This window comes from Streptomyces sp. S.PB5 (assembly GCF_030403745.1).
GTDB lineage: Bacteria > Actinomycetota > Actinomycetes > Streptomycetales > Streptomycetaceae > Streptomyces.
In genome coordinates, this window is the sequence record NZ_JAQMWP010000025.1 from 1 (window position 1) to 115,343 (window position 115,343).

Annotated in this window: 62 protein-coding genes and 2 pseudogenes (1 of these 64 running past the window's edge); 17 read left to right on the forward strand and 47 right to left on the reverse strand. The window is 72.1% G+C overall.

The features are described 5' to 3' along the window. Together PH203_RS42625 and PH203_RS42630 are read right to left on the reverse strand one after the other, a co-directional pair. Positions 1 to 120: pseudogene (locus tag PH203_RS42625) on the reverse strand (2-oxoacid:ferredoxin oxidoreductase subunit beta); the annotation flags it as partial. Next, a pseudogene (locus tag PH203_RS42630) lies at positions 110 to 1,975 on the reverse strand (2-oxoacid:acceptor oxidoreductase subunit alpha); the annotation flags it as partial. The pseudogenes PH203_RS42630 and PH203_RS42625, both read right to left, overlap by 11 nt. A 402-nt stretch (positions 1,976 to 2,377) precedes the next feature. Between PH203_RS42630 and PH203_RS42635 the strand changes: the two are divergent. The 3 genes from PH203_RS42635 to PH203_RS42645 all read left to right on the forward strand — a co-directional run bounded on the left by PH203_RS42635 (position 2,378) and on the right by PH203_RS42645 (position 4,794). Continuing rightward, positions 2,378 to 3,139 (forward strand): alpha/beta fold hydrolase, encoded by a 762-nt coding sequence (locus PH203_RS42635; protein ID WP_289927508.1) that lies wholly within the window; start codon positions 2,378 to 2,380, stop codon positions 3,137 to 3,139. 73 nt (positions 3,140 to 3,212) lie between these two features. Next, complete coding sequence (locus tag PH203_RS42640; protein ID WP_289927510.1) at positions 3,213 to 4,013, forward strand: alpha/beta fold hydrolase; 801 nt, start codon at positions 3,213 to 3,215, stop codon at positions 4,011 to 4,013. A 4-nt stretch (positions 4,014 to 4,017) separates the two neighbouring features. Next, a complete protein-coding gene (locus PH203_RS42645) occupies positions 4,018 to 4,794 on the forward strand; it encodes a MerR family transcriptional regulator (RefSeq protein ID WP_289927511.1) in 777 nt (258 codons plus the stop codon). 23 nt (positions 4,795 to 4,817) lie between these two features. Here the strand turns inward: PH203_RS42645 and PH203_RS42650 are convergent, their stop codons facing one another. The 8 genes from PH203_RS42650 to PH203_RS42685 form a co-directional block, all read right to left on the reverse strand. Next, complete coding sequence (locus PH203_RS42650) at positions 4,818 to 8,030, reverse strand: amino acid adenylation domain-containing protein (RefSeq protein ID WP_289927512.1); 3,213 nt, start codon at positions 8,028 to 8,030, stop codon at positions 4,818 to 4,820. A 150-nt stretch (positions 8,031 to 8,180) separates the two neighbouring features. Continuing rightward, positions 8,181 to 11,285, reverse strand: a complete 3,105-nt coding sequence (locus PH203_RS42655; protein ID WP_289927513.1) for an acyltransferase domain-containing protein — start codon at positions 11,283 to 11,285, stop codon at positions 8,181 to 8,183. A gap of 5 nt (positions 11,286 to 11,290) precedes the next feature. After that, positions 11,291 to 17,884, reverse strand: a complete 6,594-nt coding sequence (locus tag PH203_RS42660; RefSeq protein WP_289927514.1) for a type I polyketide synthase — start codon at positions 17,882 to 17,884, stop codon at positions 11,291 to 11,293. 9 nt (positions 17,885 to 17,893) lie between these two features. Further along, entirely contained in the window at positions 17,894 to 23,392 is a 5,499-nt protein-coding gene (locus PH203_RS42665; protein WP_289927516.1) for a type I polyketide synthase, read from the reverse strand. A gap of 63 nt (positions 23,393 to 23,455) precedes the next feature. Next, a complete protein-coding gene (locus PH203_RS42670; protein ID WP_289927518.1) occupies positions 23,456 to 26,524 on the reverse strand; it encodes a type I polyketide synthase in 3,069 nt (1,022 codons plus the stop codon). A gap of 53 nt (positions 26,525 to 26,577) precedes the next feature. Further along, positions 26,578 to 27,306: an alpha/beta fold hydrolase gene (locus PH203_RS42675; RefSeq protein ID WP_289927519.1), complete on the reverse strand. Its 729-nt coding sequence runs from the start codon at positions 27,304 to 27,306 to the stop codon at positions 26,578 to 26,580. Beyond that, positions 27,303 to 28,553: a cytochrome P450 gene (locus tag PH203_RS42680; RefSeq protein WP_289927520.1), complete on the reverse strand. Its 1,251-nt coding sequence runs from the start codon at positions 28,551 to 28,553 to the stop codon at positions 27,303 to 27,305. The genes PH203_RS42675 and PH203_RS42680 overlap by 4 nt, the downstream gene beginning before the upstream one ends. Next, positions 28,550 to 28,813 carry a phosphopantetheine-binding protein gene (locus PH203_RS42685; RefSeq protein ID WP_289927521.1) on the reverse strand — a complete coding sequence of 88 codons (264 nt, stop codon included), beginning with the start codon at positions 28,811 to 28,813 and terminating at the stop codon, positions 28,550 to 28,552. Before PH203_RS42685 ends, PH203_RS42680 begins: the two co-directional genes overlap by 4 nt. Before the next feature lie 258 nt (positions 28,814 to 29,071). Here PH203_RS42685 and PH203_RS42690 point away from each other — a divergent pair, with 258 nt between their 5' ends. Then, on the forward strand, positions 29,072 to 30,586 hold the full coding sequence (locus PH203_RS42690) for an FAD-dependent monooxygenase (RefSeq protein WP_289927522.1): 1,515 nt from the start codon (positions 29,072 to 29,074) through the stop codon (positions 30,584 to 30,586). A gap of 156 nt (positions 30,587 to 30,742) precedes the next feature. Here the strand turns inward: PH203_RS42690 and PH203_RS42695 are convergent, their stop codons facing one another. From PH203_RS42695 to PH203_RS42750, 12 genes are all read right to left on the reverse strand, one after another. Continuing rightward, on the reverse strand, positions 30,743 to 31,504 hold the full coding sequence (locus tag PH203_RS42695; RefSeq protein WP_289927523.1) for an ABC transporter permease: 762 nt from the start codon (positions 31,502 to 31,504) through the stop codon (positions 30,743 to 30,745). Next, positions 31,501 to 32,460 (reverse strand): ATP-binding cassette domain-containing protein, encoded by a 960-nt coding sequence (locus tag PH203_RS42700; RefSeq protein ID WP_289927525.1) that lies wholly within the window; start codon positions 32,458 to 32,460, stop codon positions 31,501 to 31,503. Before PH203_RS42700 ends, PH203_RS42695 begins: the two co-directional genes overlap by 4 nt. Before the next feature lie 113 nt (positions 32,461 to 32,573). After that, positions 32,574 to 33,263 carry an alpha/beta fold hydrolase gene (locus PH203_RS42705; RefSeq protein WP_289927587.1) on the reverse strand — a complete coding sequence of 230 codons (690 nt, stop codon included), beginning with the start codon at positions 33,261 to 33,263 and terminating at the stop codon, positions 32,574 to 32,576. Between the two features lie 84 nt (positions 33,264 to 33,347). Beyond that, complete coding sequence (locus tag PH203_RS42710) at positions 33,348 to 37,238, reverse strand: amino acid adenylation domain-containing protein (RefSeq protein WP_289927526.1); 3,891 nt, start codon at positions 37,236 to 37,238, stop codon at positions 33,348 to 33,350. A 20-nt stretch (positions 37,239 to 37,258) separates the two neighbouring features. Then, on the reverse strand, positions 37,259 to 41,062 hold the full coding sequence (locus tag PH203_RS42715; RefSeq protein WP_289927527.1) for an amino acid adenylation domain-containing protein: 3,804 nt from the start codon (positions 41,060 to 41,062) through the stop codon (positions 37,259 to 37,261). 3 nt (positions 41,063 to 41,065) lie between these two features. After that, entirely contained in the window at positions 41,066 to 48,835 is a 7,770-nt protein-coding gene (locus tag PH203_RS42720; RefSeq protein ID WP_289927528.1) for a non-ribosomal peptide synthetase, read from the reverse strand. Positions 48,836 to 48,849: 14 nt separating this feature from the next. Beyond that, positions 48,850 to 56,631 (reverse strand): non-ribosomal peptide synthetase, encoded by a 7,782-nt coding sequence (locus tag PH203_RS42725; protein ID WP_289927530.1) that lies wholly within the window; start codon positions 56,629 to 56,631, stop codon positions 48,850 to 48,852. 40 nt (positions 56,632 to 56,671) lie between these two features. Further along, on the reverse strand, positions 56,672 to 57,859 hold the full coding sequence (locus PH203_RS42730; protein WP_289927531.1) for an NAD(P)/FAD-dependent oxidoreductase: 1,188 nt from the start codon (positions 57,857 to 57,859) through the stop codon (positions 56,672 to 56,674). 39 nt (positions 57,860 to 57,898) lie between these two features. Beyond that, positions 57,899 to 58,138 (reverse strand): phosphopantetheine-binding protein, encoded by a 240-nt coding sequence (locus PH203_RS42735; RefSeq protein ID WP_289927532.1) that lies wholly within the window; start codon positions 58,136 to 58,138, stop codon positions 57,899 to 57,901. A gap of 13 nt (positions 58,139 to 58,151) precedes the next feature. Next, a complete protein-coding gene (locus PH203_RS42740; RefSeq protein WP_289927533.1) occupies positions 58,152 to 59,732 on the reverse strand; it encodes an amino acid adenylation domain-containing protein in 1,581 nt (526 codons plus the stop codon). A gap of 178 nt (positions 59,733 to 59,910) precedes the next feature. Further along, positions 59,911 to 60,654, reverse strand: a complete 744-nt coding sequence (locus tag PH203_RS42745) for an LmbU family transcriptional regulator (protein ID WP_289927534.1) — start codon at positions 60,652 to 60,654, stop codon at positions 59,911 to 59,913. A gap of 37 nt (positions 60,655 to 60,691) precedes the next feature. After that, positions 60,692 to 60,907, reverse strand: a complete 216-nt coding sequence (locus tag PH203_RS42750) for an MbtH family protein (RefSeq protein WP_289927535.1) — start codon at positions 60,905 to 60,907, stop codon at positions 60,692 to 60,694. 869 nt (positions 60,908 to 61,776) lie between these two features. On the opposite strand from PH203_RS42750, the gene PH203_RS42755 reads away from it, so the two are divergent. The 7 genes from PH203_RS42755 (at position 61,777) to PH203_RS42785 (ending at position 69,423) form a co-directional block, all read left to right on the forward strand. Then, positions 61,777 to 62,523: an alpha/beta fold hydrolase gene (locus PH203_RS42755; RefSeq protein WP_289927536.1), complete on the forward strand. Its 747-nt coding sequence runs from the start codon at positions 61,777 to 61,779 to the stop codon at positions 62,521 to 62,523. Between the two features lie 20 nt (positions 62,524 to 62,543). Continuing rightward, positions 62,544 to 63,533: an AfsR/SARP family transcriptional regulator gene (locus PH203_RS42760; RefSeq protein ID WP_289927537.1), complete on the forward strand. Its 990-nt coding sequence runs from the start codon at positions 62,544 to 62,546 to the stop codon at positions 63,531 to 63,533. A 127-nt stretch (positions 63,534 to 63,660) separates the two neighbouring features. Then, a complete protein-coding gene (locus PH203_RS42765; protein ID WP_289927538.1) occupies positions 63,661 to 64,839 on the forward strand; it encodes a serine hydrolase domain-containing protein in 1,179 nt (392 codons plus the stop codon). A gap of 142 nt (positions 64,840 to 64,981) precedes the next feature. Further along, the gene (gene argC / locus PH203_RS42770; protein ID WP_289927539.1) at positions 64,982 to 66,010 is read left to right on the forward strand and encodes an N-acetyl-gamma-glutamyl-phosphate reductase; all 1,029 of its coding nucleotides are present in this window, start codon (positions 64,982 to 64,984) and stop codon (positions 66,008 to 66,010) included. 145 nt (positions 66,011 to 66,155) lie between these two features. Continuing rightward, a complete protein-coding gene (argJ, locus tag PH203_RS42775; RefSeq protein ID WP_289927540.1) occupies positions 66,156 to 67,307 on the forward strand; it encodes a bifunctional glutamate N-acetyltransferase/amino-acid acetyltransferase ArgJ in 1,152 nt (383 codons plus the stop codon). Continuing rightward, the gene (gene argB / locus PH203_RS42780) at positions 67,304 to 68,230 is read left to right on the forward strand and encodes an acetylglutamate kinase (protein WP_289927542.1); all 927 of its coding nucleotides are present in this window, start codon (positions 67,304 to 67,306) and stop codon (positions 68,228 to 68,230) included. Before argJ ends, argB begins: the two co-directional genes overlap by 4 nt. Further along, complete coding sequence (locus PH203_RS42785; protein WP_289927544.1) at positions 68,227 to 69,423, forward strand: acetylornithine transaminase; 1,197 nt, start codon at positions 68,227 to 68,229, stop codon at positions 69,421 to 69,423. The genes argB and PH203_RS42785 overlap by 4 nt, the downstream gene beginning before the upstream one ends. A gap of 128 nt (positions 69,424 to 69,551) precedes the next feature. Here the strand turns inward: PH203_RS42785 and PH203_RS42790 are convergent, their stop codons facing one another. Beyond that, entirely contained in the window at positions 69,552 to 70,529 is a 978-nt protein-coding gene (locus PH203_RS42790) for a ParB/RepB/Spo0J family partition protein (RefSeq protein WP_289927545.1), read from the reverse strand. Positions 70,530 to 70,950: 421 nt separating this feature from the next. Here PH203_RS42790 and PH203_RS42795 point away from each other — a divergent pair, with 421 nt between their 5' ends. Beyond that, entirely contained in the window at positions 70,951 to 71,637 is a 687-nt protein-coding gene (locus tag PH203_RS42795) for an LmbU family transcriptional regulator (RefSeq protein WP_289927547.1), read from the forward strand. A gap of 27 nt (positions 71,638 to 71,664) precedes the next feature. Here the strand turns inward: PH203_RS42795 and PH203_RS42800 are convergent, their stop codons facing one another. Continuing rightward, complete coding sequence (locus PH203_RS42800; protein WP_289927548.1) at positions 71,665 to 72,309, reverse strand: FMN-binding negative transcriptional regulator; 645 nt, start codon at positions 72,307 to 72,309, stop codon at positions 71,665 to 71,667. A gap of 224 nt (positions 72,310 to 72,533) precedes the next feature. On the opposite strand from PH203_RS42800, the gene PH203_RS42805 reads away from it, so the two are divergent. Next, positions 72,534 to 73,886, forward strand: a complete 1,353-nt coding sequence (locus PH203_RS42805; RefSeq protein ID WP_289927549.1) for a lysine N(6)-hydroxylase/L-ornithine N(5)-oxygenase family protein — start codon at positions 72,534 to 72,536, stop codon at positions 73,884 to 73,886. Between the two features lie 75 nt (positions 73,887 to 73,961). On the opposite strand, the gene PH203_RS42810 is transcribed toward PH203_RS42805, so the two are convergent. Together PH203_RS42810 and PH203_RS42815 are read right to left on the reverse strand one after the other, a co-directional pair. Further along, positions 73,962 to 74,159 (reverse strand): MbtH family protein, encoded by a 198-nt coding sequence (locus PH203_RS42810; RefSeq protein ID WP_289927588.1) that lies wholly within the window; start codon positions 74,157 to 74,159, stop codon positions 73,962 to 73,964. Between the two features lie 189 nt (positions 74,160 to 74,348). After that, the gene (locus PH203_RS42815; protein ID WP_289927550.1) at positions 74,349 to 74,813 is read right to left on the reverse strand and encodes a nuclear transport factor 2 family protein; all 465 of its coding nucleotides are present in this window, start codon (positions 74,811 to 74,813) and stop codon (positions 74,349 to 74,351) included. Between the two features lie 139 nt (positions 74,814 to 74,952). On the opposite strand from PH203_RS42815, the gene PH203_RS42820 reads away from it, so the two are divergent. After that, entirely contained in the window at positions 74,953 to 75,714 is a 762-nt protein-coding gene (locus PH203_RS42820; protein WP_289927555.1) for an alpha/beta fold hydrolase, read from the forward strand. A 75-nt stretch (positions 75,715 to 75,789) separates the two neighbouring features. Here the strand turns inward: PH203_RS42820 and PH203_RS42825 are convergent, their stop codons facing one another. The 4 genes from PH203_RS42825 to PH203_RS42840 all read right to left on the reverse strand — a co-directional run bounded on the left by PH203_RS42825 (position 75,790) and on the right by PH203_RS42840 (position 78,905). Beyond that, a complete protein-coding gene (locus PH203_RS42825) occupies positions 75,790 to 76,566 on the reverse strand; it encodes an ABC transporter permease (protein WP_289927557.1) in 777 nt (258 codons plus the stop codon). Continuing rightward, positions 76,563 to 77,525: an ATP-binding cassette domain-containing protein gene (locus PH203_RS42830; protein WP_289927559.1), complete on the reverse strand. Its 963-nt coding sequence runs from the start codon at positions 77,523 to 77,525 to the stop codon at positions 76,563 to 76,565. Before PH203_RS42830 ends, PH203_RS42825 begins: the two co-directional genes overlap by 4 nt. A gap of 27 nt (positions 77,526 to 77,552) precedes the next feature. Then, the gene (locus PH203_RS42835) at positions 77,553 to 78,224 is read right to left on the reverse strand and encodes a DUF4097 family beta strand repeat-containing protein (protein ID WP_289927589.1); all 672 of its coding nucleotides are present in this window, start codon (positions 78,222 to 78,224) and stop codon (positions 77,553 to 77,555) included. A 225-nt stretch (positions 78,225 to 78,449) separates the two neighbouring features. Further along, positions 78,450 to 78,905, reverse strand: a complete 456-nt coding sequence (locus PH203_RS42840; protein WP_289927561.1) for a type II 3-dehydroquinate dehydratase — start codon at positions 78,903 to 78,905, stop codon at positions 78,450 to 78,452. Between the two features lie 505 nt (positions 78,906 to 79,410). On the opposite strand from PH203_RS42840, the gene PH203_RS42845 reads away from it, so the two are divergent. After that, a complete protein-coding gene (locus PH203_RS42845) occupies positions 79,411 to 80,457 on the forward strand; it encodes a LuxR family transcriptional regulator (RefSeq protein ID WP_289927562.1) in 1,047 nt (348 codons plus the stop codon). A gap of 9 nt (positions 80,458 to 80,466) precedes the next feature. On the opposite strand, the gene PH203_RS42850 is transcribed toward PH203_RS42845, so the two are convergent. From PH203_RS42850 to PH203_RS42865, 4 genes are read right to left on the reverse strand one after another with little or no spacing between them, the layout of a single operon-like run. Next, on the reverse strand, positions 80,467 to 81,138 hold the full coding sequence (locus PH203_RS42850; RefSeq protein WP_289927563.1) for a 4'-phosphopantetheinyl transferase superfamily protein: 672 nt from the start codon (positions 81,136 to 81,138) through the stop codon (positions 80,467 to 80,469). Further along, on the reverse strand, positions 81,135 to 81,974 hold the full coding sequence (locus PH203_RS42855) for a metallophosphoesterase (protein WP_289927564.1): 840 nt from the start codon (positions 81,972 to 81,974) through the stop codon (positions 81,135 to 81,137). The genes PH203_RS42850 and PH203_RS42855 overlap by 4 nt, the downstream gene beginning before the upstream one ends. Before the next feature lie 27 nt (positions 81,975 to 82,001). Continuing rightward, entirely contained in the window at positions 82,002 to 83,342 is a 1,341-nt protein-coding gene (locus PH203_RS42860; RefSeq protein ID WP_289927565.1) for a cation:proton antiporter, read from the reverse strand. Between the two features lie 10 nt (positions 83,343 to 83,352). Further along, positions 83,353 to 84,138 (reverse strand): alpha/beta fold hydrolase, encoded by a 786-nt coding sequence (locus tag PH203_RS42865; protein WP_289927567.1) that lies wholly within the window; start codon positions 84,136 to 84,138, stop codon positions 83,353 to 83,355. 189 nt (positions 84,139 to 84,327) lie between these two features. Here PH203_RS42865 and PH203_RS42870 point away from each other — a divergent pair, with 189 nt between their 5' ends. Then, the gene (locus PH203_RS42870) at positions 84,328 to 84,522 is read left to right on the forward strand and encodes a ferredoxin (protein ID WP_289927568.1); all 195 of its coding nucleotides are present in this window, start codon (positions 84,328 to 84,330) and stop codon (positions 84,520 to 84,522) included. Between the two features lie 4 nt (positions 84,523 to 84,526). Here the strand turns inward: PH203_RS42870 and PH203_RS42875 are convergent, their stop codons facing one another. Continuing rightward, positions 84,527 to 85,081, reverse strand: a complete 555-nt coding sequence (locus tag PH203_RS42875; RefSeq protein WP_289927569.1) for a methyltransferase domain-containing protein — start codon at positions 85,079 to 85,081, stop codon at positions 84,527 to 84,529. 214 nt (positions 85,082 to 85,295) lie between these two features. On the opposite strand from PH203_RS42875, the gene PH203_RS42880 reads away from it, so the two are divergent. Further along, positions 85,296 to 86,906, forward strand: a complete 1,611-nt coding sequence (locus PH203_RS42880) for a bifunctional 3-(3-hydroxy-phenyl)propionate/3-hydroxycinnamic acid hydroxylase (protein ID WP_289927570.1) — start codon at positions 85,296 to 85,298, stop codon at positions 86,904 to 86,906. 4 nt (positions 86,907 to 86,910) lie between these two features. On the opposite strand, the gene PH203_RS42885 is transcribed toward PH203_RS42880, so the two are convergent. The 12 genes from PH203_RS42885 to PH203_RS42940 all read right to left on the reverse strand — a co-directional run. Beyond that, positions 86,911 to 87,882, reverse strand: coding sequence for an ROK family protein (locus PH203_RS42885; RefSeq protein ID WP_289927571.1), 972 nt, complete (start codon positions 87,880 to 87,882; stop codon positions 86,911 to 86,913). A gap of 357 nt (positions 87,883 to 88,239) precedes the next feature. Beyond that, on the reverse strand, positions 88,240 to 88,956 hold the full coding sequence (locus tag PH203_RS42890) for an HAD-IA family hydrolase (protein ID WP_289927572.1): 717 nt from the start codon (positions 88,954 to 88,956) through the stop codon (positions 88,240 to 88,242). A 15-nt stretch (positions 88,957 to 88,971) separates the two neighbouring features. After that, a complete protein-coding gene (locus PH203_RS42895) occupies positions 88,972 to 90,048 on the reverse strand; it encodes a Gfo/Idh/MocA family oxidoreductase (RefSeq protein ID WP_289927573.1) in 1,077 nt (358 codons plus the stop codon). Then, the gene (locus PH203_RS42900) at positions 90,045 to 91,205 is read right to left on the reverse strand and encodes a DegT/DnrJ/EryC1/StrS family aminotransferase (RefSeq protein WP_289927575.1); all 1,161 of its coding nucleotides are present in this window, start codon (positions 91,203 to 91,205) and stop codon (positions 90,045 to 90,047) included. The genes PH203_RS42895 and PH203_RS42900 overlap by 4 nt, the downstream gene beginning before the upstream one ends. A gap of 130 nt (positions 91,206 to 91,335) precedes the next feature. After that, a complete protein-coding gene (locus PH203_RS42905) occupies positions 91,336 to 92,148 on the reverse strand; it encodes a shikimate dehydrogenase (RefSeq protein WP_289927576.1) in 813 nt (270 codons plus the stop codon). Then, positions 92,148 to 93,431 (reverse strand): 3-deoxy-7-phosphoheptulonate synthase, encoded by a 1,284-nt coding sequence (locus tag PH203_RS42910; RefSeq protein ID WP_289927577.1) that lies wholly within the window; start codon positions 93,429 to 93,431, stop codon positions 92,148 to 92,150. The genes PH203_RS42905 and PH203_RS42910 overlap by 1 nt, the downstream gene beginning before the upstream one ends. Next, on the reverse strand, positions 93,428 to 94,534 hold the full coding sequence (locus PH203_RS42915) for a 3-dehydroquinate synthase family protein (protein ID WP_289927578.1): 1,107 nt from the start codon (positions 94,532 to 94,534) through the stop codon (positions 93,428 to 93,430). Before PH203_RS42915 ends, PH203_RS42910 begins: the two co-directional genes overlap by 4 nt. A gap of 7 nt (positions 94,535 to 94,541) precedes the next feature. Then, positions 94,542 to 95,885 carry an FAD-dependent oxidoreductase gene (locus tag PH203_RS42920; RefSeq protein ID WP_289927580.1) on the reverse strand — a complete coding sequence of 448 codons (1,344 nt, stop codon included), beginning with the start codon at positions 95,883 to 95,885 and terminating at the stop codon, positions 94,542 to 94,544. Positions 95,886 to 95,902: 17 nt separating this feature from the next. Then, positions 95,903 to 96,682 (reverse strand): arylamine N-acetyltransferase, encoded by a 780-nt coding sequence (locus PH203_RS42925; protein ID WP_289927582.1) that lies wholly within the window; start codon positions 96,680 to 96,682, stop codon positions 95,903 to 95,905. Positions 96,683 to 96,697: 15 nt separating this feature from the next. Further along, on the reverse strand, positions 96,698 to 107,281 hold the full coding sequence (locus tag PH203_RS42930) for a type I polyketide synthase (protein ID WP_289927583.1): 10,584 nt from the start codon (positions 107,279 to 107,281) through the stop codon (positions 96,698 to 96,700). Positions 107,282 to 107,331: 50 nt separating this feature from the next. Next, positions 107,332 to 112,830 carry a type I polyketide synthase gene (locus tag PH203_RS42935; protein ID WP_289927584.1) on the reverse strand — a complete coding sequence of 1,833 codons (5,499 nt, stop codon included), beginning with the start codon at positions 112,828 to 112,830 and terminating at the stop codon, positions 107,332 to 107,334. 55 nt (positions 112,831 to 112,885) lie between these two features. Next, positions 112,886 to 115,343, reverse strand: partial view of a type I polyketide synthase gene (locus PH203_RS42940; protein ID WP_289927585.1) — the end only. It continues 8,297 nt past the right edge of the window; only the last 2,458 of its 10,755 coding nucleotides appear in the window; its start codon lies off the right edge, out of view — the gene reads right to left on this strand; the stop codon is at positions 112,886 to 112,888.

Here is a 115,343-nt window from a genome sequence, read left to right on the forward strand (position 1 = left end):
CGCCAGGATCGCGTAGTCACCGCACCCCGGGCACCAGCGCACCTCCTGATCCGACTTGAAGTCCTTCATGGACTGTCGGCCCTCGGCCTTGGGGACGAGAGTCAGGGCCTCAGCGGGCATCGACGGCCTCCTTGAGAGCGGTGGCGAGCTGCTCCGCCTTGAACGGCATACCGTTGACCTGGTTGTAGGAGTGCACGTCCACCAGGTACTTGGCCCGGATGAGGGTGGCCAGCTGGCCCAGGTTCATCTCGGGGATCACGACCTTGTCGTAACGCTGCAGAACCGCGCCGAGGTTGGCGGGGAACGGGTTGAGGTGGCGCAGATGGGCCTGCGCGATCGCCTTGTCCGCGCGCCTGAGGCGGCGTACCGCGGCCGTGATCGGGCCGTAGGTCGAACCCCAGCCCAGTACCAGGGTGTCGGCCGTCCCGGTGGGGTCGTCGACCTCCAGGTCGGGTACGTCGATGCCGTCGATCTTGGCCTGGCGGGTGCGGACCATGAAGTCGTGGTTGGCGGGGTCGTAGGAGATGTTGCCCGTGCCGTCCTGCTTCTCGATGCCGCCGATGCGGTGCTCCAGACCCGGTGTGCCCGGGACCGCCCACGGACGGGCAAGAGTCTGCGGATCCCGCTTGTACGGCCAGAAGACCTCGGAGCCGTCCTCCAGGGTGTGGTTCGGGCCGTCGGCGAACTCGGTGCGCAGGTCCGGGAGTTCGTCCGTCTCGGGGATGCGCCACGGCTCGCTGCCGTTGGCCAGATAGCCGTCCGAGAGCAGCATCACCGGGGTGCGGTAGGCGACGGCGATCCGAGCCGCCTCCAGAGCCGCGTCGAAGCAGTCCGCCGGTGTGCACGGGGCGACGACCGGCAAGGGCGCCTCGCCGTTGCGGCCGAACATGGCCTGCAGCAGGTCCGCCTGCTCGGTCTTGGTCGGCAGACCCGTCGACGGGCCACCGCGCTGGATGTCCACCACCAGCAGCGGCAGTTCGAGCGACACCGCGAGGCCGATGGTCTCCGACTTCAGCGCCACACCCGGCCCGGACGTCGTCGTCACGGCCAGGCTGCCACCGAACGCCGCGCCCAGCGCCGCCCCGATCCCGGCGATCTCGTCCTCCGCCTGGAAGGTCCGCACACCGAAGTTCTTGTGCCGGCTCAGCTCGTGCAGGATGTCCGAGGCCGGCGTGATCGGGTACGAGCCCAGGTACAGGGGAAGTTCCGCCTGTTTCGCCGCCGCGATCAGTCCGTAGGACAGAGCGAGGTTCCCGGAGATGTTGCGGTAGGTACCGGTCGGGAACGCGGTGGCGGCCGGCGCGACCTCGTAGGAGACCGCGAAGTCCTCCGTCGTCTCACCGAAGTTCCAGCCCGCGTGGAACGCCGCCAGGTTCGCCTTCATGATCTCGGGCTTCTTGGCGAACTTGGCCTTCAGGAACCGCTCGGTGCCCTCCGTCGGCCGGTGGTACATCCACGACAAGAGGCCGAGCGCGAACATGTTCTTGCTGCGCTCCGCCTCTTTGCGACTGAGGTCGAACCCCTTGAGGGCCTCCACTGTCAGCGTGGTCAGCGGCACCGGATGCACGTGATAGGCATCCAGGGAGCCGTCCTCCAGCGGGGAGGCGTCGTACCCGACCTTCTGCAGCGCCCGCTTGGTGAACTCGTCCGTGTTGACGATCACTTCGCAGCCGCGCGGCACATCGGCGATGTTCGCCTTCAGGGCCGCCGGGTTCATCGCCACCAGGACGTTCGGGGCGTCGCCGGGGGTGAGGATGTCGTGGTCGGCGAAGTGCAGCTGGAAGGACGACACCCCGAGCAGGGTGCCTGCGGGGGCGCGGATCTCGGCGGGGAAGTTCGGCAGGGTGGACAGGTCGTTGCCGAACGACGCCGTGTCCGAGGTGAAGCGGTCGCCCGTGAGCTGCATACCGTCACCGGAGTCGCCCGCGAACCGGATGATCACCCGGTCCAGGCGCCGTACTTCTTTGTCGCCCGCCGCTGTCGAGGGAGGCGCAATGGTTTCCACGGACATACGTGTGTCGGCTCCTGTCGGTGCTGGTCCGCGAGCGCAGACGGACACGTCGGCGGACACGCGTGGCGGTGCAGGGTCGTATATCTGCGAGGAGGTTATGCACCGTGAATAGAGGGGCGCTTGTGCGGTTGCCCAGCGGGTCTTGAGCAGCCGGCGCTCCCCCGCGCCGAGCCGCACGGGCTCTCCAGCGTTTTGCGAGCAGGCGTCGAGCGCGGGGCGGCAGTCTCAGGTCGTGAGCTCCGATGCGGACGGGCGGCACGAGCCCGCGCGGGGCAGCGAACCGCCCGCCGGCGCCCGCATCCCCCGAGGGCACCGGCGGGCCTTCGTGCTGCCCGCTCATGGACGAGACGAAGGGACACATCCACGGTGAACAGCACTTGGTTGCGACGCTTCACGACGGCCGCGGGGAACGGGCCGCGGCTGGTGTGCTTCCCGCATGCGGGGGGCTCGGCGACGGCCTACGTCCAGCTGGCGCGTACGCTGCCCGCGGACTTCGACGTGGTGGCCGTGCAGTATCCGGGGCGTCAGGACCGGTTCTACGAGGAGCCGTTCACGACCCTTGGCCCGCTCGTGGAGGCGGTGGCCGGGGAACTGGCCGAGGAACTCCTCGCGGACCCCGGGCGGCCCTACGCCCTGTTCGGCCACAGCATGGGCGCGCTGATCGCGTTCGAGACGGCGCGGCTGCTCGCCCGGCGCAGTGAACTGCCCGAGCCGCAGCGGCTGTTCCTCTCCGGCCGGGGTGCCCCGGACGTCGGTCCCAGTGCCTACGCGCTGCCCGACGACGATGCCGGTGTGCTGGCCGAGGTGCGGAAACTGGGCGGCACCGACCAGGAGATGCTGGAGAACCCCGAGGTGCTGGAGATGGTGCTGCCGGCGCTGCGGGCCGACTACCGGCTCCTGAGCACGTACCGCTGGGGCGGCGGTGCGCCGCTGGCCACGCCGATCACGGCGCTGGTCGGGGACAGCGACCCGATGGTGACGGTCCCGGAGGCCGGGACCTGGCAGGAGCAGACGACCGGCGAGTTCGAGCTGAAGGTCTTCTCCGGCGGCCACTTCTATCTTGCCGACCAGGTCGGTAAAGTCGCCGCCGCCGTCACCGCGGGGATGCTCGCCACCACCGCCGTGTGAGGAACCGGTGGTTCCGGCCGCGGCTCAATGTCGCCGTTGACCCTGCCCCAGGGTCAGGGTGGACGCTGAACGCATGACCTCTTCTGCGACCACGACCTGGACCGGCATGGTCCCCGTCGACGACACGGCCCTGTACGTCACCGACACCCGGGGCCCCGGCCGTCCCATCGTCTACCTCAACGGCTCCTACGCCGACCACAAGCCCTGGCGGCCCACGATCGCCGCGCTCGGCTCCGACTGGCGGCACATCACCTACGACGAGCGGGCCCGGGGCCGGTCCAAGCTGTCGTCCGACTACTCCTTCGAGGCGTGTCTGCGCGACCTCGACGCCGTCCTCGAGGCGACCGGTGTGGAACGCCCGTTGCTCGTGGGCTGGTCCTACGGTGCGGCGCTCGCGGTGCACTGGGCCGACCGGCACCCGGACCGCGTCCTGGGCGTGGTCTCCGCGGACGGCGCCATGCCGTACGGGCTCACCGGCAAGGAGGGCGAGGAGCGGATCCGCAAGCTGTTCCACCGGATGCGGTTCCTGCTGCCCGTGGTGCGGCCGCTGGGCATGGCGGCGCGGATGTCCGCCGAACAGCACGCCGAGATCAACATCGAGATCAACGGGCTGTGCGCCTCGATGGCGCCGGTCCTGGAGCGCCTGACCTGCCCGGTGCGGTACGTCCTGGCCACCGGCTCCAACCTGGGCGGCGGCGAGGAGGAGATGGAGGCGGTACGGGCCTCGCTGGACCCGGTGCTCGCCCGCAACCCGAACCTCCGGGTGAGCTCGAAGGTGTCCAGCAACCACTCCCACATCCTGCGCAAGGACTTCCGGGCCATCGCCCTGGCCGTGCGCGAGACGGCGGCCGCCCACGATCAGAGGACGCACTGAACCGATGGTGTACGGGCTCACGATCGGGCAGGCGGCGGCGTTCGCCGGCGTCACGGTGAAGACGGTGCGCCACTATCACCGGCTCGGCCTGGTCGACGAACCGGAGCGGGACGGCTCCGGTTATCGGCGGTACGGATCCCCCGACATGCTGCGGCTGGTGCAGGTCCGCACGCTTGCCGGAGCGGGGGTGCCGCTGGCCGAGATCGGGGCGCTGCTCGACGCCGATCCCGAGCGGTTCGCCGCCGCCCTGGACGATGTCGAGCGGCGGCTGACCGACCGGATCGAGGAGCTGATCGCGCGGCGCGCGGTGCTGCACCGGCTCGCCTCCGGCGACCGGCTGCTGCTGCCCGAGCGGGCCTGTGTGGCTTTGGACCGGTTCACCGAGCTCGGCTTCGACACCGAGTACGTGGCCATCCAGCAGGAAGCCCTGATCCTGGCCCGCGCGCTGGTGCCGGAGGTCTTCGACAACCTTCTGGACCAGCTGGAGCACCAGCTCGGCGACCCGGAGTACGTCGGACTGCTCAAACTCAGCCTGGAGGCGGAGTCCTGGGACCCGGACGATCCACGGCTCGGCGAGCTCGCCGCCGCCCTGTCGGCCAAGCTGCTGGCCAACCGTGAACTGCTGGCGATGCCGGCCGAGTTCCGGTCCAGACCCGACGCCGCCACCCGCTACGGGCTGGTCAACCATCACCGGGAGGACCAGGCGCCCGCGGGGGCCCGGCTGAACGAGCTGCTGGAGGAGCATCTGCGCTCAGCCGGGGTCGACGTCCCGCACCAGTGACGGCCACCGGGCGGGCACGGGACTCAGAGGACCGCGCCGGCCTTCGTCCTCCTGCGCAGGGTCGGCCTGCTGGACTGGGCGAGGTCCTTCCACATGTCGGAGAGCCCGACGACGGAGCGGGCCGCGAACAGCCGGCGGATGGACACCTCCTGCTTCAGCTCCGCCCGGATCAGGCCGACGAGCCTGATCGCCCTCAGCGAGTTCCCGCCGAGGTCGAAGAAGTCGTCGTCGATGCTCACCCGGTCCAGTTCGAGCACATCGGCGAAGGCCGCGGCCAGGATCCGCTCCGTCTCGTTGCGGGGGGCCCGGTACTTGCCGTCGTCGAAGGCGGGCTCGGGCAGCGCCGCCCGGTCGACCCGGCCGGCCGCCGTCACCGGGAGGCGCTCCAGCAGGGTGAAGACCGACGGGACCATGGACTCCGGCAGCCATCCCGCGGCGAACCGGCGCAGCTCCTCGCCCGTGACGGACTTGCCGGCCGCCGGGACGACGTAGGCCACCAGCCGCGGCTGGCCCGAGCCGTCCGCCCGGACGACCACGACGGCCTGGGCGAGCCCGGTGTGCTCGGCGAGGACCTCCTCGACCTCGGCCAGTTCGACCCGGACCCCGCGTACGTCGACCTGGGCGTCGGCCCGGGCCACGTACTCAAGGCGGCCGTCGGTGCCCCAGCGCACCCGGTCCCCGGTGCGGTACATCAGCCCGCCGTCCGGGCCGAACGGGCAGGGCACGAAGCGCTCGGCGGTCGGTCCGGGGCGCCCGGCGTAGCCGCGGGCCACGCCGGTGCCGGCCACGTACAGCTCGCCGACGACGCCGACGGGGACCGGTGCCAGGCCCGGGCCCAGGACGTAGAGGGCGGTGTTGTCCAGCGGGCGGCCGAGGGTGCCGGCGTGGCGCACCGGTTCGTCGGCGGCCAGGCGGTGGCCGGCGGCGAACACGGTGGTCTCCGTCGGGCCGTGGCCGTTGACGATGGTCAGCTCGGGGCAGGCCTCCCGGACGCGGCGCAGCGCGGCCGCGGAGACGCGGTCGCCGCCGGTCCACACCTCGCGCAGTCCGGCGAGGCGCTCGGGGTGCGCGGCCGCGATCGCCGAGAACAGGCCGGCGGGCAGCCACACCGTGGTGATCCCGTGCGCCTCCCGTGCCGCGGTCAGCGTGTCGATGTCGAGGTCGCCCTCGGGCGCCACGACGACGCGGCCGCCGTTCAGCAGCGGCACCCACACGTCGAGGGTGAGCGCGTCGGAGGTGTGCGGCGCGTGCCACAGCACGGTGCTGTGGCCGGCGTCCTTGAAGTTCCGGTCCAGGACGAACCGTTCGATGTTGCGGTGCGTCAGGGCGACGGGCGCGGTCTCGCCGGCCGGTGCGGAGCCGTACAGCACGGCCAGCAGGCTGTCCTGGCGGGACACGGCCTTCGGCGCGGCAGCGGCGGTGGCGGTCTCCGCCGCGATGTCGTCGAGGACGAGCGCGGGGACGGACAGACCGGCGGCGAGCGCCGCGGCCGTCGCCGTGTCGGTGAGCAGGGCGGCGGCCGCGGAGGCGTCGATCCGTGAACCGATCTGCTCCGCCGGGGACTTGGGGTCGATCGGCAGATAGGCGCCGCCGGCCTTCACCACCGCCAGCAGGGCGACGGCGAGCTCCGTCGAGCGGGGCAGGGCCACCGCGACGACCGTCTCGGGTCCGATGTTCCGCTGCCGCAGGGCCTCGGCCAGCTGAGCCGACTGCTCGTCCAGCTCCCGGTAGGTGAGGTCCGAGTCGGCGGACACGAGGGCGACGGCGTCGGGGTTCCGCTCGACCTGGCGGGCGAACAGCTCGGGAACCGTCAGCCCGGGCACCGCCGCGTCCGTGTCGTTCGGGGCGGTCAGCACACCGTCGCGCTCGGCGCCGCTCACCACGTCCAGGGCGCCGACCGGCCGGTTGCCGGTGGCCACGGCGGCGCGGATGTACGCGATCAACTCCTCGCCGATGAACCGCAGTTCCGCACGGTGGTACAGGCTGGAGGGGGCGTCGAGGCGGATGTAGAGGTCGCTCTCGGCGCTGCCGTCGGTGTAGACGCCGATGGACAGTTCCTCGAAGGTGCCGGTGGTCGCGCCGAAGTAGCGGGCCGGGCTGTCGGCGAAGTGGAGCTGCTCCACGAACTCGACGACGTTCATGACGGCGCCGAAGCTGCCGCGGCCGCTGAGGACGGTGCCGCTCGCGCGCTGGATGTCGGAGTAGTGGCAGGCGGTGTGGCCGAAGAGTTCGAAGGTCTCGTCGACGAGCGCGTCGGCGATCTCGGTGAAGGTCGCGCCGAGCGGGACCCCCACCTTCACCGGCACGACGTTCACCGCGAGGCCGGGGGTCCGGCTGGCGACGCCGACACGGTTGCTGACGGCCAGCGACAGGAGGAACTCGGGGCGGTCGCAGCGGTGCCGGAAGTACACGGAGGCGGCCGCGGTCAGCAGCTGCGAGGTCCACACGCCCATGGAGCGCGCGGTCTCCGTCCATGCGTCGGCCTCGGCGCGCGGGACGGTCAGGGTGCGGCTCACCATGCCGATGGTGTCGGCGACCTCCGACCAGCGGTCGGACTCGCTCATCGGCTCGGAGAGCGCGGTGCGCTGGGCGTCGGAGAGGGCGACGCGCGGGACCTGTGCGGGCGCGGGGGCGTCGGTGAGGTAGTCGCGCCAGAACTCGGTGTCCTCGGTGAACTTCGGCGAGGCGAGGTACTCGGTGGCCTCGGCGGCGAACGACTCGGCGTCCCAGGGGTGGGCCAGCTCGGGTATCCGCTCGCCGCGCAGCAGCGCCGTGTACACCTCGGCGAGACGGCGGGACAGCAGGCCGCCGGCGCCGAAGCCGTCGGAGATGAGGTGGTGGTAGGCGATCACGAGGAGCGAGCGGGTCGCGGCGAGCCTGACGACTCCCAGCCGGAACAGCAGGTCCCGCTCCAGGTCGAACGGTTCGCGCACCATGTCCGCCAGCGCCTCGCGCGCCGCCTGCTCCGGGGCGGCCTCGGCACTGAGGTCCAGGAAGAACGGCCGCCAGTCCCCCAGTTCCCGGGGGGCGAGGCGCAGTCCGCTGCCGTCGTCGGAGAAATTGACGCGCAGCACCTCCGCTTCTCCCATGACGTGCAGGAACGCGGATTCCATGACCGCAGCGTCCAGCTCACCGTCCACGTCCCACATGGTCAGCGCGTGGTTCGGCGTGTCGGGAGCCATTTGCTGCGCCCGCCACATGCCTTTATGCGCAGACGACGCACCGAACGAAGGCACAAAGATCAACCCCTCAGCAAACAGGCCCGGAATTCGGGAATTCGCAGATCACCCCCACCTTGAGGGAAGTGAATCAGCCGTTCAATACAACTTGGAGTCCGGCGGGACGGGCCGCTGTCGTGGTTGCGGTGTCCCGCCGGCGGGACGGTGCTACGGCATCGAGGCGAGGACGTGCTCGGCGATCCGTCGCGGTGACGGATAGCGCAGCACCGCGTTCGCCCTGAGTTTGATGCCGGTCGACGCGGTCAGCCGCTTGCTCAGCTCCACCGAGAGCAGCGAGTCGAATCCGAGCTCCTTGAACTCCTGGTCGGGGCTGATGGATTCGGTGGTGGGGTGGCCGAGGACGACGGCGACCTTCTCGACGACGTGCTCGACCAGGAGGGCGGCCTTCGCCTCCTCGTCGGTCAGGGCCGAGACCCGCTCCGACAGCGGAACCTGCTGCTCCGCGGCCGCGGCCGATTCCGCCGAGGGCAGCTCGGCGGCGGCCGTGGTGTGCGAGGAGCTCAGCCAGTAACGCTGCCGCTGGAAGGCGTACGTGGGAAGGTCCACGCGTCGGCGGGTGCCGAACAGGGCGTCCCAGTCGACCGGGCCGCCGCGGACGTGGAGTGCGGCGAGCGAGCCGAGCAGGGTCTCGACCTCGTCCCGGTCCCGCCGTGTGGACGACAGGACGAGCGCGTCGTCCACGTCCTCGACGATCTCCTGCACGGGGACGGTCAGTACGGGGTGCGGGCTCATCTCGACGAAGACCCGGAACCCGTCCTCGGACAGCCGGCGCACCGCGGTCTCGAACAGGACCTTCTCGCGCAGGTTGTCGTACCAGTAGTCGGCGTTCAGCCGCGCGGTGTCGATGACTTCACCGTAGAGGGTCGAGTAGAAGGGCAGCTTCGACGACTTCGGGCTCACGTCGGACAGCGCGGCGAGCACCTTCTCGCGGACGCGGGTCACCTGGTGGGAGTGGGAGGCGTAGTCGACGGAGATCCGTCGGGCCTGGGCGCCCTCGGCCTTCATCTTCTCGACGAACTCGTCGAGGGCGTCGGGCTCGCCGGACACCACCACCGAGCGGGGGCCGTTGACCACGGCGATGCTCACCCGGTCGCTCCACGGAGCCATGAGTTCCGCCACGACGTCGGCGGACTCGGCGACCGAGGCCATCCCACCGAGGCCCTTGAGGTCGACCAGGGCCTGGCTGCGCAGTGCCACGACCTTGGCGGCGTCCCGCAGGGACAGCGCGCCGCAGACGTGGGCGGCGGCTATCTCGCCCTGGCTGTGGCCCACCACCGCGGCCGGTTCCACACCCCAGGAGCGCCACAGGGCGGCCATGGACACCATCACCGAGAACAGCGCCGGCTGGACGACGTCCACGCGCTCCAGGGTGGGTGCGCCCTCGGCGCCGCGCAGGACGTCCAGGAGCGACCAGTCGACCCATTCGGCCAGGGCGGCCGCGCACGCGTCGAGGCTCTCGGCGAAGACGGGGAAGGTGTCGTAGAGCTGCCGGCCCATGCCGGCCCACTGGGAGCCCTGGCCGGGGAACATGAAGGCGACTCCGCCGAGTTTCCCGGCGACGGCACGCACCACCGCGGGGGACTCGGTGCCCTCGCTCAGCGAGGTCAGAGCGGTCAGCAGTTCGTCGCGGTCCTGGCCCAGGACCACCGCGCGGTGCGCGAAGGCGGAGCGGCCCGACACCAGCGACCAGCCGGCGTCGGCCACATCCAGGTCGGGGTCGGCGGCGACGAAGTCGCGGAGCTTGGCGGCCTGGCGTTCCAGGGCCTTCGCGCTCTTGCCGGACAGGACCCACGGCACCCGGCCGGGGACGGCTCCGGTGTCCGCGGCGGGCTCGTCCCGCTGGTCATCGGCCGGTTCCTCCAGGATGACGTGGGCGTTGGTGCCGCTGACGCCGAACGAGGACACGCCGGCCCGTCGCGGTCCGCTCTCGCGGGTCCACTCGCGGCCCTCCACCAGCAGTTCGACACCGCCGGCGGCCCAGTCGACGTGGCTGGAGGGCGCCTGCACGTGCAGGGTCTTCGGCAGGTACTTGTGGCGCAGGGCGAGGACGGCCTTGATGACTCCGCCGACTCCGGCGGCGGCCATGGCGTGGCCCATGTTCGACTTCAACGAGCCCAGCCACAGCGGCTGTCGGGGGTCGCGGCCCTGTCCGTAGGTGGCGAGCAACGCACCCGCCTCGATGGGGTCGCCGAGCTTGGTGCCGGTGCCGTGGGCCTCGACCAGGTCGACCTCGGAGGGCGCGACGCCCGCGTTGGCCAGGGCCTTGCGGATCACCTTCTCCTGGGCGCGGCCGTTGGGGGCGGTCAGTCCGTTGCTGGCGCCGTCCTGGTTCACCGCGCTGCCGCGCAGGACGGCGAGAACCGGGTGGCCGTTGCGGCGGGCGTCGGACAGCTTCTCCAGCAGCAGGACGCCCACGCCCTCGGCCCAGCCGGTGCCGTCGGCGCCGTCCGAGAAGGCCTTGCAGCGGGCGTCGGCGGACAGCGCGCCGAGCCGCGAGAACTCCACGAACATGGCGGGTGTCGAGATCACCGACGCGCCGCCCGCGAGGGCCAGCGAGCACTCCCCCGAGCGCAGGGACTGCACCGCCATGTGCAGGGCGACCAGCGACGACGAGCACGCCGTGTCCACCGACACCGCGGGCCCGGTCAGGCCCAGTTCGTACGCCACCCGGCCGGAGGCGACGCTCAGCGCGCTGCCGTACAGCAGATGGCCCTCCAGCTCCTGCTGGCCCGCCTCCAAAAAACGCCAGCCGTACTCGGAGGAGCTCACCCCGGAGAACACGCCGATGTCGGAGCCGCGCACGTCGGCGGGGACGATGCCCGCGCGTTCGAAGACCTCCCAGGAGGTCTCCAGGAGCAGCCGGTGGTGGGGGTCGACCGCCAGGGCCTCGCGCGGGCTGATGTTGAAGAAGTCCGCGTCGAAACCGGCTGGATCGGCCAGGAAGCCGCCCTGGCGGGTGTAGGCGCGGCCGGCGGTGTCGGGGTCGGGGTCGTAGACGTCCCGCCACCCGCGGTCCTGCGGGAACCCGGCCACGACGTCACGGCCTTCGCGCAGGACCTCCCACAGGTCCTCGGGGGTGGAGACGTCTCCCGGGAAGCGGCACGCCATGGCGACCACGGCGATCGGCTCGCCACGGCCCGCCTTGAGGGCGTCGTTCTCCTGCCGGAGGCGGTCGCGCTCCTCCAGCAGTGTGCGAAGCGCCCGCTGGACCCGGTCCGCGCCGTCCGCTGTGCGATCCGCGGAGTCGGTCATGTCACTTACCTCTTCTCATCCAGAGCCAGGTCGACCAGGGCATCCAGGTCCAGGTCCGAGAACTCGTCCACGGCGGTGTCCGCGTCCGCCGCCGGTACGCCGGGGTCCGTGCCCGCGGGGGCGGCGCAGGCCAGGACCAGCTCCAGCAGGCCCGCGCTGCGCAGGCTGTCGATGGAGATGGTCCGCAGCACCTCGCGGATCTCGGCGTCCTCCCCCGAAGCCGCGGCCGAGGCCGGGCCGGGTTCCGGGCGCAGCAGGCCGAAGAGGTGCTCGCTCATCTCGCGCGGTGTCGGGTAGCTGAAGACCAGGGTGGTCGGCAGACGCAGTCCGGTGGCGGCCGCGAGGCGGTTGCAGAGTTCGACCGAGGTCAGCGAGTCGAAGCCCAGCTGGGTGAACTGCTGGTCGGCGTCGACGACCGTGCCGGAGGGGTGTCCGAGCACGACGGCGACCTGGTCGCGCAGCCAGTCCAGTACGGCCGTCTGCGCCTCGTCCGCCGGCAGGCCGGCCAGCTTGGCGGTCAGGTCGAGGGCGCCGCTCTCCTTGCCCGTGCCCGCCCTGCCCCGGCGCGGGCGGCCGGTGCCGGCGAGGTCGCGCAGGAGCAGCGGCAGTTCGTCACCGCTCTTGTTGCGCAGGGCGGCGACGTCGACGCGGGCCGGGACGAGGACCGGCTTGTCGAGCGCGCACGCGGCGTCGAACAGGTCCAGTGCCTCGGCCGTCGGCATCGCGGCGATGCCCATCCGCCGCAGCCGGGAGAAGTCGGCCTGGTCCAGTTCCCCGGTCATGCCGCTGCTCTGCTCCCACCAGCCCCAGCACAGCGAGGTGCCGGGCAGCCCGGACGCCCTTCGGTGGGCGGCGAGACCGTCCAGGAAGGCGTTGGCGGCGGCGTAGTTGGCCTGGCCGCCGTTGCCGAGGGTGCCGGCGAGGGCGGAGAACTGGACGAACGCCGACAGGGGGCGGTCCTTGGTCAGTTCGTGCAGGGTGAGCGCGCCGCCGACCTTGGCGCGCAGCACGTGGTCGACGCTCTCGGCGGTCAGCGACTCGACGGTGCCGTCCGCGAGCACGCCCGCCGCGTGCACGACCGCCGTCAGCGGATGGCGCGGGGGCATGTCGGCGAGCAGCTCCGCCACGGCGTCCCGGTCCGCGATGTCGCAGGCCACGACGCGTACCGTCGCGCCCGCGTCCTCGAGGTCCGCGACCAGTTGGGGCACCCCCTCGGCGGCGGGTCCCCGACGGCTCGCCAGCAGCAGGCTCCGCACGCCGTGCTCGGCGACGAGGTGCCGTGCCACGAGCGAGCCCACTCCCCCGGTGCCGCCGGTGACCAGGACGGTGCCACCGCCGAAGCCGTCACCGACGTCGAGGACGAGCTTGCCGATGTGGCGGCCCTGGCTCATCTCGCGGAACGTCCTGCGGGCGTCGCGGATGTCGCGTACGGAGACCGGGGTCAGCCGCACATGGCCGGCGGCGAACAGCTCCATGACGTCCCGGAACATGGCGTGGATGGCGTCCGGGCCCGCCGCGTAGAGGTCGAAGGCCTCGTAGTCGACTCCGGGGTGGTCGGCGGCGACCCGGCGGGGGTCGCGGATGTCCGTCTTGCCCATCTCGACGAAGTTGCCGCCCTCGGGGAGCAGCGTGAGCGAGGCGTCGACGAACTGGTGGGCGAGGGAGTTGAGTACGACGTCGACGCCGCGGCCGCCGGTGGCGTCGAGGAACTTCTGCGCGAACTCCAGGTCGCGCGAGGACGCCAGGTGCTCGTCGTCGAGGCCGAGGGCGCGCAGGGTGGGCCACTTGGCCGGGCTCGCGGTCGCGTAGATCTCGGCGCCGACGTGCTTGGCCAGCTGGACGGCGGCCATGCCGACGCCGCCGGCCGCGGCGTGGATGAGGATCCGCTGGCCCTTCTTCAGCTGCATGACGCAAAAGAGGGCGTAGTAGGCGGTGAGGAAGGTGCTCGGCATGGACGCCGCCTCGGCGTGGCTCCAGCCGTCGGGGACGGTCGTGAGCATGCGCTGGTCGGCGACGGCCACGCGGCCGAACGCGCCGGGGAAGATGCCGGTGACGCGGTCGCCGGGCGCGAGGCCCGTGACGTCGTCCGCGACCTCCAGCACGACACCGGAGCCCTCGCTGCCGAGCCCGGCGTCGATGGCCGTGCGGTCGATCAGTCCCAGGGCGATGGTGACGTCCCGGAAGTTGAGCCCCGCGGCCTGGACGGCGATCCGGACCTGGCCGCTCGTCAGGGGCTCCGCCACCTCGGGGCACGGGATCCAGGTCAGGTTCTCCAGCGTGCCCTTGCTCGGGATGCCGAGTCGGTGCGGGCCGGGTGCCGGGGGGTCGAGGCGGTGCTCCGCGGGCGCGGCCGAAGCCAGGCGTGGGACGAGGAACGTGCCGTCGCGCAGCGCCAGTTGGGCCTCGTCGAGGGCGAGGGCGTCCGGGAGGGCCGCCCAGGAGGTCTGCTCGTCGTCGATGTCGACGAGCCGGAACCTGCCGGGGTGCTCGGTCTGGGCGGAGCGGATCAGGCCCCATACGGAGGCGCCGGGGAGACTCTCCACGGTCTCCCCCGCGCCGGAGTCGAGGGCGAGGCGGGTGAGGACGACCAGGGTGGATCCGGCGAAGGTCTCCTCGGCGAGGAACCGCTGGACGCGGGCCAGCACGTGCTTGTCCGTGTCGCCGACCGTGGTGAGCGGATCGGGGCCGGGGGTGACGAAGTCGTCCAGGCACAGGACGAGATGGGCGGGTGCCTCTGCGGCGAGGACCTCGTCCAGGGAATCGTGGACGGCGACGCTGTCGTCCTGCGCCCCGGCGAGCCGGGAGGCCAGGCCGTCGCTCGTGCCGAGGACGGCCCACCGCCCCCGGTAGGTCTCCGGCTTGCCCTGCTGGACGGGACGCCAGCCGAGTTCGTACAGCTGCCGGTCCTGGCCGCCGCGGGCCGCGCGTACCTGTTCGGCACTCGCGGGCCGGAAGGTGAGGGCCTCGACGGAGGCGATGCCGCGGCCGTGCTCGTCGGCGATCGCCAGGGAGACGACGCCTTCGCCGGCCGGGGTGAGGCGGACCCGTACGGTCGGGCCGCAGGAGCCGAACCGGTGCACACCGGACCAGGCGAAGGGCATCCAGCCCTGCTCGCCGGTCACCTGGATGACGCCGCCGGCCACGACGGCGTGCAGCACGGTGTCGAGGAGCGCCGGGTGCAGGCCGAAGCCGTCGGCGGACTCGGCGGTCTCCGGCAGGGTGGCGAGGGCGAAGAGGTCGTCGCCGTGCTGCCACACCTCGCGCAGGCCGCGGAAGGCCGGGCCGTAGTCGAAGCCGCCGTCCGCGAGGGAGTCGTAGAGGCCGTCGAAGGCGATCCGGCGCGCCCCGGCCGGCGGCCACGCGGCGAGGGTGCGGGTGCTCTCGGACCACTCGGGCGTCGGCGGCACGGTCGGGGTGAGGCCGCCCATGGCGTGGCGGGTCCAGCCGCCGGGCTGGTCGCCGTCCTCGGCGGGGCGCGAGTACACGTCCAGGGAGCGGCGTCCCGTCTCGTCCGCCGCGCCGACGACGACGCGCACCTGCAGGTCGCCCGAGTCGGGAAGGATCAGCGGGACTTCCAGGGAGAGTTCCTCGACCGCGCCGCATCCGACGTGGTCGCCCACGGACAGGGCCAGGTCCAGGTAGGCGGTCGCCGGTACGACGACGGCGCCGAAGACGGCGTGGTCGGCGAGCCAGTCGTGGGTGCGCAGGGACCACAGGTCGGTGAAGACGACCTCGCCGGTGCCGGGGTGGTCCACGACGGCGCCGAGGAGGGGGTGGGCCGGGGTGGACAGACCGGCGGAGCTGACGTCGGCCGACTCCAGCCCGGCCAGGAAGTCCATCCAGTACCGCTGCCGCTGGAAGGCGTAGGTCGGCAGGTCCACCCGGCGGCGGGGGCCGAACAGGGCGTCCCAGTCCACGGATCCGCCTTCGACGTGCAGCCCGGCGAGCGCGCCGATCAGCGCCTGGGCCGGCCCGCGGTCCCGGCGCGAGGTCGACAGGACCACCGCGTCGGTCACGCCCTCACCGGAGAAGGCGTCCTTGGTGAGGCCCGCGAGCGTGGCGCCCGGGCCGACCTCCAGGAAGACGCTCGCCCCGGCCGTACGGGCGGACTCCACGGCGTCGTAGAAGCGCACCGGCTCGCGGACGTGCCGTACCCAGTACTCGGCGGACGTCAGCTCCTGGAGCGTGACCTCGCGGCCGAGCCGGGTGGAGACGATCGGGATCGTCAGCTCGCCGTCCGTGGGGAGGGTGCCGAGCGCCTCGGCGAACTCGTCGAGGACCGGGTCCATGAGCGGGGAGTGGAAGGCGTGGTCGACCGGGAGCAGCTTGGCCGACCTGCCGTCGGCGACCAGTCGGTCGCGGAGGGCATGGACCTGGTCGCGCAGGCCCGAGACGACCACGGACTCCGGGCCGTTGACGGCGGCGATGCCGACCCGCTCGTACTCGCCGAGCAGGGTGGTGACGTCGGCTTCCGAGGCGCGGACGGCCAGCATGGCGCCCGGTTCGGTGACGGTCTGCATGATGCGGCCGCGGGCGGCGACCAGACGGGTCGCGGTGTCCAGGTCGAGGACGCCGGAGACATGGGCGGCGGCGATCTCGCCGACGGAGTGGCCGATCAGGTGGTCCGGCCGCGGGCAGTACCGCGTGAGGAGCCGGTAGAGGCCGACCTGGAGGGCGAAGAGGGCCGCCTGCATGACGTCCGTGCGCTCGCGGCCCTCGGGCTCGTCGGCGAGGAGCAGGGGCTTCAGGGCGAAGGGGAGGTGGGTGTCGAAGCGGGCGCAGACCTCGTCGATGCTCTCCGCGAAGGCCGGGAAGGCGTCGTACAACTGCCGGGCCACACCCGTCCATTGGGCGCCCTGGCCCGGGAACATGAAGACGGAGGTGCCGAGTTCACCGGCGACGCCGCGCACCACGGCGGCGGTTTCCGTGCCGTCGCTCAACGACGCCAGGCCGCTGAGGAGTTCGTCCCGGTCGTGGCCCAGGACCACGGCACGGTGCTCGAACCGTGCGCGGGTGGACACCAGCGACCAGCCGGCGTCGGCGAGGTCCAGGTCAGCGTCGTCGTCGGCGGCGGCGACGATGAAGTCGCGCAGTTTCCCGGCCTGTTCGCGCAGGGCCTGCTCCGAGCGGGCCGACACGACCCAGGGGAGCAGCGCGTCGCCGCCGGCCGTGTCGGGTGCCGTCGGCTCGTCGGCCGCCGGCTCCTCCTCGGGGGCCTGCTCCAGGATCAGGTGCGCGTTGGTGCCGCTGGCGCCGAAGCTGGAGATGCCGGCCCGGCGGGGGCGTCCCGACGCGGTGGTCCACTGCCTGGACTCGGTCAGCAGCTCCACCGCCCCGGCGGACCAGTCCACGTGGGTCGACGGCTGGTCGACGTGCAGGGTCCGGGGCAGGACGCCGTGCCGCATCGCCATGATCATCTTGATGATGCCGCCGACGCCCGCGGCCGCCTGGGTGTGGCCGATGTTCGACTTCAGGGAGCCCAGCCACAGCGGGCTCGCCGGGTCGCGCTCCTGGCCGTAGGTGGCCAGCAGCGCCTGGGCCTCGATGGGGTCGCCGAGCGTGGTGCCGGTGCCGTGGGCCTCCACCGCGTCGACGTCGCTCGCCTGTACCCGGGCGTTCGCGAGCGCGGCCCGGATGACGCGCTGCTGGGCCGGTCCGTTCGGAGCGGTCAGACCGTTGGACGCGCCGTCCTGGTTGATGGCCGAGCCGCGGATCACGGCCCAGATGCGGCGCCCGTTGCGGCGGGCGTCGGAGAGCCGTTCGAGGACGAGCATGCCGACGCCCTCGGCGAAGCCGGTGCCGTCCGCGGCGTCGGCGAACGCCTTGCAGCGGCCGTCCGCCGCCAGGCCCCGCTGCCGTGAGAACTCCCGGAACACCTGCGGCATCGCCATGACGGTGACCCCGCCGGCCAGCGCCAGACCGCACTCGCCCTGCCGCAGCGACTGCACCGCCTGGTGCACGGTCACCAGCGACGAGGAGCACGCGGTGTCGGTCGACACCGCCGGGCCCTCAAGGCCCAGCGTGTAGGACACCCGGCCGGACGCCACGCTCAGCAGCGAACCGGTCTGCGCGTAGCCGGAGATGTTCTCCGGGGTGAAGAAGTGGTTGCCGTATCCGAAGTAGGCGATCCCGGCGAACACACCGGTGTCGCTGCCGCGCAGCGTCTCCGGGTCGATGCCGGCGCGTTCCAGGGACTCCCAGGAGGTCTCCAGGAGCAGCCGCTGCTGCGGGTCGGCGGCGAGCGCCTCGCGCGGGTTGATGCCGAAGAAGTCGGCGTCGAAGTCGGCCGCGTCGTACAGGAAGCCGCCCGAGCGGGTGTAGCAGGTGCCCGCGTGGTCCGGGTCCGGGTCGTAGAGGCCCTCCAGGTCCCAGCCGCGGTCGTCGGGGAAGTCCGACACGGCGTCCGTGCCGGATTCCACCAGCTCCCACAGCGCCTCCGGGGAGGTCGCCCCGCCCGGGAAGCGGCAGGCGGCGCCCACCACGGCGATGGGCTCGCCGGCGGCGTCGGTCAGCTCCTGCAGACGTTTGCGCGTCTCGATCAGCTCGATCGATGTCCGCTTGAGGTAGTCGAGGACATCGGCGTTGTTGTCGTTCGTCATCCCAATCCCCTAGCCGAGCTCTTTGTCGAGAAGCGCGAGAAGCTCTCCCGCGGAGGCCGAACTGATCTGGTCGGTGAGCCCGGCCGGTGCCCCGGCGCCCGCCATGGAACGGACCCGGCCCTGCAGTTCGCCGAGCAGTGTGGAGAGGGTGGCCTTGTCGTCGTCCGCGAGCTCGCGGAAGGCCTCCTCCAGGCGGGCGCCCAGGCCCTCGATCTCCTTGGCCAGGTGATCGACCGGGGATTCCGGTCCGGCGGCCGAGCCGGGGTTGACGCGCGTGTTCAGGAACTGCGCGAGGGCGCCCGGGTTCGGGTGGTCGAAGGCGAGCGTGGCGGGCAGCTTCAGACCGGTCGCCGCGGACAGCTTGTTCCGCAGCTCCAGGGCGGTGAGCGAGTCGATCCCGAGCTTCTTGAACGTCGCGGCCGGAGTGATCCTGCGGGTGTCGGGGTGGCCCAGCACCAGCGCGGTCTGGGTCCGTACCGCGTCGAGCAGCGCCGCCTCCGCCTCGGTCGGCGACAGCGACTTCAGCCGCCGTGCGAGCCCGTCGTCGGTGGCCTCTGCGCCGCCCGCCGCGCCGGACGCGCCGGTCAGCGCGCGCAGCAGCGGCGAGCCCTGGCGGCCGCCCAGCGCCGGGAGGTTGAGGCGCGCGGGCACCAGGACCGGATCGTCCTGCGCGAGCGCCGCGTCGAAGAGCGCGAGGCCCTCCGGCGTCGACATCGGCTGCACGCCCTGGCGTTGCAGTCGTACGACGTCCGTGTCGCCGAGGTCGGCGACCATCTCGCTGCGCTCGGCCCAGAAGCCCCAGCACAGTGCGGTGGCCGGCAGTCCGGCGGCGCGGCGGGTCTCCGCGAGACCGTTGAGGAAGGCGTTGGCGGCCGCGTAGTTGGCCTGTCCCGCGGTGCCGAGCACGCTCGCGACCGAGGAGAACAGCACGAACGCGGACAGCTCCAGATCCCGCGTCAGCTCGTGCAGATACCAGGCGCCGCGTGCCTTCGCCGCGAGGACGGCGTCCACCCGGTCCTCGGTCAGCGCCTCGACGACCCCGTCGTCGAGGATGCCCGCGCAGTGGATCACCGCCGAGAGCGGGTGCTCGGCCGGGACCGTGGCGATCAGTTCGGCGACGGCGGCACGGCTGGCGACGTCGCAGGCCACGATGTCGACGTGGGCCCCCGCCTCGGCCAGCTCCTGCTGGAGTCCGGCCGCCTCCGGGGCCGCCTGCCCACGCCTGCTGGTCAGCACCAGCCGGCGCACGCCGTGCCGGTCCACGAGGTGGCGGGCGAGTTTCGCGCCCAGGCCGCTGGTGCCACCGGTGATCAGTACCGTTCCGGCGCCGAGGACGGGGACGTCCTGTGCCGCGTCGGGGGCACGGACCAGTTGCGGGGTGGTCACCTCCCCGGCGCGGATCCTGAGCTGGGCCTCGCCGGTCTCGGCGGCGGCCGGGACGAGGGCCCAGGAGGCGGGCGTGCCGTCGGTGTCGACGAGCGCGAAGCGGCCCGGGTTCTCGGTCTGTGCGGTGCGTACGAATCCCCAGACCGCGGTCGCGGCCGGGTCGGGGCGGGAGACCTGCTCGTCGCGGAAGGCGTCCCGCGTGACGAGGACCAGGCGTGAGTCGGCGAACCGGTCGTCGGTGAGCCAGGCTCGCGTCCAGCGCAGCACACGGTGGAGGTTCTGCTCGGCGGCGGCCGGGGTGTCGGCGGCGCTCCCGTCGGGGGCTCCCCCGTCGGTGGCGCCGCTGTCGATGGCGCCTGCGTCGACGGCGGCGATGACGACCGGGGGTATCTCCCCGCCGGAAGCGGTGAGTTCGTCGAGGTCGGCGAAGACGGCTCCGCCCTGTCCCGGGTCGGGTGCGCCCACCACCGCGTAGGCGGCGGGGGTCCGGCCGGCGGCGACCGCGACGGGCGCCCACTCCGCCCGGAACAGCGAGTCCTGGTGGTCGAAGCCCAGTGCGGTCAGCTTGTCGACGTCCGCGGGCCGCAGGCTCAGGGTGTCGATGCCGCCGACCGGTGTGCCGGTGTCGTCGGCGAGGGTCACGGACAGCGCGTTCTCGCCCGCGGGCGCGAGACGGACGCGCAGGGCGGCGGTGGGCCGGTCGGTGGCGATCCGCAGGCCCGCGCAGTGGAACGGCAGCCAGCCCTCGGGCCGGGAGGCGTCCACGAACCGGCCCAGGCCGATCGGGAGCAGCGCGGCCTGGAGCAGCGCCGGGTGGATCCCGAACCCGCTGCGGTCGGTGCCGTCGGACGCGGGCAGCTCCGCCTCGGCGTACAGGGTGTCGCCGTCGCGCCACACCTCTGTCAGACCGCGGAACAGGGGGCCGTAGCCGAAACCGAGGGCGGAGAGCCTGGCGTACTCGTCCTCGAAGGGCACGCCGACCGCGCCCGCGGGCGGCCAGGAGGCGAGGCCCGCGTCCGCCGGGGCGCCCGCGGTGCCGAGGACACCGGAGGCGTTCCGCGTCCACTCGGTCTCGCCCTCGCCCCGCGAGTGCACGCTGACGGCGCGCTTGCCGTCGACGACGACGCGGATCTCGCGCTCGGCCGTCCGGGAGAGCACCAGCGGTGTCTCCAGGGTGAGTTCCTCGACGACGTCGCAGCCCGTCCTGCGTGCCGCCCACACGGCGAGCTCCGCCAGCGCGGTGGCCGGCACCAGGGCGGCGCCGTGGACCACATGGTCGGCGAGCCAGGGGTTGCGTTCCAGCGACAGCCGTCCGCCGCCCACGACTCCGCCGCGGTCCTCGCCGTCGGGCAGGTCGATCACGGCGTCGAGCAGCGGGTGGTCCGAGGTGCTTCGGTCGGTGGTCTCGTCGGGGGTGTCCAGCCAGTAGCGCTGGCGCTGGAAGGCGTACGTGGGCAGTTCGACCCAGCGGCCCTCCCAGCCGGGGAACGCCTTCTCCCACGACACGTCGACGCCCGCGACGAAGGCCTCGGCCAGCGACCGGTAGCAGCGCGCGAGGCCGCCCTCGCCGCGGCGCAGGGTGCCGACCACGGCGCCCTCGACGCCCGCGCTGTCCAGGGTCTGCTCCACCCCGATCGTCAGGACCGGGTGGGGCGAGGCCTCCACGAAGAAGCGGAAGCCCTGTTCGGAAAGGGCCCTGGTGGCCTCCTCGAAGCGGACCGTCTGGCGCAGGTTGGTGTACCAGTACTCGGCGTCGAGGCCGGTGGTGTCCAGCCAGTCGGCGGTCACCGTGGAGAAGAAGGGGACTTCGGCCGTGCGGGGCTCAAGTCCCGTGAGGACCTTGCTCAGTTCGTCGTGGACGGCCTCCACGTGGGCGCAGTGGGAGGCGTAGTCCACCGGGATGCGGCGGGCCCGGACCTCGTCCGCCTCGCAGGCGGCCAGCAGCGCCTCCAGCTCGCCGACGTCGCCGGAGACGACCACGGACGTGGGCCCGTTGACGGTGGCGATCGACAGCCCGTCGGTCAGGAGTGCCCGTACGTCGTCCACCGGGAGCGCGACGGACACCATGCCGCCGCGTCCGGAGAGGGCCAGGATCACCTTCGACCGGAGGGCGACCACCTTGGCGGCGTCCTCGATGGACAGGGCGCCCGCGACACAGGCGGCGGCGATCTCGCCCTGCGAGTGGCCCACGACGGCCGCGGGCCGGACGCCGTACGAGCGCCAGACCTCGGCCAGGGACACCATCACGGCCCACAGCACGGGCTGGACGACATCGACGCGTTCGAGGGCGTCGGCGTCGCCGAGCACGTCGAACAGGGACCAGTCGACGTGCGGCGCGAGCGCGTCGGCGCACTCCCCCATGCGCTTCGCGAACACCGGGGAGGAGTCGAGGAGTTCGGTGGCCATGCCGACCCACTGCGAGCCCTGGCCGGGGAAGACGAAGACCGTCTTGCCGACCGGCCCCGCGATGCCGGACACCACGTCGTCGTGGCCGTCGCCTGCGGTGAGGGCGGTGAGGAGTGCGTCGCGTCCGGCGCCGATGACCACCTGGCGGTGCTCGAACAGGGAGCGGGTCGTCACCAGGGAGTGCCCGACGCCCGCGAGCGGCAGGTCGGCGGCGGCCAGGCCGTCCCTGAGGCGCAGAGCCTGGTCGCGCAGCGCTTCCGCCGAGCGCGCCGACAGCACCCACGGCACCAACTCGTCGGTGGGGTCCGGTACTTGCACGGTGGCGTCGGGTGCCTGTTCGAGGATCAGGTGCGCGTTGGTGCCGCTGATGCCGAAGGCGGAGATCCCGGCCCGGCGGGGGCGTGCCGAGGGTGTGGTCCACTCCCTGGCCTCGGTGAGCAGTTCGACCGTTCCCGCAGACCAGTCCACATGTGACGACGGGCGGTCCACGTGCAGGGTCTGGGGCAGGGTGCCGTGGCGCATCGCCATCAGCATCTTGATCATGCCGCCGACGCCCGCGGCGGCCTGGGTGTGGCCGATGTTGGACTTCAGCGAGCCCAGCCACAGCGGGCTCGCCGGGTCCCGGTCCTGGCCGTAGGTGGCCAGGAGGGCCTCCGCCTCCATGGGATCGCCGAGGGTGGTGCCGGTGCCGTGGGCCTCGACGGCGTCCACGTCGGTGGTCGACAGGCCGGCGTCGGCCAGGGCGGCGCGGATGACGCGCCGCTGGGCGAGTTCGTTCGGTGCGGTCAGTCCGTTGGAGGCGCCGTCCTGGTTGATCGCGGAGCCGCGGATGACGCCCCAGATGCGGCGCCCGTTGCGCAGCGCGTCCGAGAGGCGTTCCAGGACCAGTACGCCGGCGCCCTCGGCGAAGCCGGTGCCGTCCGCCGCCTCGGCGAACGCCTTGCACCGCCCGTCCTCCGACAGACCGCGCTGGCGGCCGAGCTCCACGAGCAGCCCGGGGGTCGGCAGCGTCGAGACACCGCCGGCCAGGGCGAGCGTGCACTCACCGGAGCGCAGGGAGCGCACGGCCTGGTGGACGGCGACGAGGGAGGAGGAGCACGCGGTGTCGGTGGAGACCGCCGGGCCCTCCAGGCCCAGCACGTACGCCACCCGGCCCGAGGCCACGCTGGTGTACGTCCCCGCGAGCGCGTAACCCTCCACTTCGCCGGCCGCGGCGCCGCCCATCCGCGGGCCGTAGTCGACGGCGTAGATACCGGTGAACACCCCGGTCGGCGTACCGCGCAGCCCGGTCGGGTCGATGCCCGCCCGCTCCAGCGCCTCCCACGACGTCTCCAGCATCAGCCGCTGCTGCGGGTCCATCGCCAGCGCCTCGCGCGGGCTGATGTCGAAGAACGGCGCGTCGAACTCGGCAAGGTCGTGCAGGAACCCGCCGGCGCGGGTGTACGTCGTGCCGGGCGTCTCGGGGTCCGGGGAGTACACCGCCTCCAGGTCCCAGCCGCGGTCCGCCGGGAAGTCGCTCATCGCGTCCACCCCGTCGGACACGAGCGTCCACAGTCCTTCGGGGGTTGTCACCCCACCCGGGAAGCGACACCCCACGCCCACGACCGCGATGGGCTCGCGCGCGGACTCCTCCAGCTCGCGCACCCGCTCGCGCAACGCCTGTGCGTCACCGACGGCGCGTCGCAAGTAGGACCGGAGCTTGTCGACATCCTCCACCAGGGCCTCCCCCAACGGTTATTCAGAAGAACAGGTGCGGGCACGTGTGAGAGCGCGGTGCGGCTACGTGTATCCGCCGTCGATCAGTGCGTACAGATCGTCATCGGTGTGGCTTTCCAGACTTGTCTCCGCCGCTGTTTCCGGGGCGGCGGACGCCTCTGGTGCGATCAGGGAGTGGATGTGCGCGGCGAGGGCCTGCGGTGTGGGGTAGGTGAACGCGACGGTGGCGGGGAGCCGTACGCCGGCCAGCGCGTTGAGCCGGTTGCGCAGTCCCACGGCCATCGAGGAGTCGAAGCCCAGCCGTTTGAAGGTCTCCGTCGCCCTGGCCTCCAGGTCGGCGCCCGTCAAACCGGCGCCCTTGGCGGTCAGCGCCGTCGCCGTCTCGGCGCACACGAGGGTGAGGACCGCGGACTCGGAGACCAGGTCCGCCGCCCCGGCGCCGGGGCGGGCCGGCTGTGCGGCGGGGCTCTCGGCGGTGACGGCGGGGGCCGTCAGCCAGTACCGCTGTCGCTGGAAGGCGTAGGTGGGCAGGGCGACCCGGCGCGGCCGGTCCGCGGCGAACACCGTCCTCCAGTTCACCGGCACGCCCCGCACATGCAGTTCGGCCAGCGAGGTCAGGATCCTGCCCGCGCTGCCGTCGCGCCGGTTCAGGGTGGACACCACCAGGGGCGGGGTCGGCAGCGCGTCGGCGGCCTCCTCCATCGCGACCTGGAGCACGGGGTGCGGGCTGACCTCCACGAACACGCCGCCCTGGTCGCGCATCAGGTCTTCGACGACCTCGCCGAAGCGGACCATCGAGCGCAGGTTGTCGTACCAGTACGAGCCGTCGAGGGCGCGGGTGTCGAGCGGTCCGCCGGTGACGGTGGAGTGGAACCTCACCGCCGATTCGCGCGGTGACACGGCCGCGGTGTCTTCGAGGAGGCGGTCCCGGATGCGTTCGACGTGGTGGGAGTGGGAGGCGTAGTCGACCTTGACGCGCCGTACCCGGACCTCGTCGGCGGAGGCGCTCGCGGCGAACTGGTCGAGCGCCTCGTCGTCTCCGGCGATCACCACGGACGCGGGACCGTTGACGGCGGCCACCGAGAGCCGTCCGGTCCACTGCTCCAGCCGCTCCTCGACCCATTCGGGGGTCGCGGCCACGGCGCTCATGCCGCCGAGGCCGGCCAGGTCGGTCAGGGCCCGGCTGCGCAGGGCCACGATCCGTGCCGCGTCCTGGAGGGAGAGCGCGCCCGAGACGCAGGCGGCGGCTATCTCGCCCTGCGAGTGGCCCACGACCGCGTCGGGGACGACTCCGAGGGACCGCCAGACCCGGGCCAGCGACACCATCATCGCGAACAGCGCCGGCTGGACGACGTCGACCCGGTCCAGGGAGGCGGCCGATTCCGCGCCGGTCAGGACCTCGGCCAACGACCAGTCCACGTACGGTGCCAGCGCCTGCTCGCACTCGTCGACGGCGCGCGCGAAGTCGGCCGACTCGGCGTACAGCTGCCTGCCCATGCCCAGCCACTGGGAGCCCTGGCCGGGGAAGACGAAGACGACCGGGCCGGCGGGTCCCGTGGCCGCGCCGCGTACGGCCTGTGCCGAGTCGCCGCCCGTCGCGATCAGGTCGAGGCCGGTCAGGGAGTCCTCGCGGCTGCCGCCGAGGATCACCGCCCGGTGCTCGAAGGGGGCCCGCGTCGTCACCAGGGAGTGGCCGACGTCGGTCGCCGTGAGGGACGGGTCGGCGGCCACGAGCCCCTTGAGCCGTGCCGCCTGCTCGCGCAGGGCCGGTTCCGAGCGTGCCGACAGCACCCAGGGCACCAACCGGCCGGTGCTGTCGGGCACTCGAGTGTCCGCCTCGGGCGCGGTGGGGGCCTGTTCGAGGATCACATGGGCGTTGGTGCCGCCCATGCCGAAGGCCGACACCCCGGCCCGGCGGGGCCGGTCGGGCTCGTCCGGCCAGGGCCGGGCGGCGCGCGGGACGTCGAAGTCGTCCTGGAAGCCCGGGATGGCCGGGTTCGGGGAGTCGAAGTTCAGGCTCGCGACGAGGTGGGCGCGGTCCAGGCAGAGGGCCGTCTTCACGAAGCCGACGATGCCCGCGGCCGGCTCCAGGTGTCCGACGTTGGTCTTCACCGAGCCGATCGTCAGGGGGCGGCTGCGGGCGGTGTCCCCGAACGCCTCACGCAGACCGGCTATCTCGGCCGGGTCGCCGAGCCGGGTGCCGGTGCCGTGGGCCTCGACGTAGTCGATGGCGTCGAAACCGACGCCGGCGCGTTCGAGGGCGGACCGTACGGCGGCGGCCTGTCCGGTGGGGCTGGGGTCGGGCATACGGGTGGTGGATCCACCGCTGCCGACGCCCCAGCCGCGGACCACCGCATAGATGTGGTCGCCGTCGGCGACGGCGAGGTCGAGACGCTTGAGCAGGACGAACGCTCCGCCCTCGCCGCGGGCGAAGCCGCTGGCGCGCTCGTCGAAGGTGAAGCAGCGGCCGTCGGGTGAGAGTGCGCCGAGGTTCGCCAGTCCGCTGCCCGCGGCCGCGTCGACGATCAGGTGCACACCGCCCGCGATCGCCATGTCGATCGCGCCCGCGCTGATGCGTTCGCAGGTCAGCGCCAGCGACACGAGGGAGGAGGACTGGCCGGAGTCGGCGCAGAAGCTCATGCCGCGCACGTCGAAGAGGCTGGAGATGCGGTTCGCGATCAGTGCGCCGCTGGAGCCGAGCGCGGCGTAGTGGTCGTCCTGGTCGCTGCCGGACAGCTTGCGCAGCAGCTCGTAGCCGGAGGGCCCGGCGCCGACGACGACGTCGATCTCACGGCCGGCGAGTGCGCCGGCGGGGATGCGGGCGTCCTCGACGGCCTCCCAGGCGAGCTCCAGGCCGAGCCGCTGCACGGGGTCCATGGCGGCGGCCTCGGCCGGGGAGGTTCCGAAGAACTCCGCGTCGAAGCCGTCGACGGAGTCGAAGAACGAGCCCGAGTCCAGGGTGTCCGCGTCCGGGTGGGAGCGGTGCCGGGAGTCGGCCGCCCGCTGCTCGGGGAAAGTTCCCACGGTCGACCTGCCGTCGAGCAGCAGGTGCCAGAACTCGTCCAGGTTCTGCACACCGGGGAAGCGGCACGACATCCCGATGACGGCAATATCGGCGGCTGCGCCACGCATACGAATTCCTTCCGGTTCCCTCGGTGTTCGGCTCTTGCGGGCGGTAGGGGGTCTCACCGCCGACCGGTCAGCAGCTTTTGCAGCTCGTCCGGTGCGTCCATGAACTGGTAGTGGCCGCCGTCGACGACGTGGTACTCGACCGAGTCGGTGTACCGGCGCCAGCCCTGGAGGTCGTCGAGGCTCACGTCGGGGTCGTCGCGCCACTTCAGCACGGTGACCGGGCAGGGCAGCCGGGCCGGGTCCGTCCGCTCGTAGGCCTTCGCGGCGGCGTGGTCGCGGAGCAGCACCATCAGGCCGAGGCCGACCATGTCGGGGCGCGGCTCGATGCCCCGGCCGCGGATGAACGACTCGACCTCGGCGCGCAGTTCGTCCTCGGACATGGCGAGCATCGGGTCGAGGGCGGCGTCGTGCGGGGCCGGCTGGCGGGACACGAACAGACGGTCCGGGGTGGGCAGTCCGCGTGCGGCGAGCCGCAGGACGGTCTCGTACGCGGGCAGGGCGCCCGCGCAGTGCGCGAAGAACGCGAACGGCCGGTCGAGCAGCGGCTCCAGGGCTTCCGCCAGGGCGTCGGCGAGGTTCTCGTAGCTGCCGTAGTGCGGGTGGCCGAGGCGGTTCTCGCGGCCGGGGAACTGCACCGGGCAGACCTCGGTGCCGTCGAGCGCCGCCGGCCAGGCGCTGAAGGCCGAGGCCCCCGAGCCGGAGAAGGGGAAGCAGAAGAGCCGGGCGGCTGCCTGGTCGGCCGGCGGGCGGACGAACCACGGCGAGGCGGCGACGGTGGTCATGGTGTCTGCCGTTTCTGGGCGACGATGGGCAGGTGGGTCATCCCGGCGATGAAGTACGACCGCAGATGCTCCGGTTCACCGGCGAGTTCGATGGAGTCGAATCGCTGGAGGAGTTCCTCGAAGAAGATCCGCAGCGTCATCCGGGCCAGCGGGGCGCCGATGCAGAAGTGCGGACCGAACCCGAACGCGGCCTGCCGTTTGGCGTTCGCGCGGGTGATGTCGAAGGTGTGCGGGTCGGGGAACTGGGCGGCGTCCCGGTTGGCCGAGCCGATCCAGGCGACGACCGCCCCGCGGGCCGGGATGGTGCCCCCGCCGATCTCGACGTCGTCGACCGCGTACCGCATGAAGTTGCAGGCGGCCGAGGTCCAGCGCAGCCCTTCCTCGACCAGGTTGGGGATCAGGGAGGGGTCGGCCTGGGCCTTCGCGTACTGCTCGGGCCGCTCGACGAGGGCCTGGACCGTGCCCGAGACCGTGTGCGGTGTGGTCACGTTGGCGCCCAGGAGGATGCTGTAGCCGTCGAGGGCGATCTCCTCGTCGGTGAGCGGCTTGCCGCCCGGGCGGACGCTCATCAGGTGGTGCAGCAGGCTGTCGTCCTCGTCGCCGGTGGCCCGGCGGCTCCTGGCCCACTCCCTGACGTAGGTGACGAGTTCGTGGTGGGAGATGGCCAGGGTGGCGGCCTCGTGGCCGACGAGGAAGTGCCGGTCGGAGGGTGCCGTGACCATGGCGGTCAGCTGGACGAGGTTCTCCCAGTCCTTCTCCGGGATGCCGAGCAGCGGGCCGGTGACCATCGCCGGGAGGAGCAGCGCCTTCTCGGCCAGGTCGAAGACCTCGCCGTCGAGCGCCGGCTCCAGGAAGCGGACGATCGTCCCGCGGATCTTGTCCTCCCAGGCCTTCACCGCGCGTGCGGTGAGCTTGGAGCCGAGCGGGCGGCGGACCTCGGTGTGCCGGGGCGGGTCGGTGGACGTCATCAGCACGCCGGCCGCCTCGTCGTCCGTCCCGAGGTGGGTGGGGACCGTGCCCCGCTCGGAGGTGAACTCCCGGTGGTCGGCGAGCACCCGGTGGACGTCCTCGAAGCGGGTCACCGACCAGAACTCCCGCCCGTCGGGGAGGACCTGGTGGTGCAGGGGTGCCTTCTCCCGCATCACGTCCCAGATCGGGTGCGGGTCGCCGTGGGAGTACAGGTCCAGGTCGAACAGGTCGACTTCGGCGAGGTCGATGTCGCGTGCGGGACCCGGCGTGAGCCTCACGTCCCCGTCCTCCCCTGCTCGATCAGTTCGGCGACCTTGGTCGGGGTGCCCGCGAGATAGAAATCGCGTACGGAAAGCTGGACGCCGTAGTCCTGCTGTACCCGTTCGATGATCCTGATTCCCGCCAGCGAATTACCGCCGAGGGCGAAGAATTCGTCTTCCTCTCCGACCGGGCGCCCACTGAGGCACTCCGTCCACAGAGCCGAGATTTCCTGCGCCAGCGATACCGGCGCACTCGAAGGCGCGGCTTGTTGTTCCATTGCCAGTCTTTCCTTCCTCCGCCATCACGGCCACCGGGGCCCTTTACGCCTGTCCCGCCGGCGAGACACATTCTTTGAATGGCCGATACCGAGTGTCGCGTGAATTCGCGTCCACTGACACCGTGTTGGCGGTGTCCGGTGCTTCTCGGCCCATCAGGGTTGAGCGTGGACCGGCTGATACGCGTTCAGTGAACGTGGAATTGACTTAACGACGCTTGAGGCGCACTGGAATTGCAATGGAATTGAGGGGGCAACGACGTGGGACACATCGGCATGGACGCGGATGTGGTGATCGCGGGCGCCGGGCCGACCGGTCTGATGCTCGCCTGTGAGCTGCGGCTGGCCGGCGTCGACGTGATGGTGGTCGAGCGGCTCGCGGAGCGCACCGGCGAGTCGCGGGCCGGCGGGATCCACTCGCGCACCCTGGAGGTGCTTGACCAGCGCGGCGTACTGGACCGCTTCCTGGCGGAGGGCGAGCTGCAGCCGGTGGGGCATTTCTCCGGCCTGTATCTGGACTTCGACGAGTCGGAGTCGAGGCACCCCTACCCGCTGATGATCCTGCAGTCCGCCATCGAGCGGCTCCTGGAGGAGTGGGCCGGCGAGCTCGGTGTGCGGGTGCGCCGGTCGGCCGGGGTGCGCGGGCTCGACCAGGACGCCGACGGCGTGACGGTCGAGCTGGACACCGCGCCCGCGCCCGAGACGCTGCGCGCCCGCTATCTGGTGGGCTGCGACGGCGGGCGCAGCACGGTGCGCAAGCTCGCGGGCATCGGATTCCCCGGCACCGAGGCGACGATGACGGCGCTCATCGGTGACGTCGAACTCCCCGATCTGCCGGAGGACTACGTCTGGGTGCGGCGCACCCCGGGCGGGGACTACTCGGCGATCGCCTTCGAACCGGGCTGGTTCCGGGTGATCACCTCCGAGTACGACCGGGTCGCAGGCCGCGACGAGCCGGTGACGTTCGAGCAGTTGAGGGAGTCGCTGATCCGGGTCGCCGGCACCGACTTCGGGATGACCAGCCCCCGGTGGATCTCCCGGTTCAACGACGCCGCCCGCCAGGCCGACCGGTACCGGCAGGGCCGGGTGCTGCTCGCGGGCGACGCGGCGCACATCCACTTCCCGGCCGGTGGGCAGGGGCTGAACATGGGGGTGCAGGACGCGGTCAACCTGGGCTGGAAGCTGGCCTCGGTGGTGCGCGGTTCGGCACCGGAGTCCCTGCTGGACAGCTACCACGACGAGCGGCACCCCGTGGGCGAGCGGGTGCTGAACAACACCCGGGCGCAGTCGGCCCTGGCCCGGCCGGGCCCTCAGACGGACGCGCTGCGTGAGGTGTTCGGCGAGCTCATGGTGTTCGACGACGTCAACCGGCGGCTGCGGCACATGCTCACGGCGCTGGACATCCGCTACCCGGCCGACGGCGACCACCCCATGGCGGGCCGCCGGGTCTTCGACGCCGACCTCAAGACACCCGAGGGCGAGACCTGCGTCTACGAGTTGCTGCATGCCGGGCGGCCCGTGCTGCTCGACCTGGGCGGCGGCGCCGAGGTGACGGCGGCCGCCGCGGGCTGGGCCGGTCGCGTGGACCAGGTCGAGGCGCAGAGCGAGGACGAGCTGTGGCCCGTCCCGGCGATCGGCGAGATCTCCCCTCCCGCGGCTCTTCTCATCCGGCCCGACGGCCATGTCGCCTGGGCGGCCGCGGTCGGCGAGGCGCTCGACGTCTCCGCGCTGCGCGACGCCCTCACGACCTGGTTCGGGCCGGCCCGGCAGGGGTGAGAGACCGCACGGATCGCGCGACGGCGGCCGTCAGCACCCGACCGGGGTGCCGGCGGCCGCCGTTGTCGTACGCGACGGGAGAACGCTTCGGACAGCGCGGAACCGCCCCGGCGCCAGGTGAGGCTCCGGGGCGGTTCGCTTGCGGTGGTGGCGGGGTCAGGCCCGCTTCTTGAAGGTGGAGACCGCCCACAGGTAGCCGACGAGCGCGAGGCCGACGCACCAGGCGATGGCGGCGTAGGCGTCGCCGCTGGACAGGTTGCCCAGGAGCAGTCCGCGCAGGGTCTCGATGATCGGGGTGAAGGGCTGGTACTCGGCGAACTGCCGCACACCGGCGCCCATCGAGTCCGCGGGGACGAACGCGCTGCTCAGGAAGGGCAGCATGATCAGCGGGACCGTCGCCATGCCCGCCGACTCCACGGTCTTCGCCGCCAGTCCGAGGGCCACGGTGAGCCAGCCGGCCGCGAAGGCGAGCAGGACGATCATGCCGAGCGCGCCCAGCCAGTCGAGGGCGCTCGCGGCGGGGTCGAAGCCCATCGCGAAGGCCACGCCGATGATGGCCGCGCAGGCCACCAGACAGCGCAGGGTGGTGACGACGACGTGCCCGGTGAGCACGGAGCCGCGGGAGACGTCCATGACCTTGAAGCGGTTGATGACGCCCTTGGTCATGTCGTCGTTCACGGCCGTCGCGGTGGCGCCGAGGCCGTAGCTGATGGCCATGACCAGCAGGCCCGGCGTGGCGTAGTCGATGTAGCTGGAGCCGACGCTGAACGCACCGCCGAACACCTTGACGAACATCAGCATGATGACGATGGGCAGCAGGACCGCGTTGAAGACCGCGACGGGGTTGCGCACGGTGTGCTTCACATTGCGGCGCAGCATGATCGACGAGTCGGTCAGTGCCGTCGAGAGGGCGCTCACTGGGCGATCGCCTCCTTGCTGATGCGGTCGGTGTCGGTGTTCGGGGTCTCGGTCAGGGCGAGGAAGACGTCGTCGAGGTCCGGCCGGTTGACCGAGAACTCCAGGGCGTCGATCGAGTGCGCGTCGAGGCGGTCCAGCAGGCCCCGCAGCGAGCGGGTCTCGCCGTCGCTCGGCACCCGCAGCGTCAGCTCCTCGTCGTCGCGCGTGGCCTCGGGCAGGACCCGTGCCGCCGTGTCGAGCTCGTACACGTCGGTGAAGCGGAACCGGACGTGGGTGCCCGGGATCTGACGCTTGAGCTCGTCCGGGGTGCCCTGGGCGACCAGGCGGCCGCCGTTGAGCACCGCGATCCGGTCGGCGAGCTGGTCCGCCTCCTCCAGGTACTGGGTGGTGAGGAAGATGGTGGTGCCCTCGGCCACCAGCTCGCGGACGATCCCCCACATGGTGCGCCGGCTGCGCGGGTCGAGGCCCGTCGTCGGCTCGTCGAGGAAGATGATCTGCGGGTTGCCGACCAGGGTCATCGCCAGGTCCAGCTTGCGGCGCATACCGCCCGAGTAGGTGGCGGCCAGCTTGTCGGCCGAGTCCACCAGGTCGAAGCGCTCCAGCAGCCGTGTCACCAGCTGGCCGCCGGAGGGCACGCGCTTGAGGTCCGCCATCAGCTGGAGGTTCTCGCGGCCCGACAGCAGCTCGTCGACCGCGGCGTACTGGCCGGTCACGCCGATGGCGGCGCGCACCTGCCTGGTCGCGGTCACCGAGTCGTGCCCGGCGACGCTCACCGTGCCGGCGTCGGCCGTCAGCAGCGTCGTGAGGATGTTGACGGTGGTCGTCTTGCCCGCCCCGTTGGGGCCGAGCAAGGAAAAGATCGACCCCGCGGCGACATCGAAGTCGATGCCGTCGAGCACGACCTTGTCTCCATATGCCTTGCGCAGCCCCGAGACTGCGATCGCCGAAGTTCTCATGACTCCACTTTCCTCTCCGGGCCTGTCATCGACCTGTCACGCCGCTGACACGGCGCTTGACCCGATCGCCCCTGGTCACAGGGGTGTTGCTGCCGTCGGCGTCGGCCCTGGCGCTAGCGGCCGCGGGCGGATTCCGTTTCGATCACGTCCAGGACCTCGCGACCGAGGTCGACCAGGTACATGTGGTCGCCGGGGAACTCCACGTAGGTGAACTCGGCCGTGGTGGCGTCCCGCCACTGGCGGCCCTCCTCGGCGGTGACCAGTCCGTCGGAGTCGCCGCGCAGCGAGGTGATCGGCACCGAGACCGGGTCGTCGGTGCTCGGGACGTAGTTCTCGTGCATCTCGCAGTCGGCCTGGAGCACCGGGAGGATCAGCTCACGCATCTCCGGGTGGTCCAGGGCCTCGTGGCGGAAGCCCGCGAACTCCTCGACACGGGCGAGGAACTCCTCGTCCGGAAGGCCCGCCGCGCGCCGCTCGCGTTGCGTCCACGGACCCGGCGAGCCGCTGACGACCAGCCGTTCCACGTGCACGTCACGCGCGCTGAGCAGATGCACCAGCTCGTACGCGAGCACCGCGCCCAGGCTGTGCCCGAACAGCACGGTCCGGGCGCCCGGGCCGAGTTCGGCGACGACGTCGTCGACGGTGTTCTTGGCCGCCTCGACGACGTTGCGGAACGGCTCCTCCATGATCCGTCGCTCCCTGCCGGGCAGTTCGACGGAGACCACGCGCCGGCGGTCGCCGGCCAGGTCCTTCCACGGGTGGAAGAACGACGGTCCCGCTCCCGCGAACGGCACGCACAACAGCGTTGCCTGGCCTGCGTGTTCCGCAGATGTGCCGGGTCCTGTCACCCCGACCAACCCCCATCATCCAATCGATCGTTTGTCGAGCTACGGCAGTTTGCGGTTGACGACCTCGAAGAACTCGGCCACCGGTGCGGGCATGTGCATCTCGTGGTGCGTGGCGTTCATGGCGTGCACCTCCAGGGAGCCGCCGACGTAGGGCCGCCACAGATGCGCGTACGAGGTGTCCTCGAGCGTCGCGTCGAAGTACAGGACGTCGCCGCGGTAGACGGGCGACTGGTAATCCATCATCCGGGCCGTGTTGTTGGCCATGACCTTCGACATGGTGTCGAGGAAGCCCTGCCGGTTGCCCATGCGGATGTACTGGCTGAAGTCGTCCTCGAGTTCGGCCCGGTAGTCCTCGGACTCCTTGCCGGCGTGCACCTCGGTGAAGCCGTGCCCGCCGGGCTGGGCGTCCAGGATCGCCACGAGGGAGACCTCGTGGCCGAGGCGGTCGAGGGCGTCCGCGACGGCGTGCACGATCGTGCCGCCGTAGGACCAGCCGATCAGGTAGAAGGGGCCTTCCGGCTGGATCTCCAGCATCTGGGTGACGTAGTCGTCGATCATCTCCTGCACGGAGGAGGCGAGTGTGTCCACGCCGTCGGAGCCGCGGGACTGCAGGGCGTAGGCCGGGCGGTCCGGGAGGTGCAGGACGAAGCTGTAGTACGCCCAGCCGAGTCCGCCGCCGCCGTGGAAGAACCAGACCGGCTCCTTGCCCGTGCCGGGGTCGCTGTTCAGGGGCAGGACGACGGCGAAGGTGTCGGCGTCGTCGGCGGGGACACCGCCGGCGAGCATCAGCGCGGCCAGTTCGGCGACCGTGGGGTACTTGATGATCGTCCGGATGGGGATGTCGATGTCGAATTCGCCACGGACCCTCACGCTGAGCCGGGTGGCGAGCAGCGAGTGGCCGCCGAGGGCGAAGAAGCCGTCGTCGATGCCGACCTTCTCCAGGCCGAGGAGTTCGGCGAAGAGTTCGCACAGCCGCTTCTCGTAGGCGTTGCGCGGCTCCCGGCCGGTCACGGCGGCGCTCGTGTCCTCCGCGGGCAGGGCGCGCTTGTCGAGCTTGCCGTTGGAGGTCAGCGGGATCTCGGAGAGCTGAATCAGCGCGGACGGCACCATGTAGTCCGGGAGCCGCTCGTGCAGATACGCGGTCAGCTCGGGGATCTCGACGACGGTGCCGGGCTCGGGCACCACATAGCCCACGAGGCGCTTGTCGTCCTGCTGGTTCTCGCGGACCACGACCACCGACTGCGCCACGCCCGGGTATCCGGCGAGCGCGTGCTCGATCTCGCCGAGCTCGATGCGGAAGCCGCGGACCTTGACCTGGGAGTCGGCCCGGCCCACGTACTCCAGCTGCCCGGTGCGACTCCAGCGGACCAGGTCGCCGGAGCGGTACATCCGCTCCCCCGGCTCGCCGAAGGGACAGGCCACGAAGCGGCCCGCGGTCAGTCCAGGACGGCCGTGGTAGCCGCGGGCCTGACCGTAGCCGCCCACGTACAGCTCGCCGGTCACGCCGGTGGGGGCGGGCTTGAGGTTGGTGTCCAGGACGTAGGCGGTCAGGCCCGGGACGGCCGGGCCGATCACGCTGGCCTTGTAGCGGGCGGCGGAGTGCTCGTCGAGGTCGACGCGGGTGACGTGCACGGTGGTCTCGGTGATGCCGTACATGTTCACCAGGACCGGCGCGTCGGAGGCGTGACGGCTGTACCAGTCGGCGAGGCGGCCCAGGTCGAGGGCCTCGCCGCCGAACACCACGTAGCGCAGGGCCAGTTCCTGGCCGGGCTCCTCGGCGTCGGCCTGGATCAGCTGGTAGAAGGCCGAGGGGGTCTGGTTGAGGACGGTGACCCGCTCGCGGGCCAGGAGCTGCAGGAAGTCCGACGGCGAGCGGGAGATGTCGTAGGGGACGACGACCAGGCGGCCGCCGTACAGCAGCGGACCCCACAGTTCCCACACGGAGAAGTCGAAGGCGTAGGAGTGGAAGAGGGTCCACACGTCGTCGGCGCCGAAGCCGAAGTCCTCGGTGGCGGTGAAGAGTCCGACCACGTTGCGGTGCGGGATCAGCACGCCCTTGGGGCGGCCGGTGGACCCGGAGGTGTAGATGACGTACGCCGGGTGCTCGGGGCGCAGGGCCGTGCGGCGCTCGGCGTCGGTGAGGTCGCCGTCGCTGTGGTCGGCGTAGGCCTCGGTCTGGTCGAGGTGGACCAGGGGGAGGTCGTCGGCGAGGCCCTGGGCGGTGCCGTCGGTGCTGGTGGTGACGAGCAGGACCGGTTCCGCGTCCTGGACGATGTAGGCGATGCGGTCGGCCGGGGAGTCGGGGTCGATGGGCAGATAGGCGCCGCCCGCCTTGAGGACCGCGAGCAGCGCGACGACCAGTTCGGCCGAGCGCTCCAGGCAGATCCCGACCAGGGACTCGGGGCCCACGCCCTGGGCGAGGAGGTGGCGCGCGAGCCGGTTGGCGCGGGCGTTGAGCTCCCCGTAGGTGAGCGTGTCGCCCTGGTAGCTCACGGCGACGGCGTCGGCCCGCTCGGCCGCCTGCCGCTCGAACAGCTCGACCAGGGTGACGTCGGGAATGGCGCCTCCGGCGTGGTTCACCTCGACCAGCAGGCGCTCGCGCTCCTCGGCGCCGAGCACGTCGACGTCCCCGATGCGCAAGCTCGGGTCGGCGGCCAGCTGCTCCAGGACGCGGACGAGCCGGGCGGCGATCACCTCGGCGGAGTCGCGGTCGAAGAGCTGGGTCGCGTACTGGAGGTCGCCGCGCAGGGCGCCCGTCTCGTCGACGGTCAGGCTGAAGAACAGGTCGACCATGGCGGTGGACGGGATGGCCTGCTCGAACCGCACGTCGAGGCCGGGGACGTCGAGGTCCGGCTTCTGGTAGCTCTGCCAGGCGAACATCACCTGGAACAGCGGCTGGTAGGAGGCGGAGCGCTCGGGGTTGATGGCCTCGACGAGGACGTCGAAGGGGACGTCCTGGTACTCGTAGGCCGTCAGGGCCTTGTCGCGGACCTGGGCGAGCAGGTCGGTGAAGGCCGGGTTGCCGGACAGGTCGGCGCGCAGGACCTGGGTGTTGACGAAGAAGCCGATCAGGTCGGCCAGTGCCTCGTCGGTGCGGCCCGCGATGGGGCTGCCGATGGTCAGGTCGTCGCCGCCGCCGAGCCCCCGCAGCAGGACCGCCAGCGCGGCCTGGAGGACCATCGACATGCTGGCGCCGCGTTCGTCGGCCAGCCTCTGCAGGCCGGTCGCGACCTCGGCCGGCACGGCGAGGGGGATGGTGTCGCCGTGCGAGTTCGCGGTCGCGGGCCGGGGGCGGTCGAAGGGAAGGTTCAACGGCTGGGGCACACCGGCCAGTTCGCCGCGCCAGTACGCGATCTGCGCCGCGGCGAGACTGTCCGGGTCGGTCACATCGCCGAGGACCTCGCGCTGCCACTGCGCGTACTCCTTGTACTGCACGGGCAGCGGCTCCCACTGCGGTGCCGCGCCGCCCAGGCGGGCGGTGTAGGCCTGGATCAGGTCCCGCATCATCGGCGCGCTGGAGCTGCCGTCGGAGGCGATGTGGTGGACGACCATGACCAGGACGTGCTCCTCGGCGGAGGCACGCAACAGGGTGGCTCTGAAGGGGAGTTCGGCCTCCAGGTCGAAGCGGTGCGCGACGGTCTCCTCGATCGCGCCGGCCACGTCCCCGGGGGCCACCTCGACCACCCGGAGACGCGGTGCGGCCTCCGCCGACGACAGGAGCCGCGAGTAGGGTTCTCCGTCGTCATCCGTCGCGTAGGTGGTGCGCAGGATCTCGTGCCGGTCGACCAGGTCGCGCACCGCCGCGGCGAGCGCTTCCTGGTCGAGGGATCCGGTCAGCCGGAACGCCGCCGATATGTTGTAGGTCGCCGCTCCTTGCTCCAGCTGGTGGAGAAGCCACATACGGCGTTGTGCGAATGACACCGGAATCATTTGTTTCAGTCCCTATCCGGTCATTGGGCCAGCCTCTGGTTCAGCACCTCGAAGACTTCGGCCACGGGTCCGGGCATGTGCATTTCATGGTGCACGGCACGCACGTCGTGGACCTTGAGGGAGCCTTGAACGTAAGGCCGCCAGAGATGGGCGTAGGACTCGTCCTGCAGGGTGGCACTGAAGAAGAGCACATCGCCGCGGTAGACCGGGGATTCGAAATCCATCATCCGGGCCATGTTGTTGGCGAGGACTTTCGACATCGTGTCCAGGAAATCCTCCTGGTTGTCGGTGCCGATGTAGCGGCCGAAGTAGTCCTCGAGTTCCTCGCGGTAGTCCGAGAGCTGTTTTCCGGCGTGGATCTCGGTGAAGCCGTGGCCGCCGGGCTGGGAGTCGAGAATGGCCACAAAGGCGATCTCGTGCCCGAGCCGGTCGAGCTTGTCGGCGACGGCCTGGACGACGGTGCCGCCGTAGGACCAGCCGATCAGGTGGAAGGGCCCGTCGGGCTGGATCCTCAACATCTCGGTGACGTAGTCGTCGACCATGGCCTCGACGGAGTCCGCGAGGGTGTCGACGCCGTTGGAGCCGCGGGACTGCAGGGCGTAGGCCGGCCGGTCCGTCACGAAGGGGACGAAGCTGTAGTAGGCCCAGCCCAGTCCGCCGCCGCCGTGGAAGAACCACACCGGCTCCTTGCCGGTGCCGGGGTCGGCGTTCAGCGGCAGCACGACCGCGAACGGGTCGGCGGCCTCGCCTCCGTGGGCCGCGCCGGACAGCAGCGCGGCGAGTTCGGCCACCGTCGGGAACTTGATGATGGTCCTCAGCGGCACGTCGACACCGCACTCACGGCGGATGGCGACGCTGAGCCGGGTGGCGAGCAGCGAGTGTCCGCCGAGGTCGAAGAAGCTGTCGTCGATGCCGACCTTCTCCCGGCCGAGCAAGTCACGGAAGAGAGCGCACAGTTGCTCCTCGTGGGCGTTGCGGGGTTCCCGGACCGCCGTGGTGGTGGCGGTGTCCTCGGTGGGCAGGGCCCGCCGGTCGAGCTTGCCGTTGTGGGTCAGCGGGATCTCCGCCAGCGGGATCAGCGCGGACGGCACCATGTACTCCGGGAGCCGTTCCCGCAGATACGCCGTCAGTTCGGCGGGCAGCGCATCCGCCGCCGCACCGGACCTGGGCACCGCGTAGGCCAGGATGCGTTTGTCGCCGCCCTGGCTCTCGTGCACGATCACGGCCGCCTGGGCCACGTCCGGGTGCCCGGTCAGCGCGTGCTCGATCTCGCCGAGCTCGATCCGGAAGCCGCGGACCTTCACCTGGAAGTCGCTGCGGGAGATGTACTCCAGGCCACCGCCGCGGTTCCAGCGCACCAGGTCCCCGGTGCGGTACATGCGGGCGCCGGCGGGGCCGAACGGACAGGGCACGAACCGTTCCGAGGTCAGGTCAGGGCGCCCCTGGTAGCCACGGGCGAGACCGTCGCCGGCGATGTACACCTCGCCCTGCACCCCGCGCGGAACCGGCTGGAGCCGCGCGTCGAGCACGTACACCTGGGTGTTGCCGACGGGCGATCCGATCGACACGCCCTCCCCCGGCTTGACGGGTGCCATGGTCGACCAGGTGGTCGTCTCGGTCGGGCCGTACCAGTTGCCCACCTCGGTGGCCTGGTCCGCGAGGATCTCGGCGAGGCGTACCGGCACGGCCTCGGCGCCGGTGACGATCCTGAGGCCCGCCGCGGCGTCCGGCCTGTGGGTGAGCAGCATCTGCCAGAAGCCGGGCGTGGCCTGGACGGCGGTGACCCCGTGGCGGCGGATCAGCGCCACCACGGCCGACGGCTCGGTGACGGTGTCCTTCCTCGCCATGACCATCGTCGCGCCGCAGACGAAGGGGAGGTACAGCTCGGTGTTGGCCATGTCGAAGGAGACGGTGGTGCTGAACAGCATCCGCTCCCCCGGCGCCAGCGGGAACCGCTTGCGGGCCGAGGCGATGAAGTTGGCCAGCGCGCCGCGCGGGATCGCGACGCCCTTCGGAGTGCCGGTGGAGCCCGAGGTGTAGATGACGTACTGGGTGTTCTCCGGCCGGACGACGACGTCCGGCGCGGTGTCCGGGTACGGCGTGGTGTCCGCGCCGGCCAGGGTGTCGGCGTCCAGGACCAGGACCGGGTCGGCCTGGTCGAGGACGAAGTCGATGCGGGAGCGCGGGTGGTCGGGGTCGAGCGGGACGTAGGCCCCGCCGGCCTTCAGCACCGCGAACAGCGCCACGATCAGGTCCACGGTCCGCGGCAGACACACGGCGACCAGCGACTCGGCCCGCACTCCGCGGCCGACGAGCCAGTGGGCCAGCCGGTTGGAGCGCGCGTCGAGTTCCCGGTAGGTGAGCGACGCCTCCTCGCCGATGACGGCGAGCGCCTCGGGGCTCTCCAGCACATGCCGGTGCACGGCCGCCAGCAGGCCCTGTTCCAGGGTGGGTTCGGCGGTGTCGTTCACCTCCTCGAGGAGGTGTTCCCGCTCCCCGTCGAGGAGTATGTCGACGTCGCCGACGCAGATGTCCGGATCGGTGGAGACCTGTTCCAGGACGCGGGCGAAGCGGGCGCCCATGGCCTCGACGGTGTCCCGGTCGAAGAGCTTGGTGGTGTACTGGATGTCCCCGTACAGGGTCCCCGAGGTGTCCAGGGTCAGGCTGAAGAACAGGTCGACCATGGCCTTGGTGGTGAGGGCCTTGACGAACTCCACGTCGAGCCCGGGGAAATCGAAGGTGGGCCTCTCGAAGTTCTGCCAGCCGCACATCACCTGGAACAGCGGCCGGTACGCGGTGGAGCGCTCCGGGTTGAGCTCCTCGACGAGCACGTCGAAGGGCACGTCCTGCTGCTCGTAGGCCGTGAGCGCCTTGTTGCGCACCTGGGCGAGCAGTTCGCCGAAGGACGGGTCGCCGGAGAGGTCGGCGCGCAGCACCAGGTTGTTGACGAAGCAGCCGACCAGGTCGGCCAGTGCCTCGTCGGTGCGGCCTGCGATCGGGCTGCCGATCGTGATGTCGTCGCCGCCGCCGAGCCCCCGCAGCAGGACCGCCAGCGCGGCCTGCACGACCATCGACATGCTGGCGCCGCGCTCGGCGGCCAGCTTCTCCAGCCGGGCCGCCACCTTCCGCTCCACCACGAAGCCGACGGCGTCGCCGTCCGTGGTCACGTCATCCGAGCGCGGACGGTCCAGCGGCAGGTTCAGCGGCTGCGGCACGCCGTCGAGTTCGTCGCGCCAGTAGTCGACCTGCTGGGCGCCGACGCTGTCGGGGTCGTCGAAGTCACCGAGGACCTCGCGCTGCCACAGTGTGTAGTCCTTGTACTGCGCGGGCAGCGGCTCCCACGCGGGCGCCCGGCCCTCCTTGCGGCCGGTGTAGGCCGCGGCGAGGTCACGGGCCAGGGGTGCGCCCGAGCTGCCGTCCGTGGCGATGTGGTGGATCACCAGCACCAGGACGTGCTCCTGGGGGGAGCAGCGCAGCAGGTGGGCCCGGAACGGGATCTCGGCCGCGAGGTCGAAGGCGTGCGCCACGACCTCGTCGATCGTGGCGGTCACGTCCTCGGGCGCGACGTCCCGAACCGCGAGGCCCGCCTGTTCGGAGGCCTCTGCCATCGGCAGGATCCGCTGGTGCGGCTTGCCGTTGTCATCCGCTACATACGTGGTGCGCAGGATCTCGTGCCGGTCGACCACATCGTGGATCGCCCCGGCGAGGGCGTCCTGGTCCAGCGGCCCGGTCAGCCGCAGGGCCGAGGGCATGTTCCAGGTCTCGCCCCCCTCGAGTTGGTGGAGGAACCAGTAACGCCGTTGTGCGAATGACAGTGGGATCATCGGTCAGTCCTTTGCGACCATCTGACGCAGACTTGGTCGCCGAGGGGCAGCAGACTTCTCCGACCATTCGGCCAGTGCGGCCACGGTGGGCAGGTCGAAGATCTTGCGAATGGGGATCTCGATCCCCAACTCGGCGCGGGCGCGGCTGATGAGCCGGGTGGCGAGCAGGGAGTGCCCGCCGAGCTCGAAGAAGCCGTCGTCTATACCGACCCTGTCCACGCCGAGCACCTCGGCGAACAGCTGGGCCAGGGTCTCTTCACGGGTGGTGCGCGGCGCCCGGTACTCGGCGCCGGTGAACTGCGGTTCGGGCAGTGCGGCCCGGTCCAGCTTGCCGTTCGGGGTGAGCGGCAGCCGTTCCAGGACCATGAAGGCGGACGGCACCATGAACTCCGGCAGCCGCTCGGCGACGAAGGCGTTGAGTTCCCTCGACTCCAGGTTCGGGCGGTCGTCGGCGGTGGTGGTGTCGTCGCCGGCGGTGGGCACGACGTAGGCGACCAGCTGCTTGCTCGTGCTGTTGCCGCGGCCGTCGTGGGCGATGACGGTGGCCTGTGCGATGCCGGGGTGCGCGGTGAGCGCGGCCTCGATCTCGGCGGGCTCGACACGGAAGCCGCGCACCTTGACCTGGGCGTCCCCGCGGCCCGCGTACTCCAGCCGGCCCTGGCCGTTGATGCGGGCCAGGTCGCCGGTGCGGTACATGCGCGCGCCGGCCGGGCCGTAGGGGTCGGCGACGAAGCGCTCGGCGGTCAGGTGGGCGTTGCCGTGGTAGCCGCGGCCCACGCTGCCGCCGACGTACAGCTCGCCGACCGTGCCCGGGGGCACCGGGGTGAGGCCGGGGCCGAGGACGTAGGCGCGCATGTTGCCGAGCGGGGTGCCGACGGGCGCGCTGCCGGACCCGCTGTACAGCTCGTCGGTGACGGTGAAGGTGGTGGCGTAGAAGGACTCGCTCTGCCCGTAGGCGTTGACGACCCGTACGCCGGGGAAGGCGGCCCGGGTCTTGTCGACGAGGGCGGAGGGCAGGGCCTCGCCGGCGAAGACGACCGTCTCGACGGTGGTGCGGCCGGAGATCTCGTCGACGAGCTCGGCGAAGGCGGACGGCACGGTGGAGATGACGCTGCCGTGCCAGCCGTCCTTGCGCTCGCCCAGGACCAGGACGTCCCGGACGATCTCGACGGTGCCGCCGGTGGCGAGGGTCGTGAAGATCTCGAACGCCGAGACGTCGAAGTTGACCGAGGTGCCCGCGAGGAGCCGCTTGCCCGGTCCGAGGCCCACGCGTTCGGCGAGCCGCAGGACACCGTTGACGACGCCGGCGTGGGTGATGGCGACGCCCTTGGGCTTGCCCGTGGAGCCGGAGGTGTACATCACGTACGCCAACTGCTCGGGGTGGAGCGGCACTTCGAAGGAGCAGTCGCCCGCCGACAGGTCGAGGGTGTCGAGGAAGAGGTCCGGGGCGTCGTGCTCCGGCAGCACCTCGACGGTCGTGGAGTCCGTCAGGACCAGGCGGGGCTTCGCCTCGTCCAGGACGGCCTGGAGGCGGTGGCTGGGGTACTTGGGGTCGACCGGCAGATAGGCGCCGCCCGCCTTGTGGATGGCGAGCAGGGCGACCACCAGGTCCGCCGTCCTCGGCAGCGACACCGCGACCACCGATTCCGGGCCCACCCCGTGTCCGGCGAGTTCGCGCGCCAGGCGGCCCGCGCGGGCGTCCAGTTCGCGGTAGGTGAGCTGCTCGCCCTCGGCGACCACGGCGATCTCGTCCGGGGTCCGCGCGACCTGCGCCTCGACGAGCTCGCCGACGGTGAGGTCCGGGGTCTCGACGGCGGTGTCGTTGAACTCGCCGAGCAGCCTGGTGCGTTCGGCCGGGGACAGGACGTCGACGGCCGCGGCCTTCGTCTCGGGGGCGGCCGACAGCTGGCGCAGGACGCGCAGGAGACGGGCCGCCAGGATCTCCACCGCGTCCCGGTCGAGGACGTCCTTGGCGTACTGCAGGAAGAGCTGGAGGTGCGGGTCGACCGCCGCCATCACGGTGAGCGGGTAGTTGGTGCCGGTGTGCGCGTGCAGGCCGGTGAAGGCGATGCCGTCGGCGGCCTCGGTGGCGGCGCTGAGACCGTCCTTGTCGACCGGGTAGGACTCGAAGACGACCAGCGTGTCGAAGAGGGACTTCAGTCCGACGGACTGCTGGATCTCGGAGAGCCCGTAGTAGTGGTGGTCCAGGAGTGCGGCCTGCCGGTTCTGGAGCCGGCCCAGGACCTCGGCGAGGGTGTCGCCGGGCGCGTACTCGACGCGCACGGGCAGGGTGTTGATGAAGATGCCGACCATCGAGTCGACGTCCGTGACGGCGGGCGGGCGGCCGGAGACGGTGGCGCCGAACACCACGTCCCGGCGGCCGGTGAGCTGCCCGAGCAGCAGCCCCCAGGCGCCCTGGACGAGGGTGTTGACGGTGACGCCCAACTCGGCTGCCCGCCGCACCAGTTCACGCGCCTCTTCGGCCGGCAGGGGTACCTCGATCTGGTCGACGCCCTTCTCCCCCACGCCCTCGGAGCCGGGGGCGAGCAGGGTCGGCTCCTCGACGCCGGCGAGTTCGTCGCCCCACACGCGTGCGGTCTCCGCCTGGTCCTGCCGGGCGCGCCAGGCCAGGAACTCGCCGAAGTCGCGGGTGGCGGGCAGACCGGACGGGTCGCCGCCGGAGGCGTAGAGCAGCAGCAGGTCCCGCATGAGCAGCGGGGTGGACCAGCCGTCGATCAGTACGTGGTGGGCGGTCATCACCAGCTCGGCCTGGCCGGATTCGAGGACGACCAGGGCGATCCGGAACAGCGGGGGGACGGCGACGTCGAAGTGGGCGGCCCGGTCCTCGGCGAGGAACCGCTCGAAGGTCTCGGTCCGTTCGGCCTCGTCGGCGCCCCTCAGGTCGAGGTACTGCCAGGGCAGGGTGACCTTCTCGGGCACCACCTGCACCATGTCGCCGTCCGCCCGGTCGACGAACGCCGCGCGCAGGGCGGCGTAGCGGCCCAGCAGTGCCTGCGCGGCTGCGCGCATCCGGTCGGGGTCGATCTCTCCGGTCAGATGGAAGACCAGCTGCATGTGGTAGGCGTCGAAGGAGGAGCCGCCGAGCATGGTGTGGAAGAGCATCCCGGACTGCACCGGGGTCGTCGGCCACACCTTGGCGAGCTTGCCGAACTTCTCCTCCCAGGTGTCGATCTCCTGCCGGCCCACCGCGACCAGGGGTGCGTCGCTCGGGGTCAGGCCGCCGGCCTCGGGGGTCACGGCGTGCCGGGCCAGGGCGGTGAGGGCCTCGACCCACAGGCCCGCCAGCTCGGTGACCTCCTCGCGGGAGAGCACACCGGTCGGGAAGCCGAACCAGGCCGTCAGCCGCTCGCCGTCGGCGGTGCCGGTGGCGACCGCGTTGATCTCCAGCGCCGACAGGGCGGGCATGTCGGCGTCGGGCGCGGCGATCAGGCTCTGCTGCGTGGTGTCGGGGGCCCAGCCCAGGCCCCGCAGTTCCTCGGGGATGTCCGCGCCGGAGGAGCGGCCGAGGTAGTTGAAGCCGATCCGCGGCTGCCGCTGTCCGGCGAGTTCGGCGGCGGTCCGGTGGTTGAGCCGGCGCAGGAGGCCGTAGCCCATGCCGTTGTCCGGGACCGCCCGCAGCTGCTCCTTGACGGCCTTGACCGCGCGTCCGGCGGCCGGGCCGCCGGCGAACGCGTCCGCCACGTCGACGCCCGTGAGGTCCAGGCGTACCGGGAACATCGCGGTGAACCAGCCGACCGTGCCCGACAGGTCGGCGCCGGGCACCAGGTGCTCCTCCCGGCCGTGTCCTTCGAGCCGGACCAGTGTCGAGGCCGCCGCCTCGCCCCGCCTCTCGCGCCAGCGCGCCAGGGCCAGGGCCAGACCGGCGAGCAGTCCGTCGTCGACGCCGCCGCGGAAGACCGCGGGCAGCGTGTCCAGCAGGGTCGCGGTGACGTCGGCCGGGACCTGGACGCGGAGGGTGTCGACGGTGGCCGTGACATCGAGCGCCGGGTCGAGTTCGCGGGCGCCCAGGACGGAGTCGTCGGCGCGCAGGATCTCCTGCCACACGGGCAGTTCGGCCACCCGCTCCGGGCCGGCCGCCTGCTCGGACAGGGCGTGCGCCCAGCGCCGCGCCGAGGTGCCGGTGCCCGCGGGTTCCGGGTCGAGGCCGTCGCGGACCCGCTGCCAGGCGGCGGCGAGGTCCGGGACCAGGATCCGCCAGGACACGCCGTCGACGACCAGGTGGTGCAGGACGACCAGCAGCCGGTCGGCGTCCGTGTCGGAGGTGAACCACACGAACTGCGCCATGACGCCCGCGTCCGGGTCCAGCCGATCGGCGGCCGCGTCCAGCTCGGCCTGCGCGTCGGCGCCGTCGAGACGGACCTCGCGGACCAGCGAGCCGGCGGCCACGCTGCCGGGCTCCTCGATCCGCAGGCCCGGGTTGGTCCGGTCGAGCCGGGAACGCAGGATGTCGTGGCGGTCGAGGACGGCCTGCAGGGTGGCAACCAGTCCGGCCCGGTCGATGCCTTCGGGGAGGGTCAGCATCGCCGACATGCAGAACCGGCCGATGCCGCCGCCCAGTTCGAGCACGTGCGCCGCGGTCGGCATCAGCGGGGACCAGCCCACGCCGCCGCCAGGCAGCTCGGCGAGGACGACGGGCTCCTCCTCCTCGCGCTCCTCGACGAGTTCCGCGAGCCGGGCGACCGTGCGGTGTTCGAAGATCTCCCGGGTGCTGACGACCACGCCGCGGGTCTTGGCGCGTGCGACGACCTGGATGGAGCGGATGCTGTCGCCGCCGCTGGTGAAGAAGTCGTCGTCGACACCGACCCGTTCGGCGCCGAGCACATCGGCGTACACCTCGGCGAGGATCCGTTCGGTCTCACCGCGCGGCGCCCGGTAGGCGGTGCCGGTGAACTCCGGCTCGGGCAGCGCGCCCCGGTCGAGCTTTCCGCTGGGGGTCAGCGGCAGCCGCTCCAGGACGACGAACAGGGCGGGGACCATGTAGTCGGGCAGCCGCTCGGCGACGAAGCGGCGCAGGTCCGCGACGGTGACAGCGGCGGCGGAGCCGTCCTCGGCGGCCGCCGGTGCGACATAGCCGACGAGGCGTGCGGTGCCGCTGTGGTCCTCGCGGACGGTGACCGCCGCCTGGGCGATCGCGGGGTGCCGGCCGAGGACCGTCTCGATCTCGGTCGGCTCGACGCGGATGCCGTTCACCTTGACCTGGGTGTCGGCCCGTCCCTCGTACTTCAGGCGGCCGTGCTCGTCCCAGCGGGCCAGGTCGCCGGTGCGGTACATGCGCGCACCGGCGGGACCGAACGGGCAGGGCACGAACCGCTCGGCGGTGACCGGGCCGTTGTGGTGGTAGCCGCGGGCGAGGAGACCGCCGACGTACAGTTCGCCGACCACGCCGGGCGGGACCGGGGTGAGCTCCGGGCCCAGGACGTAGGTGTGCATGTTGGCCAGGGGCCGTCCGACCGGGATGGCACCGGTTCCGGCCGGCTCCTGCGGGAGCGTGAAGGTGGTGGCGTAGAAGCTCTCGGTCTGTCCGTAGGCGTTGACGACCCTTACGCCCGGCAGGGTCCCCTGGACCTTGCTCACGAGGTCGGCGGAGAGGGCCTCGCCGGCGAAGACGACGGTCTCGACGTCGAGGTGGAGGCCGTCGGTGCCGATCTGGTCGAGCAGTGCGGAGAACACCGTGGGCACGGCGCTGATGGTGGTGCCCGACCAGCTGCCGCGTTCGGCGAGTTCGAGGACGTCACGGACGACCTCGACGCTCGCTCCGGCGGTGAGCGCGGTGAAGATCTCGAACACGGAGACGTCGAAGTTCACGGAGGTCGCGGCGAGCATCCGGGAGCCGGCCTCGACCCGCACGGTCCGGCGCAGGTCCCGTACGCCGTTGACGACGCCGGCGTGGGTGACGGCGACGCCCTTGGGCGTGCCGGTCGAGCCCGAGGTGAACATGACGTAAGCCAGGTGGTCCGGTCCGACGCGGACGTCCGGGGCGTCGGGGGCGGGGCCTTCGAGGCTCAGGTCGTCCAGGTGGAGCACCGGCTTCTCGGACCCCGCGACCGTGGCCGCGGTGTCGTAGTCGGTGAGCACCAGGGCCGGTTCGGCCGTGGCGAGCAGCAGGTCGACGCGGGCGGAGGGGTAGTTCGGGTCGATCGGCAGATAGGCGCCGCCGGCCTTGAGGACGGCCAGCAGGGCGACCACCAGGTCCGCGGTGCGGGGCAGGGCCACGGCGACCAGGACGTCGGGGCCGACACCGCGGTCCCTCAGTGCCGCGGCCAGCCGGGCGGCGCGGGTGTCCAGTTCCCGGTACGTCAGCTCGGTCCCGCCGGACACCACCGCGGTCGCGTCCGGAGTCCGCGCCGCCTGCTCGGCGACCAGCTCCGGCACCGTCGCCCCGGTCACCGGCGCCGCCGTCTCGTTCAGCCCGGCCAGCCAGTTCCGCTCGTCACCGGTGAGCACGTCGACCGCGCCCAGCCGGGTCGCGGGGTCGGCGACCACCTGGCGCAGCACCCGCACATAGCGCTCGACGAGGCTCTCGGCCGTCGTGTGGTCGAACAGTTCCGTCGCGTACTCCAGGCGCCCGTAAGCACCCCCGCCCGGCGCCGGGACGATGTTGAAGAACAGGTCGAACTTCGCGGTGCCGGTGCCCGCCGGGACAGGGGTGACCTGCAGACCCGGTATCTCGATCTGCCCCCACTCGAACTGCCAGGCCAGCATGGTCTGGAAGAGCGGCTGGTAAGCGGTGGTGCGCTCCGGGCTCAGCAGCTCCACCAGGCGCTCGAAGGGCACGTCCTGGTTGTCGTAGGCGGCCAGGGCCCGGTCGCGGACCTGCTCCAGCAGGTCGCCGAAGGCGGGGTTGCCGGACAGGTCGACGCGCAGGACCCAGGTGTTGGCGAAGAAGCCGATCAGCTCGTCGAGCTGTTCGTCGGCGCGGCCCTCGATGGGGCTGCCGATCGTGAGGTCGTTGCCGGCGCCCAGGTGGTGCAGGAGGACCGCGAGGACGGCCTGGGCGACCATCGGGGCCGTGCCGCCGCGGTCGGCGGCCAGCTTGCTGATCCCGGCGAGGAGTTCGTCGTCGAGTTCGAAGTCGACGTGGCCGCCGTGGTGGCCGGCCGAGGTGGGCCGCGGCCGGTCCAGCGGCAGCTGCACCGGCTGCGGGACGTCGGCCAGCTCGCCGCGCCAGTAGTCCAGCTGTGCGGCGGCGATGCTCTCCGGGTCCTCCTCGTCGCCCAGCACCTCGCGCTGCCACAGCGTGTAGTCCTTGTACTGCACCGGAAGCGGCGCCCAGTCGGGCGCGCTCCCGGCGAGGCGGGCCGCGTAGGCCGCCAGCAGATCCCGTATGAAGGGCGCCATCGACGCCCCGTCCGCGGCGATGTGATGGAACACGAACACCAGGACGTGCTCCTGCGGGGAGACCCGGAACACCGTGGTCCGCAAGGGGAGTTCGGTGTCCAGCTCGAACCCCTCGCAGGCGGCCTCGTGCGCCGCGGCCTGCACCGCGCCGGCGGCGACATCGACGATCCGGAACCGCGGGTGCGCCTCCTGCGGTGGCAGGATGCGCTGCTCCGGTGTGCCGTCGGCGTTCTCGACGACGAGGGTGCGCAGGCTCTCGTGCCGGGTGACGACGTCCGTCACAGCCGCGGCCAGGGCCGCCGTGTCCAGCGGCCCGTCCAGGCGCAGCACGAACGGGATGTTGTACGTCGCGGACGGTCCCTCCAGTCGGTGGAGGAACCACAGCCGACGCTGGGCGAAGGACAACGGGATCATCGACGCACTCACTCCTACACGTTCATCGGGCGCAGCTGGGGGCGCCGGGGGCGGTTCGACGTGGCCTGCTTCTCGATGTGAACCGCCAGTTGGGCGACGGTCGGGCTGCGGAACACCGTGGTGACCTTGACGTCGACGTCGAGTTCGTTGCGGATGCGGCCGATCAGCCGGGTGGCCAGCAGCGAGTGGCCGCCGAGGTCGAAGAAGTCGACGTCGATGCCGACCTCGTCGAGGCCGAGCAGATCGGCGTACAGCCGGCACAGGACTTCCTCGGTGCGGTTGCGCGGCCCGCGTCCGGTGGCGGCCTCGGCGCGGTCCGGTGCGGGCAGCGCATTGCGGTCGAGCTTTCCGCTCGGGGTCATGGGGAACTCCGCCAGCGGCACGATCGCCGAGGGGACCATGTACTCCGGCAGGTGCTCCCTGGCCAGGTCGGTGAGGGCCGTGAGGTCCAGCGCGGCCGGGGCCTTGCCGGATCCGGGCACCACGTAGGCGACGAGGCGCTGGTCTCCGGCGCGGTCCTCGCGGACCAGGGCCACCGCGCTGTCGACGTCCTGGTGCGCGGTCAGCGTCTGCTCGATCTCGCCGAGCTCGATGCGGAAGCCGCGGATCTTCACCTGGAAGTCGGAGCGGCCGATGTACTCGACCTGGCCGTCCTGGTTCCACCGCACGACGTCGCCAGTGCGGTACATACGGGTCCCCGGCTCCCCGAAGGGGCAGGCGACGAAGCGGTTGGCGCTCAGTCCGGTCTGTCCGAGGTAGCCCCGGGCGAGGCCGGTGCCGGCGAGGTACAGCTCGCCGGTGACGCCGGGCGGGACCGGGCGCAGGGCCGCGTCCAGGACGTAGACCTGGGTGTTCCAGACCGGTGCGCCGATGGGCACCCGGTCCGCGCCCGGGACGTGCTGGTGGGCGGTGACCTCGACGGACGCCTCGGTGGGGCCGTAGAGGTTGTGCACCCCGCAGCCGGGGAGCACCTCGACGGCCTTGTTGGCCAGGGCGGGCGGGAAGGCCTCGCCGGCGACCTCGATCCAGCGCAGGCCGGTGCACTCCCGGGCCGTGGGCTCGGCGAGGAACACCTCCAGCAGGGAGGGCACGAAGTCCGCGCCGGTCACCTGCTCGCGCCGGATCAGGTCGGCGAGGTAGCCGGGGTCGCGGCGCCCGTCGGGGCGGGCGACGACTACGGCGGCGCCGACCTGGAGGGCGGCGAAGATCTCCGGCACGGACACGTCGAAGCTGGCGGTCGTGCTCAGGAGTATCCGGTCCTCGGCACTCACGTCGAAGTGGGCGAGTCCCCACTTCAGCCGGTTCATGATGGCCCGGTGGGCCACCTGCACGCCCTTGGGCCTTCCGGTGGAGCCGGAGGTGAAGATGACGTACGCGGCGTGGTCCGGCGACAGGGCGCGCTCGGGGTTGGTCTCCGGGTACCCGGAGACGTCCGGGAGACCGGCGTCGAGCACCAGCAGCGGCGAGGCGCTGTCCAGGACGAGCCGTACCCGGTCCTCGGGCAGTTCGGTGTCGATCGGCACGTAGGCGGCGCCAGACTTGGCCACCGCGTAGATCGCGACCATCAGGTCGACGGAGCGCGGGATCTTCACCGCGACCAGCTGCTCGGGGCCCGCGCCCTGTTCGACCAGCCAGTGCGCCAGCTGGTTGGCGCGCCGGTTGAACTCGGCGTAGGTCAGCCGCTCCTGCTCGCCGATCACGGCCGGCCGGTCGGGGGTCCGCTCCGCCTGGGCCTCGAACGCGCCCGGCAGGGTGTCCGGGGCGACGGGCTGTGCCGTGTCGTTGATCCGCCGCACGAGCCAGTCCCGCTCGTCCTCGGCCAGCACCTCCATGGCGCCGACGAGGGTCTTCGGGTCCTCCAGCACCTGGTCCAGGACCCGGACGAGCCGGGCGGCGATCACCTCGGCCGCGTCGCGGTCGAAGAGGGTGGTCTGGTAGTCGAGGGAGAGCCGCAGGTAGGGGTCGGAGGAGTTGAGGGTGAGCGGGTAGTGCGAGCCGGCGAACGGCCGGATGGCGTCGATGGTGAAGCCCGCCGAGTCGTTGGCCTCGACGATGCCCTCGCGGTCGATCGGGTAGTTCTCGAAGACCACGATGGTGTCGAACAGGGCGGGCAGTCCGACTCCGCGCTGGATGTCGGCCAGGCCGTAGTAGTGGTGGTCCAGCAGGGAGATCTGCCGGTCCTGGAGGTCGGTGATGACGTCCGCCACGCTGTCGTTCGCGCGGCAGCGCACCCTGGTCGGCAGGGTGTTGATGAACAGGCCGACCATCTCGTCGGAGCCGACGAGGTCGGCCGGGCGGCCGTTGACGGCGGCGCCGAACACCACGTCGTGCTGTCCGGTGAGCTTGGAGAGCAGTACCGCCCACGCGCCCTGGAGGAGCGTGTTGAGGGTGACGCCGAGTTCCGCGGCGCGGCGGGCGAGTTCGCGGCCCTTGTCGATCGACAGCGGAACCTCGACGCGGCCGAGGCGGGAGGCCTCGCCCTTCTCGGTGAGGCCGGCGGCCAGGAGGGTCGGCTCGTCGAAGTCGGCGAGCTCGTCCTTCCAGCGCGCGGCGGAGGCGTCCCGGTCCTGCCTGGACAGCCAGCCCAGGTAGTCGCCGTAGCTGCGGACCGGGGCGAGTTCCTCGGTGCCGGCGTAGAGCCGGACCAGGTCCTTGATGACCAGCGGGGACGACCAGCCGTCGAACAGGGTGTGGTGCGCGGTGATGATGAGCTTCGCCTGCTGGGGCCCGCAGGTGAGCAGGGCCAGGCGGAACAGCGGCGGCCGGGCGGGGTCGAGCTGTTCGGCGCGGTCGTCGGCGAGGGCCTTGTCGACGGCCGCGTCCTGCTCGGCGGCGGGGACACCGGTGAGGTCGATGTGCCGCCAGGGCAGGGCGACCTGCTCGGCCACGACCTGGACGGGGTCGCCGTCGCCGGTGGCGAGGAACGCGGAGCGCAGGTTCGGGTAGCGCTCCAGGAGCGCCTGCCCGGCGGCCCGCATGCGGTCCGGGTCGACGTTGCCGGTCAGATGGAGCAGGAACTGCATGTGGTAGACGTCGAAGGTGCCGTCGGCGAGGGCGGCCTGGAACTGGATGCCGGACTGGCCCGGTCCCTGCGGCCACACCTGGACCAGTCGGCCGTAGCGCTCCTCCCACTCCTCGATCTCGCCCTGCTTCACCGTCACCAGCGGGGCGTCCGAGGGCGTGAGTCCGCCGGTCTCGGGGCGGGCGGCGTGCGCGGCCATGCCCTGCAGCACCTCGACCCACAGGTCGGCCAGTTCGGCGGTCCGCTCGCGGGTCAGGATTCCGGAGGCGAACATGAAGGCGGCCTGGAGGCGGGTGCCGTCGGGGGTGTCCGTGGCGACCGAGTTGACCTCCAGCGCGGACAGCGCGGGCAGGTCCGGGTCGGGCAGCGCGATCAGCTCGGCGGACCAGGACGCCGGTCCCCAGCCGTGCTCGCGCAGATGCTCGGGGACGTCGCTGTCGGAGATCCGCCCGAGGTAGTTGAACCCGATCTGCGGGACGGCGTGCTCGGCGAGCTGTTCGGCGGTCTCGGGGTTCAGCCAGCGCAGCAGGCCGTAGCCGAGGCCCTTGTCGGGGACGCCGCGCAGCTGCTCCTTGACCAGCTTGACGGCCTTTCCGGCCGCGGGGCCGCCCGCGAGGACGTCGGCGAGGTCCAGGCCCTGCACGTCGACCTTGGCCGGGTACATGCTGGTGAACCAGCCGACGGTGCGGGAGAGGTCGGCGCCGGGTACGGCGTCCTCCTCACGGCCGTGGCCCTCCAGACGGACCAGGGTGGAACCGTCCGTGCCGCGCCAGCGGTTGACCGCCAGGGCGAGCGCGGCGAGCAGTACGTCGGTGCCGGTGCCCTTGAACGCTGCGGGGAGCTTGGTGAGCACCGCCTCGGTGAGGTCGGCGGGCAGTTCCACGCGAACGGTCTCGACGGTGGACCACACGTCCTGCGCCGGGTCGAAGGCGCGGTCGCCCAGCGGGGGGTTGGACGACTCCAGGGTGTTCTGCCAGTACTCCAGTTCGGCTTCGCGCTCGTCGGAGAACGCCTGGTCCTCCAGGGCGGCCGCCCAGCGGCGGGCCGAGGTGCCGACCGCGGGCAGTTCGGGCGTCTTGCCGGAGCTGACCTGCTGCCAGGCCTCGGCGAGGTCCGACATGAGGATCCGCCAGGAGACGCCGTCCACCACCAGGTGGTGCAGGACGACAAGCAGTCGGCCCTCGCCCGAGGCGGCGGTGAACCAGACGAAGTCCGCCATGGTCCCGGCCTCGGGGTCCAGGCGCCCGACGGCGGCGTCGAGTTCGGCCTTCGCCGCTTCGAGCGCGGCCGGCTCGTCCCAGCGGCCGTCGCTGTCGACCCGGTGGATCAGGTCGGCCGCGCGGACCGCGCCCTGGTCGCGGACGACGAGGGAGAGCTCGTCGTCGCGGACCAGCCGGGCACGCAGGAGGTCGTGCCGGTCGAGGACCGCGTCCAGGGTCGCGGCCAGGCCGGACTCGTCGATGCCGGTGGGCAGTTCGAGCACCATCGACATGGCGAATCGGTTCGTCCCGCCGCCGTGCTCGAAGACGTGCCGTGCCACCGGCTGGAGCGCCAGCGGGCCGACGCCGCCGGTCTCGTCCTCGGCGAGGGCGGGCACCCGGTCGCGGCGGTCGGCGGCCACCTCGGCGAGGCGGGCCGCGGTGCGGCACTCGAAGATCTCCCGGGTGGTGAGCTCCAGGCCCTTGGCCCGGGTCCGCGCCACCACCTGGATCGACCGGAGGCTGTCGCCGCCCACCGCGAAGAAGTCGTCGTCGATGCCGACCCGGTCGACACCGAGGACGTCCGCGTAGGCGGCGGTGATGATCTTCTCGGCCTCGGTGCGGGGCTCCCGGTAGGCCTCGCCGAGGAACTCCGGCTCGGGCAGCGCCGAGCGGTCCAGCTTGCCGGTCGGTCCGAGCGGCAGCCGGCCCATCGCCACGAAGGCCGAGGGCACCATGTAGTCGGGCAGCCGGGCGGCGACGAACTTGCGCAGCTCGGCGGCGGAGGCGCCGGACTGGACGTCCACGTCGCCGATGCCTCCGGCGCCGTCGTCACCGACGGCCCCTTCTCCGGTGTGTACGACGTAGGCGACGAGCTGTTTGCCGCCCGCGGGCACCTCGCGGCTGATGACGACGGCCTCGCTGATGCCGGGGTGCAGCGTGATCGCCGCCTCGACCTCGGCCGTCTCGATGCGGAAGCCGCGGACCTTGACCTGGCCGTCGCCGCGGCCGACGCACTCCAGCTGTCCGTCCGCGTTCCAGCGGGCGAGGTCGCCGGTGCGGTACATCCGCTCGCCCGCCGGGCCGAAGGGGCTCGCGACATAGCGCTCGGCGGTCAGGCCCGGGCGGCCGTGGTAGCCGCGGCCCAGGCAGGTGCCGACCACGTAGAGCTCCCCGATCACGCCCTGCGGCACCGGGGCGAGGCCCGGGCCGAGGACGTAGGCGCGCATGTTGCCCAGCGGGGTGCCGATGGGGGCGACGTCTCCGTCGGCCCAGTCGTCGGAGGGCGCGAGGGAGAAGGTGGTGGCGTAGAAGCTCTCGCTCTGGCCGTAGGAGTTGACGATCTGCGCGTCGGGCAGGGCCTCGCGCAGCTGGCGCACCAGGCGGCCCGGGAGGACGTCGCCCGCGAGGACGACCGTGCGCACGTCGGTCGCCTTGTCCAGGTGGCCGACGAGTTCGCCGAGGACCGAGGGGACGCCGCTGATGACGTGGCCGTCCCAGCTGTCGCGCTCGGCGAGGGCGAGCGCGTTCTCCACGACCTCGGCCGTGCCGCCGGTGGTGAGGGTGGTGAGGAGCTCGAAGACGGAGACGTCGAAGTTGACGGAGGTGCCGGCCAGCATGCGCCAGGCGGGCGGTGCGTCGAGAACACCGAGGACACCGACGAGCTCCCGCACCCCGTTGACGAGGTTGCGGTGGGTGATCGAGGCCCCCTTCGGCTTGCCCGTGGAGCCGGAGGTGTACATCACGTACGCGAGGTTGTCCGGGGCGAGCGGCGCGACGCGGCCAGCGTCGGACGGGGCTCCTTCGGGGGTCTCCCAGCCGGCGCGCTCGTCCAGGGCGACGACCGTGATGTCGTTCGCGGGCAGCTCCCGCCAGGTCTCGGTGTCGGTGACCGCGAAGCGCGGAGCGGCCTCGGAGAGCACGCTCTCGGCGCGCCCGCTGAGGTACTGCGGGTCCAACGGCACGTATCCGGCACCGGACTTGAGGATGCCGAGCAGGCCGACGACCAGGTCCTCGGTGCGCGGCAGGGCGAGGACCACCAGGTCCTCGGGGCCGGCGCCACGCCGGATCAGCTCCCAGGCGACGGCGTTCGCCCGGTCGTCGAGCTCGCGGTAGGTCAGCGTCCGGTCGCCGTGCACGAGCGCCGGGGCGTCGGGGGTCCTGGCGACCTGGCCTTCGAACAGCTCCGGGACCGTCAGCTCGGGCAGTTCGGCGGCGGTGTCGTTGAACTGCGTGAGCAGGCGCTCGCGTTCGGCCGTCTCCAGCACGTCGACGGCGTCGACCGTGCCCTCGGCGTCGGCCACGAGCCGGCCCAGCACCCGCACGAACCGCTGCGCGATGCTCTCGGCGGTGTCCCGGTCGAAGAGGCTGGTGACGTACTCAAGGCGGCACCGCGCCCCGCCCGAGTTGTCCGGGAGGAGGTCGAAGAACAGGTCGAACTTGGCCGTGTCGGTCTCCAGGCGCTCCACCTGGACGCCGAGGCCGGGAAGCTCCAGGTCCGGGACGGGCGGCTGCCAGGAGAGCATGACCTGGAAGAACGGGTTGTACGCGGTGGACCGGTCGGGGTTGAGCAGCTCCACCAGCCGCTCGAACGGCATGTCCTGGTTGTCGTAGGCGGCCAGCGACCGCTCGCGGACCTGCTGGAGCAGGCGGCGGAAGGTGGGGTTGCCGGAGAGGTCGACGCGCAGCACCCAGGTGTTGACGAAGAACCCGACGAGATCGCGCAGGTCCTCGTCGGTGCGGTCGGTGATCGGCGCGCCTATGGAGATGTCGTCCCCGCAGCCGAGATGGCGCAGGAGCACCGCCAGCGCCGAGTGCATGACCATGGAGACGGTGGTGTCCTCCTCCGTGGCCAGCCGCTCCACGGCCCGGAGCAGTCCGGGGTCGATCGTGAAGTCCACCCGGTCGCCCTCGGGGCTCATCACCCGGGGGCGCGGGCGGTCGGTCGGCAGGGCCAGCGGCTGCGGAAGGTCGGCCAGCGCATCGCGCCAGTAGGAGAGTTGGCGGGCCGACAGGCTCTCCGGGTCGGACTCGTCGCCGAGCAGGTCCAGCTGCCACAGGGTGTAGTCCGCGTACTGCACCGGGAGCGGCTCCCAGGCCGGGGCCGCTCCTTCGGCGCGGGCCGCGTAGGCCATGGTGAGATCCCGGAACAGCGGTCCGAAGGACTCGCCGTCCACGGCGATGTGGTGCGCGACGACCACGAGGGTGTGGTCGCGCGGTCCGCACCGCAGCAGCCGGGCGCGGATCGGCACATCGGCGGCCAGGTCGAAGGTCTGCTTGGCCACCGCGTCGACCGCCGCCGCCCGCTCCTGCTCGGCGACCTCGACGACCGGCAGGCCGATGGGCTGCTCACCGGAGTCGAGCACCCGCTGGTGCGGAACGCCGTCGTCGTTCTCGACGATCACCGTGCGCAGCGCCTCGTGGCGGTCGACGACATCGCGGAGCGCGGCCTCGACCGCGCCCACGTTCAGCTCACCGGTCAGCCGCAGGGCGAAAGCGCCGTTGTAGGTCGGCGAAGGGCCTTCGAAACGGTCGACGAACCACAGCCGACGCTGCGCGAACGACAACGGGATCATTGTGTCTCCAATATCGGCGAACCGGGGAGCAGGTCGGTCTTCAGCTCTGGTCGAGCAGGGTCAGGAGTTCTTCGTTGTAGAAGTCGTCGATGGAGATCGCCCCCGACAGCGTCGAGAAGTACCGGTCGATCTGGTCCTGGTGGCCGACCAGCTTCTGCAACATGTCGGCCCGCGCGTCGGGCTTGAGCTCGGCCACGTTGAGGGCGCCCTGGTAGTGGTTGAGGGCCTCGTTGCCGAGGTCGTTCTCGTAGCGCCTCAGAGCGCCCTTGAGCGCGGCGTCCTCGTGCAGCCGCTGCCCGATGTGGTCGGTGAGGGACTGGGCCTGGACGAAGGCCTCGGTGATGCCGCGGGCGGTGATGGAGTCCTTGTGGTTGACCGCGTCGCCGACCAGCGCCCAGCCGGGGCCGTAGGCCTTGCGGAAGAAGTTCTCCTGGTGGCCGGTGCCGTAGAGCTGCTCCACGCGCCGGCCGGACTGCATCCGCTCGTACAGCTCGGGGGCCGTGGTGCGGAAGGCTTCGAGGTAGTTGGGTTCGACCGCCTTGCGGACCTGGTTGTACTCGTCCTGCGGGAAGTAGGCCATCAGCAGGGTGAGATCGTCGTTGGTGGGGACGACACCGATCCAGCGGCCCGGGCGCGCGTACAGCTCGAAGTGGGCGGGGACGTCGGCCCAGTAGCTGTAGTAGGTGGTGGTCTGCCGCGGGTGCTCGATGACGTTCTGCGCGCCGACCTTGCGGGCCACCAGCGAGCGCATGCCGTCGGCGCCGACGACCAGACGGGCCCGCTCGGTGGTCTCGGTGCCGGCGGGCGTGGTGTACCGCACGCCGACGACCCGGTCGTCCTCGAAGAGCAGGTCCTTGACCGCGCAGCCCTGCTGGAACTCCACGCCGGCCGCGACGGCACCGTCCGCGAGGATCGGGTCCAGGACGTACCGGCGGGGGGCGTACGTGGTGCGCTCGCCGTCCATCGGCAGGGAGAAGCCGTCGATGCGGACGCCGGGTGCCTCGTAGCTCTGCCGGGTGATCGGCTGGGCGCCGGACCTGCGGATCGCGTCGAGCAGTCCCCAGCGCTTGAGCAGCGCCACGCCCTCCATGTGGAGGTAGTGCGAGGACAGGGTGTCGAGGGGGAATTTGGCTTTCTCCAGGAGCAGGACGCGGTAACCCTGCTGCGCGAATAGCATGGCCGTCGGCGAACCCGCGCAACGGGCACCTATGACAATGACGTCGTACATGGCGCCTCTCTTACCGATAGTTGTGTGACGCGCTGTGGATCAGCGGGCGGATTCGATGTATTCGGAGATCGACGCCACGGTCGAGTTGAGGAACATCTGGTCGATGGGGATCTCGACGCCCAGTTCCTCCATGTAGGCACCCTGGATCCTGACCATGATCAGAGACTGGCCGCCCAGGGCGAAGAAGTCGTCGTCGACGGAGATGTCGTCGCGCTGGAGTTCCCGGCACCAAATGGCCCGTACGCGGTCGGCGATCATCATGGTCCTCTCGGTTGTCATCCAGGTCTGCCGACTACGCCGCCGTGCCGCTGTTCGCGTACTGGTTCCGGCATGAATCGACCAGCGCCGCGCGGTCCACTTTTCCGTGCGGGCTCAGCGGAATGCGCGGAATGTTCAGGAACCTGGAAGGGACCATGTTCCGCGGCAGTGCCTTCGAAAGGCGGGTGCGTATGTCGTCGGCGGCGAGGTCCTCCCCCGCCGGGACGAGGAACGCGATCAGCTCGGCCTCGCCGGAGTCGTACGAGACCACCACGGCGGCCTCGCGGACGCCGTCCAGGCGGGCGAGGGCGCGCTCGATGTCGGTGGGGTCGATGCGCATGCCGCGCACCTTCACCTGGGAGTCGATCCGGCCGAGGACGACGAGGTCACCGGCGTCGTTCACCTGGCCGCGGTCGCCGGTGCGGTAGACCCTGACCGGCTCGCCGTCGACCTCGACGGTGGTGAACTTGGCGTTCTCGGGGCCGTTGTTGAGGTAGCCGGCGCCGACGCTGGAACCGGCGATGCAGATCTCGCCCTGCTCCCCCGGCGCGACACCGCGCAGCTGCTCGTCGAGGAGGTGGATGTCGGTGTTGTACGCCGGCCTGCCGACCGGCGGGATGTCGTGCACGTCGGCCCGGTAGCCCGCGAGGTCGTAGGAGGTCGCGACATCGGTGCACTCGGCGACGCCGTACTGGTGCAGCAGGGTGCAGTCGTTGCCCTCCTGCCCGGCCCACTCCGTGAGCCGTTCGACCTTGAGGGCCTCGCCGCCGAAGAGCACGTAGTCGAGCCGCGTGAGTGCGTCGCCGCCGCGCGCCTTCTCCCAGTCGATCAGCAGGTACAGCGTGCTGGACGCGCAGTGGATCACCCGGATCTCGCGCTCCTTGAGAATCCGGTACGCCATCATGGCGTCGAAGTTCCGGCTGGCGAGCAGGTGTTGGGTGGCGCCGCAGAACAGCGGGGTCATCAGGGCGCGCTGGGAGAGGTCGAAGCCGAAGGCGCTGACGACCAGGTTGTTGGAGCCGCTGTGCAGGCCGTACTCGAGCTTCAGCCAGTTCATCAGGTTGAACCAGCCCTCGTGCCGGACCGCGGTCAGCTTCGGGGTGCCGGTCGAGCCGGAGGTGAAGACGGCGTAGCAGATGTCGTCGCCGGTCACTTCGACGTCGGGTGCGGTCGCGGGGAGGGCCGTGAGTTCGTCGGCCCGTTCGTCGAGGTCGATGACGTCGACGCTCGCCGACTCGACCATGGGGGCCGTGGCCGGGGAGGCCACGATCAGGGCGAGGTCGGGGACCTGGCCGAGCAGCAGCTGGAGCCGCTCCGCCGGGTAGGCCGGGTCGAAGGGGACGTAGGCGGCGCCCGCCTTCAGGGTGCCGAGGATGGCGACCAGCATGTCGATCGAGTAGTCGAGACAGACGCCGACCTTCGCACCCCGGCCGTGTCCGCGCGCGTTCAGGAACTGCGCGAAACGATTCGCCTTCACGTCCAGTTCGGCGTACGTCACCTGCCGGCCGGCCCAGACGACGGCGACGGCGTCGGGGGCCGACTCGGCATGCCCCTCGAACTGCTTGTGGACGACGGGCGCCGAGGGCAGGGCAACCCGCTTTCCCTGAAGGATCATGAACTGACTCCGATGTGAAAGATGTCCGGTCGGACAGGGCCGTCGGCGCACCCCGGGGAAACGCGGGTCGGCCGGCGCGGTCGGGCGGTGACGCCTGTGCGTGGTGCGGTTCCGGGCGGTGCGGGTCCCGGCGGTACGTGGTGCGCGTTCAGGCAGTGCGCGTTCAGGCAGTGCGCGTTCAGGCGGTGCGCGTCTGGGCGCTGAGCCGGTCGGCGGTCTCGAGCAGCTGGGCCACCCACTTGTCCAGGGACAGCCCGTGCGCGGCGGCGGCCTTCGAGTAGTACTCCAGTTGACCGGGAGACAGCTCGATGGTGAGCGTGGTGACCTGCTGTTGGCGCTTGTCGGCCGCCGTCGACTCGGCGAGCCGGGGCACCTCCTGCTGGTCGTCGCCGCTCGGGGTGGTCTCGGTCTGGTCGCTCTGCACGGCGAGGCTGGCGCGCACCGCCCGGCGCAGTTCGTTGCGCGACCACTTCTGCTGCTCGGCCTTGCGCAGCCAGTAGTCCTGCTCCGGGGGCGAGAGCCGGGTCACCTCGGCGTGGTGGGCGAAGCTGAGGCTGTCGCGCCTGCGGTGGTGCTCGAACCGCCGGGCCACCCACGCGTAGTTGCGCAGGGTCTGGTAGTCGAGCCCGGTCCGCTCGATGGCCTCCTTGTAGCGGCGCCAGCCGTAGGTGGCCTCTCCGTAGAGCAGCCAGTCGGCGAGCCACCACGCCGAGGAGTTGACGAGCTCCCGCAGATTGCTGCCGATCTGTTCCCAGGAACGTTCCGGCAGGTTCTGCGGGAAGGTCATCCCCGACTTCTGCACCTTGGCCTGGGTGCCGACGAAGGACAGGACCATGTCGCGCTGCGCGGGCTCACCGCTGTTGCCTGCCGGATTCGCCTTGTTCCCGCTCGCGGTCCTCACAGCGCCCGTCACAGCGTTCATCTCCCAACTCAGAGTGGTTTTCCGGGTGTGGCGGAGATCAGCCGGCCGCCATGGCCTCACGCAGGCTCTTGGGACGCAGGTCGGTCCAGTTCTGCTCGACGTACTCCAGGCACTCGGCCCTGGACGCCTCGCCGAAGACCACCCGCCAGCCCGCGGGCACCTCGGCGAAGACCGGCCACAGGGAGTGCTGCTCCTCGTCGTTGATCACGACGTGGAAGCGGCCGTCCTCGTCATCGAAGGGGTTCGTGCTCAACTGGGCACCGTCCTAGATCGTCATGGAGTGACTCGGGATGAGGGGAGCCCGAGCCGGGTGCGGGAGCGCACCGGGCGCGGGTTCGTCGATCAGTCGTCCGCCCGGCACACAACGGGAGATCGGCTGCCCCGCGTTCCAGGGATGGGAACGTACGGCAGCCGATCGGCCCGTCCGCTGTCCGCTCCTGGCCTTCTGGGCCGGACCGCGGTCGTCGTACGGGCTTGGCTGCCCGCGTTGCCGGTAGCCGACTCAACGCACTGTAGCCAGGGCCCTTTTGAGACATGGTGGAGTTCCGCTCGGGCGGCGCGGAGCGGGCGCGTCCGTTGGGCGAAGGTGTGCGCCGGGGGCGCGTGACGGACCTTGGGCGCGGTCGGTGGTGAGAGGGGAAATCCGCAGGCGGCAGGGGATTCTCACCGTTTCGGGGCAGCGGGAGGATCATGTCGGGGGCGGCGGAACGGACTGCGAGTGCGGGTCGAGTCGGGCACTGGCGGCGCGGGTGCGGGGGTCGCGGCAGCCGCTTCCATCCGGACACGGAGCGCCCGGTTCCGGGGTGTGGCAGGGGTGGGCGGGGCCGTGCGGGACGAGCCGCGAGGCGACCGTGCGGGGGCCCACGGGGCGACCGTGCGGAGCCCGCGGGGCGCGGCCTCGGCGCCGATCACCGCGGCGGTGGCGAACCGCTCGGGATCTCGCCGGATCCGGCCCCAGCCGCGCTCGGGTTTTCTCCGCTCCCGACCAGGACCTGCGCACCGCCGCCGGAGGTTCGCTCAAGGGCCGCCACACCTGCGGCGGAGGGCGGCTGGAGATCCCGGCCGGGCGGCCCCGGGGCGTTCTATGCTCCGCAGGTGCGCGGCCCGATCCGAGGGGGAGCGATGGACGGCACAAGACCCGAACTGCGGCTGTTCGTCCTGCACCACGCGGGCGGCTCCCACGTCCCCTACCGCCGCTGGCCCGCCGGGCTGCCGGACACCTGGGACGTGCGGCTGCTCGACGCCCCGGGCCACGGCCACCTGCTCGATCTGCCGCAGATCTCCGACGCCGGCCGGCTCGCCGACTTCCTCATCGACGCCGTCAAGCCCGAACTCACCTGCCCGTACGCCCTGTTCGGGCACAGCATGGGCGCCCTCGTGTCGTACGAGATGACCCGGCGGCTCGTCGGGCGGGGGCTGCCGCTGCCGGTGTGGGTCGGGGTCTCCGCACGTCCGGCGCCGCAGTCGGCGGGGCCGGTCAGCGCGTATCACGAGCTGCCCGAGGCCGAGTTGCGCAGCCGGCTGCAGGCGCTCGACGGCACACCCGAGGGGGTCTTCGACGACCCCGAGCTGTGGGCCCTGCTGGAGCCGGTGATCCGGGCCGATCTGCGCCTGGTGGAGAGCTGGCGGCCCGGCCCCGACACCGGTCCTCTGCCGGTGGCGCTCTCCGCGTTCGCGGGCCGCGAGGACCACTCCGCCTCCCCGGCGCGGATGGCCGGGTGGGAGGAGCACGCCGAGCACTTCCTGGGTCTGCGGGTCTTCGACGGCGGTCACTTCTACTTCCAGGACGACCCCGGTCCGCTGCTGCGGCAGATCGCCCGGGATGCGGCCACGGCGCTCGACGCGGCGGGCGCGGCGCGTTCCTTCTGAAGGCTCGGTGGAGGGAAGAGATGGAGTTCCGCATCCTCGGTCTCGTGGAGGTCCGGGACGAGCAGGCCGGCCGGCGGATCCTGCCCGCCGGTGTGAAGCAGCGCGCGCTGCTGGGGGCGCTGGTGGTGAAGGCCGGGCACCATGTGTCCGGGCACCGGCTCATCGACGAGCTGTGGGGCGACCACCCGCCCGCCAACGCGGCGAACGCGCTGCAGGGGCATGTGGCCCGGCTGCGCCGGCTGCTGTCCGGCCCGGGTGAGCAGGGCTCCGGACCGCACGCGCGGTCGCCGTGGATCGCCACCACTTCGCGCGGCTACACCCTGCGGCTGGGCCCCGTGGAGACGGACGCCGCACGCTTCCAGCGCCTGACGGGCGAGGCCCGGCGGGTCCTGCCCGCCGACCCGGGCCACGCCGCCGAACTGCTGCGCCGGGCCCTGTCGTTGTGGCGCGGGCCGGCGCTGGAGGGCAGCGTGCTCGGCGACATCTGCGCGGCCGAGGCCGCCCAGCTGGAGGAAGGCCGGCTGACCGCGCTGGAGATGATGTACGGCGCGTGTCTGCGCACCGGGCGGCACCGTGAGATCACCGGTGAGCTGGTCGAGCTGATCACCGACCATCCGTTGCGGGAGAAGTTCTACGACCTGCTGATGGTCGCCTTCTACCGCTGCGGCCGGCAGGCGGAGGCGCTCGGCGTGTACGACCGGGCCCGCGGCCGTCTCATGCGCGAACTGGGGGTCGAGCCGGGCCCCGGTCTGCGCGGTCTGCGGGAGGCGATCCTGCACCACGATCCCGCCCTCGCCGCCTCGGCGCGCCCCTTCCCGGCCGATCTGCCCTGGGCCTCCCCGCAGCACGCCCGGACCGCGCCCACGACGGCCGAGGACGCGGTCCTGCCCCTGTGCGAGGAGATCGCCCGGCTGCACCGCCGGATCGAGCGGCTGCAGTCGGAGCACACCCAACTGCTGCGCCGTTTCGACGAGTTGACGGCGGGCGCCGCTCAGCGGGTGACGGGCTGAGCCACCCGCCCCGTTCTCGTGCGCGGCCTTGAACAAGCTATCGGCACCCGGCACGGGTGACCTACCTTCGTCGCACCCCCCACAAGTACGACATCAGCCAAGTACGGACGATTTTCAGGAGCGGGGAATGACGAAACGGACGAGCCCGAGGGCCGGCCTGGTGGGTCTGGCGGCGGTCGCGATCACGGCGACCGCCTTCACGGGCCCCGCCCGGGCGGCGCAGGACACGACCGGCGCGGGCGGCCACGAGGCGACACGGCTCGCCCTGGAGGCGGCCGTCACGGCCGGTGTCCCCGGGGTCACCGCCGAGGCACGGGACGCGGGCGGGGTCTGGAAGTCGGCCGTGGGCGTGGGCAACCTGCAGACGGGCGAGCCGCGCGGGAAGAACGACCGGTTCCGGGTCGGCAGCATCACCAACACCTTCGTGGCGACCGTCCTGCTGCAGATGGAGGCGGAGAAGAAGATCGACCTCGACGACAGCGTCGAGCGGTATCTGCCCGGTGTGGTGACGGGCAACGGCAACGACGGCAACGCGATCACCGTGCGCGAGCTGCTCAACCACACCAGCGGCCTGTACGACTACCTCGCCGACGTGACGTACTACGAGACGTACGTGCTGGGCGACGGCTTCCTCAAGCACCGGTACGACACCCTGACGCCGGGGCAGCGTCTGAAGGTGGCCTTCTCCCACCCGCCGCTGTTCCAGGCGGGCGCCCGGCACTCCTTCTCCCACACCAACGACATCCTGGCCGCGCTGATCGTCGAGAAGGTCGCCGGGACGCCGTACGAGAAGGAGGTGCGCAAGCGCATCATCAAGCCGCTGGGGCTCAAGGCGACGTCGAACCCCGGGACGGGCACCACCGTTCCGCAGCCGAGCAGCCGCGGGTACTCCAAGCTGTTCTTCGCCACACAGCCGGACCGGATCGACGACGTCACCGAGTTGAACGCGTCGCAGATCTGGGGCGACGGCGACATCATCTCCAGTGCCGGTGATCTGAACCGGTTCTACAAGGCGCTGATGGGCGGGAAGCTGCTGCCGGCGCAGCAGCTGGCGGAGATGAAGACGACCGTCGTCAATCCCGATCTGCCGATCTCGTCCTACGGGCTCGGTGTCGAGCGGATCTCGCTGGGCTGTGGCACAGACATCTGGTACCACGACGGAGGCACGGTCGGGTGGCTCACACTGGCCGCCTTCACCGAGGACGGCAGTCATCTGCTCACCTTCAACTACAACGGCGACTGGGAGTTCTCGCAGCTGCTGCCCACGCTGACGGCCGAGTTCTGCGACCCGCCCGCCACCAGCTGAGACACATCCGGGGAGCCGGCCCGCAGCCCCCGATGCGGGCCGTGCACACCCACACTTGAAATTGTCATGTTCATGATGAGCATGATGGTGGCCGGGTCCCTGATCGCGTTACCAACGACATGTCTGTCAACGGGGAGGATTCATGACAGTACGAGCAGCCGTGGCCGGAGCGAGCGGCTATGCGGGAGGCGAACTCCTGCGTCTGCTTCTGGCCCACCCTGAGGTGGAGATCGGCGCCCTGACCGCGCACTCCAGCGCCGGACAGCGGCTGGGCACGCTCCAGCCGCATCTGGCTCCGCTGGCCGGCCGGGAGGTGCAGCCCACCACCGCCGACGCCCTCGCCGGCCATGACGTGGTCTTCCTGGCGCTGCCGCACGGCCAGTCCGCCGCCGTGGCGGAGCAGTTGGGCGAGCAGACGCTCGTCATCGACTGCGGCGCCGACTTCCGCCTCGCGGACGCGGCCGACTGGGAGCGGTTCTACGGCTCGCCACACGCGGGCACCTGGCCCTACGGCCTGCCCGAACTGCCCGGAGCCCGCGCCGCGCTGGCCGGCAGCCGGCGCATCGCGGTGCCGGGCTGCTACCCGACCGCCGTCACCCTGGCCCTCTTCCCCGCGTACGCGGCGGACCTGGCCGAGCCCGAGGCGGTGGTCGTCGCGGCGTCCGGCACGTCAGGGGCCGGCAAGGCGCCCAAGGTGGACCTGCTCGGCAGCGAGGTCATGGGGGCCATGCGGCCGTACGGCGTGGGCGGCGGGCACCGGCACACACCGGAGATGATGCAGAACCTCGGCGCCGTGGCCGGCCGCCGGGTCGCGGTCTCCTTCACGCCGACCCTCGCCCCGATGCCCCGCGGCATCCTCGCCACCTGTTCGGCCGCGGCGCGGCCCGGGGTGAGCGCGGGCGACGTACGGGCCGTGTACGAGAAGGCGCTGGACGGGGAGCCGTTCGTGACGCTGCTGCCCGAGGGGCAGTGGCCCAGCACCGCGGCCGTCCACGGCTCGAACGCCGCACAGATCCAGGTCGCCCTGGACCCGGCGGTCGGCCGGATCATCGCGATCAGCGCCATCGACAACCTCACCAAGGGCACCGCGGGCGGCGCCGTGCAGAGCATGAACGCCGCGCTCGGACTGCCCGAGACCCTGGGGCTTTCCACGATCGGAGTCGCCCCGTGAGCGACGCACGCACAGCCATCGGGCCGCAGCCGACGACAGCCGCACCTCTGCGCTGCACGGGCGGCAGTGACAGCAGCCTCCCCCACGCTCGGCTTCGCCCGAGCGGGAGGCACCCCCATCGCAGCGGAGCGAACAAGGAGATCCAGTGAGTGTCACCGCAGCACGAGGGTTCACGGCGGCGGGTGTCGCCGCCGGGATCAAGCAGAACGGCAGCCGGGACCTGGCCGTCGTCGTCAACGACGGGCCGCGCCACACCGCGGCGGGTGTCTTCACCTCCAACCGGGTACAGGCCGCCCCCGTCCAGTGGTCCCGGCAGGTCCTCGCGGACGGACGGATCCGTGCGGTCGTGCTCAACTCCGGTGGCGCCAACGCCTGTACGGGACCGCAGGGCTTCCAGGACACGTGCGCGACCGCCGAGAAGGCCGCCGGGCTGCTCGCTCTGGACGCGACCGACGTGGCCGTCTGCTCGACGGGGCTGATCGGCGTGACCCTGCCCATGGACCGGCTCCTGGCCGGCACCGAGAGCGCCGTCGCCCTGCTGTCCGACTCGGGCGGGGAGGAGGCGGCCCGCGCGATCATGACCACCGACACGGTGCACAAGACGGCCGCCGTCACCCGGGGCGGGTGGACCGTCGGCGGCATGGCCAAGGGGGCGGGCATGCTCGCGCCCGGACTCGCCACCATGCTCGTGGTCCTCACCACGGACGCCGACCTCCCGAGTGACGTGCTGGACACGGCACTTCGGGCCGCGACCCGGGTCACCTTCGACCGGGTCGACTCCGACGGCTGCATGTCCACCAACGACACCGTGCTGCTGCTCGCCTCCGGAGCCTCCGAAGTCACCCCGGAGCACGAGGAGTTCACCGAGGCCGTCCGCGAGGTCTGCGCCGATCTGGCGCGGCAGCTCATCGGGGACGCCGAGGGGGCCAGCAAGGAGATCCGTATCGAGGTCGTGAACGCCGCGAGCGAGGACGACGCCGTCGAGGTGGGGCGCTCGATCGCCCGCAACAACCTCCTCAAGTGCGCCGTCCACGGCGAGGACCCCAACTGGGGCCGTGTTCTGTCCGCCATCGGCACCACCTCCGCCGCCTTCGAGCCCGACCGGCTGAGCGTCGCCATCAACGACGTGTGGGTCTGCAAGAACGGCTCGGTGGGCGAGGACCGCACGCTGGTGGACATGACCGGACGCGAGGTGCGGATCACCGCGGACCTCGCCGCGGGCGCGGAGACCGCCGTCATCTGGGCCAACGACCTCACCGCCGACTACGTCCACGAGAACAGCGAGTACTCCTCATGAGCGCTTCACCGTCTCTTCAACCCAAGGCCCGCGCCCTCGTCGAGGCGCTGCCCTGGCTGGCGCGGCACCACGGCAAGACCGTGGTCATCAAGTTCGGCGGCAACGCCATGGTCGACGACGACCTCAAGGCCGCCTTCGCCATGGACATCCTCTATCTGCGCCACGCGGGCCTGCGCCCCGTCGTGGTGCACGGCGGCGGCCCGCAGATCAGCGCCCAGCTCGAACGGCTGGGCCTTGAGTCCCGGTTCGAGAGCGGCCTGAGGGTCACCACCGACGAGACCATGGAAGTCGTCCGCATGGTGCTCGCCGGGCAGGTGCAGCGCGAGCTCGTCGGGCTGCTCAACGCGCACGGGCCGCACGCGGTCGGGCTGACGGGCGAGGACGCCCGTCTGATGACCGCCGCCAAGCGGTACGCGGAGAAGGACGGCAAGCCGGTGGACATCGGCCGGGTCGGCGAGGTCGCCCAGGTCGACGCCGGGATCGTGCAGGAGCTCATCGACAACGGACGCATCCCCGTCGTCTCCTCCATCGCCAGACCTGAGGACGCCAAGGACGCCGCCGAGGGCGGGGTCTTCAACGTCAACGCCGACACCGCCGCCGCGGCCCTCGCCGCCGCGCTCGGCGCCGAGATGCTGCTCGTCCTCACCGATGTCGAGGGCCTGTACGCGAACTGGCCGCACAGCAAGGAGGTCATCCCCCGGCTGACCACGACCGAACTGGCCGGGCTGCTGCCCGGGCTGGCGTCCGGGATGATCCCCAAGATGGAGGGCTGCCTGCACGCCGTGACCAACGGAGTGGGCTCCGCGCGCGTCATCGACGGCCGGGTCAAGCACTCCATCCTGCTGCAGCTCTTCACCGACGACGGGGTCGGCACGGTGGTCGTGCCGGACGACGAGGCGGGCGTCGAGGGGGCGACGGCATGAGCGGCAACGAAGCGCTGACCCGCCGCTGGCAGGGCGCCATGATGGACAACTTCGGCACCCCCCGGCTGCCCCTGGTCAAAGGCGAGGGCGCCCGCGTCTGGGACGCGGAGGGCAACGAGTACCTCGACTTCATCGGCGGCATCGCGGTCAACGCGCTCGGCCACGCGCATCCCGCGATCGTCCGGGCCGTCTCCGAGCAGGTCGCCTCGCTCGGGCACGTCTCCAACCTGTTCCTCGCCGAACCGACGGTGCGTCTCGCCGAACGCCTGCTGGAGCTCTCCGGGCGCCGGGGCCGGGTCTACTTCTCCAACTCCGGTGCCGAGGCGAACGAGGCCGCCTTCAAGATCGGCAGACTGACCGGGCGCCGGCACATGGTGGCGACGGCCGGCGGCTTCCACGGCCGCACCATGGGCGCCCTGGCCCTCACCGGCCAGCCCGCCAAACAGCGCCCCTTCGAACCACTGCCCGGTGACGTCAGCCATGTGCCCTACGGCGATGCCGACGCCCTGCGCGCGGCAGTCACCCGGGACACCGCACTGGTGGTCCTGGAGCCCCTGCAGGGCGAGAACGGCGTGGTCGTGCCGCCGCCCGGCTATCTCCGGGCCGCCCGTGAGATCACCGCGGCGACCGGCACGCTCCTGGTCCTGGACGAGATCCAGACCGGCATCGGGCGTACCGGCCGCTGGTTCGCGGCCGAGGCCGAAGGCGTCGAGGCGGATGTCGTCACCCTCGCCAAGGGTCTGGGCGGCGGACTCCCCATCGGCGCGACGCTCGCCTTCGGCGCGGCCGCGGAGCTGCTCACCCCGGGTGCGCACGGCTCCACGTTCAGCGGGAACCCCGTGGTGTGCGCGGCCGCCCTGGCCGTGCTGGACACCATCGAGGGGGCCGGCATCCTCGCCCACGTGACGGCGACGGGTGAGCGGATCCGGCGCGGCGTGGCGGCGTCGGGCCACCCGCTGGTGCGCGAAGTGCGGGGCGCCGGGCTGCTGTTGGGCATCGTGCTCGACGGCCCGTTCGCGGCGCGGGTGCAGCAGGCGGCCCAGGACCGGGGTCTGCTGGTGAACGCGGTGGCGCAGGACGTCGTACGGCTCGCACCGCCGCTGATCGTGTCGGACCGTGAGGCGGACACGTTCCTGGACGGTTTCGGGGCGGCGCTGAGCGCGGTGCACGACGAGGTGCTGACGGCGGTCTGACGCTGCCGGGGGCGGGCGCCCGCACAGTCCCGCGGCCGAGGCCCGGGCAGTCGGCGCCCGGCTCCGTCAGTGGCGGGCTCGACCGGGTACGGACAGCGGCTCGACCCCGTCGGCAGCGCCGCTGCGGGTCACATCGAGCGGGTCTCCAGTTCGTTGGCGAGACGGAGCCAGTGGTCGGCGCAGCGGCGGGCGGCCTGGGCGAGGAGGTCGGCGCGGTGGGCGGGGACACTGCGGGCCAGACGGAGCCACTTGGCCTCGTCGCCGAGGGAGTGGGCGCCGAGGAGCTGCAGGAGCATGCGGCCGGCCTCGGTGCGCAGGGAGGGGTCCTTGCACAGGCTCGGCAGCTGGAGGCCTATCTCGGCGGCCGGTGTGCGCGTCACCCGGCGGCCGCCGGCCAGTTGCGGGAGGGCCTCGGCGGGCGCCGGACCCTCCTGCTGGGGGCGGGATTTGGAGGGCAGGGGGTCCTGCCCCTGCCGTATCCGGTCACGGACGTCCTTGGCGGTGGCCGTGGCGATGCCCGCCTGTTCGGCGATCTCCCGCAGCGACGCCCCGGGGTTGGCGGCGATCACCTGGCTCGCCCGCAGCCGGCCCTCGGTCGCCTGCAGGGGACGTACGCGTCCGTCGCGGCCCACGCGCGTGTTCAACTGTCCATTCTGGCCGGTCGAACGGCGCCGGATGGCCGCGACCGTGCCGGCCGCGAGCCCGACGCCCACCGCGATCCGCCGGTCCGACCAGTAGGGACGGGCCGCCAGGATCCGCTCCGCCGCGGCCGTCCGGTCGGCCTGCGACAGCGGCAGACCGTGGGTGATGTTGAGCCACACCGCCCGGGCGAAGGCCTCCACTTCCCCGCCCTCGAAGAACTCCACGTCGATGGTGGTGTCGCCGCGCAGCCGGGCCGCCTTGAGCCGGTGCATCCCGTCGACGACGCGCATCGTGTCGCGGTGCACCAGGATCGGCGGCAGCGGTGAGTCGATCCTGGCGAGCGTCTGGACGCGCTCGGCGTTCTCGCCGTCGATCCGCGGGGAGTCGGAGTCCAGCAGCGCGTCCACGGGCACTGTGGCCCGCCGCTGTCCGGCCGTTTCCCCCGTGACCAGTTGAAGACCCATCACAGGACCCTCCTCCGCGCTGTCGCGCCGGTGATGATCAGGACGTGCGTGTGTGTACGCGTTACGGATCCGCTCTGCGGGCGTGTCGGCCCGGGGCGCCGAGGCGCGATGCGTCGCGAGGGTGCGCGGCGGGAGTCCGTCACAGATGCATGGGCCGTGTCACAGCGATCAATTCCGGCCGAGATCGAACATACCCTCCAACCGGAAGGGCGTGAAGAAAGGGGCATTCCTGTCCCGTCGGCGGGACAACACACCGATGTCGCCACGGTGTTCGCCGCGCAGCCGTTCGAGCATCGCTCCAGCCTGCCCTGGGAGGCTTTCCGCCGGATATGTGCACCCGTCCCATGGAGGCATGATGGCGAGTCAGGCCGGTCGAACCGCGGAGTCGCGCAGCGGCCCGCCACCCGCGCGCCGTGGACAGGTGCTGACGACGAAGGTCGGCCTTCAGATGCCGACCGGGATGGCCTACGACGAGTGGGAGCGGGCCGGGCGGCAGCTGGCCGGCATCGTCGACTCGTCGGCCTGGTGGATGGGCGACTGGCTGACGTACGGGAAGGACCACTACACCGACCGGTACCAGCGGGGTATCCGCGCCGCCGGGCTGCAGTACCAGACCCTGCGCAACTACGCCTGGGTCGCGCGGCGTTTCGCCTTCCATCGGCGGCGGCCCGCATTGAGTTTCCAGCACCACGCCGAACTGGCCTCGATGCCGGTGGAGGAGCAGGAGCTGTGGCTCGATCGCGCCGAGCAGGGACAGTGGTCCACCAAGCAGCTGCGCGGCGCCCTGCGGGCCGCGCGTCAGAATGCGCGGCCGGGTGTCGCCGCCGAGCCGAGCCGCCGTCTGGAGCTTCCCGGCAGCCGGCTGCGGTGGTGGCACCGGGCCGCGGAGCAGCAGGGGGTCGATTTCGAGCAGTGGGTGATGACCACGCTGGACAGCGCGGCCGCGTCCGCCCTGGAAGGGGCCGGCCGGCCCGCGGAGCGTCCGGAGTTCCCCGGGTTCAGGGCTGTCGGGGGCGGCCCGGCCGCGCCGACCGCGGGCGTCCCCGCGGAACGTGCGCGGCCCGAGGGCCTCGCCGGGCGGGCCCGGCCGGTGGCCGTCAGTGTCTGAGGCCGGCGGCGGGGCCCTCGGCGCAGCTCACGGCAGCCGGCTCATCAGCCCGGCGGTCTCGCGCTTGTACGTGCACGCGCTCTGCCCGAAGTTCTCCCGCACCCTCTCGCGCACCTCCCCCGGCTGCTCCTGGCTCAGCTTGAACATGCCCTCGGCCCCGGTCACCGTGAACCGGAACGCGCCGACGCCGGGCGCGATCTTGCGGAAGTAGTCGAGGGACTCGGTCATGTCCCAGCCGTTGCCGAACGCCCCCTCGAAGGCCCGCACGGTGGACTCCACCACGTCCAGCGTCTCGTCCATCGAGTCGATCTTCTCCACCACGCCCCGGACGTGCACCGCGGTGAAGTTCCAGGTCGGGGCGGCCGGCGTCACCTCGTACACCGTCGGCGAGACATAGGAGTGCGGACCGGTGAACGTCAGCACCAGGACACCGCCCGTCTCCAGCGCCGCCCAGTGCGGGTTCGCCCGGTTCATATGGCCGAGCAGCGTGGCCCCCGGCAGATCGCCGGACCAGTCGCCGGAGGTCTCCGGGTCGAAGATGACCGGCAGATGGGTGGCGAACGGACCTTTCTCGGGGCTTCCATTGGCCACCGCGAGCGCCAAGGGATTTCGGCGGACCAGATCCACCATCCACGAACTCTCCGGTTCGCGGTAAAAGTTGGGCACGAACATCCGGATTCATCCTTTCGACGCCGATATTTCGAGAATCCGCGCCGACCGTACCTCCGTCCTGTCGACAGGACAACGATTTCGATTGTCGAGCAGCCCGATACGGGCTCTCGAACGGCGTTCATGCCGTCTTCAAGTTGCCTTTGAGACACTCGCCGGAGCAACACCGCACAACGGTCTCTCGGGCCACCGGCCGAGTTTTCCAGACGTAAGTGGGAGAATTTTCTATGGGCATAACGGGTAGGCGCGACCAAGAGATCTACGACGTGGTCGGTATCGGATTCGGCCCGTCCAACATGTCGCTCGCGATCGCGTTGCGGGAGCACGGGGACAGTGCTCCGCGGCATCCGGTCAAGTCCCATTTCTTCGAGCGGCAGTCGACGTTCGGCTGGCACCGGAACATGCTGCTGCCGTCGACGACGATGCAGATTTCCTTTCTCAAGGATCTCGTGACGTTCCGGAATCCGATGTCCCGGTTCAGTTTCGTCTCGTTCCTGCACGCCTCGAACCGGCTGGTGCAGTTCGTGAACAACCAGGACTTCTTCCCGACCCGCCATGAGTTCCACCAGTATCTCGAGTGGGCGGCCGCCGGCCTGCGCGACCAGGTCACCTACGGCGCGGAGGTCACCGAGATCCGGCCCGCCGAGGAGGCCGGGGTCCGCAGGCCCGACCTCCTGGACATCACGGTGCGCGACAGCGACGGCACCACCAGCGTGGTCACCGCCCGCAACGTCGTCATCTCCACGGGACTGGTGCCGAGGCTGCCGGACGGGGTGACGGGCGACGAACGGGTCTGGCACAGCTCGGAGTTCCTGAGCCGGTTCAACGCCCAGGCCCCCGAGGAGCTCAAGAGCGTGATGGTGGTCGGCGCCGGGCAGAGCGCGGCCGAGATCACCCGGTTCTTCTACGACTCGCTGCCGCACGCCGAGGTCTCCGCGGTGATCCCGTCGTACGGCTACTCCGTCGCCGACGACACCCCCTTCGCCAACCAGATCTTCGATCCCAGCGCGGTCGACGAGTACTACTTCGGGACCGAGCGGGCCCGGGACTCGTTCTGGCGCTACCACCGCAACACCAACTACTCGGTGGTCGACGCGGACGTCATCCGGGCCCTGTACCAGCGGTCGTACGACGAGCAGGTGCGCGGCGAGCAGCGGCTGCACTTCCGCAACCTCACCCGGGTCTCCGAGGTGGGGCGCACCGAGAGCGGGACGCGGGTGGTCCTGCACTCGCTGCTCGACGACACCAAGGAGGAACTGGCCGTGGACGCGCTGGTGTTCGCCACCGGCTACGACAGCCTGGACCCGGCCCGCTTCCTCGGTGAGTTCGACCGGCACTTCCTGCGGGACGAGGCGGGCCGGCACCGGTTCACCCGCGACTACCGGCTGGTCACGGAGTCGGACCTGACCTGCGGCGTCTATGTGCAGGGCGGCACCGAGCACACCCACGGACTGTCCTCGGCCCTGCTGTCGAACATCGCGATCCGCAGCGGCGAGATCGCCGATGCGATCGTGCTCGGGCGCACCGAGCGGGAGTTGGGCCGTACCAGCCCGCTCGAGGAGGCATCCTCGGTGGCCTGAGACGACACGCAGGACGAGGGTGGGCCCCGGTGCCGTGGTCATGGCACCGGGGCCCACCCTCGCGCAACGCTCACCTCACGCCGCGCCGGCGGCGGCCGCGCCGGTCCACTGCTCCTCCAGGTAGGTGAGGCAGTCGTCGCGGCTCCCCTCGCCGAAGACGATGCGCCAGCCCGCGGGAACCGCGGTGAACGAGGGCCACAGCGAGTGCTGCCGCTCGTCGTTCACCAGCACGTAGTACCGGCTGTCCGTGTCGTCGAACGGCTTGCTGCTCATCCATCCACTCCCCTTCGAAGACAGCATGTGATGCACCCTCAGCGCGGCGGCCAGCAGCTCGCCCGGCGGACGGTGCGCGTGGTCCGCGTCCTGGCAGGCCAGCGCCAGCGCCTCGGCCCAGGCCCGGGAGGCGGTCTCGGCGCCCGGCGAGTGCCGTACCGGGTACGGGTCCGGCATGGCCTCCTCCGCTCAGGCCAGGTCGTCGCGGGTCACCCGGCGACGGGCGGTGCGCCACCCGCCGTCGGCGGCACGCACCAGGACGTCCTCCATGACGCAGACGTGCAGGGCCTTGGCACCGGCGCCGTCCGGGGTGACGTACACCAGGGCCGAGCAGCGGGTGTGCAGCGAACCGTCCGCCTGGGGCTGGACGTCGAGCATGCCGACCCAGTGGTCGAGACGGTTGCCGGCCTGCCGCTGACGTGCCGCGCCGGTGCGCGCGTAGTGGGCGAGCGCCGCACGGACGGGCAGCGGCTCGGCCAGGGAGGGCAGCGCGACGAGGGCGTCCTCGGTGAAGGTCCTCGTCCAGCGCTCGGTGTCGTGCGCGTCCAGGATCCGCATCTGGTCCGCGTAGAACTGCTGGGCCTGCGCGTAGAGAGTGGCGAACCTCTGGCTCTGCAGCGTGTGTTCGGCGGTGCCGACCAGCTCGACGGTCATGATCTCTGCCTCCCCTGCCGTCCGTGAACTCGATATGGACAGTCTTTGAGGCCCGGATCGGGCATCCTTCAAATCCCCCTCAAGCGAGGGGCAGTTGGATGAGACTGTCGCCCGAACCCCCTGCGTCGATGGAGTCACCATGCGGAAGGCTCAAGAGCCCGAGCTGCGCCTGTTCGTGTTCCACCACTCCGGTGGCTCGCATCTGACGTACCGCGACTGGCCGTCGGCCTTCCCGGCCGGCTGGGAGGTGCAGACCCCGAACGCCCCGGGCCGTGGTCCGATGGACGACCGGCCTGCGCTGGAGAGCGCGGACGCCCTCGTCGCGCATTTCCTGGACGAGCTCGGCGACCGGCTGACGGGGCGGTTCGCGTTCTTCGGGCACAGCATGGGCGGCCTGGTCGCCTACGAGCTGACCCGCCGCCTTCTCGACGCGGGCCGGATCCCGCCGGTCTGGCTCGGCCTGTCGGCGCGCGGCACCCTGCGCCCCGAGGGGGACGCGACGCGACGGCATCTGATGTCCGACGCGGAACTGCGCGCGGAGCTCGCGGCGATGGGCGGCACACCGTCCGAGCTGCTGGCCAACCAGGAGCTGTGGGAGCTGTTCGCGCCGAGCATCCGCGCGGACCTGCGCATCAGCGAGACCTGGCGCACGACGCCCCTGACCGCGCCGCTGCCGGTACCCCTGTCGGTGTTCGGCGGCACCGAGGACACGGTCGCGCCCCCGCACCGCCTGGACGGCTGGGCGGCCGCCTCCGAGCACTTCCTGGGCCTGCATCTGTTCGACGGGGACCACTTCTACTTCCGGGACCGGCTGTCCGAGGTCGCCGGGCGGATCCAGGACGACGTGCGCCGCGCCCTGCTGCTGTCCGAGCCGGCGCCCGCGCTGACGCACCGGGCCTGAAACGCCGAGGGGCGGCGTCCTCCGGCATGGGTGCCGGGGTACGCCGCCCTGGGGCGGTCCGTGTCGCCATGACGGCTACTTGGGGTCGCTGTTGAACTTCTTGGCGGCCCAGAAGTAGCCGAGAACCGCGAGGCCGATGCTCCAGGCGACGGCGAGCCAGCCGTTGTGGCCGATCTCGGTGCCGAGGAGCAGTCCGCGCAGGGTCTCGATCGCGGGGGTGAAGGGCTGGTACTCGGCGATCGGCTGGAACCAGCCGGGCATCGAGTCGAGCGGGACGAACGCGCTGGAGATGAGCGGCAGCAGGATCAGCGGCATCGCGTTGTTGCTGGCGGCCTCGGCGTTCGGGCTGACCAGGCCCATACCGACGGCGATCCAGGTGAGCGCGAGGGCGAAGAGGACCAGCAGACCGAAGGCGGCGAGCCACTCCAGAGCGGTGGCGTCCGTGGAGCGGAAGCCGATGGCGACGCCGACGGCCCCGACCAGGACCACGCTGGCGACCGACTGCATCACACTGCCCACCACGTGCCCGAAGAGCACCGATCCGCGGTGGATCGCCATCGTGCGGAAGCGGGCGATGATGCCCTCGCTCATGTCCATGGAGACGGACACGGCGGTCCCGACGACGGTGGAGCCGATCGTCATCATCAGGATGCCGGGGACGATGTAGGCGATGTAGGCGTCGCGGCCTGCGCCGCCGCTCATCGCGCCGCCGAAGATGTAGACGAACAGCAACAGCAGCATGACCGGCGTGAGCAGCAGGTTCAGGGTGAGCGACGGGTAGCGGCGGGCGTGCAGGAGGTTGCGGCGCAGCATCGTGGTCGAGTCGCGCACGGCCAGGGACAGAGAGCTCATCGGACAGCCTCCTTCGGCTGGGCGGGGACGTCGGAGGGGCCGGTGAGGGCGAAGAAGACGTCGTCGAGGTCGGGGGTGTGCACGGTCAGCTCGTCGGCCTCGATGCCGGCCAGGTCCAGCCGGTCGAGGATGGCGCGCAGTTCGCGCTGGCTGCCGTCACTGGCGAGCTGCAGGGCGAGCGCCTCGTCGTCGCGGGTGGCCTCGCGCAGGGCGGAGGCCGCGGACTGATAGGCGACGGGGTCGGTGAAGCGCAGGCGGACGTGTCCGCCGGGGATCAGACGCTTCAGTTCCTCCGCGGTGCCCTCGGCGGCGATCTTGCCGTCGTTCAACACCGCGATACGGTCGGCGAGTTCGTCGGCCTCCTCCAGGTACTGGGTGGTGAGGAACACCGTCACCCCGTCGGAGACCAGCTCGCGGATGATGCCCCACATGTTGTGGCGTGAGCGCGGGTCGAGCCCGGTGGTCGGCTCGTCGAGGAAGATGATCCGCGGACTGCCGACCAGCGTCATCGCGATGTCCAGCCGCCGCTTCATACCGCCCGAGTACGTCGACGCCGGCTTCTTCGCCGCGTCCGTCAGGCCGAAGCGCTCCAGGAGTTCCGTTGCCACCCGGCGCCCCTCGTGCTTGGGCAGGTGGTGCAGGTCGGCCATCAGGAGCATGTTCTCCTCGCCAGTGATCAGACCGTCGACCGCGGAGAACTGGCCGGTGACCCCGATCGCGCCGCGCACGGACTGCGGGTCGGCGGCGAGGTGGTGGCCGCCGACGTGGATCTCACCGGAGCCGGGGCCTGCGGAGATGAGCGTGGACAGGATCTGCACGGTGGTGGTCTTGCCGGCGCCGTTCGGGCCGAGCAGGGAGAAGATCGTGCCCTCCTCGACCCTGAGGTCGATGCCGTCGAGGACGGTCTTGTCGCCGTAGGACTTCCGCAGCCCGTACGCCGCGATGGCCAGGTTCTTCACGATGTGCTCCTTCTGGAGGCCGTGGGTTCAGAGGCTGCGGGCGGTGATGTCGCCGTAGGACGTGGTGGCGTTGACGGCCAGTGCGGCCTTCGCACCCTCGCTGTTGTTGAGCGCGTTGCTGACCCGGCCGTAGCCGGTGCCGGCGTCGAGCGTGGCGGAGGTGCCGCGGGCGGCGGTGACGTTGATGTCGCCGGCCTGGGTGCGCAGGGTGAGCGTGCCGCGGACCGCCTCGGTGACGGTCAGGTCGCCCTTCTGGGTGCTGATCTCGGCGTCGCCGGTGAGCCGGCCGACCTGGATGTCGCCGCCCTGGAGGGTGAGGCGGGCGCCGGCGGTCTCGTCGAGCTTGATGGGGCCCTGGGCGCTGTCGATGGTGACGTCGCCGAGCCGTCCGACGCCCCGGAACTCGGTGCCGGCGGCCTTGGCCTGAACGCTGGAGCCGGCGGGGAGCTGGACGGTGATCTCGACGGAGCCGGAGGGGCCGAAGAACTGGTTCTTCGCCGGTGCGGCCGTGATCCGCAGAACGCCGTCGCTGAAGTCGACCTCGGTCTCCTCGGCGGCCTTGATGTCGCGGCTCTTGCCGGGGTTGGCGGGACGGACGTCGACCGCGGTGTCGGTGCGGTCGGCGGCGATGAACTGTACGCGGCCCGCGGGAACGTCGAGGACGGCCGAGACGGGGGCGGGGGTGTCGAACCGCTGGATCATGCCGGCGGACTTCTGCATGGCGGGCTCCTTCGTAGGTGACCGGCGCTTGTTCGCCGCGTCGTTTCCGATGACAGAAACGCTACGTTGCATTCATGGATCCAGCAACACGCTCGTTGCGCGTGAAGTTAATAATCGCAGCTCAGAGCGTTGAAATCGTTGCAACGACTCTGAATTTAACGCAACGAGAGCATCCAGGGGCGTTGCAATGCTTGCAAGTGAACGCTATGCGGCGGCCGGACGGTCCGGTCCGGCCAGGTGCAGGAGGGCCTGGGCGGCCAGGCGGTAGCCGTAGGCGCCCAGGCCGACCACGACTCCGCTCGCCAGCGGGGCGATCACCGATTCGTGGCGGAACTGCTCACGGGCCCACACATTGCTGAGGTGCACCTCGATCCACGGCGGGGCGTAGCTGGCGAGGGCGTCGCGCAGGCTCCAGCCGGCGATCATCAGGGCGCCGGGGTTGACGATGGCGCCGACGGTGGTGTCGTTGTGCTGATGGACGGCGCGGACGAGGTCGCCCTCCGAGTCGTGCTGGACGGACACCACTTCCCAGCCCCGGACCTTCACCTCTTCGGCGACCGCCGCCTCGATGTCGGCAAGGGTGTCGGTGCCGTATATCTCCGGCTCACGGCGGCCGAGAATGCCCAGATTGGGACCGTTCAACAGAAGGACGACGCTCAAGGTGGCCACCTCGGTATTCACATTCAGCCATGAAATCGGACGTCTTCCATGCTGTCGCCGCCCATTGCCGTGCGCCAGCATTCGAGTCGCCGGTTCAAGTGGAATCCGAGCTGGAAGGCGGCTTGCGTTCCGGTCGAGATCCGCCACAGGCTCCATGGTCCGAAAGCGTCGCCGACGCATCCCCGACCTAACCTGTCACTCGGACGGCACGGATCCCACGACAGGAGATGTGATGCTCGACTCTCCCTTTCGCCTGCGGCCGACCTCCGCTTTTTTCGTCCTGCGCGACTGCCGGAAAAGTGCCTGTGAATCCGCCCGCCTGTCCGATTCCTCTTTCTCCGCCTGGTCACACGGTGAACTCGAAGAAGGGATTTGCCTCGCGCACGCGGCAGGTCACACAGAACTCGAATGCGGCGGAAATTGCAAGGGTTTCGCGAAGATCTGGCACGCGGCCTCCCTGATCGGAATCCGCGAACTGTCCGCCGCGGCCCGGGCGCTCGCGGACGTGGACCGGCTGCTCGCGACACGGCCCGAGGCCGGTGGCGGCCTGCGGGCGGCCTCGCTGCTGTGCGCGGCGGATCTCGCGTTCGCCCAGGGGGACACCGACACCGCCGTCGGTCTCGCCCGCAAGGGCGCCGACCGCGCCCGGCGCACCGGCCTGCACGGCTTTCTGCCCGACGCCCACACCCTGCTGGCGCTGAGCGCCCTTCGGCAGGGCGACATGAGCGAGAGCATGGAACTCGCCAACCAGCTGCGCGACTGGGCGCTGCTCGGCCGGACCGCCCACCGGCCGGGCCGGTGTGCCTGGGCCGCGGCCCAGCTTCTGGAGCTGCAGGGCGGTACGGCGAGCGCGGCCCAGCTCGTGGTGGGCATCGTCATGGACGACGAGCTGCTCAGGGAGCTGCTCGCGTCCCAGCCCGCCGCCGCGGCCTGGCTCGTACGGGCCACCCGGAAGCTGGGCGACGACGCGTCGGCCCGGCGGGTCGTCTCGGAGGCGGCGGAGCTCGCCGGGCGCAATCCCGGGCTGCGTTCCGTGGTGGCGGCGGCGCTGCACGCGGGCGGGCTGCTGGAGCGCGATGCGGAGCGGGTCGCCGCCGCGGCCGCCGCTCATCCGGACGCCTGGGCCGCGGCGTCCGCCTGGGAGGACGCCGGGAAGCTCTTCGCCGCGCGGGCCGCGGACCGTGAACGGGCGGTCGAGGCACTGGAGTCGGCGGTGGACGGCTACTCGGATCCCGCGGCCCCGCGCGACGCCCGCCGGGTCGTGAGCAGGCTCCGCTCGCTCGGGGTGCGGCGCAGCCACTATCCGCAGTACGGGGCTCAGGACGGCGTGCCCACGGGCTCGCTCACCAACACCGAGGCGGCGGTGGCCGAGCTGGTGAGCCAGGGGTTCACCAACTCCCAGGTGGGAGAACGGCTGTTCATCTCCGGGCACACCGTGGCCTTCCATCTGAAGAAGATCTTCCGGAAGATGAACGTGGCCTCGCGGGTCGAACTGACCAGGGCGTGGAGCCAGTTCTCGAACACGCCGGGCGGGGGCAGCCGGGCCCGCTGAGCGGCCCCGTCAGGTGTGCGGGACGGTCACCGCGGTGGTCACGAGGCCTCGCCCGACCGCCCAGCGTCCCGCGAAGTGCGTCAGCCGCCGGCCGCCGACGAGCGGCCCCCTGACCAGGGCCGCGGCCCGGAAGCCGCCCCGCGGCGCCGTTCCCGGGGCGAGGTGGAACTCGATGTCCGCGTCCGCGAAGTCGAGAGGTTCCCCGGTCAGCGAGAACCACGCCTTGTAGACGGACTCCTTGGCGCTGAACAGCAGTTGGTCCCAGTGCACGGCCGGGTGCCGGGTGGTCAGATAGCCCAGGCGCGCCCGCTCGGAAGGGAGCCGGACGGCGTCCAGGACGTCCCCCGGGAGCGGGGCGTGGGGTTCGGCGTCGATCCCGACGGCGGCCAGGTCCGTCGTCCGGGCAAGGGCCGCGGCGCGGTAGCCGGAGCAGTGGGTCATGCTGCCGGTCAGGCCGGGCGGCCAGCGGGGGGCGCCGCGGGGCGAGCTGGGGACGGGGTGCGGGGCGTGGCCGAGGTCCGCCATGGCGCGGCGGGCGCAGGCCCGTACGGTGGTGAACTCCCGGCGGCGCGTCTCGACCGCGTCGGCCATGAGGGCCTGTTCCTCGGGGTAGAGGGGCACGGCCTCGTCGCCGTAGGTCTCGGCGACGGCCACGGGGGCGGGGAGCAGGTCCGCGATCACAGGATCCGGCGCGGTATTCCGGGCGGGCCCTGGCGGCGCTGCCATTCGCGGGGGTAGCCCACGGAGACCTCCTCGAAGCGGACGCCGTCCTGGTGGGTGGTCCGCGGGATGTGGAGATGGCCGTAGACCATGGCGGCGACGCGGTGTGCGCGATGCCAGTCGGCGGTCAGCGCGGTGCCGCACCACATGGCGAACTCCGGGTACCAGAGCACCTCCGTGGGGTGCCGGTGGAGGGGGTAGTGGTTGAGGAGGACGACCGGCAGGTCGGCGGGGAGCTCGGCGAGTCTGCGCTCGGTCTCGGCGACCCGGGCCCGGCACCAGGCCTCGCGGCTCGGGTAGGGGTCGGGATGCAGCAGGGTCTCGTCGTTGCAGACGACGCCGGTCTCGTGCGCGTAGGCCAGCCCCTCCTCCTTGGTGGCGCAGCCGGAGGGCAGGAACGAGTAGTCGTACAGCAGGAACAGCGGTGCCACGACCACCGGGCCGTCGGGGCCGGGCCAGACCGGGTAGGGGTCCTCGGGGGTCGTGACGCCGAGTTCGCGGCACAGCTCGACCAGGTGCGCGTAGCGGGCGGCGCCGCGCAGGGTGACGGGGTCGCTGGGGTGGGTCCACAGTTCGTGGTTGCCGGGGACCCAGACCACCTTGCGGAAGCGGGCGGTGAGGGTCTTCAGGCACCAGTCGATGTCGGCGACGGTCTCCGCGACGTCGCCGGCCACCAGCAGCCAGTCGTCGTCCGACCGCGGCACGATGCCCTCGACCAGGGCACGGTTGTCGGCGTGACTGATGTGCAGGTCGCTGATGGCCAGCAACTGTCCACGGCCGTCGGCCGTCCCGGTCACCGCTCGCTCCTTCCGGTGCTCGTGCCGTCAGACCGACGCGGCCGGCGGGGAGGCCAGTTCGCGTGACGTCGGGCCGGACAGGCCCAGATCCGCTTCGGCGTGCTCGTCGACGCGGGCCATGGCGATGCGCAGGATGGGCGGCGCCATCAGGGAGGTCACGATCGCGACGAGGACGATGATGGTGTACGTCTCGGTGCCGAGCACCCCGAGCTTGAGGCCCACCATGGCGACGATGACCTCGATCACGCCTCGCGCGTTCATCCCGGCGCCGAGGGCGAGGGCCTCCCAGCGGCCGAGGCCGCTGAGCTTCGCACCGATGTAGGCGCCGACGAACTTGCCGAGGACCGCGACCGCGAGCACCGCGAGCGCGGTGAGCAGGACGGTGGGCTGGACCAGCGCGGTCAGATCCATCCGGAGGCCGGCCGTGGCGAAGAAGACCGGGGCGAGGAAGGACAGGACCGTGACGCGCAGCGGGGCGAGCTTCTCCTGGTCCAGTTCACCGCTGGTGGCGATCAGGACACCGCACACGAAGGCGCCGAAGACCGCCTCCAGCTTCAGGGCCTGGGTCCCCGCGGCGCCGAACAGGACGATCAGGGTGGCCACCGCGACGGTGGGCCCGGGCGAGGCCGCGCGGTTGGCCAGGCGCAGCGCCCACTTGACGAGCGGGCGGCCCACCAGCCAGGCGGTCACCACGACGGCCAGGGGGTACAGGAGCGAGGTGGCTATGGTCCCGGTGGTCAGTCCGACGGTCGCCATCGCCGAGACGATGGAGAGCAGGAACCAGCCGACGACGTCGTCGATGACTCCGGCGGCGAGGGTCAGCTGTCCGACGTCGCGGTGCAGGAGGTTCATGTCCATCAGGGTCTTGGCGATCACCGGGATCGCGGTGACGCACATGGCCACGCCGAGGAAGAGCGCGAAGACGGTCGGGCTGGTGTCACCCGCCATCAGCGAGTCCGGCAGCAGGTAGCCGACCCCGACGCCGAGGGCCAGGGGCAGCAGCAGACCGGCGAGGCTGACCCGCAGCGCGGTGTGCCGGCGCCGTTTGACGAGGTCGAACTTGAGCTCCATGCCGGTGATGCCGACGAGGAGGATGACGCCGATCTGCCCCACCGCGTCGAGCAGATGCTGCTGGCCGGGGTCCTTCGGCAGCAGCCAGCCGGCGAGGTCGGGCCAGACGTGGCTGAGCAGCGAGGGGCCGACGATGACGCCGGCGAGCAGTTCGCCGACGATCGCCGGCATCTTGAAGCGTGCGGCCAACTGCCCCAGGGAGACGGCCAGCAGGAGCAGCACCGCCACCTGCAGCAGGAACACCAGCAGGGTGTGATGGGCCAGGGTCGGTACCGGCGCGGCACTCAGGTCGGTCATGTCGGTCACCTCAGATCCGGGCTTCGTGTCGGCTGCCGGCGCCCTGTCCGGCCAGCCGGTCGGCGAGGAGCGCGGTCACGGGCGTGCTCTGGTCGGCGAGGAAGAAGTGGCCGCCGGGGAAGACCTTCACTTCCGTGGGGCCGGTGGTGTGCACGTCCCAGGCCGCCGCCTCGTCGATCGAGACCCGGGGGTCGTTGTCGCCGGTGAGGACGGTCACCGGGCAGTCGAGACTGCGGCCGGGGGCGAAGCGGTGGGCCATGACGGCCTGGTAGTCGGCGCGGATCGGAGGCAGGATCATCTCCCGGATCTCCGGGTCGGCGAGCAGGTCCGCGGGGGTGCCGCTCAGCCGGAGCAGTTCGACCAGGATCCGCTCGTCCGAGCCCGGGTCCACGCCTTCGCCACGGTCGCAGGAGGGGGCGCGGCGGCCGGACGCGAAGAGGCGTACGGGCGCGGGCAGTCCGGCGTCCTGCAGGCGCAGGCCGAGCTCGTAGGCGAGGACGGCGCCCATGCTGTGCCCGAACAGGGCCAGCGGGCGGTCGTCGAGATGGCGTATCGCCGCGAAGATCCGGTCGGCCATCTCGGAGAGGTCGGTGATGTTGGGTTCGTTGCGGCGGTCCTGCCGGCCCGGGTACTGCACCGCCAGCACCTCCACCGCGGGCGCGAGCGCCTTCGCCAGGGGGAAGTAGAAGCTCGCGGATCCGCCGGCGTGCGGCAGACACACCAGGCGCACCTCACTGTCCGGCGCCGGCTGGTATTGGCGGACCCATTTTCCGAATTGCTCCGGTACGTGAGGCACGGCCAGAAATTCCTTCCGCCATCGCTGTGCTCTTGTCACAGAGCTCTTCAATTCCTGAACTGTATTTGACTGGAGGTGACTTGAGTTTCGCTGGGGCGGCGGTGTCGGCGGCGTCCGGGGAGTGCGCCGATTTCCTGCCCGTCGGGCATCATGGGCGGGCCTGCACTTCCCCCGTAGGAGGCGATCGCCGTGAAAGTAGTCGCGGACACCGACCGTTGTGTCGGCGCGGGTCAGTGTGTGCTGATCGCGCCGGAGGTGTTCGACCAGGGTGAGGACGACGGCATTGTCGTCGTGCTGGACGCCGAGGCCGAGATCGTACAGCTGCCGGAGGTCCGGGAGGCCGTCGATCTGTGTCCGGCCCGGGCGCTCTCGCTCGACGGCTGACCGCTCAGACGGGCCGCCGGGCGACGATCCTGGCGTGATGGGGGTCGGTCTCCCCCGCCTCGACCAGCGCCCACATCGATTCGTCGAGGAACTCGTCGAACAGGTCGCCGAGGGCTTCGGCCTCGGCGGCGAACCAGGTCCACCTGAACCACGTGCGCATCCCGGCGAGTTCGCGGACTCTCGGGCGCACGCGCTCCTTCCCGCCGAACGGGGGCGGGAGCCGGGGCTCGTAGTGGGTGAGTTCCAGCCCGGCCTGCGTGAGGACGTCGGCCACGGTGTCGGCGGGGTGGCCGTGCAGCGCCGGCGGTGCCGCGGCGAACAGGTCCTTCCACCTGGGAGTGGCGGCGAGTGCACGCAGGATCCCGAGGGGTCCGGTGCCCGCGCCGCGCGGCTGGGCGCCCGCCCACTCCAGCTCCAGACGGCCGCCCGGGCGCAGTGCGCGGGCCATGCGGCGCAGCGGCTCCTCGGCCTCGGACACCTGGTGCAGCACCCAGGAGCAGTGGACGACGTCGGACCGCCCCGGTGGCAGGTCCATTGTCTTCCGGATGGTTTCCGTCATGGGTGAATTCCTTCTTGCGTGGGGGGAACCAGCGAGACTCGACCGCGATTCGAGAGCCGGCCCGTATTGATCCCGTAAATTGCGTGGCACTACCACACACTAGAAGAGCGAATTCCGGTCCGGCATCCCCCGACCTGATAGGGGACACCGCACCAAATTTTTCCGCGTTTTTCCGAAACCTTTTCTTTCCGACACTTCGCGAATGGGGTTCACGATGTCCACCACGCACCCGTACGACACGGACGTGGCCATCGTCGGCAACGGGCCGATCGGAGCCGCCCTTTCGGTGCTGCTCGCCCAGCGCGGCCGGCGGGTGACCGTCCTGGAGCGACGCCCCCGGCCGTATGTGCTGCCGCGGGCGACCAGCTTCGACGGGGAGACCGCCCGGCTGCTCGCGGCCACCGGGATCGGGGACCGCCTCGGCGGGATCACCGAGCCCGCCACCGGCTACCAGTGGCGCACCGCGGCGGGCCGGACGCTGCTGGACATCGCCTTCTCCCCCGAGGGCCGTTACGGCTGGCCCGACGCCAACACCATGCACCAGCCCACCCTCGAGGAACTGCTCGCGGCCAGGGCGGCGGCACTGCCCGGCATCTCCCTGCTGCGCGGGCACCGGGTCGTCGACCTCACCGAGCGGGACGAGCAGGTCACACTGACCGTCGAGGACGGTGACGGGACGTCACAGACCGTACGGGCGCGCTGGGTCGTGGGCTGCGACGGCGCCAACAGCTTCGTGCGCGAGCACCTCGGCGTCGCGATGACCGACCTCGGGTTCTCGTACGAGTGGCTGCTGTGCGACGTCGAACTGCACGAGCCGCGCGAGTTCACCCCGACCAACGTCCAGATCTGCGATCCGGCCCGGCCCACGACGCTGGTGGGCAGCGGCCCCGGGCATCGCCGCTGGGAGTTCATGCGGCTGCCCGGCGAGAGCAGCGCGGAGCTGAACAAGGAGGAGACGGCCTGGCGGCTGCTCAAGCCGTTCGGTGTCACCCCCGACACCGCCACGCTGCTGCGCAGCACCACCTACATCTTCCGGGCCGCCTGGGCCGACGAGTGGCGGGCGGGCCGGGTGCTGCTCGCCGGTGACGCGGCGCATCTGATGCCGCCCTTCGCCGGACAGGGCATGTGCTCCGGCATCCGGGACGTGGCCAACCTGGCGTGGAAACTGGATCTGACGCTGCGCGGTCTGGCCGACGCCGCCGTCCTCGACACCTATGCGGAGGAACGCCGGCAGCATGTGAAGGACTCGATCCTGTCCTCGGTGCAGCTGGGCCGGGTGATCTGTGTGACGGACCCGGAGGCCGCCGAGGAGCGGGACGCGACGGTTCTCGCCGGGCGGCGCGGACGTACGGAGCCAGGGGCGCCCGAGCCGGCGAAGCCGTTGTCCGCCGGGCTGCTGCACGGGCCGTCCGGGGCTCTGGCCGGTGCGGTGGTGCCGCAGGGGCGGGTGTCCGGGCCTGGCGGCACGGGTCTGTTCGACGAGGTGGTGGGGCGTGGCTTCGTCCTGCTCACCACCGACGACGATCCGCGGGCCGCGCTCGGTGCGGAGCGGTGGTCCTTCCTCACCGCGCTCGACACGCATGTCGTACGGCTGTCGGCCCCCGGGGAGACCTCGGCGGGGGCCGCCGATGTGGTCGATGCGGTCGATGCGGTCGACGTGGACGGGTTCTACCGCGCGTACTTGGCCGAGTCGGGCGCGAGTGCGGTGCTGATCCGGCCGGACTATCACGTCTTCGGCACGGCCGACGGCCCGGAGGAGACCGCCGGGTTGGTGGACGACCTGCGCAGCCGGCTGGGTACGGCCGTAACGGTCTTGGTGAACTGAGAGGTCACGGCCGCAGCTGACGGGCGAGGGCCACCGCGCCTCGCAGCGAGGACAGGGCCCCCAACGCGGCGGGCCCCACCTCGAGTTGCGGCATCCCGGGGCGGGCGAGTTCCGCGAGCTGGTCCGCCACCAGGGTGGGCAGACCCGGGACACCGCTCGCAAAGCCGCCGCCGATCAGCAGGAGTCGGGGGTGGAGCAGTTCCTGGACGCCGACGGCCGCGGCGGCCACGGCCCGGCCGGTGCGCCACAGCGCCGCGATCGCCCACGGCTCGCCGTCGCACCAGCCCTGCCGCAGCACGTCGTACCCGACCTCGCTCCCCCGCAGCCGGGTCGCGTGGCGCAGGGTGGCCGGTCCCGAGGCGATCGCCTGCAGGCAGCCGCGGCGGCCGCAGACGCAGGGCGGGCCGTCCAGTTCGACGATCATGTGCCCGATCTCGAAGGAGCCGCGGGCGGGGCCCGGACAGAGCTCGCCCCCCATGACGAGGCCGCCGCCGACGCCGGTGCCGATGCCGACGTAGAGGAGGTCCTCGCAGCCCGCGGCCCGCGCCTCGGCGAGGGCACCGAGGTCGCCGTCGTCCGCCCAGGCGACGGGGGTGCCGGGGAACAGGGTGCGCAGTGCGCCGCCGAGGTCCGTGCCGGTCCATTCCGGGCGGCTCGGCCAGGCGGTGACATGCCCGTCCGGTCCGACGGTGGCCGGCACCGCCACACCCACCGCACGCAGGGGCGCGTCCAGCTTCTCACGCAACTCATCGACATGGTCGGCCAGTTGGGCGAGATCACGGTCGGCGCTGTGGCGCGGGCGCCAGGCGAAGACCGTCTCGTCCACGCACTCCCCGTCGGCCTCGACCCGCAGGGCGACCTTGGTGCCGCCGATGTCGACGCCGAGGTGGTGGACGGGCGTGGGCTCTGCGGCGGGCGTTGTGTGCTGGGCTCGCCTTGTGTCGTGGGCTCGCCTTGTGTCCGGGGGACGCGCCATGTCCCCGGCGCGCGCAGCGTCACCAGCACGCGCCGCATCCCGGGCTGGCGCGGCGTCCCCGGCATGAGTTGTGCCCCGGGAACGCGCCACGTCCCCGGCTCGCGTAGCGTCCTCGACGCGTGCTGCGTCCCGGGCTCGTGCTGTCCCGCCGGTCGGCGCCGTGCCTCCGTTCCGGGCCCAGCCGGCGTCCGGCACTACGTCCCCACCCGGCGCCGGACCACCGCCCGGCTCCGAGTCTCCGCCTCGCTCCGAGCCTCTGCCCGGCCTTCTGCCTCTGCCCGGCCTTCTGCCTCCGCCCGGCTCCGAGCCTCCAGTCGACGCGTTGTCTCCGCCCGGCCCCATCCCCCGCCCCGCTCCTCAGACACCTGGTACGGACGGGCACAGGGCCAGCAGGTCGGCGGGGCGGCGCAGGACGACGCCCGGCTCGGCGGCGAGGAGTTCGCCGGCGTCCGAGAGGGCCCACAGGGCGCCCGCCGAGGCCACGCCGGCGCCGTGGGCGCTGGCGATGTCGGTCGCCGCGTCGCCCACCATGACGGCCTCCTCGGGAGAGAAGCCCATGAGGTCCAGGGCGTGCTCGACGATGTCCGGGGCCGGTTTGGGGTGGGCCACCTCGTCCGAGCCGATGACGTGGTCGAAGAAGGGCAGCAGGCCCAGCTGGTCGAGCAGGGAGCGGGCGCGCGGTCCGCTCTTGCCCGTGGCGACGGCGAGCCTGAGGCCGCGTACGCGCAGGGTGGTGAGCAGTTCCACGATGCCGTCGAAGACCGGGACCTGGGGGGCGAGCCGGTAGCTCTCGCGGACGAAGGGCTCCTCCATCTCCAGGGGCAGGCCCATGATCCGCATGATGTCCGGGAAGTAGCGGCCCAGGTGGCGGGTGTACTCCTCGAAGGGAGCCGGGCCGTCGCCGACGACCTCCTTGTAGGCGATGGCGAACGCCTCGTACATCACCGCGAAGCTGTCGACGAGGACCCCGTCCAGGTCGAAGACCACGGCGCGGACGACCGGCTGAAGGGTCTGCGTCGCAGTCGCCGTCACCGTCGCCGTGGCGGTCGTCTGGGGTGAGATCTCTGATCGCATGGGCTTGTTCACCTCCTACTGATGGGCGGGTACGGCACTGCGCACGGTCCCGCCACGGGCCGAGGCGTAGAACTCCTCGATGAGGCGGACCGTCGTACGGGCCTCGTCGACGGCTCTGCCGCGGCGGGCGGGGTCGGACAGGAGGGCGGCGAGAGAGTCGAGTTGGCGCCCGTACTCGTGGCCGATGGGTTCGTCCGGGACCGGCAGGGGGGTGGTGGTGCCCTCGCGGGTCAGGGTCAGCCGGGCGTGGGGGGCGCGGTTGGGGCTGAAGCCGAAGGTGCAGCTCAGTTCGGCGGTCGCGGCGCTGCCCGCCAGTCGGATGCGGGTCACGTCGAGTGCCTCGTGGGAGGCCCAGCCTGCGCGCAGGGAGACCGAGACGCCGTCGTCGCGGACGAAGAAGCCGCGGGCGGTGTCCTCGACGTCACCGGCGGCGGCGGTGGCGGCGGGTTCGTCCTGTCGCCAGGCCGCGCCGAAGGTCCCCGCGCCGACGAAGTCGTTCGAGGTGACACCCACGACCTGGGTGAAGCCGGCCGGGCCGAGCAGGGACGCGAGCGTGTCGAACAGGTGCCAGCCGAGGTCGAACAGGACGCCGCCGCCGGCCTTGCTGCGCTGGGTGAACCAGCCGCCGGCCTGCGGGATGCCGCGCGCCCTCACCCACGCCAGGTCGGCATGGCGGATCCGGCCCAGCTCCGGCACCAGGCGGGCCAGGGCGGTCACGTCACCGCGGTGCGCGGCGGCACTCCCGGCGAGCAGCACGGCGCCGCCGGTGCGTTCGGCGGCGGCCAGGATGTCGGCCTCCTCGGAGGTCAGGCACACCGGCTTCTCCAGGAAGACGGAGATGCCCCGGCGCAGCAGCGCGGCCGCGACCTCGGCGTGCAGATGATTGGGGACGGCGACGACGGCCAGGTCGACGTCATGGGCCGTGAGCGCGTCCGCCGTCGGATGGACCGGCACACCCGGTGCCACGTCGGGTGCCCCCTGCTCGGGGTCGACTACGGCCACGACGTCGAAGTCGGCGTGCGCGGCCAGCCGGGGCAGCCAGAGCTCCCGCCCCGCCCAGCCGAGCCCGACGACGGCTGTCCTGACGCTCATACGGCGGCCACGGCGTCCGCGATGATCTCCGCCGTGCGGTGCAGGGCCTGCTCCTCGGCGAGGAGGGTGCGGTGGTGCAGCCAGATGCAGTCCGCGCTGATGGCCTCGGTGTTGGGGCAGCGGGCGGCGACCTGGTCGACGGTCTCGTCGGGGGCGCCCGTCTCCCAGAAGGCGTCGGTGCGGTAGATGGCGCGGAAGGCGGCGAACGCCGGTATGCCGGCCGCCACGAGCCGGTCGACCAAGGCGTTGCGGTTCTCCTCGCCGATGCCGGGCACCCGGAACATCGCCATGTAGTGCGAGGGGAAGTCGGTGCGCCCGTCGGGGCGGTGCGGGACGATGCCGTCGATCTGCGCCAGCAGCGGGGAGAGGACCGCCCAGCGCTGCTGGCGCGTCCTGATCTGCCCTTCCAGGCGCCCGAGTTGGGCTCGCAGGACCGCGGCCGAGAACTCGTTCATCCGCAGGTTGGAACCGGCGACCTGGTGCAGATAGCGGCGGTCGGTGCGGGGGCGTCCGCAGCTGTGCCTCAGGAATGCCGCCTCGTAGCGCTCCGAGTCCGGGAACAGGACGGCGCCGCCCTCGCCCGCGGTCATCAGTTTGCCGTTCTGGAAGCTGAACGCGGCGACGGTGCCGTGCTCGCCGACGCGCTTGCCCTGCCAGCGGGCGGCGTGGGCGTGGGCGGCGTCCTGGAGCAGCGGGACTCCGGTGTCGGCGGAGAGCTTGCCGAGCGCGTCCATGTCGGCGAGGAAGCCGGCCATGTGCACGGGCATGATGACGCGGGTGCGCGGGGTCACGGCCGCCGCGGCCGCCGCCACGTCGATGTTGTACGTGTCCGGGTCCACGTCCACCGGGACGGCGACGGCACCGAGCCGCTGCGCCGCCTGGGAGGAGGAGATGAAGGTGAAGGCCGGGACGATGACCTCGGTGCCCGGGCCGACTCCCATGACCTGGAGGGCGAGTTCGAGGGCGTGGGTGCCGTTGGTGACGGCGAGGGCGTGCGGGGCTCCGTGGAAGGCGGCGAACTCCCGCTCGAAGGAGTCGACTTCGCTGCCGCCCATCCGCCACCACTGGCCCTGCTCGAGTGCACGGATGAGGCCCTCGCGCTCGTGTCCGTCGTACTGCGGCCACTCGGGGAATTCCGGCGCCTGTCGCACGTTCATGATTCTCCAAGAGATCGGACAAGAAATCGGAAATGACTCGATGCAGGGCACAGAACTACTGCACAACAGGTCCAAAGTAGGTTCCTGCCGGTCCTCCTGCATCCCTTGATCCGGTAGTGAGCGGCGGAATTCACCGCAACTCGAAGAAGGCTCTATAGGAATTCAGTTGTCCCTCGAGCATGTGAATTCCGTGATGGATGCGGTGTCCTCGGGCGGCGGCCTCGCGCAGGAGCCGGGTCTCGTGGGGCTTCATGACGATGTCGGCGACGATGCTGCCCGGTCGCAGCGCGGCCGGTTCGAACGGCAGCGGGTCGTCCGGGCGCAGCCCGAGCGGGGTGGCGTTGACCGCGATGTCGACGTCCCCCAGCTGTGGTCCGCCCAGGGTGTGCACCCGGTCGGGCCAGTGCGCCCGGAGCCGGGCGGCGAGCGCGGTGAGCCGCGCGGTGTCCGTGTCGTACAGGGAGAGCCGGTCGACGCCGGCGGACAGGAGGGCTGCGGCGATGGCGCTGCCCGCTCCGCCCGTGCCGACGAGTGCGGCGCGGGTGCCCTCGATGTCGTGTCCGGCCTCGTCGAGTCCGACCAGGAAGCCCAGTCCGTCGAAGTTCTCCGCGAGCCAGCGGCCGTCGGCCTCGCGGCGCAGCACATTGGCGGTGCCGACGATGTCGACGGTCCTGGAGCGGCGGTCGGCGAGCCGGCGGACGGCCGCCTTGTGGGGCACGGTGACGAACAGGCCGTCGAGGTTGGCGACCTGCTTCAGGCCGTTCACGATCGCGTCGAGGTGCTGCGGCCGGGCGTGCACCGGGACGACGATCGCGTCGATGCCGAGTCCGGCGAGGACCGGGTTCATCAGCGTGGGCGCCTGGACCTGCGCGACGGGGTCGCCGAGGACAGCGTACAGCCGGGTGGTGCCCTGGACGGTGGGGGCCGGTGCGGGGTCGGTCATCACGGCCCCGCTTTCCGGCCGGTGGTTCCCTGTGCCGCCGACTCGGCGACGGCACCGGCGAGTTCCTGGGCCTGGTCCGCGTTGAGGCGGGGGTCGCAGGCCGTGCGATAGCGGGCGGGCAGGTCGGCTTCGGTGATCCCGACCGCTCCGCCGACGCATTCGGTGACGTGTTCGCCGGTGAGTTCGACGTGGATGCCGCCGGGGTGGGTGCCGAGCCGTCGGTGGACCTCGAAGAAGCCGGTGATCTCGTCGAGTACCGCGTCGAGGCGCCGGGTCTTGAAACCGTTCGCCGAGGTGTAGGTGTTGCCGTGCATCGGGTCGCACTGCCAGATCACCTGGTGGCCCGAGGCGGCGACCTCCGCCACGATCGGCGGCAGCACGTCCCGGACCCGGGTGTGCCCCATGCGGCTGATCAGGGTGAGGCGGCCGGGTTCGGCGTACGGGTCGAGCCGGCGTACGTATGCGACGGCCTGCTCGGGGGTGGTGCCGGGGCCGATCTTGAGGCCGATGGGGTTGGCGAGGAGGCGTGCGAACGCGATGTGGGCGCCGTCGAGCCCGCGGGTGCGCTCGCCGATCCACAGGAAGTGGCCGAGTCCGCTGGCGAGCCGGGGCTCGGGGCCGCTGTCGTCCACCCACAGCGAGGACTGCTCGTAGTCGAGCAGCAGCGCCTCATGGCTGACGTGGACGTCGCCGGCGGGCAGGCCGTCGTCGGCGAGCCGGCGGATCAGGGCCATCGCGCCCACGGCGTCGGCGTGGGCGCGCAGCATGCGGTAGGGGTCGGGGGTGCGGGCTTCCCGGGTGGGCTCGGCGGAGTTGACCATGTCGCCGCGGTAGGCGGGAAGTCCGTCGCCGTCCACGGCCCGGGAGCGGGGTTTGGCGTACTGGCCCGCCATCCGGGCGACCTTGACGACGGGCAGCCCGGTGCGGCGGGTGTGGACGTCGGCCATCCGGGTCAGGGTCAGCAGGTTGGCGAGCTGGTGGGCCTCGGTGTTCTCGGTGAAGGACTCGGCGCAGTCGCCGCCCTGGAGGAGGAACGCCTCGCCGCGGGCGACCGCGGCCAGCCCGGCCCGCAGCCGGGCCGTCTCGGCCGGCCGCACGAGCGGTTCGGCGCTGCGCAGCAACGCCCTTACGTCCTGGGCCTGTTCCTCGTCGGGCCACTCGGGCTGCTGTGCGGCGGGCCGGGCCAGGGCCGCCGCCAACCGCCCGGCCAGGAGCCGGCTCGTGGGACGGTCGGCGTCGGCGGGCAGGTCGGTACCGGCCGGCCACTGGAGCAACTGCCTCATGACAGGGCCGTCATGGTCGTGGGGGTCATGGCTGTGGCCGTAACGGTGGGTGGGGGGATCGTCGGCCCGGTGGTGCCGACGAGTTCGGTCAGTGCGGCGCGGGGCATGGCGTCGAGGGCCTGGGCGACCTTCTCGTGCGGGACGTCGCCGACCAGTTCCGCGCCGTCCGGGCCGTCGAGGACGAACGCGAGGCCGTTCATGGCCTTCTTGTCGTGGCGCATCAGGCCGATCAGGGTCGCGGGGTCGGTCTCGGCGGGCAGGGCGGTGGGGAGGCCGTAGTGCTCGACGACCTCCTGGTGCTCCGTCACCCGTGCGCGGTCGATGCGGCCGAGCGCCCCGGCGAGGCGGCCGGCGAAGACCGTGCCGACGGCGACCGCCTCACCGTGGCGCAGGGCGTAGCCGGTCGCCTTCTCCAGCGCGTGGCCCAGGGTGTGGCCGTAGTTGAGGATGTGCCGGAGGCCGGAGTCGCGTTCGTCGGCCTCCACCACGCGGGCCTTGAGGGTGACGCTCGCGGTGATCTGGTCGGGCAGGGGGAGTCCGCGCAGGTCGGGTGCGCCGATGAAGTGGCAGCGGGCGATCTCGCCGTAGCCGTTGCGCATCTCCCGGGGCGGCAGGGTGGAGAGGTAGTCGGTGTCGCACAGGACCGCGCTCGGCTGCCAGTACGCGCCGACGAGGTTCTTGCCGGCCGACAGGTTCACCGCCGTCTTCCCGCCGACGCTGGCGTCCACCTGCGCCAGCAAGGACGTGGGCAGATGCACGACGGGTACGCCGCGGTGGTAGAGGGCGGCCGCGAGTCCGACCACGTCGGTGGTGGTTCCGCCGCCGCAGGAGACGACGACGTCGGTCCGGGTGAGGCCGAAGCGGACGAACTCGGCGCAGAGCGCCTCCACGGTGGCGAGGGTCTTGTCGCGCTCCCCGTCCCGGGCCGGGAGCAGCAGGGTCTCCACGCCGGTGTCGGGCACCCATTCCGCCGGGCGGGCCGACACGACGACGGCCCGTCTGGCGCCCAGCCGTCGGACGACCTCGGCGAGGGAGGTACGCACGCCGGGGCCGACGAGGACGTCGTACGCGTGGTCTGCGGTGCGCAGCGGAATGGATGCCATGACGTCCCTACCGGCCCGCCGTCACCTTGCGGACCCGCGACTCGGAGCGCTCCTTGCGGTCGAGTTCGTCCAGGTGGGGGTAGGAGGGGCAGCCGTAGACCCGCTGGAAGGGCGCGAAGGTGTCCCATTCCTTGCGGCGGCGCATCTCCTGGGCGACCGAGTTGTGCTCGCTCCAGAAGTCGCCGCCGATCAGACGGATCAGGTAGCGCTCCAGGGTGTCGCGGTCGGTGGAGCGGGCGGCGTCGGCGGCCATGGCGACCAGTTCGCCGTCGTAGTAGGCGTGGATGAGGCGGATGTAGGTGTCGTAGCCGGTCTTGAAGTAGTTGGCGTACCGCTCGATGAGGCGGTCCTCCGCCGACGGGTCGGCCAGGGCCTCGCCGAGGGTCTCGGCCGCGCGGACGGCGGTGGCGGTGGCCACGAGGACGCCGCCGGAGAACATCGGGTCGCCGAAGCAGCCCGCGTCGCCGACCATGAGCCAGCCCGGACCGGTGACGGTGTCCGTGTGGTAGCAGTAGTCGGTCTCGATCTTGAGGTCCATGGCGGGCGTGGTCCCGGTCAGGCGCGCGGTGATCCGCGGGATCCTGGCGACGTGCTCCTCGAACACCTTCTCCGGGGTCGAGGCACGCAGCACGTCGCGCGGCATGACCGTGCCGACGCTGATGGCGTCCTTGGACAGCGGGATCGCCCAGACCCAGCCGTCGTCGTGGGCGCCGACCTGGATGTCGCCCTCGACACCGAGGTTGTGGCGCTCGTCGAGGCCGGTGTAGTGGCGGAAGACGCCGACCATGCGGAGCTTCTCGAGGGTCTTGCGCAGCCCGAACTTGTTGGCGATCTTGCCGGTCCGGCCGCTGGCGTCGATGACGTACGTGGAGCGCACCTCGTGGCTTACGCCGTCGAGCTGGTAGCGGACGCCGACCATGCGGTCGCCCTCCATGAGCAGATCGCCCACGTTCGCGCCGAAGACGACCTCCGCGCCGGCGGCCGCGGCCTGCTCGGCGAGCATCCGGTCGAACCTGGCGCGCTCCACCTGGAAGGCGTTGTCGTGGCGGCCGGCGCCCTGCTTGGTGAAGTCCGCGCGGAAGACGCCCTCGAAGAACTTCTTCTCGGTCGGGTCGATGAACTCGCCGCCGAACTTGCGCACATACCCCTGGGCCTCGACCGCCTCGCGCAGGCCGATCCGCTCGAACAGACCCATCATGTACGGCAGCAGGGACTCACCGATGTGGAACCGGGGGTCGGGCTCCTTCTCCAGGAGCACCACGGAGCGTCCCTGCTTGGCGAGCAGGTAGGCGGCGACCGCGCCGGCGGGGCCTGCGCCGATCACGACCACATCGGCAGATTCGTTCGCCATTGTTTTCCCTTTCGGAGTCACTTGAATTCGCCGGAGAGCATGTGGGAGACCAGCTGCTCGTGCTCGGAGTCGTCCGTGATCGTGCGGATTTCCTCGCGGCCGTCACGGACCGTCAGATGCCGTCGTCCTTTCAGGACCACCTGGCCGTCGTCGAAGGTCCGGCCGCACAGGATGTTCTGGCCCCCCGGGGATCCGGCCTGCGCCGCGATCTCCCGGACGAGGAAGTCCTCGATGTCCTTCCAGTCGCTCAGCTCCCGGGGTCCGGTCGTGAAGGTGTAGACGACGCTCCACCGGGTGACCTTGCCGCGGCGCTGTAGAGCGATCCTGGATCCGCGCTCGACCAGGCGGTACTGACAGCCGTACTGGTTCTGCACCGCGTCGGAGACCAGCAGCGGCTCGACGAAGGAGGGGCCGGGGTAGCCGACGTCCACGAGCCACTCGTCGCCGTCCAGGGCGACGCGGTTGAACATGTGCTCCACGTCGATGCCGGAGGCCTCCCAGCCCTCGGCGGTGCTGGCGGCCAGCAGCGTGACGTCGTAGCCCAGTTCCGCCAGCAGCCGGTGGAACAGCCGGTTCAGCTGGAAGCAGGTTCCGCCGCAGCCCTGGATCACGCTCGTCTCGAACGTGGTGTCCTCGTCGAGGTCGACGAGGCTGAGTCCGTCGCTGAAGTCCTGGGTGGCGCCGTTGTACGGAATCGCCATCAGATGCCTTTTGTGCAGCTTCCGCAGCGTCCCGATGTCGACACCCTTTTCTCCGGCGCAGCCGATCCGCTCGAGATATCGGTCCACGTCGAACACGTTCATCACCTTCTTTCACACAGAGATCGCCACGGGGTGCGCCGCCTGCTCTCCGCACATCAGCTCGTGCAGATACGCGGCGAGCATTCCTGCCGTCGGATGGTCGAAGACGAGGTTGGGCGGGAGTTTCCGCTCGCTGAGGTCACGGAGCCGGTTGCGCAGTTCGATGGAGGTGAGGGAGTCGAAGCCGACCTCGAACAGCCCCTGGTCCGGGTCGATCCGGTAGCCGGCGTCGTGGCCGAGGACGGCGGCCACCTGGGCGCGCACCAGGTCGAGCAGCAGCGTCGCCTGCTCGGTGGCGCTGAGCCCGTCGAGCCGCTCCGAGAGCCGCTGTCCCTGGTCGCCGGTGCTCGCCGCGCGCGCCGCCTGCCGGCCCGTGCGGACCAGGCCGCGCAGCATGTGCGGCACTCCCCCGCCGCGGGCGGCCTGGGTGCGCAGCGACTGGAGGTCGAGCTTGGCCGGCACCAGCTGCGCCTGCGTCGACTCGACGGCGGCGTCGAAGAGTTCCATGCCCTCCGCCGGTGTGATCGCCTGGAGGCCGCCGCGCCGGTTCAGCCGCGCCTTGACGATGTCGTCGGTGCCCGCGGCCATGCCGTCGGTCTGGTCCCACAGGCCCCAGGCCAGCGAGAGACCCGGCAGACCCGCGGCACGACGGCCCGCCATCAGACCGTCGAGGTAGGCGTTGGCGGCCGCGTAGCTGCCGCTGCCCGCGCCCATGAACACGGCCGAGACGGACGAGTAGACGACGAACGCGTCCAGCTCCAGACCGCGGGTGAGCTCGTCGAGATGGCGTACGGCGTCCACCTTCGGCGCGAACACCCTCGCCAGCCGCTCCGGGGTCAGCGCCCCGATGACTCCGTCGTCGGTCACGCCCGCGGTGTGCACGACACCGCGCAGGGGCTGCTCGTCCGGAACCGAGGCCAGCAGCGCCTCGACCTGCTCGCGTCGGGACATGTCACAGGCCACGACCGAGACGGACGCGCCCTGCCCGGTGAGTTCGGCGACCAGATCGGACACTCCTGCGGCGTCCGGCCCGCGACGGCTCGCGAGCATCAGGTGGCGTACCCCGTGCCGAGTGACCAGATGCCGGGCGACGAGGCCGCCCAACGACCCGGCGCCGGAGACCAGGACGGTCCCCTCCGGCCCGAACACGGCGTCTGCACCGGGGACTTGGCCGGCGCGGGCGAGCCGGGGCACGGACAGGGCCGTGCCGCGGACCGCGACCTGCGGTTCGCCACCGGCCAGTACGGTGCCCAGAACGGCCGCCGGTCCGTCGTCGGAAGCCGGGTCGGTGTCGACCAGGACGATCCGGTCCGGGTTCTCGGCCTGCGCCGCACGAACCAGACCCCACACCGCCGAACCGGCCGGGTCGGTCACCGCACCGTCACCGGCGGGCACCGCACCCCGGGTCACCACGACAAGACGTGACTCCTCCAGGCCGGGACCGTCCAGCCAGCACTGGACCGCTTCCAGCACTCGCGTGGTCAGCTCCAGCACGGCGTCCTCACCCGCACCGCCGATCGCGGTCAGGACGGCGGCGGCCGGGGCGGCGGCGCCGGTCTCCACCTCGTCGGCCAGGGTGGCGACGTCCTCCGCGGTGGCCACGGGTACCCAGGCGGGCGCGGGGTGCGCTCCCTGGACCGGCTGCAGCCCGGTCCACTCGACCCGGAACAGCGAGTCGTTGCGCACCGTGCCCGCCGCCGTCTCCAACTGCTCGGCGGAGACCACGCGGGAGACCAGGGAGTCCAGCGACACCACCAGGGCGCCGGTCTCGTCGGCGGCCTGGAACGACAACGCGTCGCCGCCCTCGGGCAGTTGGAGGCGCACCCGCAGCGCCGAGGCGCCGGCGGCATGCAGCACCAGCCCGTTCCAGGCGAACGGCAGCCGCAGCTCCGGCCCGTCCTGGCCCTCGCTTCCGGCGGGCGGCGGCCCCGCTATCTGCAGCAGCGGCGAGTGCAGGGCGGCGTCGAGGAGCGCGGGGTGGATACCGAACCGCTCGGCGCCCTCGCGGTGTTCCTCGGGCAGGGCGACCTCGGCGAAGATCTCCGAGCCGCGCCGCCACACCGTGCGTACCCCTTGGAAGGCCGGGCCGTAGCCGTATCCCACCTCGGTGAGCAGGTCGTAGCCGCCGTCGATGGCGAGCGGCTCGGCGCCGGGCGGCGGCCAGGCGGCGAAGTCGAAGGGGGCGACGGTCTGCGCGGTGGCGGCCAGCATTCCGGTGGCGTGCCGTGTCCACGCGTCCGCGCCGACGGCGTTCTCGCGCCGCGAGTACACCTCGACGGTCCGCGAACCGTTCTCGCGCGGTCCGCCGACGGCGACCTGGACCCGTACCCCGCCCTGCTCCGGCACCACCAGCGGCGCCTCGATCACCAGCTCTTCCAGGGCGTTGCAGCCGGCCTCGTCACCGGCTCGGACGGCCAGCTCCACCAGACCGGTCCCGGCGACGATCACCACACCGCCGACCCGGTGATCGGCCAGCCAGGGGTGCGACTTCAGCGACAGGCGCGAGGTGAACACCAGCCCGTCGGACTGCGGCAGCTCCACCACGGCACCGAGCAGGGGGTGATCGGTACCGGCGAGGCCGAGGGAGGCCGCGTCGGTGGTGGTCCCGGTCCCCTGGAGCCAGTAGTGCGTGTGGTCGAAGGCGTAGGTCGGCAGGTCGACGCCCGCCGGCTTCGGACCGTCGGCCGGGAGCACACCGCTCCAGTCCACGGGCACGCCTCGGACGAACAACTCGGCCATGGAGGCCAGCAACCGCCGGGAGCCGCCCTCTTCGCGGCGCAGCGACCCGGTCACCACCGCGTCGGTGTCGTCGACGATCTCGGTGATCGGCTGGACCAGCACCGGATGGGCGCTGACCTCGACGAAGGTCCGGTGGCCCTGGCGGAGCAGTTCCGCGACGGCGGGGCCGAATCCGACCTGGCCGCGCAGGTTGCGGTACCAGTAACCGTCGTCCAGGACACCGGCCCGGTCCACCCATTCGCCGGTGACGGTCGAGTAGAAGGGCACCAGCGGGGCCTGCGCGTCGATACCCGCGAGCCGCTCGGTGAGCGTCTCCTCGATGTCCTCGACGTGGCGGGTGTGGGAGGCGTAGTCCACGGCCACACGGCGGACCCGGACGCCATCGGCGGAAAGCACTTCGAGTGCCCCGTCCAACGCCTGGGCGTCACCGGCGATGACCACGGAGGTCGGACCGTTGACCGCCGCGACCTCGACCCGGTCCGCCCAACGCTCCAGTCGGGCAACCGCCTCAGAGACGCTCAGCGCGACCGAAGCCATGCCCCCGCGCCCGGCCAGCTGCTCGGCGATCGTCTGACTGCGCAACGCCACCACACGCGCCGCGTCTTCGAGCGACAGCGCACCGGATACGCACGCGGCAGCGATCTCACCCTGCGAATGACCGAGCACCGCGTCCGGCAGCACGCCGACCGAGGACCACACGGCGGCGAGACCCACGTTCACGGCGAAGCTGGCGGGCTGCACGACATCCACCCGCTCCAGCAACTCCGGGTCCGCCTCGCCCCGCAGCACATCCACCAACGACCAGTCGATGAACGGCTCCAACGCCGCCGCACACTCCGCGATCCGCTCCGCGAACACCGGCGACGAGTCCAGCAACTCCCGGCCCATGCCCACCCACTGCGAACCCTGGCCCGGGAACACCCACACGACCTTCCCCGGCGATCCCGAGCCGCTCACCCTGCCGGTGACCAGACCGGCCGGGCTCTCACCGGCAGCCAGTGCCCGCAGCCCGGCGACCGCCTCCTCGCCCGAGTCGGCCACGATCACCGCACGTTCGTTGAGCTGGGCCCGGTGCGAGACGAGTGCCCCGGCGACCCCGGCCGGCTCCTGACCGTCCTCCTCGATGAAGGCGGCGAGCCGTTCTGCCTGCCCGGCCAGTGCACCGGCGCTGCGGGCCGACACCACGAGCGGCACCGCGCCGCCGGGCACCGCCGCCTCCGGAACAGGTTCCTCTGCGGAAGCGGGCGCCTCCTCCAGGATCAGGTGGGCGTTGGTCCCGCTGATGCCGAACGAGGAGACCCCGGCCCGGCGCGGATGCCCGTTGCGCGGCCACTCCCGGGCCTCGGTCAGCAGTTCCACGGCGCCGTCGGACCAGTCGACCTTCGTCGAGGGCGCGTCCACGTGCAGCGTGGGCGGCATGACGCCGTGACGCAGCGCCTGGACCATCTTGATGACGCTGGCGACGCCCGCGGCGGCCTGGGTGTGTCCGATGTTCGACTTCAACGAGCCCAGCCAGAGCGGCTGTTCACGGTCGCGGCCGTACGTGGCGAGCAGTGCCTGGGCCTCGATCGGGTCGCCCAGGGCCGTGCCCGTGCCGTGGCCTTCCACGACGTCCACGTCCGCGGGTGTGAGCCCGGCGCCGGCCAGGGCCTTGCGGATCACCCGCTGCTGCGAGGGACCGTTGGGCGCCGTCAGACCGTTCGACGCGCCGTCCTGGTTGACGGCGCTGCCCCGCAGCACGGCGAGCACCTTGTGCCCGCGCTCCCGCGCCACCGACAGCCGCTCCAGCACGACCAGACCCACACCCTCGGCCCATCCCGTGCCGTCCGCGCCGTCGGCGTACGCCTTGCAGCGGCCGTCCCCGGCGAGGCCGCGCTGCCGGGAGAACTCCACGAAACTGACGGGTGTGGCCATGACCGTCACGCCGCCGGCGAGCGCCATGGAGCATTCGCCCTGGCGCAGGGCCTGGGCGGCCAGGTGCATCGACACCAGCGACGACGAGCACGCCGTGTCGACGGTGACGGCGGGGCCCTCGAAGCCGAAGACGTACGAGATGCGGCCCGACGCCACGCTCGACGCGGTGCCCGTGCTGGCGAAGCCCTCCAGTTCCGGTGCGGTCACACCGGCCCCGTAGCCCTGGCTGGAGACGCCGGAGAAGACACCGACGTCCGTGCCCTTCAGGGATGTGGGGTCGACGCCGGCGCTCTCCAGGGCCTCCCAGGAGGTCTCCAGGAGGAGCCGCTGCTGCGGGTCCATCGCCAGCGCCTCGCGCGGGGAGATGCCGAAGAAGGCGGCGTCGAACAGGCCCGCGTCGCGGACGAAGCCGCCCTCGGCGACGTACGAGGTGCCGCTGCTGTCGGGGTCGGCGTCGAAGAGGCCGTCCAGGTCCCAGCCGCGGTCGTCGGGGAAGGCGGACATGCCCTCGCGGCCCTCGTGGACCAGGCGCCAGAGGTCCTCGGGGCTCGCCACTCCGCCGGGGAGGCGGCACGCCATGCCCACGATCGCGATCGGTTCGTCCGGGTCCACGGCGGCGGCCGGAGCCGCGCCGGAGGCGCCTGCCGACGCCGTGTCCCCGAACTCCTCGCGCAGATAACCGGCGAGGGCCTGTGGGGTGGGATAGTCGAAGACGAGCGTGGCGGGGAGCTTCAGGCCGGTCGCCTCACGGAGGCGGTTGCGCAGCTCCACCGAGGTGAGCGAGTCGAACCCGGCCTCGTTGAAGGCCGTGTCCGGCCGGACGCTCTCGGGACCGCTGTGCCCGAGGACCACGGCGGCCTGGGCGCGCACCATGTCCAGGAGCAGGGCCTCGCGTTCGGCCTCGGTGAGTCCGGCGAGGCGGCGGGGCAGGTCGGCCTCGGTTCCGGCGGCCGCGCGGGCCTGCTGCCGTACGGCCGGTACGAGGCCGCGCAGCAGGTGCGGGACCGGGGCACCGGAGGCCGCGCCGGCGCGGGCTCCGCGCAGGTCCATCTTGATCGGGACGAGCAGCGACCGCTCGGACCCGAGGGCGGTGTCCAGCAGTTCCATGCCTTCGGTCGCGGTGATGGCGAGGACGCCGCCGCGGTTCGCCCGGGCCTGGTCGGCGTCGCCCAGGTGGGCGGTCATGCCGGCGTTCTGCTCCCACAGCCCCCAGGCCAGGGAGATCCCGGGCAGGCCCGCCGCGCGGCGGCCCGCCATCAGGCCGTCCAGGAAGGCGTTGGCGGCGGCGTAGTTGCCCTGGCCCGCCGAGCCGAACACGCCTGAGGCCGACGAGAACACGACGAAGGCGTCCAGGTCGAGGCCGCGGGTGAGATCGTCGAGGTGGCGTACGGCGTCGACCTTCGGGGCGAAGACCTTCGCCAGGCGTTCGGGGGTCAGCGCCCCGATCACGCCGTCGTCCAGGACACCTGCCGTGTGGATCACACCGCGCAGGGGGTGCTCGTCGGGTATCGAGGCCAGCAGGGACTGCGCCTGGTCGCGGTCGGAGACGTCGCAGGCCACGACCGACACGGTCGCGCCCTGGGCCGTGAGTTCGGCGGCCAGTTCCCGGGCGCCCTCGGCGTCCGGGCCGCGCCGGCTGACCAGGACGAGCCGGCGTACGCCGTGCCCGGTGACGAGGTGGCGGGCCACGAGGGCGCCGAGCGAGCCGGTGCCGCCGGTGACGAGGACCGTTCCGTCCGGGGCGAACACCTCGGGGGTGTCGGGGAGTTCGGCGGTGGAGCGGGCGAGGCGTGGGACGCACAGTGCGGTGCCGCGTACGGCGGTCTGGGGTTCGCCGGTGGCGAGGACCTCGGCCAGTACGGGTACCGCTCCGTCGGCGGTGGCCGGGTCGGCGTCGATGAGGAGGATCCGGTCGGGGTTCTCGGCCTGTGCGGCACGGACCAGGCCCCAGACGGCGGCTCCGGCCGGGTCGGTCACCGCGCCGTCGCCCGCGGGCACCGCGCCCCGGGTCGCCACGACGAGCCGGGAGTCGTCGAGTCCGTCGGCGGCGAGCCAGGCCTGGACGACGGCCAACACCTGGGAGGTGAGGGCGAGTACGTCGGCTCCGGTGGCGTCCAGGAGGGCCACCGCGGGGACTTCGGCGCCCGTGACCAGGGCCTCGACGTCGTCCGCGGTGGCGACCTGGGTCCAGGTCGGTGCGGGGGCGGGGTGCTGGGCCGGAGGGAGTTCGGTCCAGTCGATCTGGAAGAGGGAGTCGGTGGTGGCCGTCGCCGTGCGGAGCTGGTCGGCGGAGACCGGCCGGGACACCAGGGAGTCGAGGGTCACGACGAGGCCGCCGGTCTCGTCGGCCGCCTCCAGGGCCACCGCGCCGGGCCCGCCGGAGGTGAGGCGGATGCGCAGGGCGGGGGCGCCCGCGGCGTGCAGGGTCAGGCCGTTCCAGGCGAACGGCAGGACCGGCTGCCCGGGGTCGGAGTCCTCCCCCGCCGGGTCCGTGCCGGTGCCGAACATGCCGGCGTGCAGGGCGGCGTCGAGGAGCGCGGGGTGGATGCCGAACCGGTCGGCGTGCTCCCGCTGTTCGGCGGGCAGGGCAGCCTCGGCGAAGACCTCGTCGCCGCGCCGCCACACCGCACGCAGCCCCTGGAAGGCCGGGCCGTAGCCGTAGCCGCGTTCGGTGAGCTCCGGGTAGAAGTCGCCGACCTCGACCGGCTGCGCGCCGGGCGGCGGCCAGGCGGTGAAGTCGAAGCCGGCGCGCGGGGCCTGCGGCGCGGTGGCCAGGGTGCCGGCCGCGTGCCGGGTCCAGGTGTCGGCGTCGCCGGCGGCGTCCTCGCGCTGGGAGTAGATCTCCACGGGGCGCGAGCCGTTCGCGTGCGGTGCGCCCAGGGCGACCTGGAGGCGTACGCCGCCGTGCTCGGGCACGATCAGCGGCGCCTCGATCACCAGCTCCTCGAGTACTCCGCACCCGGCCTCGTCACCGGCGCGTACGGCCAGTTCCACCAGGCCGGTGCCGGGGACGAGCACCGCGCCGCCGACGGCGTGATCGGCCAGCCAGGGGTGCGACTTCAGGGCGATGCGCGAGGTGAACACCAGCTCGTCGGTGCGGGGCAGCCGCACGATGGAGCCGAGCAGCGGGTGGTCGGCGGCGGCCTGCCCCAGGGACGCCGCGTCCGTGGCCGCGTCGGCGGTGCGCAGCCAGTAGTGCTGGTGGTCGAAGGCGTACGTCGGGAGGTCCGCGCGGGTCTCGGAGGCCTCGGCGGGCAGCATCGCGGCCCATTCGACGGGCACGCCGCGTACGAAGAGTTCGGCGAGGGCGGCCAGCAGGGTCCGCTCCTCCGGGCGGCCGTCGCGCAGGGCGGGCACGCAGGTCACCTCGGTGCCCGCGGCGGTGGTCGTCTCCTGGACAAGTCCGGTCAGGGCCGCGCCCGGACCGAGCTCGACGAAGAGCGTGCCGCCGAACTCGACGGCGGCCGTGATGCCTTCGGCGAAGCGCACCGGTCGGCGCACATGTCCGGCCCAGTACTGCGGGTCGGCGAGTTCCTCGGCTTCGGCGAGGCGGCCGGTGACGTTGGAGATGACCGGGATCTGCGGGGCCTGCCACTCCACGTCGGCCAGGGCCGCGGCGAAGTCGGCCAGCATCGGCTCCATCCGCGCGGAGTGGAACGCGTGACTGACGACGAGGCGTTTGGTCTTGTGTCCCCGTTCGCGCAGCTGGTCGGCGGCCGCGAGGACCGCGTCCTCGGCTCCGGAGAGGACGACCGAGGAGGGGCCGTTGACCGCCGCGACCTCCACGTCCTCGCCGAGCAGTCCGGCGACCTCCTCCTCGGCGGCGGCGACCGCGACCATCGCCCCGCCCGGCGGCAGGGCCTGCATCAGACGGCCCCGGGCCGCGACGAGACGGGCCGCGTCGGGCAGCGACAGCACGCCCGCGGCGTGGGCCGCTGCGACCTCGCCGATGGAGTGTCCGACGACCGCGTCGGGCCGTACGCCCCAGGACTCCACGAGGCGGAACAGGGCGCTCTCGACGGCGAAGAGGCCCGCCTGGGTGAACACGGTCTGGTCCAGCAGTTCGGCGCTGCTCGCCACCCTCCCCAGGACCACGTCCCGTACCGGGTGGTCGACCCGTCCGGCGAGGCAGGCGTCCAGCTGCTCGCAGGCCTCGTCCAGGGCGGCGGCGAACACCGGGTGGCGGTCGTAGAGTTCGCGGCCCATGCCGACGCGCTGGGAGCCCTGGCCGGGGAAGACCCAGACGGTCTTGCCCGGTCCGCCCGAGCCGGCCGCCCGGCCGGTGATGACACCGGGGGCGTGCTCACCGCGGGCCAGCGCGCCGAGCTGGGTCAGCGGGTCCTGGTCCTGGTCCGCCAGGACCACGGCGCGCTCGGGCAGCAGGGCCCGTTGGGTCAGGAGTGCGTGGGCGACGGCCGTCGTGGGCAGCTGGTCGTTGCGCTCGACGAACGCCGCGAGCCGGCCGGCCTGGCCCGCCAGGGAGCCCTCGCTGCGGGCCGAGACCACCAGCGGCACCGCCCCGGTGGGGTGCGACGGTCGGGGTGTCCGCGGGGCGGGCGGCTCCTCGGCGGGCGCCTCTTCGAGGATCAGGTGGGCGTTGGTACCGCTGATGCCGAACGAGGAGACTCCGGCCCGGCGCGGCCGGTCGCCGCGCGCCCATTCCCTGGCCTCGGTGAGCAGTTCCACCGCGCCCGTGGACCAGTCGACCTCGGTGGTGGGGACCTCGGCGTGCAGCGTGGGGGGCAGCACGCCGTGTCGCAGGGCCTGCACCATCTTGATGACGCTGGAGACGCCCGCGGCCTGCTGGGTGTGCCCGATGTTGGACTTCAGCGAGCCGAGCCACAGTGGTGTGCGCGGGTCCCTGCCCTGTCCGTAGGTGGCCAGGATGGCCTGTGCCTCGATCGGGTCGCCCAGGGCCGTTCCGGTGCCGTGCGCCTCCACCACGTCCACGTCCGCGGAGACCAGTCCGGCACCGGCCAGCGCCTTGCGGATGACCCGCTGCTGAGAGGGACCGTTCGGGGCGGTCAGACCGTTGGAGGCGCCGTCCTGGTTGACGGCGCTGCCCCGGATGACCGCGAGGATCCGGTGTCCGCGCTCGCGTGCCTCGGAGAGCCGCTCCAGGACGACGACGCCCGCGCCCTCGGACAGGCCCATGCCGTCGGCGCCGTCCGAGAACGCCTTGCAGCGGCCGTCGGCGGCCATGCCCTGCTGCCGGGAGAACACCACGAAGGTGCCGGGTGTCGCCATCACCATCGCGCCGCCCGCCAGCGCCAGGGAGCACTCGCCCGCCCGCAGCGCCTGCGCGGCCAGGTGGATGGCGACGAGGGACGACGAGCAGGCCGTGTCCACGGACACCGCAGGGCCTTCGAAGCCGAGGACGTACGACACCCGGCCGGAGGCCACGCTCGACGCCACGCCGGTGCCGGTGAAGCTCTCCAGCTCGGGCGCGACCCCGCCGCCCCCGGAGCCGTAGCCCTGGCCGGCCACACCGGTGAACACGCCGACGTCGGTGCCCTTCAGCGCCACCGGGTCGAGACCCGCGCCCTCCAGGGCCTCCCAGGAGGTCTCCAGGAGGAGCCGCTGCTGCGGGTCCATCGCCAGCGCCTCACGCGGCGAGATCCCGAAGAACCCGGCGTCGAACAGGCCCGCACCCGTCAGGAAGCCGCCCTGGTCGACATAGGACGTGCCGGGGTTGTCGGGGTCCGGGTCGAACAGCCCCTCCAGCTCCCAGCCACGGTCCTCGGGGAACCCGGCGACGGCGTCCCCGCCCTCGCGCACCAGCTGCCACAGCTCGTCGGGTCCTGTGATGCCGCCCGGCAGCCGGCACGCCATGCCCACGATCGCTATCGGCTCACCCGCGTGTGCCGAGCCCTGCTTCTTCAGCTGGTGCAATTCCGTGGTGACGCGCTTGAGGTATTGGAGAAGCTTTTCGTCCGTGGCCATTCCTCAGTCCTCACAAGAATTTTGACGAAGCCGGAGATCCTGAACCGGTCTCATACGAGCCCGAGTTCTTCATCGATGAAGTCGAGGACTTCGTCGGCCGACGCGGATTCCAGCTTCTCCGCCACCGTGGAGACGTCCGTCTGCTCGACGACTCCATTGCACCTGGCCACCAGGCCCTGAAGGCGCAGCGTGATACTGGATTTCATGGACTCGTCGAGGATCACTGCACCGAGAATGGACTCGACGTCCTCGATCCTCGCGTTGACCCGGGACAGCACGTCGTCGCTGATTCCGAGTTCGGCGCGCAGATAGCGGGTGAGCACGAGCGGGGTCGGCTGGTCGAAGACGAGCGTGGCGGGCAGCTTCAGCCCGGTGGCCTCGCGGAGCCGGTTGCGCAGCTCCACCGAGGTGAGCGAGTCGAACCCGACCTCCTTGAAGGCGCTCTCGGGGCGGATGCTCTCCGGCCCGCTGTGGCCGAGCACGACCGCAGCCTGAGTGCGCACCAGGTCCAGGAGCAGGGCCTCCTGCTCGTCCTCGGTGAGCCCGGTCAGCCGGCCGAGCAGGTCGTCGTCCTTCCCGGCGGCCGCGCGGGCCTGCTGCCGTCCGGCCGGTACGAGGCCGCGCAGCAGCACCGGGACCGTGCCACCGGCGGCGGCAGCGGACCGTACGCCGCGCAGGTCCAGCTTGACCGGCACGAGCAGGGACTCCTGCGAGCCGACCGCGGCGTCGAACAGGTCCATGCCCTCGGCGGGGGTGAGCGCCACGACGCCGTCGCGGCTGGTGCGGCGGCTCATGCTCGCCTGGTCGTCGGCGTCGAGGTGGGTGGTCATGTTGGTGGCGTAGGCCCAGGTGCCCCAGGACAGCGAGAGTCCGGGCAGGCCGGCGGCCCGGCGGTGGGCCATCAGTCCGTCGAGGTAGGCGTTGGCAGCGCCGTAACCGCTGCTGCCCGCGCCGAGGAAGACGGAGGAGGCCGAGGAGTAGACGACGAACGCGTCCAGCTCCAGGTCGCGGGTGAGTTCGTCGAGGTGGCGTACGGCGTCCACCTTCGGCGCGAACACCCTCGCCAGGCGCTCCCGGTCCAGGCTCCCGACGAGTCCGGCCTCGAACACACCGGCCGTGTGCACCACGGCCCGCAGATCCGGGATCGAGGCCAGCAGGTCCTCGACCCGTGCGCGGTCCGACATGTCGCAGGCCACGACGGTCATCTCCGCGCCGTGCCCGGTGAGTTCGGCGACGAGTTCCCGCACGCCCTCGGCGTCGGGTCCGCGGCGGCTGGCGAGCACCAGCCGCCGTACCCCGCGCCGGACGACCAGATGCCGGGTGATGAGCTCGCCCAGCGATCCGCCGCCCGAGACAAGGACGGTCCCGCCCGCCCCGAACGCCGTCTCCGGGTCCGGGACCTGGGCGTCGGCGCGGGCCAGTCGCGGCACCGACAAGGCCGTGCCGCGCACCGCGATCTGCGGCTCGCCGGCGGCAAGTACCGTGCCCAGGACGGGCGCCGCGCCCGCGCCGGAGGCCGGGTCGGTGTCCAGCAGGACGAAGCGGTCCGGGTTCTCGGCCTGTACGGCCCGCAGCAGACCCCACACCGCCGACCCGGCCGGGTCGCTCACCGCGCCGTCACCGGCGGGCACCGCGCCCCGGGTCACGACGACGAGCCGCGACTCCTCCAGCTCGGAAGCGGCCAGCCACGCCTGCACGGCCTTCAGCACCCGGGTGGTCAGGGCGAGCACGGCGTCCTCGCTGTCGCCGCCGAAGGCCTCCAGGACGCCGACCGCCGAAGCGCCGACGCTCGGCACGTCCTCGGCACCGGCCACCGGCACCCAAGCGGGCGCGGGGGCCTGGGCCAGGGGAAGTTCGGTCCAGTCCACCCGGAACAGCGAGTCGTCGGTGGCGGACGCCGCCGTCTCCAGCTGCTCGGCGGAGATGGCCCGGGACACCAGCGAGTCCATGGTCACGACCAGGGCGCCGGTCTCGTCGGCCGCCTCGACCGACAAGGCGTCCGGACCGCTCGGCGCGACCCGCACCCGCAGCGCCGAGGCACCGGAGGCGTGCAGCACCAGTCCGTTCCAGGAGAACGCCAGCAGCGGCTGCCCGCCCTCCTCCCCCGGCGTTCCGGCCAGGGCCCGGAACGATCCGGTCTGCAGGGCCGCGTCCAGCAGGGCGGGGTGGATGCCGAACCGGTCCGCCTCCTTGCGCTGCTCGTCGGGCAGGGCGACCTCGGCGAAGAGCTCCTCGCCGCGCCGCCACACCGCCCGTACGCCCTGGAAGGAGGGCCCGTAGCCGACCCCGCGCTCGCGCAGTTCGTCGTAGAAGCCGGCGGCGTCGGTCTCCACCTGCTGTGCGCCCGGCGGCGGCCAGGCGGTGAAGTCGAAGCCGGAGTCGCGCGCGGGGGCGGAGGCCGACAGCGTGCCGGTGGCGTGCCGTGCCCAGGCGTCCGGGTCGGCGTCCTCGCTCTGCGAGTGGATCTCGACGGTCCGCGAGCCGGTCTCGCCCGGCGCCCCCACGGCGACCTGCAGCCGTACCCCGCCGTGCTCGGGCACGATCAGCGGCGCCTCGATGACGAGCTCCTCCAGCACCCCGCAGCCGGCCTCGTCACCGGCCCGCACGGCCAGTTCGACAAGCCCGGTGCCCGGCAGGAGAGCCAGACCGCCGATCGCGTGATCGGCCAGCCAGGGGTGCGACTTCAGCGACAGGCGCGAGGTGAACACCAGTCCGCCGGACTGCGGCAGGCGCACCATCGCGCCGAGCAGCGGGTGATCGGCCCCGGCGAGCCCGAGGGAGGCCGCGTCACCGCCGGTCTCGGTGGCGTGGAGCCAGTAGTGCTGGTGATCGAAGGCGTACGTCGGAAGGTCGACGCGAGTCCTCGCGGCCCTGGCGGGCACGATCCCTGCCCAGTCCACGGCGACACCGCGGACGAACAGCTCGGCCATGGAGGACAGGAACCGCCGCAGACCGCCTTCCTCCCGGCGCAGCGAACCGGTCACCACCGCACCGGCGTCGCTCTCGTCGACGATCTCGGTGACGGGCTGGACCAGGACCGGGTGGGCGCTGATCTCGATGAAGACGCCGTGTCCCTGGCGGATCAACTCCGCGACGGCGGGTCCGAAGCCGACCTGGCCGCGCAGGTTGCGGTACCAGTAACTCCCGTCCAGGACACCGGCTTCCTGGATCCAGTCGCCGGTGACGGTCGAGAAGAAGGGGAGCATCGGGGCACGGGCATCGACGCCGGAAAGGGTGGCGGTGAGGGTGGCCTCGATGTCCTCGACGTGGCGGGTGTGGGAGGCGTAGTCCACCGCGACCCGGCGGACCCGGACGCCGTCGGCCGACAGGGCCTCCAGTGCCTCGTCCAACGCCTCGGCGTCACCGGCGATCACGACCGACGCCGGGCCGTTGACTGCCGCGACCTCGACGCGGTCCGCCCAACGCTCCAGACGAGCGACGGCCTCAGAGACGCTGAGCGCGACCGAGGCCATGCCGCCCCGCCCGGCCAGCAGCTCGGCGATCGCCTGGCTCCGCAACGCCACTACGCGAGCGGCGTCTTCAAGCGAGAGCGCGCCGGACACGCACGCAGCGGCGATCTCGCCCTGCGAGTGGCCCACCACCGCGTCCGGCAGCACACCTACCGACGACCAGACGGCCGCCAGACCGAGCATCACCGCGAAACTGGCGGGCTGTACGACGTCGACCCGGTCCAGCAGCTCCGGGTCCGCCTCGCCCCGCAGCACATCCACCAACGACCAGTCGACGAACGGCTCCAACGCCGCCGCACACTCGGCGATCCGCTCCGCGAACACCGGCGAGGAGTCCAGCAACTCCCGGCCCATGCCCACCCATTGGGAACCCTGGCCCGGGAAGACCCACACCACGCTGCCGGGTGCGTCCGAGCCTCCGGAGACCAGGTTGGCCGCGCTCTCCCCTCGCTCGAGGGCCTTCAGCCCGGCCAGGGCCTCCTCCTGGGAGTCGGCCATGACGACCGCGCGGTCGCTCAGCACCGCCCGGCCGGAGACGAGCGCCCCGGCGACGCCGGGCAGCTCCTGGCCGCCGTTCTCGATGAACTCGGCGAGCCGACCGGCCTGTGCCGCCAGAGAGGCGGCGCTCCCCGCCGTCACGACCAGCGGGACGACGCCGACGGGTGCCGTGGCCGCCGGGGCGACGGTGCCGGACGCGGGCGCCTCCTCCAGGATCACGTGCGCGTTCGTCCCGCTGACGCCGAACGAGGACACCCCGGCCCGGCGCGGACGGCCCTGGCTCGGCCACTCCCGCGCCTCGGTCAGCAGCTCCACCGCGCCCGCAGTCCAGTCCACCTCGCTCGTGGGCCGCTCCGCGTGCAGCGTCCTGGGCAGCAGTTCGTGGCGCAGCGCCTGCACCATCTTGATGACGGCGCCCACGCCGGCGGCGGCCTGGGTGTGGCCGATGTTCGACTTCAACGAGCCCAGCCACAGCGGCTGTTCGGCGTCACGGTCCCGGCCGTACGTGGCCAGCAGCGCCTGCGCCTCGATCGGATCGCCCAGGGCCGTACCGGTCCCGTGCGCCTCCACCACGTCCACGTCCGCAGCCGAAAGCCCGGCGTTGGCAAGGGCCTTGCGGATCACGCGCTGCTGGGCCGGGCCGCTCGGGGCGGTCAGACCGTTCGACGCCCCGTCCTGGTTCAAGGCGCTGCCGCGGATCACCGCCAGCACCTCGTGCCCGCGCTCCCGGGCGACCGACAGCCGCTCCAGGACCACGACACCGACGCCCTCGGCCAGGCCCATTCCGTCGGCGCCGTCCGCGAAGGCCTTGCAGCGGCCGTCGGCGGCGAGGCCCCGCTGCCTCGAGAACGCCACGAAGTTACCGGGCGTGGACATCACCATCACACCGCCGGCGAGCGCCATGGAGCACTCGCCGCTCCGCAGCGCCTGCGCGGCCAGATGGATCGCGACGAGCGACGAAGAGCACGCGGTGTCCAGGGTGATCGCCGGGCCTTCGAGTCCGAGGACGTACGACACCCGCCCCGAGGCCACGCTCGACGACGCCCCGGTGCCCGAGAAGCCCTCCGTCTCCGGGGTCACCACACCGCCGCCCGCGCCGTAGCCCTGGCCGGACAGCCCGGTGAACACCCCGACGTCGGTGCCCTTCAGCGAGGCCGGGTCGACCCCGGCCCGCTCGATCGCCTCCCAGGAGGTCTCCAGGAGGAGCCGCTGCTGCGGGTCCATCGCCAGCGCCTCACGCGGCGAGATCCCGAAGAACCCGGCGTCGAACAGGCCCGCGCCCCGCAGGAACCCACCCTGGGTGACGTACGAGGTGCCGGGGTTGTCGGCGTCCTCGTCGAAGAGGCCCTCCAGGTCCCAGCCACGGTCCTCGGGGAAACCGGAGACGGCGTCGCCGCCCTCGGCGACCAGCTTCCACAGCTCCTCGGGCGAGGACACACCGCCCGGGTAGCGGCAGGCCATGGAGACGATGGCGATCGGCTCGCGCGCCTGGTCCTGGACCTCACGCAGCCGGTTGCGGGCGTTGCGGGCGTCGGCGATGGCCCTTTTGAGGTAGTCGCGGAGTTGTGCCTCGTCAGCCACTTGATTCAGCCCCTAGGAAGTGGATGTGTGCGATTGCCGTGGGTGTGGGTGCGGTTCAGTCGAGCTGCTCGAAGAGCGCGAACAGCTCCTCGTCGCTGGCGGTTTCGAGATCCTCGTGCGCCTCACCGGGTGCGGGGGCGCCCACCGTCTCGGCCGCCTTCAGCAGCTCCCGCAGGCGTACGGTGATCCGCTCGCGGGCCGTCTCGTCGGGTGCCGCGGACTCGATGGCCGCCTCCAGACCGGCGAGTCCGGCCAGCACCGCGTCGGCGGGGGACGCCTCGTCGACGGCGAGTTCGGCCCGCAGATACCCGGCGAGGGCCGTCGGCGTCGGGCAGTCGAAGACCAGCGTGGCCGGGAGCTTCAGGCCGGTCGCCTCACGGAGCCGGTTGCGCAGCTCCACCGAGGTGAGCGAGTCGAACCCGGCCTCGCTGAAGGCGGTCTCCGGCCGGATGCCCTCCGGGCCGCTGTGTCCGAGGACGACCGCGGCCTGGGCGCGCACCAGGTCGAGGAGGAGTGCCTCCTGCTTCGCCGCGGACAGTCCGACGAGCCGGTCGGACAGCTGCAGCCGCTCGCCGCCGTCGCCGCTCGTCCGCGCCTGCTGCCGGCCCGTGCGGACCAGGCCCCGCAGCAGATACGGCACTCCGCCGCCCGCCGCCGCGTCGGCCTTGACGCTGCGCACGTCGAGCTTGACCGGTACGAGAAGCGAGTGCTCGGTGCGCAGCGCGGCGTCGAACAGCTCCATGCCCTCGGCGGGCGGGAGCGCGAGGACTCCCCCGCGCCCTTCGCGTCGGCTCATCCGGTCCCGGGTGAGATCGTCGATGTTGCCCGCCATTCCGGTGAGCTGCTCCCACGGGCCCCACGACAGCGAGAGCCCGTGTGCTCCGGCGGCCCGCCGGCCCGCCATGAGGCCGTCGAGGTAGGCGTTGGCCGCCGCGTAGGCGCCGCTGCCGGCGCCCATGAAGACGGACGAGGCGGAGGAGTAGACGACGAACGCGTCGAGGTCCAGGTCCCGGGTGAGGGCGTCGAGGTGACGTACGGCGTCCACCTTCGGCGCGAACACCCTTGCCAGGCGCTCCGGGGACAGCGTCCCGATCACCCCGGGATCGAACACACCGGCCGTGTGCACGACACCGCGCAGGTCCGTCAGTGACGCCAGCAGCGCCTCGACCTGCGCACGGTCGGAGACGTCACAGGCCACGGCGGACACCTCCGCGCCCTGCCCGCCCAGCTCGGCGACCAGCTCCCGCACCCCCTCGGCATCCGGACCCCGACGGCTGGCCAGGACGAGCCGGCGTACGCCGTACCGGGTGACCAGATGCCGGGCCGCCAGGGCGCCGAGGGATCCGGCGCCGGAGACCAGGACGGTCCCCTCGGACCCGAACACCGCGGGTGTGTCGGCGAGTTGACCGCCGACGCGGGCGAGCCGGGGCACGGAGAGGGCCGTGCCGCGTACCGCGAGCTGCGGTTCGCCACTGGCCACCACCGCGGCGAGGACGGAGTCCAGCACCGGTTCCACACCGCCCTCGGCGGCGGGGTCGGTGTCCAGCAGGACGATCCGGTCCGGGTTCTCGGACTGCGCCGCCCGCACCAGACCCCACACCGCGGACCCGGCCGGGTCCGTCACCGCGCCGTCGCCACCCGCGGCGACCGCGCCCCGGGTCAGCACCACCAGGCGCGACTCCTCCAGTCCGGGTGCGGCCAGCCACACCTGCACCACGCCCAGCACCCGTGAGGTCAGTGCCAGTACGGAGTCCGGTCCGTCGCCGCCGACGGCCTCCAGGACGGCCACCGCCGGGGCGCCGCCGCTCTGGACCAGGGTGACCGTGTCCTCGGCCGAGGTCACCGGCGCCCACGCGGGGGCGGACTCCGGCCTCGCCGGGGGCAGTTCGGTCCACTCCACCGCGAACAGCGAGTCGGCGGCCGCCGAGCCGGCGCCCAGCTGCTGGATGTCGACCGCCCGCATGACCAGCGCGTCCATTGTCAGAACCGGGCTGCCGGTCGCGTCGGCCGCTTCGACCGACAGTGCGTCCGCACCGTTCGGCGCGACCCGCACCCGCAGCGCCGAGGCACCGGAGGCGTGCAGCACCAGTCCGTTCCACGAGAACGGCATCACCGGCTGTCCGGCGTCCTCCTCGCCGCTGTCCGCGGCGGCGAACGTCCCGGCCTGGAGGGCGGCGTCGAGGAGCGCGGGGTGCAGGCCGAAGTCACCGGCCCGCTTGCGCTCCTCCTCGGGCAGGGCGACCTCGGCGAAGAGCTCCTCGCCGCGCCGCCACACCGCCCGCACGCCCTGGAACACGGGCCCGTAGGCGTAGCCGCGCTCCAGCAGCCCCTCGTACAGGTCTGCGGTGTCCAGATCCACCTGCTCGGCGTCGGCCGGCGGCCAGGCGGCGAAGTCGAAGTCCGTCCCCCGCGTCGGCGCCGAGGGCGCCAGCACTCCGGTGGCGTGCCGCGTCCACCCGTCGTCGGCGGTGGCGTCCTCGCGCTGCGAGTAGATCTCCATCGTGCGCGAACCG

What these genes read in the sequence shown, in the direction of transcription:
- PH203_RS42640 (WP_289927510.1), top strand. Translation starts at nt 3,213, where the DNA reads ATGACCTCTTCTGCGACCACGACCTGGACCGGCATGGTCCCCGTCGAC.
- PH203_RS42645 (WP_289927511.1), top strand. Translation starts at nt 4,018, where the DNA reads ATGGTGTACGGGCTCACGATCGGGCAGGCGGCGGCGTTCGCCGGCGTC.
- PH203_RS42655 (WP_289927513.1), bottom strand. Translation starts at nt 11,285, where the DNA reads ATGACCGACTCCGCGGATCGCACAGCGGACGGCGCGGACCGGGTCCAG.
- PH203_RS42660 (WP_289927514.1), bottom strand. Translation starts at nt 17,884, where the DNA reads ATGACGAACGACAACAACGCCGATGTCCTCGACTACCTCAAGCGGACA.
- PH203_RS42670 (WP_289927518.1), bottom strand. Translation starts at nt 26,524, where the DNA reads ATGCGTGGCGCAGCCGCCGATATTGCCGTCATCGGGATGTCGTGCCGC.
- PH203_RS42675 (WP_289927519.1), bottom strand. Translation starts at nt 27,306, where the DNA reads ATGACCACCGTCGCCGCCTCGCCGTGGTTCGTCCGCCCGCCGGCCGAC.
- PH203_RS42685 (WP_289927521.1), bottom strand. Translation starts at nt 28,813, where the DNA reads ATGGAACAACAAGCCGCGCCTTCGAGTGCGCCGGTATCGCTGGCGCAG.
- PH203_RS42700 (WP_289927525.1), bottom strand. Translation starts at nt 32,460, where the DNA reads ATGAGAACTTCGGCGATCGCAGTCTCGGGGCTGCGCAAGGCATATGGA.
- PH203_RS42710 (WP_289927526.1), bottom strand. Translation starts at nt 37,238, where the DNA reads ATGATTCCGGTGTCATTCGCACAACGCCGTATGTGGCTTCTCCACCAG.
- PH203_RS42715 (WP_289927527.1), bottom strand. Translation starts at nt 41,062, where the DNA reads ATGATCCCACTGTCATTCGCACAACGGCGTTACTGGTTCCTCCACCAA.
- PH203_RS42720 (WP_289927528.1), bottom strand. Translation starts at nt 48,835, where the DNA reads ATGATCCCGTTGTCCTTCGCCCAGCGTCGGCTGTGGTTCCTCCACCGA.
- PH203_RS42725 (WP_289927530.1), bottom strand. Translation starts at nt 56,631, where the DNA reads ATGATCCCGTTGTCGTTCGCGCAGCGTCGGCTGTGGTTCGTCGACCGT.
- PH203_RS42730 (WP_289927531.1), bottom strand. Translation starts at nt 57,859, where the DNA reads ATGTACGACGTCATTGTCATAGGTGCCCGTTGCGCGGGTTCGCCGACG.
- PH203_RS42735 (WP_289927532.1), bottom strand. Translation starts at nt 58,138, where the DNA reads ATGACAACCGAGAGGACCATGATGATCGCCGACCGCGTACGGGCCATT.
- PH203_RS42740 (WP_289927533.1), bottom strand. Translation starts at nt 59,732, where the DNA reads ATGATCCTTCAGGGAAAGCGGGTTGCCCTGCCCTCGGCGCCCGTCGTC.
- PH203_RS42745 (WP_289927534.1), bottom strand. Translation starts at nt 60,654, where the DNA reads ATGAACGCTGTGACGGGCGCTGTGAGGACCGCGAGCGGGAACAAGGCG.
- PH203_RS42755 (WP_289927536.1), top strand. Translation starts at nt 61,777, where the DNA reads ATGGACGGCACAAGACCCGAACTGCGGCTGTTCGTCCTGCACCACGCG.
- PH203_RS42760 (WP_289927537.1), top strand. Translation starts at nt 62,544, where the DNA reads ATGGAGTTCCGCATCCTCGGTCTCGTGGAGGTCCGGGACGAGCAGGCC.
- PH203_RS42765 (WP_289927538.1), top strand. Translation starts at nt 63,661, where the DNA reads ATGACGAAACGGACGAGCCCGAGGGCCGGCCTGGTGGGTCTGGCGGCG.
- argC (WP_289927539.1), top strand. Translation starts at nt 64,982, where the DNA reads ATGACAGTACGAGCAGCCGTGGCCGGAGCGAGCGGCTATGCGGGAGGC.
- argB (WP_289927542.1), top strand. Translation starts at nt 67,304, where the DNA reads ATGAGCGCTTCACCGTCTCTTCAACCCAAGGCCCGCGCCCTCGTCGAG.
- PH203_RS42785 (WP_289927544.1), top strand. Translation starts at nt 68,227, where the DNA reads ATGAGCGGCAACGAAGCGCTGACCCGCCGCTGGCAGGGCGCCATGATG.
- PH203_RS42790 (WP_289927545.1), bottom strand. Translation starts at nt 70,529, where the DNA reads ATGGGTCTTCAACTGGTCACGGGGGAAACGGCCGGACAGCGGCGGGCC.
- PH203_RS42800 (WP_289927548.1), bottom strand. Translation starts at nt 72,309, where the DNA reads ATGTTCGTGCCCAACTTTTACCGCGAACCGGAGAGTTCGTGGATGGTG.
- PH203_RS42805 (WP_289927549.1), top strand. Translation starts at nt 72,534, where the DNA reads ATGGGCATAACGGGTAGGCGCGACCAAGAGATCTACGACGTGGTCGGT.
- PH203_RS42810 (WP_289927588.1), bottom strand. Translation starts at nt 74,159, where the DNA reads ATGAGCAGCAAGCCGTTCGACGACACGGACAGCCGGTACTACGTGCTG.
- PH203_RS42815 (WP_289927550.1), bottom strand. Translation starts at nt 74,813, where the DNA reads ATGACCGTCGAGCTGGTCGGCACCGCCGAACACACGCTGCAGAGCCAG.
- PH203_RS42820 (WP_289927555.1), top strand. Translation starts at nt 74,953, where the DNA reads ATGCGGAAGGCTCAAGAGCCCGAGCTGCGCCTGTTCGTGTTCCACCAC.
- PH203_RS42825 (WP_289927557.1), bottom strand. Translation starts at nt 76,566, where the DNA reads ATGAGCTCTCTGTCCCTGGCCGTGCGCGACTCGACCACGATGCTGCGC.
- PH203_RS42860 (WP_289927565.1), bottom strand. Translation starts at nt 83,342, where the DNA reads ATGACCGACCTGAGTGCCGCGCCGGTACCGACCCTGGCCCATCACACC.
- PH203_RS42875 (WP_289927569.1), bottom strand. Translation starts at nt 85,081, where the DNA reads ATGACGGAAACCATCCGGAAGACAATGGACCTGCCACCGGGGCGGTCC.
- PH203_RS42880 (WP_289927570.1), top strand. Translation starts at nt 85,296, where the DNA reads ATGTCCACCACGCACCCGTACGACACGGACGTGGCCATCGTCGGCAAC.
- PH203_RS42885 (WP_289927571.1), bottom strand. Translation starts at nt 87,882, where the DNA reads ATGGCGCGTCCCCCGGACACAAGGCGAGCCCACGACACAAGGCGAGCC.
- PH203_RS42890 (WP_289927572.1), bottom strand. Translation starts at nt 88,956, where the DNA reads ATGCGATCAGAGATCTCACCCCAGACGACCGCCACGGCGACGGTGACG.
- PH203_RS42895 (WP_289927573.1), bottom strand. Translation starts at nt 90,048, where the DNA reads ATGAGCGTCAGGACAGCCGTCGTCGGGCTCGGCTGGGCGGGGCGGGAG.
- PH203_RS42900 (WP_289927575.1), bottom strand. Translation starts at nt 91,205, where the DNA reads ATGAACGTGCGACAGGCGCCGGAATTCCCCGAGTGGCCGCAGTACGAC.
- PH203_RS42905 (WP_289927576.1), bottom strand. Translation starts at nt 92,148, where the DNA reads ATGACCGACCCCGCACCGGCCCCCACCGTCCAGGGCACCACCCGGCTG.
- PH203_RS42910 (WP_289927577.1), bottom strand. Translation starts at nt 93,431, where the DNA reads ATGAGGCAGTTGCTCCAGTGGCCGGCCGGTACCGACCTGCCCGCCGAC.
- PH203_RS42915 (WP_289927578.1), bottom strand. Translation starts at nt 94,534, where the DNA reads ATGGCATCCATTCCGCTGCGCACCGCAGACCACGCGTACGACGTCCTC.
- PH203_RS42920 (WP_289927580.1), bottom strand. Translation starts at nt 95,885, where the DNA reads ATGGCGAACGAATCTGCCGATGTGGTCGTGATCGGCGCAGGCCCCGCC.
- PH203_RS42930 (WP_289927583.1), bottom strand. Translation starts at nt 107,281, where the DNA reads ATGGCCACGGACGAAAAGCTTCTCCAATACCTCAAGCGCGTCACCACG.